We start from the raw sequence: 115,343 nt of genomic DNA, 5'->3' as shown, positions 1-115,343 counted from the left end.
CCAGAACAGACCCGGCACCCGCGGTACCCAGTCACTAAGCGTAAATTGATCCAGATTAACGGGCATATCGGCTGTGTTACCAGGATTAGCCAGCACGGTCCGCCAGAAATCAGACTCGTGCATAACGTTCATCACTGACTGGGCTCGCCCACCAGCCAGACTAGTGTCTAGCTGGTCAGCAACCGCATAATTTTCCAGCGTTTCAATCACGCGGGTGGCCTTATAGGCATCAGCAAACGACTGGGCGGGCGACAGAACAGGTGGCATAGGATTAGCGGGTTACGGACTGAATGAATGCCTTCAGCCGGAGCGAAGCTTCGGGAATGGCCAGCAGCGTATCGAGAAAGATCCGCTGTTCGGCCGGGCTAAGGTCGTCGGGCTGCTTTTCTTCGTTGTCCAGCAACTCCTGCAACCGGGGCGACAGCTGAATCAGTTGCTGCACTTCCGTTTCGAACATCATCTGTTCTTCTTCGTTCTCGGGCCGGGGCATGGTTTCGAGCGTCACAAAACCGGCCAGTATACTCAGTATGGGCCAGGCCACCACGTCGGCGGGGGTTTTGTGCAGTAGCGCAGCCGCGGGCGGTATAGCCAGCGCATCGGCAGCCTTCAGCACACCATTGCCGAAATACAATCGAACGTCGTTGTCGAAGCCGGGCGCAATCGCCTTGCGGGCCGACGTAAACAGGGCATGACGCGTAGCCTCTACCTGCTGCCAGCCGGGCAGGGCCGCCAGTTCATCGAAATACTTCAGCCGGTACAGCGCTGCCGCTGCCGCCACCTGGGGCGTAGCCGCCGACGTACCGGCCCCAGCCAGGCTGACCACATGGTCACAACCGATCTTGGCCCAGGGCACATTCGGCGTAAAAGCGGCAATCGATCGATCCATCAGCCGGCGCGGGCCGAAGTTACCCTGCATCAGGCTGACCGGCGCGTCGGGCTGGTAGTAGGGCGACCCATCGAAGGTAACTCCGCAGGCCGCCGTAACCCGGCCAAACCGGGCGGGGTATACCAGCGTACGGGGGGTGGCCCGCCCGAAGTTGTTACCAGCCGCCGACACGATGAAGATGCCTCGCTCGTACGCTTCATTCACGACATCAGCCCAGGCGTTGGAAGCCAGACCGCCCATACTCATTGTGACGACATGACAGCGGGTGACGGGGTCGTCGTGGAGCCGGATGATGTACTCCATAGCCTGAACAAACGCCCGGGACCGAAACAAAACGACACTCCTGGCTATCCGGATGGGAATGATCTCGATGTGTTCGGCCAGCCCCAGACTATCGTCAAAACCGGCCTCATCGAGTCGAATTCGCTTGCCGGCCAGGATAGACAGCGTACCGGTTCCGTGGCCGGGCTGGTTGGTAGCGCCCCCCGACCGCGGGTCAACGGCTGAGTCGGGCGCTTCGCCCTCAATGAAGTTGCGTTCCAGATCGTGCCGGATAATCGTATCCGGAAACGTATGGTGCGTAGGGTCGTAGCCCGTGTCGAGGTGAGCGATCCGTACCACCTGACCGGGTTGGGCGTTGATCTGGTCGCGGGCGGCTTTGAGCTGGGAGAAGTCGCTGCCGAGGTGCCAGATCCGTTTTTCGGCCCTCCCGTCGCGGGTGGGGTAGGTCCAGTGCGGATCGTAGTCGTTGTTACGGCTGCAGACATCGCCCAGGTCGCCGAACGATTCGAGTTGCAGCAGCCGGTCGTCGTAGGCCGGGTTCCGAAACGGATAGTGGTTGATGTAATCGGGTTCAGCAAAGGCCACGCTGGCCCGCTGGCGCGCCAGATGCGCCCGATCCCAGGGGCTGGTTGCGGGAGCCAGTTCGGCTGGAGTAAATCGTTCGGTAGCAGCCTCGGTCAGCAACGTAGCGGCATCGCCGTCAATAATGAGGCCATCCTGGTAAATTTTCATCGCACTTCGGGCAAATGGTGTGTGTGTGTTCATGAATATGGATGAAATGAAGCCAGAATTTTTGCCTTATTTAGTAAACGGTAAATAACAGATACAGAATAGGTTACGTATGCACCCGCTACTACTCATTAGTCGTCATTTGAGCCATAAATGGAAATATATTTCGCCATAATTTTTCGGCGGGCCGGGCCGCATATTGATTCTGGCTTACCGATGCATCAGTTGGCGGATAAACTGCGTACAGTAGGTATGGAAAGAAATTGGCCTTTCGCTAGTGTTGCGACGGGCTGTATTGATTTTTTTGTACTTTAGAGTCTCTTGTCTGTCTTTTCGATCAATCCATCAAAATGCATCTTCTATGAAGCGTTCCCTGTACGTGTTTTGTCTGCTCGGCCTCATTACGCTGTTAAATGCCTGTAAAAATGATGACCCGGCTCCGGTTTCACCCGTTGTTGGCCGGTGGGAGTTGAGCCGGGGACTGCTTAGTGGATTCCCTGCTTCCTCGAACATTAACGGAGCGGCTATCGACCTGTATTATTTCGAGTCGTTCGGCTCGACCATTGATGTCTACGCCGACAATACGTTCAATACCAACTATAAAAACGTTACGGTCGATGATGCTCCCGGAACCTGGACGTTTTCGAACAATAGCCTGGTCCTGAAATATGATACTGGCGAAGAGGAGACCTACACGTACTCGAAAAATAAGAACGTTGAAGAGCTGACGGCAACGAAACCCATTAGCTACACCCTGCCGGTCTCGACAACGGCAACGGCAGCGGGCCAGCTGACAACAGTATACAGAAAGTAGGCATACGCTCATAAACCCTATAAAAAAAGCGTCCTGACAGGTGTCAGGACGCTTTTTTTATAGAATTGGCTCATCCGGGCCGGGTTTCAGCAGCGCCGACAATCGTTTGGGCGCGACCTCCCGGTAGGCAGCCGACAGGGCGTCGAGCAGGGTTTCTTCGGCTACCTTGGCGAGGCTGACCAGAGTCCAGCCCTGGCGGCCCCACTTATTCGGTACGGGATAGATAACGGTCCGGTCGAAGGTCGAGAACAGGTCCTGATCCCGCTCCGACAGTTTGAGGCAGACCCGATTCTCTTTCTGGTTCAGGGTCACGACAATTTTCCTGGCGACCCGGAATGATCTTTTGTCGAAATGGGGTGTTTCTGTCATTTCGGGGAACGACAGGGCCATCTGCCGGAATCGTTCGATGGAAACCATATGATGCGTTTGCGGGTGATTTAACGCTAAGTACGGCAACCTTAGGCAACTTTAGCCACGGCCGACGAACAAAATACTTCACCCGGTCCTGGTGTTGCCCCATCAATCGACGGGGCAACCTGTCAAAAAATACCCCACCTGCCCCAAACCTCCGCGGGGCGGCATGTTACAATCCAACCCCCAACGCCTTCTTATCGACGTCCGCGACTTGCCGACAAAATCTCCTGTACGCTTGTCCACTGAATGGCAGAATAGCGGTCGTTGTCGAGCGGTTGATTCTGGGCGCCATCCGGAGTCAGGGCTACCGATGCATTTGCCCCCGAAACGTATAATCGAATCATGGATGAGTAATAGAAATAACGTTTGACCCTTTATATACTATCTGTTTCAGGGGTTACCCGCTTGCTAACGACAGGATGCACCCAGACCAACAGCCTCATCCCTCCCGGCCCGTTCTGGCGAACTGGTTGCTGGCCGTCTGCCTCGCCGTGCTGATGCAGGCAGCCAGCCTGGGCACTGCTTCGGCCCAGTCGACGGTAAAAGCCGTTTCGCTGTTCGATGGAAAGACCCTCAACGGCTGGAAAACCGTTGACCCCGCCCATGCCCGCCTGTGGTCCGTGGCCGACAGCGCTATCCGAAGCGGTGATGGCGTCAAAAAAATACCCGCCAATACGTATCTGCATACCATCAGCCAATACGGCGACTTTGAGTTTCGCTGCCTCTTTCGGCTGTCGGGCAATCCGGCAACGGGCATGATCAATAGCGGCATCCAATACCGATCGGTGCTGCAGGGCGACTCGATCGTTGGCTACCAGGCCGACATAGGCACCGGTTTCTGGGGCGACATCTATGACGAACATCGGCGGGGAAAACTCGTCAGTGGTGATCTAAGTACGCTGAAACATGTACTGAAGGAAGGCGGCTGGAACAGCTACATCATTCGTTGCCAGGGCAACCGGCACGAACTGTACATCAACGGTGTGAAAACCGCCGATTATACCGAAACCGACAGCCGGATTCCGCAACGCGGGGTCATTGCTGTTCAGATTCACAGTGGAGGAGCGGCTCAGGTCGAATTTCGCGACCTTACCCTGACCGAACTCTGACCGCCTGTAGTAACGCTGCTCCGTATCTGTTAGACGCGACATACCCCATGAACAAACTCACTATCCTGTTTCTCCTCACCGGCTCACTGCTCCTGACCAGGCCAGACAGCACGGCCCAGACCCCAGCCAGCAAGACCAGCCAGGACACCGAAAAAGTAGACCGCGACTACGCCCTCGAAGCCACCATGCTCGGCTATTTTGCCAAAGACGGCGCCCGCAACCCGACCCTGCGCGCCAACAAAGGCGACCGGGTCCGGATTACGATCACCAACGGTGAGCTGATGACGCACGATATCGCGCTGGAAAAACTCGGAATCAAAAGCAAAACCCTGCAGGAAAAAGGTACCAGCACCAGCATCACCTTCAGAGCCGACAAAAGCGATACCTATTTCTGCACCGTGCCGGGCCACCGCACGGCCGGTATGGTCGGTACGTTCGAGGTGGTTGAAGGCGCCATCGCTACCGCAACCGTGGCCGGTCAACTGCCGATGCGGAACGGCAAACCCATGAACCTGAATTTCGAGACCGGCACCCTGACCGACTGGACCGCCACCGGCGATGCCTTTACGAACGCCCTGGTTGATCAGGACCCGTCGCCGGTACACGAGAAAGACATGACCATCGGCTTTGGCGGCAAATACTTCCTGAGCAGTGGCGGCACGGTAAACGCGAAGCGGACCGGCACACTGACCTCGGCGCCATTTCGGGTCACGCAGCCCTTTGCGGCCTTCCGGGTGTCGGGTGGTGCGTTGCAGGATACACGGGTCGAGCTGGTACAGGCCGGTACGAACAAGGTAATTTTTCATAGCACCGGTCAGGGACGCGCCACGCTTCAGCCGGTTGTCGTCGACCTGCAGGCCTATCAGGATCAGGACATTTTTATCCGGATTATCGACAACGAGACCGGCATTTCGCAGATTCCGTATATCCCGCACGACAAGTGGGCGCATATCAACTTCGATGAGTTTCTGTTCTACCCGACCCGGCCGGTATTCGCCAACGAGCTGCAACAGAAAGACATCATCATTCTGCCGCCCCTCGATCCGGTGCTGAACGCCGGGCTGTCGGGTATCGAGGCTGCCAAAGCCATGAGCCTGCCCCAAGGCTTTCGGATTACCCTGGCCGCTGCGGAGCCGGACATTGTAAAACCAATCTGTTTTACGTTCGACCCGCGCGGTCGGCTGTGGGTGGTTGAGTCGCATACCTACCCCGTTCCGGCTCCCGAAGGCCAGGGACGCGACCGCATCCTTATTTTTGAAGATACCAACGGCGACGGTACACTCGACAAGAAAAAGGTCTTTGCCGAAGGCCTGAACCTGGTCAGTGGTATCGAAGTCGGGATGGGGGGCGTATGGCTTGGCGCGGCTCCTTATCTGTTGTTTATCCCGGCCGACTTCAAAAATGACAAGCCCGCCAGCCCTCCCCAGAAGATGCTCGATGGCTGGGGCACCGACGATACGCACGAGGTGCTCAACAGCCTGCGGTGGGGCCCCGATGGCTGGCTATACGGCACCCACGGCGTCTTTACGCACTCGAACGTCGGCAAGCCCGGCGCGCCCGATGCCGAACGAACCAAACTGAACGCCGGTGTATGGCGGTTTCACCCCACCACCCACCAGTTCGAACTATTTTCGGAAGGCACCAGCAACCCCTGGGGGCTCGACTTCAATGACTACGGACACGCCTTCGTTACGGCCTGCGTTATCCCGCATATGTACAACATGATTCAGGGCGGGCGCTACTTCCGTCAGGCTGGCAAGCATTTTAACCCGTACACCTACGACGACATCAAAACCCACGCCGACCACGTACACTGGGTGGGCGAACGGGGGCCCCATGCGGGTAACTTCCGGTCGGCCTCGGCCGGAGGTGGTCATGCGCATGCCGGTGCCATGATCTACCTGGGTGGCGAGAGCTGGCCCCGCGAATACCGCAACGACATTTTCATGAACAACATCAACGGGGCCCGGCTCAACCGCGATCATCCGGCCCGCGCCGGGTCGGGCTACGAGGTGAACCACCGCCCCGATTTCCTGGTCATGAACGACTCCTGGTCGCAGTGGCTGAACATGAAATACGACCCCAGCGGCTCGGTATGGGCTATCGACTGGTACGACAAAAACCAGTGCCACAGCCCCAACCCCGATGTGCATGATAAAACAATGGGTCGGATCTTCAAGATCACCCACCAGAACGACAAATGGGTACAGGTCGACCTGGCCAGTGCCTCCAGCCGTGAACTTGTCAGCTACCAGCTGCACCCGAATGAATGGTACGTACGGCAGGCCCGCACCCTGCTGCAGGAGCGCGGCCCCGACAAAAAAGTCCACAAAGCGCTGAAGGAAATCCTGACCAACAACCCCGACCCGACCCGAAAGCTCCGCGCGCTCTGGGCTCTGCACGTCACGAAAGGCCTGAGCGAAAAAGACCTGACGGCCTTGCTGGTGCACGAGAACGAATACATCCGAAGCTGGGCCATTCAGCTACTGGCCGAGAACAAAGCGGTTTCGCCCGATGTGCTGAAACAGTTAGCGGCTATGGCCCGGCAGGACAATTCAGCCCTGGTGCGGCTCTATCTCACCTCGGCTATGCTCCGGCTCGAACCGGCGAAGCGCTGGGAGGTGATGGATGCCCTCGTGCAGCGGGTAGAGGATAAAGATGACCACAACCTGCCGCTGATGGTCTGGTACGCGTCTGAACCGCTGGCGGCTCTCGATATGAAACGCGCCCTGGAGATGGCTCAGAAATCCAAAATGCCCAGGCAACTGACCTATACCGTTCAGCGTATAGCCGCCATCGGCACCGACGATGCGAAGAAGCTGCTCAAAGAACTGAACGACCGCCTGGGAAAACGGGATCACTCGCCCGAAAACCACGAACTCCAGACGCTGATCGCCAAAGCCCTGGAAGAATAGAGATACTCGCCGGTCCGTGGGGACACGGACCGGAAGCTCGAACCAATTACCCCCACAACGTCCTACGGCGTTATCGTTAAACAACCGGATCAACAGCCCGGCCGACTATGAAAAAGACCCTGATGACCGCGACACTCCTGCTCGGCTGGCTTACCGGCGCACAGGGCCAATCGAAATCACTGTTCAACGTACGCCGGCAGCAGGCCGCCAGCACAGCAACAACCTCACCCACACCGGCCAGGGCGGTTGTGCCGTCGGGCGACTTCCGAAAAACGACGCTCACCCGCGATTTTCTGTCGGAGGGCGTAGCCGTAGCCGACCTGAACAAAGACGGCCGGATGGACATTGTGGCGGGCTATTACTGGTTTGAAGCACCCAGCTGGACGCGTCACGAAATGGCCCCGTCCCGCGTTTTCGACCCGCGTAAAGAGTATAGCGAATCATTCCTGAACCTGGGCATGGACGTCAATCAGGATGGCTGGGACGACGTGGTCGTTGTCGATTTTCCGGGCAAGCCCGGCTTCTGGTTCGAGAACCCGCAGGGGAAAACCGGCGCCTGGCCCAGGCATATCCTAGCCGATTCAATGGGTATTGCCAACGAGTCGCCTGGCTTTATCGATATCGACGGCGACGGCCGTCTGGATATCCTGTGTGGCGACCGGGCCAAAAAACAGATCGTCTGGCTGAAAGCACCCGCCAAACCCGGCGAAACCGAGTGGAAACGGTTTGCGCTGAGCCAGGAGAACGTGCCCGGCACCGAGATTTTTTCGCACGGCATCGGCTATGGCGATGTCGATAAAGATGGGCTGAACGACGTTGTGGTGCGTGAGGGCTGGTATAAAGGCACTACCGATATAAAAGGAGGGAACTGGGTATTTCGCCCGGCCAATCTGGGCGAACCCTGCTCGCACATGCAGGTGCTGGACGTCAACGGCGACGGCCGGAACGATGTAGTCAGTGCGTCGGCCCATGCGCTGGGTATCTGGTGGCATGAGCAGATAATCGACGAGCAGGAGCAGATCAACTTCAAAACGCACCTGATGAGCAACACCACGTCCCAGACTCACTCGTCGATCATGGCCGATCTGAACGGCGACGGTCGCGCCGATTATATCACCGGCAAGCGTTTTCTGGCCCATAACGGCCGCGACCCCGGCGACGGTGATTCACCCATCCTGCTGTGGTTTGAGTTTACGCCCGGCCAGGCTCCCTATTACAAAGAGCACGTCATCGACACCGACTCCGGCGCGGGTCTCAACATTGTAGTGCAGGACATGAATGGTGATAAAAAGCCCGATATCATAATCGCTAATAAAAACGGGGTATTCCTGTTCGAGAACCGGACAAAGAAATAACGCTCTTCCCCGCGTTGGTTGTCTTCACTATACTTTCGCGTCTTCTTCTCTTTTTCCAGCCTTTGGCTTTTTGTTCGCGTCTTTGTCATCCCGACCGGGCAAAAAAGCCGCTGCGCCCATCCGGACGGACGGGCGCAGCGGCCAGGTAGGTTAGGTTAGTCGTTTTATTTATCAAGTACTACGGTTCCGCCAACTACGTAGGCGCCGGCTTCGGTAGCCAGCGAGTAGACGCGGTCAACAGTGCGTACGGCGGCTTCTGTCCGCACAACCCGGTACGCTTCGGCCCGACCATTTTCGGTCCGGTACAGCAACTCGCCGGTAGCTACCTCGCCCAGAGCTTTGCGGCCGGTAGCCGTCAGTACAGGGTGGTTCGCCGTGGCTTCGAACAGTACGGGCGCGGTGGGCTGCGCCTGCGTACCGGCCGTCAATTCAGCCGCCGGGGTCAGCCATACACCAGCGATGGTGAATGAACCGGCTTCGTGAACGGTGAGCTTCGTGACTCTGGTTGGCAGAACGGTTTTAGTGGCAGTTGCATAGCCCTGGATCACATCACCGGCCTGCAGGGTGCTGATTGGTTTCGAGCTGCCGTTGGCCAGCGTTACGGGTGCGTCGGCGGCAAAGCAAAAGTTATACTCGTCTTTTTTCTTGTCGCCCCCTTCTTCACTTTTGCCGCTGCCACCGGCCAGCAGGCCGGCCATCTCGCGCGACAGCACAAACGTCAGCGTCGACATCAGCCCGGGCTCTTTCTCCCCTACGTATTTCAGGTCGTCGATGTAGGCATCCCACGCTTTCCGATCGGCCGATGCGCCCGGAATAACGAACGACTTCACATCGCCTGATTTCTCGTTTTTGTAGATCGCCAGCAGCCCCAGCTCTTTGGTATCCTGGGCGGTAAAGACCTTGTAGAGATAGATTTTTCGGGTAATTCCATCGCTATAGGTAAAGACATAGGCCGGGCGCTCCTCGTAGCGGTCCAGGATAAATCCACCCGATTTGAAATAGGTGTCTTTATCGAGGTTCGCAATTTTGATGGCTTTGACCGCCGTAGCCTGGTCGGCGGTCATACCCATGCTGGTAGCTGTCGACTGCGCCCAGACGCGCTGGCTTAAGGTTTGCGTCGTAACGGCGCAGACAACGAAGAGCAGAATGGCAAATAGGTTAGTTTTCATAGTTGACTTGGTTGTTGGTTAGCCTACCCGGGCCGCAATGGCTTCTACCGTCCGGCGAGCCGATGTAAAGGCACCGGCCATCCAGGCGGTCAGGTAGGTTGTATGTTCACCGGCAAAATAGATGTTTCCATCGGGCTCCAGCAGGGCGGGGTAATATTTCCTGCGGGTAGCGTCGTCGTAGGTAGCCCAGCCACCAGCGCTATAGGGGAGCCGATGCCAGGCCAGCGAGAACGAATTCTCAAATTCGGCGGGGTACTGGGGGTGAATTTTACCGCCCTGCGCCAGTGCCAGTTTCTCCCGTTCGGCAACCGACATGGCGCCTACCGCTTCGGCCCGGCTGTAAAAATTGTAATAGCCGATCAGCACGCCCTTGCGCCCCTGGAACCCAAACGACGGATACCAGATCTGGTTGATGTCCATGTTGGTACGCGAAATGCCACCGTATATCCAGTCGTCTTCTTCCCAGAAACGCCGTTTGAATTGCAGCCCGATCTTGCCGGTTTTGATGTAGGGCACAAAATCGGCCGCACGCTTGACGGTGCCGGACAGATCGGACTCCAGATTTTTCAGCATCGGCAGCGGCAGCGTACAGACGCAAAATTCGGCGGCCAGCTCGGCGGGTTTCCCATTGCGCTGGTACACGACCCGCACGCCTGATTCGGTCTTGCGCAACTCGGTAACGGGTGCGTTGAATACGATTTTACCGGCCAGTTTCTTCTCCAGCGCTTTCGGAATAGCATCCATGCCGCCTACGGGCTGGAGCAGGGTGGTCTGTTGTTCGTAGATATAGTCGCCAACGTTGTAGAATACGGGCTGGTTGAATCCCGAACGCAACAGATCGGTCAAACCAAAGGGGTCGGTCAGCTCGCCGGGCGACTGCCCCGCACCGGGTTCGCGGCTGCTTTTGTAGCCGCGCCGGTTGGTGCCTTTGTACAGATGGGCGGTGTTGAGGTCGCCTTCGTTTTTCAGAAAATCGACCAGCTTCTCGATATCTTCTTTAGTCAGCTGCTGATCGAGAGCACTCTGATCCAGGGATTTGGCCAGCAGCTCGGCCGTATAGCCGCGCATATCGTTGTGATACTCTTTGATACGCAGCCGCCGGTTGGCGAGTGGGCCCGTGCCGCCGTCGTTGTAGAGATAGGCCGCTTCGTTATTGCCGTTAAAGATCTGAAGCGGCACTCCCAGCTCCCGGCAGTACTGCAGGGTCAGCTGGTGATGGTGCGGAATACGGGCCGCTCCGCCGTTGAAATAAAGTCCTTCTTCAAACTGGCAACTCTGTGGCGTACCTCCACCCAGCTCGGTCTCGGCAGTACCGCCCCGAACCGTCCAGACGCGCCCGCCCGAACGCCCCCGGGCCTCCAGCACGGTACATTCATAGCCTAACTTCCCAAGTTCATAGGCCGCGGCCATACCAGCCAGTCCGGCCCCCAGTACAACAACCTTACGCCCTTTTCCATCGCTGGTACGTCCGTTGGCAGGCAGGCTCAATGCCGAAGCGGGGGCTGGCTGCAGCAGACCCCATGCCAGTAAGCTAGCGTAACTGGCTGATGTTTGGTTAATAAAGTCACGACGAGTCATAGAACGGGGGAAGAGAGGAGCCGGGAGTGCTGAAGGAAGCGAGGAGGAGCGGATCTGCTGAACAATGTCCGGTGCCCCTTTCCTGCTCCTTCCTCCCAGACTCCTGTAGTTAACCTACTACTTTTTTGAAGCTGTCCATGAACATGGCCATTTCGTCCATAGTACCCACACTGACCCGGCAGTAGGGCTGGCCATTGAAATCACGCGTCTGGATACCGATGCCATTGGCAAACATCTGGCCTTCGAACGTTTTAGGTTTCATCCGGATGGGGAACAGGATGAAGTTGGCCGCTGACGGAATCACCTCGTAGCCCAGGGCGGTGAGGGCTTTGGTCGTGAAATCACGGGCTTTGGCGTTTTCGGCCCGGCAGTGATCCTGCCACGCTTTGTCCTGGTAGCTAGCAATACCGGCCATGAGGGTAGTGATACTGACCGCAAACTCGCCGTTGGTGTACGGCTTCAGCAGCTTCAGCATTTCCGGCTGCGCAATGGCATAGCCCAGTCGCAGACCGGCAAACCCGTGGATTTTTGAAAACGTACGGGCCAGAATAAGGTTCTGCCCTTCGGCCACCAGCTTACCCAGTTTGGGGCGGGCGGCCGGCTCGTAAAAGTCGATGTACGCTTCGTCGACGAAGACCGGCACTTTAGGGGATACCTCCTTACAGAAGGCTTCCAGATCGGCCGTTGGTACAACGGTACCGGTGGGGTTATTGGGGTTGACCAGATAAACCATTTTCACCTCGGGCGTCAGCTTCGACTTGATGGCATTGAGGTCATACTGATACTCTTTGGTCATCGGAATCGATACAATCTTGGCTCCCATGCGCTGCGCCCGTTCCAGCAGGTCGTCGTAAGTCATGGCGCTGGTTAGAATGGTGCCGCCCCCTTTGGCAAAGTGCGAAGCGGCTGCCATCAGAATGTCTGACGAACCCGGCGACATCATGATATGTCTGGCCGTTACGCCCTCGTCGGCCGCAATCAGGTTCTTTAGCTGGGCAAACTCCATCCAGGCGTATCGATTACCAAGCTCGCTGGCTTTGATGAGCGCTTCTTTAGCACTGGGTGCAATTCCCAGCGGGTTTTCATTGGCCAGCAGCCGGGCCCGCAGCTTGGGCATCGTATCGGGAGGAGACGTCAACGGAGCAAACTCATTGACGAAGACCGAATGGCCGGGCATACGCTGCACATCGGCTTTAGCAACGCGTAAACCAGCCGTAAGTCCGGCGGTTAATAACCCACTGGCACGCAGCCAGTCACGACGAGTTAGAGATGACGACATGATATCTGTTTTATTTTTTTCAGATAAAATTAGACAATCTCCCGAGGACTTCAAAGGCCGGACAGGAGTACTGCCAAAGGCCACGATATTAGGCAATAAACTAAAATAAACTATCGACTACAGGTGATTATTATTCGGCCTATTTAACTTTTCACAAAATATTATATTATTTTCTCAAACAAAGTCCATACAACCTAGCGGTGACACAATTCACTATTTAGTCACTGGGAGAAGTATATACAATTTACTCAACGGCAAAGCGAATCAGCCACTGGCCTACGGTCTGGCTGGTCAGGTCGAAGATCAGGTTGGGAAACAGCCCCAGCCCCAGCGCCAGCGCCCCCAACGGAACCAGCAGCAGCTTTTCGCGCAAAGTCAGATCAGTCAGGACCGATGCCATATCATGGCGGGACCAGGCCGCTCCGAAAAACATACGCTGTAACGTCCAGAGAAAATAGGCCGCGGCCAGCAGAATACCCGATGTACCCAACACGGTCAGCCAGCCCGGTATCCATTCGGACTGAAAACTGCCCATGAGCGTGAACAGCTCGCCCACAAAACCCGAAAAGCCGGGAAGCCCCAGCGACCCGAAAAAGGCAACCGCCGTCAGGATCGCAAACTGAGGCATCGGCTGCATCAGCCCCCGATACGAGTCGATTCGCCGGTCGTGGGTACGGTCGTAGAGTACCCCCGTCAGCAGGAACAACATGGCCGACAGCACCCCGTGGCTGACCATCTGGTAAACCGCTCCGTTGATACCCTCGGCCGTGAGCGAAGCCACCCCCAGCAGCACGAATCCCATGTGCGATACGGACGAGTAGGCAATCATTTTCTTCAGATCGGTCTGCGCCAGTGCGTTAAGCCCGCCATACACGATCGACAGCACCCCCAGCCCCGCCAGCCCGGTGGCGTATTCGGCAGCTCCGTCGGGAAAGAAATTCCAGGCGATTCGCAGGATGCCGTAGCCACCGATCTTGAGCAATACCCCCGCCAGCACCACCGAAATAGGCGTAGGCGCTTCCACGTGGGCGTCGGGCAGCCAGGTGTGCAGCGGTACGATCGGCAGCTTGACCGCAAAGCCAAGAAATACGGCCCAGAACGCCAGCATACGGGCTGGCATACCCAGCACGGTCGGCTCAGCGGCCGGATTCAGGAACGCATCGGGCAGGTAGTTACGGCCATCGGCCAGGTAACGCATATCGAAGGTGTGTACAATCTGGGCCGGGTTAAGCTGCCCCGCCTGTATGTGCGCCTGTAGCAGGCGGATCACCTCATCGGTCAGGGCCGAGGGGTCGGTGACGAAGCCGGCTGCCAGCGCCGTACTGACCGGATCCATGACCGACAGATACAGCCCGATCATGACCAGCAGAATCAGCAACGAGCCGAGCAGGGTGTAGAGAAAAAACTTGATCGACGCGTATTCGCGCCGGGGGCCGCCCCATAAGCCGATCAGAAAATACATCGGCAGGAGCATGAACTCGAAAAACAGGAAGAACAGGAAAAAGTCGAGCGCTACAAAGCAGCCCATCACCGTCCCCGTCAGCAGCAGATACAAGGCATAATAGGCTTTCTGTCGGTGCGTAACGGTCCAGGAAGAGACCACCCCCGCCAGCATCACCACCGCCGACAGCACCACCAGCGGCAGACTGATGCCGTCTACCCCCACCAGGTAATCGATGGATGCGATACCGAGCCGACCCAGCGGCAGCGTAATCCAGTCGGCCTGTTCGAGCAGCTGGTAACCGCCTGCCGACCGGTCGAAGGCGGCATAGGCCAGCCCCGCCAGCCCTACTTCGAGGATTGTAACGCCCAGCGCAACCCATCGGAAGGCGGCCGTCTGGCGTTCGGGCAATAGGGCCACCACGAGCGAACCCAGCAGCGGCAGAAATATAAGTAACGAAAGCAGCATGTCTAGCGCGGTCCAGAACCGCCAGTAATCATCCAGTTGCCCGAACGCTATGTTCGGTTATAGTATCCACCAAAGAACGATCAGCAGCCCTACAACGGCCACCGTAATGTACGACTGCACCCGGCCGTTCTGCACCGAGCGCGTCAACCGACCCAGCCGCCCCGCCAGCCAGGCCGCCCCGTTGACCAGCCCATCGACCCCGAACCGGTCAACGGCATGGACCAGATGCGCCAGCACAACGCCCCCTATCCCCGCGCCGTTTACGGCTCCGTCGACCAGACGCTGATCGGCTCGGTTGAGCAAGGTCGCGGCTTTGATGGCCGGTGTGATAATGTACCACTGGTACGCCCGGTCCAGAAAGCCGTACTGTACCGAGAGCTGTACATACAGCCGGGTTGGGTTAGGTTCCCGCAGCCGAACGCCGAACCAGCCGCCCAGTAGCACCAGCAATACCGAAACAGGGGGCAACCAGGGCAGTTCGGCTTCGGCAGGTAGGGGTAGTATACCGAAAACCCAGCTCCCATGCGCAGAAAAAGGATTGACCGAAAACCAGAAAGCCACGGATAGCAAGGCCAGTATGACCACCGGTACGCGCATCAGTCCGTCTGCTTCGTGTACGCCCGACAGCGGTGTGGCTTCGTGCTGGTACTGGCCCAGAAAAATCAGTCGCCACTGCCGCGCCATATACAGCGCCGTCAGTCCGGACGAGAGCAGCAACAGGACCGGAACACCAGCGGCCAGGGAGATACCCGCGGTTTCGGCCCAGGCGAAGGCTCCGCCCAGGATCGCTTCTTTCGACAGAAAGCCCGAGAAAAGTGGTACGCCCGCCAGCGCTGCGGCACAGACCGTATAGGCCACAAACGTAACCGGCAACGCCCGGCGCAGCCCACCCATCTGCCGCATATCCTGCGTATGCACAGCGTGAATAACCGACCCGGCACTCAGGAACAGCCCCGCCTTGAAGAACGCATGGGTCAGCAAATGAAACAGCGCCCCGCCCACATTCCCCATCCCCATGGCGGCCACCATCAGCCCCAGTTGCGATACGGTCGAGAAGGCCAGCACTTTCTTGATATCGGTCTGGAAGAGGGCCGAATAGCCCCCCCAGAAGGTAGTGATCGTGCCGATGAGCACAATAACAGCCCGCGCATCGGGCGATAGTAGCGGCTGAATACGAGCCAGCAGAAATACGCCGGCCGCCACCATTGTAGCCGCATGCAGTAGCGCCGACACCGGGGTTGGCCCCTCCATGGCGTCGGGTAGCCACGTCAGCAGCGGAAACTGGGCCGACTTACCCACGCAGCCCATGAACAGACACAACCCGACCGCCGTGGGGGCTACAGCGTAAAGATCGGTATGGTTCAGCTGCGCCAGATCGAGCGTATCGTAATAGTAATAGGTCAAAAAAATACCGATCAGCATGCCCATGTCACCAACCCGATTCATCAGGAACGCTTTCTTAGCGGCCTGACTCGCAGCGGGCCGGTCGGCATAGAAACCAATGAGCAGATACGACGCCAGCCCGACCAGCTCCCAGAAGGCGTACATCACCAGCAGGTTACCAGCCAGAACGATGCCCAGCATGGCGCCGATAAACAGTTGCAGGTAAGCAAAATAGCGCGATAGCCGGGGCTCATCGAGCAGATAAGACAGCGAGTACACCTGTACGAGCAGGGCTACCCCGTGTACAATAACCAGCATTAGCCCGGCCAGTCCATCGACCCGAAAGCCGATACCGAACGAAATTCCCGACAGCGTTGCCCAGTCCGCCTGTAAGGTAATCGGCTGCTCCGGGAGGCTCACCGCCAGCCCGATCGACCCAATCAGTCCCAGAGCCGTCAGCCCCACAGCCAATGGCCCCGCCAGGCGCCGGCTGGCCAGCGATACGGTCAGGAATCCGACAAAGGGCAGCAGTAACAGGCAAACAGCTAGTAACGATTGGAGCATTCCGAAGAAGGTTGGCGTCTCAGGCCGCAAATATCCCCATTCATCCATGGGAAACCAACTACCATCCAGCCGTTTTCAGCCAGCCAGTCAGGCTCAGGCGCTCGCGGGTGGCCGGCAGCACCTCATGTTCCAGCCTGGCACTCTCGAAACAAACCAGCCGCCCGCCGGTCGGGTTCACCCGGATCAGCTGTTCGCTTCCGTCGGCCCGGGGCAGATAAAGCGCCAGCTGGCCCCCATCAGTCTCCTGCCAGTCGGCGTTGAGGTAACAGATGACCGACAGCTTCCGGCGCGAATCGCTCCGAAACTGGTCGAGGTGGCGCTTGTAGAACGTACCCGGCGGATATAGGGCGTAGTGAAATTCGTAGTCGCGCAGGCCCAGAAAACAGGTTTGGTTAACGTACTGCATGAAGGTATTGACCCGACTCAGAAAGGCCGCTTCGTCCGGCGTTGCGGTGGCCTCGTCGATCCACAGAATCTCGTCGCCCCGGATGGCCGTCTGTACGGTGACCTGCTCATTACCGATACCCGCCACCCGAAACTGACCAGCCTGCCGCCGGTGATGCAGCTGCTGCGCCAGCGACGCGACTTCGTCGGCCGAAAGAAAATCATCGACAATACCGTATCCTTCGTTCAGTATGCCGTCGATGATGGATTCATACTGGTGAACAGGCAGTTCATTATCAGGCTGGTTCATAGGCATGTTCAGGTTGCGGCTCTTTATCACTACTGCCTCAGCTCGTTCAGCTCGTCGAGCTGAGCCGTCCGGAAATGACGATACACCTGCAGCACAATAGCCAGCGCTACCGCCGACTCCGCAGCCGCGACCACCATCACAAACAAAGCCAGCATCTGGCCCTGGATGCGGTCCGGATCGTACTGACTGAACGCAACCAGGTTGATATTGACGGCGTTGAGCATCAGCTCGATGCCCATCAGTACCACGATGGCGTGCCGTTTCAGCAACACTACGGCCAGGCCAATGCTGAATAGGGCGGCTCCAACGATCAGAAATAAATGGCTATCTACAGATTGCACGTTTACCGGGGTTAGCAGAAGTTGTCGGGATGAATGAGGCTTATCGGGTCAGTCGGTTACTCGCCAGAAAGGTAGCCCCAACCAGGGCCGCCAGCAGCAGAATACCAACGATTTCGAACGGAACAATGTACTCGGTCATAAGCTGACGGCCTACCGTCCTGATCGTACTTTCCCAGCCGACCGGTTGATTCAGAAGGGCAAATGAAGCCCGAGCCAGCAATGTATACAACGCCACAAAAACGCCCCCCGACACCAGCAACGCCATAACCCACGAGTTGCCGATTCGGTTGGGCGACGGAATCTGGTTGGGCCGCTGGCTGTCGGTATTCGTTCCCGAGCCAGCTTTGCTGGTCAGCATGACGCCAAAAATAACCAGCACCAGTACCCCACCTACATAGATCATGATCTGAGCCACGGCCAGAAAGTCGGCACTGGCCAGTACGAACAGGCCCGCCACCCCCAGCAAGGTCAGGAGCAGAAAAAAAGCCGCGTACATCACATTCCGGGTTAGCAGCACCGCCAGCGCACTGACCAGCGTAAGGGCGGCAAAACCATAAAAAGCAAGTTGAATCACAGGTTGTAGGCGGTTTGATCAGGTTACTCGGCTGCGTTTGGGTCCGACGCCGGTTTGTCGGCCGATGCATCCGGGGCAGGAGCCGCAGGTTTGGGCTTCATCGTCGGCCGGAAACCGGCCGGCTTCGGTGTAGGCGTTGCCGCAGAAGGCGCTTCGGCAGTCTTCGGTTCGGGCTCGGCGGGTTTTGGCTTCATCGTCGGTCGGAAAGCGGGGCGGGACGGGGGTGCGTCTGCTGGGTCGGGCTCTTTTTCCGGTTCCGCGGATGGTGGCGTTGCTGGCTCCGGGAGAACGGCGGGCTTCGGTTTCATCGTTGGTCGAAAACCAGCCGGTTTCGGACGTGCTTCGGGCGTATCGGGTGCTTTCTCGCTGTCTGCGGGCGCAGCCGGTTTCATCGTTGGCCGGAAAGCCGGACGAGGCTTTGGCGTATCGGTCGACTCAGGAACCGGCGCTGCGGACGGGGTCACAGCCGGTGCGGGCTCGGTCGTGACCGCACCGGTCGGCTTCATTGTCGGGCGGAAACCGGCTGGTTTTGGCTTCGGCAGGTCTTCCGGTGTCTTTTCCGGGCCGGGTTCGGCAGGTTTGGCCGCCGGTTTCATGGTCGGCCGGAAAGCCGGTTTAGGCGCCGGAGCAGGCGGAACGGGCAGACCCTCCGGCTCGGTGGCCGCGGGCTCGGCTTTTTCTTCGTCAGTAGGAGCGATTGGAGCGGGCGGCTCGGCGGGCTTCTGCGTAGGGCGGAATACAGGTCGTTTTTTGGCTTCTAACCCACCCTGTGCAATCTGCTGCATCTCGTCGGGAGTCGCATCGGTTGCGGGATGCGCAATAGCCCCATCGGTCGAGTTGGCGGTCGGGTCGGGAGCCGCGGGTTTGGCCGTCGGCCGAAATACGGGGCGTTTGGCCGCGGGTGCCGCTGCAGGGTCGCTGGCGGGAATCGGTTGAGCACGTTTGGCCGCAGCGGCCTGTTTGGCTTCTTCTTTCTCGCGGACAAACTGTTCATAAAGGGCGCGCTTTTCGTCGGCCTCTTCGGGGGTTAGCTCCGCGAAACTATAGGTGAGTTTACCCAGTTCGAATTCGCTGTAATCGAAGGCCTTATCCATCGTCAGGCACTCCGTTGGACATACAACGGTACAAAGGCCGCAATAGCAGCACTTGGCCATATCGATGTCGAACTTGGCGGCATACAGCCGGATCGGGGAGCCATCAGACGCGCGGCCTACTTCTTCCGTGGCTTTTATGGCGTCGATGGTAATGCAGTCGACGGGGCAGACTTTAGCGCATTTATCGCAAACGATACAGTCGTCGATCTCGTTGCGAAGCCGGTAGCGTCCGTTGTCGGGAATGGGCAACTGCTCGTGCGGATACTGCAGCGTTACAAGCCCATTCTGCTGATCGAAATAGTTGTCACTGGCAATGCCCTCCGGAGTTCGGCGGTGGTTTGCCTGGCGCAGGTGCCGCCACGTTAGGCTCAGTCCTTTCAGCGTTGTCCGAATCCCGGATTGTATATCCCTGATGTATGACATGAATGATTTAGTGAATGGGTGACTCCATGATTGAGCGCATCAGGTTGATAACTCACACAATCACCCATTCACAACTTATAAGGGTGGAAACCGGGCGGGGTCGGCTTCGCTCATGAGCGAATAAACGACCTCAATCACGTCGTCAACGCTGGGTTTCGAAAAATAATCCCCGTCGGAGCCGTAGGGTGGCCGGTGTGCTTTTGCCGATAAGGTACGTGGAGCCGAATCCAGATACCGATAGGCGCCCTGCTCGTCGACCACTTGCTGCATCATGAAAGCCGACGCGCCACCTGGCACGTCTTCATCAGCAAACACGACCCGGTTGGTTTTCGAAATGGACGCTACGATCGAATGATGAACGTCGAATGGCAGCAGCGTCTGCGCATCGATCACCTCCAGACTAATGCCCATGGCGGCCAGCTGCGTAGCGGCCTCCATCACAATCCGGCACATGGAACCATAGGTAACCAGCGTCACGTCAGTACCGGATCGTAATACCTCGGGCACGCCCAGCGGCAGCGAGAACTCAGTGAGGTTATCAGGCACCCGTTCCTTGAGCCGGTATCCGTTCAGGGATTCGATCAGCAGCGCCGGATCGTCACCTTTGATGAGGGTATTGTAGAAACCAACGGCCTGGGTCATGTTGCGGGGCACCAGCACGTGCATGCCGCGCAGGCTGCCGAGCATGGCACCCATAGGCGACCCCGAATGCCAGATGCCTTCTAGCCGATGACCGCGCGTCCGCACAATGACTGGCGCTTTCTGACCACCGCGGGTGCGGTACTGCAAGGTCGCCAGATCGTCGGTCAGGGTGGGCAGGGCGTAATAGATGTAATCGAAGTACTGAATCTCGACGATGGGTCGCAGCCCACGCATGGCCAGGCCAACGCCCTGCCCGATGATAGTCGTTTCGCGGATGCCGGTGTCAGTAATTCGAATCTCGCCGTATTTCTCCTGCAAGCCGGCAAACCCCTGGTTTACGTCGCCGATCTGCCCCACGTCTTCGCCCAGGGCTACTACGCGCGCATCGCGGCTGAACAGATTATCGAAATACCGCTGCATCAGCAGATAGCCGTCCACCACGGGGCTCTCGTCCGAATACCGGGCGGGCTCTCCCGTAATTCGCATCGGTGACTCGGGCGACTGGCTATATAGATGGGAGCTGAACCGTTCGGCGTTTTCGGCGTTGGTGCGGTCGAGCCAGGTCCGCAGGCCCTGCCGGGCCGTGCCGGTATCGGTGCGCAGCAGCCGGAGTGCCTTGCGAACAGCCGCTACCGAATCGCGCCGGAGCGGGGTGTTGGTCTTGCGCAACTCCTCGCGGATGGCCATAAGTTCAGCCGCTTTCGGATGGTTTCGGGCCGATCGCTGCAGCAGATCGAGGGCTTCGTCGTGGTCCGCTTTCATCGATTGCTGGTAGGCGTTCCAGGCCTCGATCCGGGCTTTTTTGGCTACCTCCCTGGCCTGGACCTCGATGGCATCGAGTTCATCGTTGGTAGCGTAGCCGTTTTCCAGAATCCACTGGCGGAACGTCAGATTACAATCGTGCTCGGCTTCCCACTTCAGCCGTTCTTTCGATTTGTACCGCTCGTGCGAACCCGAAGTCGAGTGGCCCTGCGGCTGAGTCAGTTCCTGCACATGAACCAGAACGGGTACGTGCTGTTCCCGGCAGATGCGGGCTGCCTGCTGGTAGGTTTCCAGCAGCGCCACATAATCCCAGCCTTTAACGGTAAAGATCTCGAAGCCTTTTTCATCGGCATGATCCCGCTGAAAACCGGCCATCGCCTTCGAGATACTTCCTTTGGTAGTCTGGTATTCAACGGGTACTGAAATACCGTATCCATCGTCCCAAACCGACATGAGCAGCGGTACCTGCAGCACCCCGGCGGCATTCATCGTCTCCCAGAACATACCCTGAGAGGTAGACGCATCGCCGATATTGGCATATACGATTTCGTTACCATGGTGCGAGAAGGCCGGCATGTCGTGCAGGGCCGGATTGTGCCGGAACAGCCGCGATGCGTACGCCAGACCCAGCGAACGGGGAATCTGCCCGGCCGTCGGTGCAATATCGCATACGGAATTATACTGGTCTGTCTGACTGCGCCAGAGGCCCTGCTCGTCGAGCCAGCGCGTGGCATAGTGGCCATTCATGGAGCGCCCGGCCGTGTTCGGATCGTGGGCAACGTCGGTATGGGCATAGAGCTGGGCAAAAAACTCCGTCCAGCGAAGCTCGCCCAAAGCGGCTACAAAAGTCTGGTCGCGGTAGTAGCCCGACCGGAAATCACCCCGGCTAAACGAGCGGGCCGCTGCCAGCTGGGCCAGTTCTTTCCCGTCACCGAAAATACCGAATTTGGCCCGCCCGCCCATAACATCGCGCCGACCTAACAGGCTAACCTGTCGGCTTTCGCAGGCCAGTCGATAGTCAGATAGGATTTTTTCACGACTTAGAATATCAGCCGAGCGGAGTTGTTCGTTTGCTATCACAGCAGAGCTACGGGTTGAAAAAGTCCGGAAATTAATTTATCAATGAAGTGCTACAGGGTGGTAACGTTCTACAACCATGTAAAGGTAAAAGTAAGATAAAAGTTAGCAGCTTTCAAAAAAACGATTTTCTCCGTTTCTTTGTTGACTCGACAGCGACCAACAAGAATTTGGCAAACTGTTTGCTCTGACAACATTTAATCGGCAAAGTATCTTAACAACCAAACCATAATTCCGTTTAGTCCAATGAAAAAGATTTTTTCACTTTTCGTAGCTTTATTTGTGCTGGTCGCAGTTAGTTACGCCCAAAAAGGAGTCATGAAGTTTGCTAAAGAAACGCATGACTTCGGCAAGATCGAGCAGGGCAAACCCGCTACGCACGTATTTGAGTTCAAGAATACAGGCACCGATCCGATCATTATCAACGACGCGCAGGCTTCCTGCGGCTGCACCAAGCCCAGCTTCTCGCGCGAGCCGGTGATGCCCGGCAAAACCGGCACGATCTCGGCTACGTACAATGCCGCTGCCGCTGGTCAGTTCACCAAAACGGTAACTGTAACGAGCAATGCTGAGTCAGGACAAACGGTTCTGTATCTGAAAGGCGAGGTTGTTTCACAAAAGGAAGCCGCTACCGCAGCCGCTCCGGCAACGGCCCCAGCTCAGAAAAGCGCTAAAAAAAGCACCAAGACTTCACGCTAACACGCTGAAGGGTTAATAGTGTGGTCAAGAAAGGCATCTGGTCGTTTACCGGATGCCTTTTTTCGTACCTTGGAGATAACTTGTACAAAGAGACCAGCCTGGAGCGGGGCTCTTTTTTCTGTTTACCTACTTCCCCACTGTTAACCGATATGACCCATGTTTCTACTGATCCTTGGTCTCCTGGTCCTGATTGCCGGCTTTGCCGTTAACACACCGGCTCTCTCTTTTTCGCGATATGCGCGCCCCCTCAAACTAATTGGCGGTATCCTGATTGTACTGGGTTTTATCACCGCCAGCATCCGGCAGATCAACGCGGGTCAGGTAGGAGTCATTACACTTTTTGGGAACGTTGACGACCGCGCTCTTCAGTCTGGCCTCAATTTTGTTAACCCCCTGGCCCGGGTCACCGAATACGATATCAAGACGCAGAACTACACCATGTCGGCCACCCACGACGAAGGGGAACGCCAGGGCGATGACGCCATCCGGGTATTGACGGCCGACGGACTGGAAGTCGTTATTGACCTGACGGTTCTGTACCGGGTGGTTGCCGCCGACGCCCCGAAAATTCATGCACTGATCGGTACGGATTATAGCGATAAGGTGGTTCGTCCCATCACCCGGACCCGCATCCGCGACAATGCCGTATATTACGACGCCGTGGCCCTGTACTCTACCCGGCGCGACGAGTTTCAAAACCGCATCTACAAAACCATAGAAGCCGATTTCCGGAAGCGCGGCCTGCTGCTGGAGCAGCTGCTGATTCGCAACATCGACCTGCCCGCATCGGTAAAAAAAACCATCGAATCAAAGATCAACGCCGAGCAGGACGCCCAGAAGATGCAGTTTGTGCTGGCTAAGGAGCGGCAGGAGGCCGAACGGAAACGGGTCGAAGCACAGGGTATTGCCGACTATCAGCGTATTCTCTCAACGGGACTCAGCGACCGGCAACTCCAGTACGAGCAAATCAAAGCCCAGCGTGAGCTGGCGGCTTCGCCCAACGCCAAAATCATCATTATGGGCGGGCGGGGTACTACACCATTACTTTTAACCGATAAATAAGCAGCTGTTCTGCCGTTACACTCCCCTATGCAAACTGCTCCTTCTTCGGCCCAAGAGCCAGCCCTGGCCCAACCTGCCCCAATCCGCCGACTGCTTTCCCTCGACGCCCTGCGTGGCTTCGACATGTTCTGGATTATGGGTGGTGAAGAAATTTTTCACGTCCTGGCCCGAACAACGGGCTGGGCCTGGGCCGTGCTCATGGCCGACCAGTTTACCCACGTTGCCTGGAACGGATACCGCCCCTACGACAATATTTTTCCGCTCTTTCTGTTTCTGGCAGGCGTATCGACGCCCTACTCGCTCGGGAGCCGACTGGCGCGCGGCCATAATCGGGCTGCGCTGGCGCGCAAAGTGATTCAACGAGGGCTTATTCTGGTTCTGCTGGGGGTTATTTACAACAATGGTCTGTTCGTGAAGCCGTTTGCCGAACTCCGTTTTCCGAGCGTGCTGGGCCGTATCGGGCTGGCGGGCATGTTCGCCCAGCTGATCTACCTCTACGTTCGTAGTGAGCGCAGCCGATACGCGCTGTTTGCCGGCATCCTGCTCGGTTACTGGGCCTGGCTGGTGCTTATCCCTGTACCGGGAGCCGGAGCAGCGGGTAGTCTAACTATGGAAGGCAGCTGGGTCGGCTACGTAGATCGGCTGCTGGTGCCCGGCCGACTTCATAAGGGCATTCATGATCCCGAGGGACTCCTGTCTACCCTGCCCGCCATCGGGACCGCTATGCTGGGCATATTTGCCGGCACTCTCCTCCACCGGCGCGACGTGGGCGACCGCTTCAAACTTCAACGACTCGTGCTGGCCGGGGTGATTTGCCTGGCGCTGGGCTGGCTTTGGAACCTCGTATTTCCGGTCAATAAAAACCTATGGACCAGCTCGTTCGTACTGGTGGCGGGCGGCTGGAGTTTTCTGATGCTGGCCCTTTTTTACTGGATCATCGACATACAGAACAGCCGTCGGTGGGCGTTTTTCTTCGTTGTTATCGGTACCAACTCAATCCTGATTTACCTGGCTGGCGAAGTGATTGATTTCGAGCACGCGGCTCATTATCTGTTTGGCGGATTGCTGGCTTTCTTCAGTGAGCCGGTTCGGGCGTTGGGTGGGGTATTGGCGTTTCTGGCTGTGAAATGGGGCTTTTTGTACGTGCTGTACCGCCAAAAATTGTTCTTACGGGTTTAATCGTATTGCCTAGCCTTTCATATACTCCCAAACATGTCGCCCCTTAGAAAGCAGCACTTTCTGTTAAACAACGATACGCCTAAAAGAATAACCCGTTGACGGGACTCGCGCTACCGACAGAATATGATATCCGCAAAGTGGGCTATTTAGCCAGGCCCATAGCAGTGAGCCAGGCCTGACAGGCACTGGGCCAGCTGTTGAGCGACCCAAACTTTTGCGTACGCAAACCGTACCCATGCCCCCCTTTCGGATACAGGTGCATTTCGACAGGTACGTTGTTTTTCAGGCAGGCCTGATAATACAGGATGCTGTTCTCCACAGGTACAGCCTTGTCGTCTTCTGAGTGTACCAGAAAGGTGGGGGGCGTTTGCGCCGATACCTGCAGCTCATTCGAGAAATCAGCGATCAGCTCGGGCGACGTTTTGAGGGTACCCAGCAGCTTATCGCGCGACCCCGTGTGTGCCTTCTCGCCGAATGTAATGACGGGGTATAACAAAATCGCAAAATTGGGTTGGGCCGCGTCTGGCTGAAGAGCAGAGCCCGATTTGGGCGGACGGTGGTAATGGGTCGACACGGTAGAGGCCAGATGACCGCCAGCCGAGAAACCCATAATGCCAATTTTAGCCGGATCGATTCCGTAACGACCTGCGTTTTGCCGAATCAGCGTCAGTCCCTGCAAGGCATCCAGCAGCGGTACCTCGTGCTGGTTGGTCATGATTTTTGGGTCAGGCAGCCGGTACTTCAACACGAACGCTGTGATTCCCATCTGGTTGAACCAGCGCGCTATATCCTCTCCTTCATGACTCGCAGCCAGAATGCTGTAACCGCCACCGGGGCAAACCATTACAGCCGCCCCCGTTGCTTTCTCTTTCGGCGGCAGGTAAGCCGTCAGCGTCGGAACGGACACGTTGCTGATCCGTAGAATTCCGTCCGTGGTTTCGGCTTTTTCGGTAATCGCCACGTTTGGAAGTGCATTCGGGATAGCCCCGTCAGGCCATAGTTTCAGTACTTCCTGCGAATGAGCTACGGAGCCCAGTACGGTGGTCATGACTACAGTAAGAAGAAAAGCGCGCATGTAAACAGAGGTAGGCCGGCAAACCAACAGGCACCTACACCGCTCCAAAGCGAATAGCCCGGGCGGCTCTACTCATATTTCTACCTCGCTATCAGTGGTTGGGGTCGCTTCTTTCGATCCGCTGTTCAGCACCTCGATCAGCTCCTTTACGCGGTAAACCGTTTTGTTATAGCGATTACCGAGAATTATGATGACGTATTCATCCTTAGGGCTGAACCAGAACATGGTGTTATACCCCTTCCACCAACCCGAATGATAGATGTATTCAGGTTTGTTCAGACCGTCGAGCATCATCCGGAAACCATAGCCGTAGTTCTTGGCGCCTTTCCGTTCAAAACTTCGCGGAATGAAGGCCTCAGCCAGCGTCTTTTTCTGAAGCAGACAGTCGCCGTTCAGCGCCCGGTACCATCGGAAGAGATCGCCCGTGGTCGAGTAGATCCCCTTATCCCCTACCACATCGTCGTAGTAATCTTTGGGAATCCGGCGGTTCCATTGGTAGCCCGCCGTTCGATGGTGATTGATGGAGTCGTTCTTGGTGGTGGCTACGAAAGTCTGGTGCATGCCCAGCGGCTCGAAGATATTTTTTCGGATAAACGCTTCGTAACTCTGCCCGGTCGCCTTCTCAATGATTGACGCCAATACCATGTAATTCGTGTTGCTATAGCTGAAGCCGCGACCCGGAATATTGTAAGCTTTGGGGGTCGGCTTCACCGTAGCGAACCAGTGCATAATGGTTGCGTTGGTCGGGTATGGCTTCTCTTTCTTGTAGAAGTTTACCTTCATACTATCGTCGAAAGCATAGGCGTAGTTGGGCAGCCCGCTCCGGTGGCTCAGCAACTCCCGTATGGTGATCCCGTGGTACGGAAAATCGGGGTAAAACTTCTGGATGGTGTCTTCGAGCGAGAGCTTACCGGCTTCGATGAGCTTCAGGGTACCGACCGCCGTAAAGGTTTTCGACAGCGAGGCCAGCTGGAATTTCGAATCCTCGACCAGGGTATCGCGCTGATTTCGCTCAAAATGACCCAGCCCAAAGCAGTTGCGGTACAGAACGATTCCTTTCTGCGCCACCAGCACATTGCCGTTGAGGCCTTCCCGAACCTTCTGCCGGAAAATGGCTTCTATCTGCTGCGACTTCTGCTCAGCGTTGATCTGCTGCCGAATAGCCTGTTGCTCGTCGGCTGAAACAACCTGTTCATCGGCACAGGAGCGCAGCGCACGCGCCGACTTATTCAATTCCTTCTGAGAATTCTGACCGCAGGAGAACCCGACAGTGACAAGAAACAAGATACTATACCCGATACGACTCATCCGCACCATCCTCACGCACTATTATAGGCTAATTACACAGACTAACTTGAGCAAAAATAGGGATTCTTACCAAAGCGAATTACTACACTTTGCTGGTCTGGCACAAATAATAAGCGAAAACTTACCAATGGCCTTGCCGGGGAACAACCTAGTTGCGGTAAAACAATCGCTTCACGGTCAATAAGAACTTCTGCCAGCCTGAGAATTGGCCGGCCGACTGAACAAACCCGACTTACGCAATCCGATGTAAGCGCCCACGCTGTTTGGCAACAAGCCACCCGAGTCGAGCGCCAACGAGCCATTCAGAGTGGTTCCGCCCAGTATGGTAAGGGGTACAGATGCCGTCAGCAACCCCGAAAACTGCGTGGGAAGCGTCAGGTAAGGCGACGGATAGGTGCCGGCATTGATGCTGTACGAAAGCCGGGTTGTTACATCTATCGTACCGAATAGCAGGGCGCTGAGCCCCAGATGGTAGGCGCTAACCCGGTTATTCACGATACCCGTACCTGTTGATAACGCCGGACGTGCTTCGTCAGCAGCTGTCAAAAACGGGGTACCAATCGTTCTTCTGAAGTAAACCCAGCCATCCTGAAACTGACTGTGGTTAAAGTAATTGTCCCGCCCTCGCCTACGGTCATCATCGATCACGAACTCATCTCCCCCCTGACTCCCCGTAAACAGATACTCGAACGTAATCTGCCGTAGCGAGAAAGTCCCCGCAGCCGGGCTGTTCCTGTTTTTGAACCGCAATCCGTTCAACCCATCCGCAATGTTGGTACCGTAAAACAGCGATCCATCATCGTACAGGAACTGGCGATATACGTATATATTCCAGCCGCCAATATCAGCATCGGCAGCCAGATCAATAGACCCCAGGTGGTTTCCGATCCGATTGTCTTCAAATGATGTAACTATATTGTCATTCTGAAAAGCTCCCCGTGTACCGATCACAACTGCCGGATAGTATTTTAGCGCAGAGGGTAATTGCCCATTGGCAGCTACGTTCGGATTGAGTACTCCCGGTGCGGCACGCCCTGCCCAGATTACCTGGTGGTTGAAGCCCGCATAGAGCCGAAACGGCCAGGTGGTTTTTCCTAACCGGCCGTACAGATACTTTTGATGCAGAAAGGAGCCTGTAATCTGGCGCCCCGTGTTCTCGAACCATCCATGCGAGTAGGCGCCCAGAAAGGAAATAATTCCTTTAGTGAAGGGAATACTGGTGAAGGTAGGAACGCCAATCTGAATTTTCGGAATGGGCAGGGCGTTGCCCGACCAGGCATAGGCACCCGTTGTCAGCAGCGTATCGACCAGTCCCACCAGTTCTCGTCGGCGGCCCGCATAGAATTCGAAAGCCCCCAGGCGGCCTTTTACGTAGGCTTCCGGTAGTAAAACCTGGTTAGAAGCACCGGCATTGGCAACGACATCAAGGCCATAGCCCCAGTCGATTTTGGGTCGGTAACCCGTGCTGTCAGCCACCCTGTAGTCCGACTTCAGGCCGACACTCAGGCGGGCGGTTGATCCATTCAGGGGTACTGTACCGTATTGATTAGCACGGAGCCAGAAAGGCGTCTGATCAGAAGCTACCAGTCCGCCCGCTTCCAGATGATAGGCATTTGTCCGTTGACGTTGAGCCTGCAGACTATGACTCATAGCGAGCCAGAGCCCCAGCAATAGCATACTGTTTATCCTCATAGATAAAAAAACGGCTCTGCGTTGCCAAAGCCGTTTTATTGAATGACGGGCTGGCTATTTACCACGCCCCTGGGCCATGACACGCAGGGTCTGCGCAATGATCCACATATCGAAGAAGAACGACCGACGCTCAGGATACAGTAAGTCGTACCGCAGTCGCTGAACCATCTCATCGATCGTAGCGGCATAGCCAAACTTAATTTGACCGATCGATGTAATACCGGGCTTCACTTTTAGCAGTGACCGGTACTCGGGAGCGACCTCAACAATCTGGTCGATAAAGAACTGCCGTTCGGGCCGTGGGCCAACGACCGACATGTCGCCTTTGAGCACATTGAAAAATTGCGGAATCTCGTCCAGACGCGTCTGGCGCATGAACCGCCCCCAGGGCGTAATACGACTGTCGGCCAGCCCACCCGACAACGAAGGACCAGCTTTCTCCGCGTTGACGTACATGCTGCGGAACTTAATGATTTTGAACGGCTTCCCACCGCGCCCAATCCGTTCCTGTGCATAAAAGATAGGGCCTTCCGATGTCAATTTCGTAATCAATGCCAGCACCAGGAATATCGGCATGCCTATCAAAAGTGCTCCCAGCGAGAAAGCAATATCGAACCCCCGCTTCAGGGTGTTAACCCTGAAGTCGGCCAGCATTTGCGACGACAGGTTCAGGACCGGCAGGAAATCATGGTATTCAACCGAAGCGCCCCGGGTCAGAAATCCGCGGAAATCTACCAGCAGTTTTACCTGATAGTTCTCGTCTTCGGCCTGATCCACGATTTCTTTCAACTTGTTATTATCAATATAGGGCATACAGCAGTAGACGCAGTCAATATTCTGTTCCTTGATATAACGGGCTAAATCACCATAGCCGCCAGTCAGCATCGCCTTGTTCTCATCAGTGGCATGATCGAAGTATCCCTGAAAACGAAACCCCATTTCGGGATGCATGGCGTAGAAACTCTGAATCGTACTGGCCAGCTTGCCATAGCCTACCACGATATACCGTCTGTTGTTGTATCCCCGCGCCCGGTACTCTTTCAAAAAGACCAGTCCACCAATCCGGAAAGCAGCCGCCATACTGGTAAAAAGCACGTACGTAATTAACAGATGCTCTCTGGAGTAGTAATATCCTTTTATAGCCACCCAACAGATGGAGATCACCGCAATATGCAGCGCCATCAGGAAGAGCAATTTCTTTATTAAATGGTCAGCCTTAAAAAGCTGACGAGGAAATGTATAGGGCTTGAACAGCAACACCTCAACCAGCCACACCAGATTGAACAGTACCCACAGCAGCGCATAAGGTGGTTCCGATACCGGCTCAACAGCTCTGAATTTTATCCAGTATGCCCCAACAAAAGCCGCGTTCAGGCTGAGAAAATCAGCAATTACGTGCAGTGGAAAGAACAATATGGAATAACGATGCCTCATACCTTTTTGCAAATCCAGATGGATGTTACTGACTCATCATATGGACTACCTACGCTAAAATAAGGCATTCGGTTGACCAACTGCTGCTAAATTATCCTACGGTTCCCGCAGACAGCCCGCAAATTACGAAGAAAAAGGGGGCAGCTACATACCATTTAGTAAAGGGATATGTGACCGGCAGATCGTTTAGGGAGCCGATGCCCATACTTTACGCAGGCTTAAAAATGTACCAACCCCATTTTTATATAATGTGCCACCATCTACAGCCACGCTGGCGGTTATATCCAGCCCGCCCGCTATGGCCAGTGGTACAACCATACCCAGATAACCGGAAAACTGCTTGCGAACCGGGTTGTATGGGTCATCGTAGGTGCCCAGATTACGGCTATACGACGCTTTGATCTGATACGAGACAGGCGCCTGCAGGGCCGATCCCTGCACGGGCAGCTCACCCGCCAGTCCCAGGTGCAGAACCGTTACCCGGTTGTTGACCGTAAAGGTGCCATACGGATACTCTCCGTTCGGACCCAGTGCCGGCGGAATAAAGGGCGTTCCAATCGTGTGTTGGCGGTAAGCCCAGCCGTCGCGAAATTGCTGGTGGTTAAAGTAATTGTCCTTGCCCCGCCGTTTGGGGTCTTCGAGCACGAATACAGGCCCGCCCTGGCTGGTCGTATTCAGCACTTCAAACAAAATATCGCGGACCAGCGCATGCGGATCGTTCCGGCGGATGCGTATCCCGTTCAGCCCATCGGCTACGTTAATGAGTGAGTAGATGGAGCCGTCTTCGATCAGACTCTGCCGATACATGAATAACGTATGCCGAACCAGGTCGATCTCAGCCGCTATGTCGATCGAGCCAACGTGGTTACCAACCCGATTGGTCTGGTCGAAGAATGTATATTTGGTCGTATCGGTCCGCCCTTTATTGATGCCGGTCACTACGTAAAAATAATCGATGGGACCCGACGGCAGTTTACCGCCTGCAGGTATGGTACCCGGTATACCGGTCGGGTCGGTTGCCTGCCCGCCCCAGACTACCTGGTGGTTGAAACCGCCATAAAACCGGAATACCTCATTGGTTCGGCCCAGCCGCAGGTATAGCGACTTCTGATGAAGCATGGTATTACGGATGTAGCCCGACGCGTTTAGGTAACCATGCGCATACGTACCCTGAATAGCCACCCACCCCTTTGTAAAGCCGATCGGGGTAAATACCGGAATGGCAATCTGAATCTTTGGAACCGGCATTGCATTGCCCGACCAGGCATAGGAACCCGTAGACAGGGTCGAATCGGCCAGCCCAAACCGTTCGCGACGGCGGCCCACGTAGGCTTCAAAAATACCCCGGCGTACTTTCAGGTAAGCTTCGGGCAGCAACACCGTCCGTTCGTAGGGTAATTTGTTCTGAGCCGCATTGGCCACTACATTGAGGCCGTACCCAAAGACGAATTTTTTGGGAGAAGAGTTGTATTCGGTGCTATCGTATTCGCTGTATATACCGGCCCTGACCGTAAATACGGGCGACTGATTCGGGACAATACCGAATTGATTGGCACGCAGCCAGAAGGGAGTAGCAGTCGACGACGACAGATACGTTCCTGCTTCAATAGAGTACTGGGTAGGCTGCCGAAGTGGCTGGGCTTGCAGGGTATAACAACCAGTACCCACACTAATTAATGCGTACAGAAGACATCTACAGGGAAAAATACGCATTTGAGAGGAAGTCTGATTCCAGAAAGAACATACAATAATAATGATTGAGCAGGGCCTTTATTGCCAGCCTGGTCAGGAATTGAGCCTAAGGCTGCGGACAAATATAGGTCATAAAGGCGAAGAGACCCACGTACCGTACGTGGGTCTCTTCGCCTTTATGACCTATGTATTATAGAGTTACTTCTTAATAATACGGCTTACAGCCCGCTGTTGGTTCGCTTCAACAATCGGCATGTACACCCCTGACGACAGGGAAGCGGGTTTCCACTCTACGCGGTGCTGACCCGCGGCCTGGGTTTCGTCCTGCAGTAGCTTCCCAACTACTTTCCCCTGCGCATCCGTTACCCACAGATTGACTTTACCGTCGGCAGGCAGGTAATATTCAATGGTCGTTACCTGATCGAACGGGTTGGGAAACGCGCTGAGCTTAAGCGGAAATTCCGACCGACCAGCCGACAGGGTTACGGGTTTTATGAAGGCCGTAAAGATGCTCCCCTGTCTAGCCTCGAAACCGGGCAGTAGCGTAACCGACCGGCCCGCCTGGTAGTCGACGCTAGATGCCGGACTAACCACATTAACGGCTTCAATAGTTTCAACAGCCTGTTCGAGATGCTGACTGCCGCGGTCGTAACTGATTTGAATACGGAGATGCTGGGTCGGCGCCTGGGCCAGACACCATACAGATGAGCAGCAGAGCAAGAAAGTGAGTAGTGCGCGCATCTTATTTGCGGGTTTTACCATGTATACGGCTGATGCGCTGCTCCAGTTGGCGGCTTTTCTTGGTCAAAGCGTCATTCTGCTTTTTCAATTCGATGACGTAGAGGGTTAGTTCTTCGACCTTCTCCAGCAGTTTGGCCTGCATCTGCCCTACATCGACGCCTTCTTTAACAACCTCCTCGGCCGATGGTACGCCGGGCAGATGTTTGTTCTGCTGTATGTACGTGTCCACTTCGTTAAGGCTACGGAGCCGGTAGCTGGCATCGAACACCCGATCAGACCAGTCGTTGGTGCTTTTAACCGCCACTTTCACTTTCTCGGTAAGTACACCATCGGCTACATAAAGCCGGTAGCCTGCTGGCGTTTTAGACACACCCGGCCCAATCACGACCCCACCGGTGTTCGTATTCACCAGGTTATCGCCGTCGGCAACCCAAGCCGTTTCTTCTGCGGCCATCCGGGCCGAACCACCTGCAGTTCCCAAAACAACATCGCCGTTGGTGTCTACAGTCAGAAACTTGGTGGTGTTCAGCGCCGTAGCCGGGCTGCTCGATTTGAGATTGGTCAACCGCAGGCCCGACGTGTTCGTACTCGCGCTGACCACTTCCAGTTTATTAGCGGGCGCTGAGGTTCCAATACCCACATTAACACCGCTCCCCAACACCATTGCGTTGCTGGTCGCCACTTGGGCATTAGTTCCGATAGCAATCGAATTGTTCAAATTCGATTGGCTTTGAATAGCCCCTGAGCCATCACCTATATACACATTCCCAATACCTCCTTGATTACTCTGGCCAGTCCTCCCCCCAATGAACACATTTTGTGTTCCACCGACGTTAGCCACACCTGATGCCAAACCGATGAAAACATTCTGTTCTCCCGTCGTATTATTTAATCCAGATCCGTTGCCAAGAAACACATTGTTGAAACCGGTTGTATTGTTTTGACCTGAGGAATTCCCCATGAATGTGTTATATCCACCAACCGTATTGGCGTATCCTGAATATGACCCAATAAATAAGTTACAAGTACCTGTGGTATTATTATATCCTGTACGTTGGCCGATAAAGACGTTATTAAAACCAGAGGTAATATTTGATCCAGCTGTGTACCCAAAACTAACGTTGTATGCACCTGTGCTATTACTTTGCCCTTGTCCTGCCTTATACCCTACATATACGTTGGCATATCCTTCTGTATTATTAGCGCCCGCTAATGAACCTATAACTACGCTTTCTCTCCCAGTAGTATTTCCCGCCCCAGCATCCGAACCAACGAATGTATTGTCTGCACCCGAAATGTTCGCATAACCGGCACCCGTTCCTAAAAATGCATTGTTATTACCTGACAAGTTGAAATAGCCGGATCTGTTCCCTACAAATACATTGCTGTAACCAGCTCCGTTTGTATAGCCAGAAGAAGAACCCAGGAAAGTATTATTATTACCCGTAGAATTACCAAAACCAGAACTGTATCCAACAAAGGAATTGCCTTGCCCAGAGGTATTCTGACTTCCAGCAGATGCCCCCATAAATACATTTTGGGTACCTGCCATGTTCTGGACGCCCGTTCCTCGTCCAATGAACAGATTGCTGGCGCCACTCATGTTTAGGTTACCGGCTCCCACTCCTACTAATGTGTTATCCGATCCAGGAGTTGCAGAAGAGGGAGTTGTAGAGACATAGTTAGTCTGCGAGTACGCATTGGCACTTACCAATACGGCTAAGCCCATTACCAAAAGTAGATTGTTCTTCATATTTAGGATAAAAACGTGGCACACCAAATAACCCTTAGTCTACAGCAATAATGATGCACAAACTAGGAAACAACAATTTTATTTCATTAGAAAAACCAAAACCCTGTAACTTGTCGGCTGTTAATGGCACTAAAGTAATACAAACAGCACTACGGCATAACTATTATAAGAAATATAATGGCAATCAATGTAAAAGATGCTCCATTCAACGCGAAGGGGGATGGTTCAGTTGACGACTCAGCGGCAATCCAACAAGCAATTAACTACGCAAAATCACTCACTAATGGCACCCCCTATAAGGCAACAGTTTACTTTCCTGCCGGCTTCTACCTTATTAGTACCTCGATCAACCTAACGAATGCCAGTGGGATATGGCTGGTTGGTGATGGGGGACCTTTTTTCAACACTAGTATAGTTGGAAATACTGGCAACAGGGCTATGTTTGACTTCAGTGGGTCTTCGTACTCTGGCTGCGAAAATTTCAGCTTTATCGCCTTTACCGGAGGCACAGCCAATAATCCCTCTACAATTGGAGTACAGTTCGCTTTAACAAATAATGGAGGCCTTAATTGTGGAATAAAGAAGTGCTACTTTCAGATGAATGATGTAGCATCATCCAATGGGAGTTTGGGTTCAATTGGCCTTTTGAATGTACGTAGCGAGGAATTTTACGTACACGAATGCTTGATCAGGGCAAATACCCCCCTGGTTTTAAGCTACTCATCTAACATTGCTTTAGTTAATGCAAACTATACAGCTGGAAGTGCTTACCAAACTTTAGCTGCTGGTACAGGATCCATGGGTGTAGTTAATATAATTAGTACCTCATTACAATCGCTAGAGCGAAGACAGCCTGCTTTAATACTTAATGGCACTAACAGTGTAAATTTTCAAGGATATCTAAGCAGGATTACTGCAACAACAGGATCTAACGAAACAGCTATACTCTGTGCAACATCCACTACTAATTTAAACATACAAGCTAACGTAGAATCCTTTTCAAGACTGGTTAAGGTAGCCGAGAACAGTGGATTCGAAAACTGCACTCTAGATCTCGTCGCTGCTAACGCCACATCGCCTTCTACTGAACTGATTGATGTCACTAACTGTATTATAGCCGGTTTGAAGGCTCGTGTTGCACAGCCTGTTGCCTCTGAGCGAAATCGTACAGTAATAACCCACTCGTACGGAAATGGAAACCAACAGGCAGCAGGTTATATCGTTAATAGCGAGATTACTTGCCTAACCACTCCAAGTAATACAAACATAATATCTGCAAACTTATTAAAAAGAGCAACCAATGTATCCTTCAACACGCCCCAACCTTTTGAAAAGCGTAGTGGGCGTATTCGACAGCTAACCAACAACGCTATAGTTGCCGGAGTAGTAGGGTCACTACAGACGATTACCATATTTCAGTTTCGGGATGCCAGACAAGCCACAGCACTTAACAACAGTGGTTTTTATCGTATATGGCTAGACGGTGTTATTAGAGCAGGTGGATACGGTTCAGGTAAAGCAGCAACATTGTGCTTCCAGGCACAACTGGTTGTTAACCAGCGCTATGATGGGGTCATTGATCCTACTTCTGTCACAATTATTACGTTGGATCAAAGTGTAAGCGACCCTGCCTACCTAAATATAAATGGTATGATACTGGACGTAACATTTGCTAACAATGTAGGCAGTGTAATCTTCACGCCTAGGGTTTCAGGAAGTGGGACAGGAGAACCTGTTTATTACGAAGGTTATGCAGAACTACAAAGTGACTTTTACATTAATGATCCTGTGCCCTTAATGTAATTTCTACTTCCAGAATGATTTATGCATACTGAAAAGTACCTTTAACCGTTTTGGCAGCTGCTGATAGTTAAAGCCAAGCTTGTAACCCGCAAATTTGGCGATTGTCCTCAACAACTGCATGGGCAGCTGCTGAAACGCTTTATTCTGAATAAGAAACTTACTTTCTTGCAACACATAACGTAGGCCTTCAGATTCTGCTCCGTTAAAATATTTAAGTACGTTATTTTGTTGCCGATGAAATACTCCTATATCAAAGTACCGCCCGAACTCTTCGCTTATTGAATAAGTATGTGAATGAAATACCTGCGCTTCCGCACAATATGAAATAGCATAGCCACTTAAAATAAATTTAGCGGCAACAGTAACATCTTCGCCCAGGATAGTATCATCAGGAAAAAGGCTGACCAACTCCATTAAATCCTTTTTATAAACGGCGAAAGAGTTAGAGCATGAGCATGTTTTAATACCTAATTTGCTAATTAGTGATTTATCTTTTAAAAGGCTTTCGGCCGGATAATTGGCAAGGCGGGCAAATCGACCGAATACATCTGTATCATCATAAGGTAACTGCCTCCCATATGCCATAGCTATTCGCTCATCTTTCTCAAGACAATTTACCAAGCGCTCCAACGTATACTGATCAGCAGGTAAGGCATCTTGGGTTAAAAACACAACAATGTTAGAAGAAGAGAGCTTAAGACCTAAATTTCGGGTGGCGCCGTGATTGAAACTAATTTTATCAATTGATGTATAAGGAATTGAGTTCTCTTTAAAATAGATTGCACTATCGTCTGTTGACTCAGAATCAATAATAATTAATTCATGCTCTAAAGTCTGTTTTTTCAACGCTGGAATTAATTTAGGCAAATAATGACCAGCATTGTAAGTAGGGATAACAACAGATACCATTAAGTCAACCTAGTTATAGAGATTAATCATTTTACAGACCTTCGAAGTACACACCATGCTAACAAAAAGCGATTTGTAAAACGCTGGAAATAGTTATAATTCGACTCTTCTCCAGTTTGCGATGCGTTCTCACCGTGCCTTACATACTTAATTAACGGCAAAGATATAAACTCTACACTACCTTTTAGCTCAACACATAGACCTATCCACCAATCGTGCATATGTATTTGGCTAGGAAATGGTAAGACATAGCCTAATACACTCCGTTTGAAGGCCATACAACACCCAACATAAGAGTTTTTGTAAAGATTATACCAAAACCCTGGTTTACTACCTCTATATTTAAAAAACGATGGTATTAGAGTTTGCAAATTAGCGTCTACCACCTCACAATCGCTCAAAACCAAATCCTTACTCTCAAGGCATTTGCGCATTATTTCTAGCTTATTTGGACACCATACGTCATCTTGATCTGCTAGAAATATGTAATCACCTGACGAGTGGCGAATAGAGTTTTCAAAATTAGACACAGGCCCTCTACTACTGGTATTTTGGATCACTATAATTCTACTATCATTGAATGACTGTATTATACTAGTAGTGTTATCAATAGAATTATCGTCAGATACAATTATTTCATCATTAGGCCCTAGCTGCTTTAATATGGAACGGAGCTGGGCTCTAATGTGTGCTGCTCCATTGTAAGTTGCTATACAGACACTAACTTTATTGTTACTCATGTAAAATTTGATATTAAATTGAAAAGCGTATTTTGGGCAACCTGATGGTAAAATACTTCACAGGTAAAAAGAAAATCATATATATGGCAATGGTACTCACATAAATTAATGTTGCAAATTCAATATCGGTTGATATATAAAAACAATTGACAGATACAGCGTAATTAATTGGCTCATGTCCCTTTATGTTTAAGTCTCTGAATTTTGCGGTTATATAAGCGGATAAGACGACATAAGGTAAAATGAGGTACTTACCTATTACTGCTACCTGTAAAGCTAATAAGAAATTAGGACCTACAGAATTAAGTGTATCATAGCCCTTGTCTAACTCATATAGCCGCCAACCCAAGCTTTTAGTAGGTATGCCAAAGAACCCAGTAACGAATATACCGAAGGTAGATTTAATATACTCAAATATTCCAGAGTCAATAAATCTATCAGCATCGTTAACTAGATACATTTCTAAACCATCACCAGCTGCTAATATCCGATTGATAATAGAGCCAAGACCCTGTTCTATCGATGACTCTTTGTCATACATTGCCGTCACAACAACAGCTAGCAATATACTTACCAAAACAGACAAAATTCCAATTAAATTAATCCTTCGCAAGTATTTGACACTTATATTAGCTGGATATTTATAGAGATATAACCCATATGAAATTAGCAGATTAATCATACTTGATCTTCCCCCTGATAAAATGTCAATAATTAGAATTACCAACAAAACAGCCAATAAAAATACTCTCGTTAAATTTTTCTTTCTAATAAGGGTGAAACTGTAATAGTAAAAAAAAGAAGTACCACCCAGTCGACATATATACTGTAACGGATTACGACCCTCTATTAATTTAAACCGAAACCAAAACCACTCAAGAAATGATTTATCATAAGCGTATAGGATAAAATCATATCTGCTATATAAGACCAATAATAAACTCACGAAATAGCTAACGTACAATCGATTTTTGTTTAGCTCTAAGTCAGGAAAATTTTCGTTTTTTCTATTTTTCAAAAAAATGTATAAGAAAGGCACATATATTATATATACTAATAAGAAAAACAAAGAATCAAAACTAAAATTATTAGTGTGTATGTACCCAATCAATAAGCTCAAAATACTAGCAATACTAATTAGATGCAACACCAAAGGATCGATCAAAGAGCCTATTTTTTTATAATATCTCCATATTAGTACTGTAGCCAGACTCATAAAGCTGGCAAACAATATATAAACATTATATTTTTCGTAATAGGTCATATTGGATAAAATATTTAATTTTAAGTAAGGCATTTAATAAAGAAGCTGTTCGCCTGTTAAAATACCTAGATCTAATTAAATTAGTCTCCTGCAAAGAAAGAGCAATGGCAGAACTTGCACCATTTGTATTACATTCTGATATATCTATATCAACCTTTGTTCTTTTTCTTTTATTTAAAAAAAGCCTTAAATTAAGTTCATAATCAGACATAATTTTAAGAGAATCATCATACTTGAAATCAGCGAATAACCTTTTATTATAAAATGCACTTTGATGATGAACTGTGTTATGGAGAAACGTTTTTAAATTAAAAGTAGAAATGTAAGCTTTGCCATTATTGAACACTACATTACCATACACTAAATCAGCATCTTCTGAGAGGATTGATGCTATTTTTGCCAAAACGCCATCTTTCAACCTGTCGTCAGACCCCAAGAAGAGTATCCATTCACCTGATGAAACATCGATACCTTTGTTCATTGCATCATAGATGCCATTATCTTTTTCGCTGCACCAATAACTAATACTATCTTGATATTTTTTTACAATATCCAAAGTCTGGTCTGAACTACCCCCATCAATAACGATGTATTCGTACAAACGAGAGTCTTGTTTAATAACACTTAAAATGCTGTCTTCCAGCGTATTAGCTGCATTGTGCGTTACAGTTATGATTGAAAATAAGGGCAATGCCATCCTCCAGTGAATTAACTATATAACAAATTTAATACTGAAATGTACATTAATCAAATTATTATATTTGCCTGCCATTAGGCCATAAGTAGCTCTAATCAACGCTTAATATCAATTTTTAACTATTATGAATGATTATAATCCTTTGATAAGTATAATTATTGCCGTTTATAATGGAGGTGCTTATTTAAAAGATGCTCTTGACAGTATAATTCAGCAAGAGTATAAAAATTTAGAGATACTAGTAATTGACGGAGGTTCAACAGACAATACGTTAGAAATAATCAATAGCTATAAGAAATTCATAAAATATACTATTTCTGAACGAGATAATGGTATCTACGATGCTTGGAACAAGGGCATTAGAGCTGCATCTGGCGAGTGGATCGCTTTTATCGGAGCCGATGACATTTTATATCCCCACGCTTACCAGGCGTATGTCTCACACATAGCAAATTTAGACGTCAAAAATACACTAGAGTTTGTCTCGTCACGTATTGACTTGGTTGACAATGACCTTAACAAAATAGAAACAGTTGGTTTACCTTGGAACTGGTACGATTTTAAGAAAAAAATGATTACTTGGCACGTAGGAACGCTCCACTCAAAAGCATTATTTGCTAAATACGGTTTATTTAACCCTAATTACAAAATCTCTGGTGACTACGAACTGCTGTTAAGACCAAAGAGAGATTTGATCGCTTCATATGTACCTGTTGTGACTGTCATGATGAGGAGTGGTGGAGTAAGCAATACACTTTTCTACAAGGCAATTGATGAAACTTATCGCGCCAAAATACAAAATGGCATCTTTAACCCTTATTTAGGAACTTTGTTGAAGTACAATAACAAAGTCAAACTTTTTGTCAAACTGTTCTTAATAAGGATAGGATTTGTTAAAAAACTATAAAATTAGAAAAAAAACTACTGCGATTATTATATAATCTATGGCTTAATTACATTATTCTTTTTTAATAGCTCAAACACTTGTATAGTTCGCTTCTGAACCCCCAAACTATCTAAATGATATACGGTATCAAAGAAATAGTTGTCTTCATATATTGATTGTTCTAAAGTACCAATAATAGGACAATGTAGTTTTGCTTTATATTGATTTTCTAAGTCGTGAAGTACAACTCTATTTCGAAGGTAAGCCGACTTATAAAACGCGGGAAAAATGAAATAAGATTTTGCCCCCTTTGATGCACAATAGGTTATAAAACAATTTAAAGTTTCAATTTCTTTTGAGTAATCTTGTAACGGAAAATTTATATTACCACTCACAACAGAAGGCTTTGGTTTACCATAATGTGAAATTACATCTCCCGCTTCGGTAAATGCTGAACGGTAGTAATAAGGATCTCTGCTTCTTCCAATAATTTTATAAAATGTACTACTTATATCTAACTGTAATTGAGCAAAAAAAAGCCTTATTTTATCCCCTAAAGTCAGATTTAGAAGGTTGTAGCTTGACGGATTATTGGATACAAGCTGGGCCATGAGTTTATTGTTTCCTTTACTAAGGAAGTGTTCTATAGATAAAATTAATATATCACCTTTACGTACATTTAGTTTGGCTTGATTTAAAGCGAAGTCTAGGCCTAGACCTGCGTGAAGTCCCATATTTACAACAGGGCGTTCAACCATTGTACTCAATAGCTTACTATTCAGTCCAAGCGCCAAATTAGAACCGCCAGCAAATATCACTTTAGGCGATTTTGTCCTTTTTAATACATTCTCTTTATCTACAGACGCTGATACGTAACTGTTCTCATCTACACTAAAAGAAGAAAGTGCAAATTTGATAATTGCAATAGTGGCAACACACAGCATAATAATAATTAGCGCTGAACGCACAGTCTTATTCATCTGGCTCATCAAAATTGAAAGTATATAAATTGCTCTTGCACATCAAACATTCCAAACAAAATAATAATCATCACTAGTGCGTAATATAGACCGATCTTAATTAAATATGGTTGTTCAAAATACCATTTTCTATTTTGTGTTTGCTGAATGTACTCTACAACTAGTAAAATTAGCAACGAACCAAAACCAATAATGTAATCATACATAGTTGAACCCAATACGCCTGGTTTCAGCATAGAAACGCTTGAAGGTATATTCACACACATATTCTCTATAACGTAAATCGCATCTTTTACTGTTTTAGCCCGAAAAAAAACCCATGCTAAACAGGTTAGTGAGAAAGTAGTACCAATTGTTAACCCAGAAAACAGTAAACTTTGCTTCCCAGTAAATAGAACACTAAAGATCTTTTCTCTTAACTCTTTGCTAGCGGCCTCAATAATTAAGTATACTCCATTCAACGCCCCCCAAATTATATATGTCCAGTTGGCACCATGCCAAAACCCACTAACTAAGAATGTCACAAATAAATTGAAATACCATCGCTCTCTAGAAACCCTATTTCCACCAAGAGGAATGTACAAATAATCTCTAAACCAAGTTGATAAGGAAATATGCCATCGTTTCCAAAATTCTGATATTGAAGATGAAAAATAAGGTGAGTCAAAATTTTTCATTAACCTAAATCCAATGGTACGAGCCGTACCTAAGGCAATATCTGAATATCCGGAGAAATCACAATATATTTGAAAAGCAAACAGTACAGTCGCAAAAATCAGAGGTAAACCTTTAAACTGAGTCGGATCATTGTATACGGTATTTATAATTACAGCAAAGCGGTCTGCAATAACTACTTTTTTAAATAAGCCCCAAATGATTAATTTTAGGCCGGTAGATATATTTTCGTACCTATATTCATGCCTTTCATAAAATTGGTATAATACGTTTTGCGGCCTTTCAATAGGGCCTGCTACCAGTTGAGGGTAAAACATTACATATAATGCATAAATTCCAAAATGTTTTTCGGGTTTTTGATTACCTCTATACACCTCTATTGTATAACTCATTGCTTGGAAAGTATGGAAAGATAATCCAATAGGCAATAGAATAGTCATTATTGGAAGCGCATAGCCAAGCCCCGATTCATTTAGCAATAAATTGACATTATCGACAAAAAAGTTATAATATTTAAATATAGCAAGTACACCTATATTGGCTACGAGACTGCAAACAAGGAGTACTTTTCTTAAATGACCACTTTCTTTCTCTATATATATTCCAGCGAAATAATCAATTACAATTGTTACACCTAAGATGACAATGTAAATAGGAACAAATGCCATATAAAAATAGCAGCTTCCTGTTAGTAACAATAGCCATCTGAAGCGTTGAGGGGTTACATAATATGCAAGCGTTATAATGAAAAAGAACGTAACAAAATGTAAAGAGTTAAACAACATCGCTTCAAATATCGATAAAATTTTATCCAGCTATCGAAAGATTTACCCCTTCCCGTTAAAGGTCCTTTATGCTATTTATAAAGGTGCGGAGGGCATTTTTGGATCTAAGGTACAATTATACGCTTTTATTACAATGTTGGTAGGGTACAATTATAACTATTTATTTTGCAGCCTATTGCTATCAGAAGATCAACGTAAGCTAAAATAATAGAAATTCTACATACCTTCTCTGACCATTGCCTACAGATACCACACCTCATAGTTAAAAAAGTATATTATTCTTAGAAAACACAGCCCTTGTAAAGCCTACCACTATTTATCGGTCAATAGTACTTTTGTAAGCATCCCCTGATGATATTCCAGTAAAAAGTAGAGTATTCTAATTAACTTTTCACAAAGAAGAAGGAAAACGAAAGCAAAACGAGTCAGTGAGGCTCAGATCGTAGCTATTCTTAAACAACAGCAGACGGGCCTGACCGTTGCCCAGATCATCCGCCAGCATGGCATCAGCGAAGTTACTTTCTACAACTGGAAAAGCAAGTACGGCAGTATGCAGGTGGCCGACCTAAAACGGCTGAAAGACCTCGAAGAAGACAACGGACGGATAAAGAAGATGTATGCCGAACTGAGTCTGGAGAACGAAGTCATTAAAGAGGCCTTCCAAAAAAGTGGTATGACCTGCTGACCGTCGTCAGTTGGCGCAGTCGATGGTTACAAGGCGTTTAGCCAGCGCCGGGCTTGCCGAGTGATGGGCCTAAACCGCCGTAGTTACGACCGATCCAGTAAGCGTTGACCCAACCAGCCCAGCCCGTCGAGCAGGCCATTGAAGCGCTGGCTCAGAAGCACCCCGGTTGGGGTTTCTGGAAAATCCTCTACCGTTTGTATCGACTCAACTATGGCTTCAACGGTAAACAGGTCTGGCGAGTTTACTGGCAGATGGGGCTAAATCTGCCAGACGTAAACGCAAACGATTGCCAGCCAGACTGCGGCACCCCTTAACTCAGCCAATGGCTGTGAATCAGGTCTGGTCACTGGACTCTATGAGTGATGCCTTACGCGATGGCCGACGCTTTCGGACTTTAAATGTATTAGACGATTACAATCGGCAGGCTTTAGGGTAGAAGTAGACTACTCTTTACCGGCTGGTCGGGTGGTTCGGCTGTTACAACGCTTGGTAGATGAGTATGATAATACCGCTAAACTCGCTTTGACAATGGGCCCAAGTTTATCAGCATTGCCCTGCGTGAATGGTGTGAGCAGAAGGCATTGATCTCCACTGATTCAGCCAGGCAAGCCTACCCAGAATGCCTACATTGAGCGATTTAATGGGAGTTTCCGGCGGGAGGTACTGGATGCGTATTGTTTTGCTACCTTATCTCAAGTGCGTGATATAGTCGATAGATGGTTAGACTATTATAACACCAAACGACCGAATCAGGCGTTGGGCTTTTTAACGCCAATTGAGTACAAACAAGTGGCTTAGGCTCTAACCGCAACTGGCATACTGAACAGGGAATAGCACATAAAACTTACTTGTACAACCTGATATATGTATGCATAACTATTCACTTTGGCATCACTAAGACTTTAATCTTATTAAGAATATTATAATATGAAATGTAACTTCTCATACTGAATAAGACCCCAAACAAAAGAGAAAAATATAAACCAACTTTCAAAACTAAATTATCAATAGAAAAACTAAAAAATATAAAAAATACGGCCAGTAACAGTGGCAATATAATACTTCTAAAAAACGAAAAATTTATTGACCGAAGCTTTCTGGCCATTCTATAATTAAGTAATAAAGTCAAACTAAAGCCAAGATTACCAAAACAAGCTCCAATAATTCCAAAATATTCCGTCAGCCCGTATATGAGTCCTAACGAAATAATACCTGAAAATAAGATTAAATTTGTTAAAAATCGCTCTTCTCCCGTAGCTAGTAGAGAAAAATAACCAACAGCATTAAAAGAGTAAGCGCAATAACAAATCGTGACTACTATCAACGCTTGCTTTATTAACATAGCTTCAGTATTTCCTATTTTGAAAAGCAAACTTGTTAATTCAGAGGAAAAGAAAACTATAAAGCTGCCAGCTAAAATTACTATAATTGTATTAATAGCGAACGATTTCGAAAGTATATCTTGAGTTCCTTTATCACCATTTATGTGATTCGCTGCCAGTACGGGTAATAATGGTTGTAATGGCATTGATGATATCACATTGATTTGATTGGCTACTGAAGTAAGAGCAGAATATACGCCTGCCCAAGCTGCTCCTAGACTACTAAGGACTATCAACCGGTCGAGCTGAGAAAATAGCGTTGTTCCTAACGCGGCAAGCCACATCCGAAACCCGTATTTACTTAAGTTAGTTAAATTAGTGTATGATACTTTCTGAAAATTGCTCAAATCTATTTTCTCCAGATGATAGCACATGAATAAATAAACAAATAACACTAGAGTAGATAAAGCAAGTAGTACCTGTTGCATAAGTATTATATCTTTAGATGTAGTACCTATGTACAAAGTAAATGCCATACTTAGTATTGTATATAAAGTAGATATCAGATTAACTTCTCCGTATAAACTATTTGCCTGAAGAATACCAATGAAAAATTGAATTAATATTCTAATACAAACTATCCCGGCGCTAATTTTCGTTGCTTCTAGGAGTATATATTTTTTCTGTAAACTTAAATTGTCAAAAATATCAATTACGAAGTCAGCACTAAAAAAGATTAGAGTACTTGAAATTGCCGCTAACCCAAACACATAGATAATAGCACTAGACAAATTAAATTTATCTTTGTGCTGAGAGCTGGCTATATCTTTCGACAGAAAAACAGTAATAGAAGATGAAACGCTCCATTCAGAAAAAAGTGTTATATTAAGTATAGCACTTACAGCAGCATATAATCCATAATATTCTATCCCCAAACTCCGTGTTAATAATGGGACACTTATTAAACCCAGGCCTAACCTAGTTAACCCACCAAGTGTATTATAAACACTACTTTTCCACATAAATATTATTAGCTGGTAATCATATTAATTATTTGTTTTTTTGGAGAGATTATAAGCCCAAGCAATTATTGTCTTTGTAAAAAATAGCTGTACAAGAATCATGATATACCAGAGGACACATACCCCAAAAATCAACCCGTCTGAATCCTTGACTTTTTAGAAATTCAGTAGATTCATTTGATTCTACATAATCTACGTTATCAATAATAATAACGCCTGTCGGGTTTAAAACACTAACTGAATTACTAACTGAATTATTGCGATAGATTCCATCTATTAAAATAATATCATACAGCTTACCTTTACTTTTAACTTCTAGTGAATAAGGAACCTCATCAGTAAACGACATAAAGGTAATGGCTGAGTAGTTTTCGGCTGTATCTACTTCTCTCAATGTCAACTTGGCGTTAGCTGGCATTTTAGGAGCTATTTCGTTAAACCAAGCTTTGTCATGTTCTACCGAGTCAATCTCTCCTACTCGTTGAGCAAACCACAATGTCGAATTTCCACTTCCGTATTCAAACATAGTTAGTGTTTGATTTAACCTTGGTTCTATGAAGTTAATAAAGGGATATGTTAACCAGGGAAGTGGCTCGCCTTTCTTTCCAACGGACTTTGCTTTATTAACACTTTTAAACCATCCCTGATCTCGCAAATAACTGTCTTTGCTGGAAACTAATCTGATAACACTTGCTATGTGCAGGCTAGTAGCAACATCCCAAAATATTTTCTTAAAAATGTTCAGCTTAGTTTTATCTGGAACATATTGCTTGATCATAGCTAAAGCAGGTTATTTATTGATTTTTTGCGATTTTTTTGCAGTTGACTCTCTTTAAACGAAACAAATGATGCTCAGTCTACTTTTGCCTCCTTCAAACTTCAATTCATAACTGGTTGTTTAACATTCGCGGTCAACAACATTTTCAGTGTAAATATAATTAATACAACGTGAATAGGAACTTTAAAGCTTACAAAGGACATCGTAACTTATCTGTGTTAAGCTACTGGGCTAGATGTCAGTCTTAGGATAGGGATTTTTTTTGACTTACCTACTTAAACTTAATACTTCATAACAGCGATTGAATAAAACAATGTATTGCTGTTGCAGCCTGCTCTCTATTCGTGTGAAAGTACAGGTAAGCAGTATTTTCAAAAAATATGAATGCACTGCTCGAAAGTAGACCGTATAAATTTTAAAATATATGATAGAACTACAGCCAGTACTATAAACAGTTTACTTCTACCTATCAGCAGAATAAATACGGCTTAAATAACCCTCCACCATCAGTTGACCTACTTCTTCCATCGAATGACGAGCCGACCAGCCTAAAAAGTCACGGGCTTTAGTCGGGTCGGCATGTCCTTCTGCTATATCAGTCGGACGAAAAAGAAATTTATCAGATCGTACATGGTTCTCCCAATCTAAACCAACTGCATCGAAAACAACTTGAATAAAATCTCGAAGCTTACTCGTCTTTCCAGTAGCTATGACATAATCATCTGCTTGTTCATGCTGAAGCATAATCCACATGGCTTCCACATAATCGGGTGCCCAGCCCCAGTCACGAGCAATATTAATATTCCCTAATGTCAGTATTTCCTTGCTTCCGTTGGCAATCCGGCAGGCAGTGGTAACAATCTTTTGTGTAACGAAACGCTCAGGTCGTAAGGGCGACTCGTGATTAAACAAGATACCAGTACTTGCCTGTATTTGGTACGCTTCTCGGTAATTGGACACTTGCCAAAAGGCAGCAGCTTTAGCTACTCCGTATGGACTACGAGGTCTGAATGGTGTTTTTTCGTCAGCGGCTTCGCTACCTGTGTCTCCGAAGCACTCACTGGATCCAGCATTGTAAAATCGGACAGGAAGGTTACTAAACCGGATAGCTTCAAGAAGGTTTAGCGTTCCTATACTAATGCTTTCTAAGGTCTCAACAGGTTGTTCAAATGACAAGCTCACCGAACTTTGCCCTGCTAAATTATAAATTTCATCGGGCTTGATCTTAAGTATGGTTTGAAGTACGCTCCTGAAGTCATTAATGTTGATGGAAACAACCTGAATGTCCTGCTGTATATTTAATAAAGCTAGGTTTTTGAATGAAGCCATCTGCGCATCCCTAGACCCGCCATACACCTCATAACCTTTCCCTAATAACATTTTAGCCAGATAAGCTCCATCCTGTCCGGTCACTCCGCATATTAATGCTTTTTTCATAAAGTACTTGAGAGTTGGCAGACGCAGTAAACAGGCTTTCTGACAGGCTATTTACCACTCTCTTATGCCCACATATTCTTTATGCTGTTTTACGCTTGGTTAAAAAGAATGCATACGCTAATCCGAACATTATACCCACGGCTATAAACCCAAGCATGATATTTAGACGTTTAGGGCCGCTTTTGAGTAGTGGAATACGAGCTGGCTCTAATACTTGAAAGACGGGGGCTTCTTCCTGCACTTTGATACGCGCCTGCTCCAATTGCTTGGATAAATCGTTGTAGACCGTCTGCGCTAGCAGGTAATCGGATTGCAGGCGCTGTTCTTGAATTTTAGCCGTTTCCAGAAACAGATTCCGATTACGGTCTCGATAGCTGGAAACAGATAACTCAGCAGCTTGGTAACGACGCTTAGCGTTATTGACTTGTTGAGTTAGAAACTGCACTTGCATCCGTGATTTACCTGTACGGTAATTTGTCACATAGTTAGTAAGATAATCTAATGTCCTTTGAGCGGTTGTGGCCGCGACAACGGGGTCTTGCATTTGCGATGTTATAGTAATAATGCCAGATTTTTTGTCGATAATGGCACTAACCCGCTTGCCAACCGCTTTATTCAAATCCTCCTGGTCCTTGGTTAACTGTAGCGTTTTTTTATCGCTTGAGAATGATGGGGGCAATGTTTCATCATTTCTACTCATTAGCCAGCCTAGCCAACTATGCGCCGATTGGTCCTTTAAGTATGTTTGAAGTAACATCGGCTTGCCACTCTCACGAGTAGTCACTGGTTGCTGAAGCAAATGTAGAGTAAAGGGGAGGCTTTGAACAATGTCAGGGTAAAGGTCGGGCCTGATTGCTTCAGAGTTACTATTTAGATTATCAAGGTCAAACCCGGCTAATCCTGCTAAAGATTTTAAATCCCCTAATCCACCTCCACTTCCGGCAGTTTTCAGCTCAGGCATTACGCGAACTGTTGCTGTGTACTCATTGGGCAGCGAAAAAGCATACAGCCCACCTATGACTAGGAACGAAAGCGCCCAGCGTAGAACTAGCCAACGGTTTCTCTTCAGAAATTTAACAATGTCACTTAGCCGAATCTCAATCTCGTCGGGGTCATGTTGTGGTGTTTCGTTGCGCTCGCGAATAGACTCCTGCGTCGTCATATAAATAGTCACATTAAAAAAAACGACTCAAAACGGTGATGACCAGCGTACCAACGATGGATAGAATACTGGCCCGCTCGACGCCAGACAGCCGGTTGGTATCCATCGGTCTGAAAGGAGCTACGATGGTAGAACCCGGTTCAACCCGGGGGCGCGACTTGAAAAATAGAAACGTACGCGTTCTGTCTTTTCGTCCATTCGGGTAGATAATGTAGGCCTTTCGCTGACGGGCGTTATCGGTGAAACCACCTGCCTCACTGATGTAGTCTTCAAAATCGTAATCTAATTTGAAGCTAACCACCGAGGGGTTTAGTACGGCCCCTTCTACGGCTACCACCTCAGACTGACGCGGAATGAAGAGGGTATCGCCGTCGTTGAGCAGCAGGTTTTCTTCGGCGCCTGGATCGTCGAGTATGTGACGTAGATCACTGCCTACTACCTGACCCTGTCGGCTGTAACGGGCACCGGCCATGTAAGCGCCTGGCTTTAACCCGCCGGCACGGGTAATCACGTCGGCAATGCGTTCCTGGCGGTTGAAAATGGCGTAGTTGCCGGGGTGCAACACCTCACCGAACACAAACACCTGCCGCTGGGCCTCGTAGTTCGGCGATGTACGTACGTAGACAATATCGAACGGCTGGAGCCGGAAGCCGGCAGCACTGTCGGAGGCAGAAGCCGGATTGGTTTCCAATGGGCTCATCTGCAGGTTCCGGTCGAGGGCAAACCGGTACATTTCGAGCGTGGTGGTGCGGATACCGGCCGAGTCCTGACGAATACGCCGGGCTACCTCAACCAGGTTGGGCTTGGCGCCTTCCTGAAAGCCACCCGCCCGCGCAATCAGGTCAGCCACACTCATGTTATTGACAAATTCGACCGTGTCAGGGCGGTTGACGGCCCCTTCAATCGTCACATAATAGGCTTCGCGCAGGTCCTGAATCGATAATACGGTCAGGCTGTCCTGGCGCAGGAGGGGAATGTCGGCGATTTCGCCCCGCATCAACCTCCCGAGATCGAAGGAAAGGTTTTCCCGATCCATGTCGGCCCGCTCGCGGATAATGGTGGCCCGGTTGGTGAAGGCATCTTTGCGTAATCCTTCGGCCCGGGTAATCAGTTGTTTTACGGTTTCCAGACCGGGTTCCAGGGCATAGTCGCCGGGGCGCATGACGGCTCCCGCTATCTGTACGCGGTTTTCGTACCGTTCCAGAATCTTACCGACAAAGTATTTATCGCCCCGTTGTGGTACGAAAGCGCCGATCTGGTCTTCGGTGATGGTGACGATCCGGCGCTCGCGGGCGGTGTTACGCCGGAGGGTGATGCTGGCCCGGTAGGCCTCGTCGCCAAAGCCCCCCGCAAAACTCAGTACGTTTTTGAGGGTTTCGCCCGGCAGCACCTCGAAAATGGCCGGTCGGCGTACCTCACCCGTCAGTTCAACGCGCGTTTCGTAGTCGGCCACCCGAATCACATCCTGATCGAGCAGCCGTATGTTGTCGCGCTGATCGGCCCGCAAAATAAAATCGTACAGGTCGATGGTACGAACCACGCGGTTGCCGCGAATGATGCTGATCTTCCGGAACGAGCCCGTCTCGGGATTAGGTCCGCCCGCCAGGTAGAGGGCGTTGAAAGCGGAGCCCAGCGACGAAATAGTATAAGTACCAGGCCGTACGACCTCGCCAACCAGTGTTACCCGGATGCTGCGGATGTTGCTCAGGGCTACGTTGGCGTAGGTTCCGCTACCCGGACTGCCCAGCCCCTGGTAGCCGCCCTTGCGCAGCCGGTCAATGATGCGCTGTTCAGCCTGCTCGATGGTCAGGCCACTGACAAAAATGGGCGGAATGTTCGGCACTTTTACAGTACCATCGGGCGTGATTTTCAGCCGGAAGCTGTCCGACGATGCACCCGAAATGTCGATGCTGATCTCATCGTCGGGGCCAACGATATAATTACGGGGGGTGGCAATACGCAGGTTGGGCTCGAACGACAAATTGGCATTCTCGAACAGCGATGCCCCAAAGACTTTGATTTTACGGCTGGTATCGGTACGCGCGGTGTACGGTAGCGAATCGATGACCCGGCGCGACAGCCCGTTCGGCAGGGTGCGGCCCAGGCTGGTATCAGCATAACTTTGTCCCCGGCCCCGGTTACTCTGCGACCGAAGCTCTGTAATACGACGACGCATCTTGGCGATATCGGTAAGTGTATACCCCTGCGACATGGCGGCCTGTTCGATCTGAGCTTCGCTTAATCCACTAGCCTGCGCCCGCCGGTAGAACTCTTCGACCTGTTCATCGCTCAGTTGATCGACTCTTGACCCGGCCTGCTGCGCGATGACCGGACTCATTCCTGTCAGGCTGAACAGGACAAAAACAAGGCAGAACAGGCAACGGAAGTGAGAATAACGTGACAATTTGTCCTTAGTACGCATGAATGGCGGCCGTTGGGCCAAAAATTGATTCACAAAAGTAATAGATTCCCGCTAAAACGGTATTCCCGTATAGTAAGGTAGCTAGCCTGAGTGTCACCAGTCTTGCAGTCCGGGGGTAATGCACTAAATTTGTAAAAAAAATCAGGTTTACTGGTCAACACCATGATCAGCAAATTCCGATAGCTCAGCGCTTCTACCTGACGAATATCGACTATCGACCATACGAGATGATCAATTTCATAGCCAAGTTATTTGGCACCAAATCGCAGCGCGACATCAAAGAGCTGCTGCCGTACGTAGAAAAAGTAAATGCTGAATTTGTTCGGTTGAAAGAACTGTCGAACGACGAGTTACGGCAGGTATCGGCCGACCTGAAAGCGCAGATTGCTGCAGAACTGGCCGATATCGACAGTCAACTGGCCGACCTGTCGGCCGCAGCCAGCAGCGTTGATGTCGACGTGAACGAGAAGGAGCGGATCTTTAACCGGATCGACAAACTCGAAGCAGACCGGAACGTAGAACTCGAACGGGTACTGCTCGACATTCTGCCCCGCGCGTTTGCCGTCGTGAAGGAAACCGCCCGCCGGTATACCGAGAACGACCAGCTGACCGTCACGGCTACGGACTTCGACCGGGAAATCGCCCTTCGGAAAAAGAACGTCGTCATTGATGGCGACAAAGCCCACTGGGCCAACCGCTGGGATGCAGCCGGTACGCCCATCAAGTGGGACATGGTTCACTACGATGTGCAGATCATCGGGGGCGTGGTGCTCCACCAGGGTAAAATTGCCGAGATGGCAACCGGTGAAGGTAAAACGCTGGTCGCTACGTTCCCGGCCTTTCTGAACGGACTGGCTGGTCGTGGCGTACATATCGTAACGGTCAACGACTACCTGGCCAAACGCGACTCGGAGTGGATGGCTCCGCTGTTCGAGTTTCATGGCCTGCGCGTCGACTGCATCGACAAACACCAGCCGAACTCCGACTTCCGGAAACAGGCGTATCTGGCCGATATTACCTACGGCACCAACAACGAATTCGGCTTCGACTACCTGCGCGATAACATGGCCCGCGAAACCGGCGAACTGGTACAGCGGAAACATCATTACGCCATGGTCGATGAGGTCGACTCCGTCCTGATCGATGACGCCCGTACCCCGCTGATCATTTCAGGGCCGATTCCGCGGGGCGACGAGCAGGATTATATTGAACTGAAGCCGCGCGTAGCCCGTGTGGTCGAAGCCCAGCGCAAACTGGTTTTCGATTTCCTGAACGATGCCAAGAAGAAAATTGCCGCCGGCGACGAAAAAGAAGGCGGTCTGTCGCTGTTCAGAGCGCATCGGGGCCTACCCAAACATAAGCCGCTCATCAAGTTCCTGAGCGAGACGGGGAATAAGGCGCTGCTGCAGAAAACCGAAGCCATCTATCTGGCCGAAAACCAGAAGCTGATGCCGGAAGCCGACGCACCGCTATATTTTACCATCGACGAGCGGCACAATAGCATTGACCTGACGGAGAAAGGGATCGACTACCTCACCGGCTCCGGCGAAGATCCGAACTTCTTCATCCTGCCCGATCTGTCCATTGACCTGAACGCCATCGACAAAAATCCGGAGCTGTCGGAACCCGAGAAAATTCTCGGCAAAGAAGCCGTTGTCCGCGATTATGCCGTCAAGACGCAACGGATCAACACGGTAAACCAGCTCCTGAAAGCCTATACGCTGTTCGAACGGGATACCGAATACGTCATCATGGACGGCAAGGTAAAAATCGTCGATGAGCAAACGGGCCGGATCATGGAAGGTCGCCGGTGGTCAGATGGTCTGCACCAGGCGGTCGAAGCCAAAGAAAACGTAAAGGTTGAAGACGCCACTCAGACCTACGCTACGGTAACCCTCCAGAACTACTTCCGGATGTACCACAAGCGGGCGGGTATGACCGGTACGGCCGAAACCGAAGCCTCTGAATTCTGGCAGATTTACAAAATGGACGTGGTCGTTATTCCGACAAACCGCCCCATCAGCCGCCAGGACGAAGAAGACAAGGTATACCGGTCGGTTCGGGAGAAGTATAATGCCGTCGTGGACGAAATCAACATGCTGGTCGAGAAAGGCCGGCCGGTGCTGGTGGGTACCACCTCGGTCGAAAACTCCGAGCTGTTGAGCCGCCTGCTGACGCTCCGCAAAATTCAGCACCAGGTTCTGAACGCCAAATACCACCAGCGGGAAGCCGAGATCGTAGCCTCGGCCGGTCAGCCGGGTACGGTTACGATTGCGACCAACATGGCGGGTCGGGGTACCGACATCAAGCTGACACCCGACTCGAAGTCGGCGGGTGGGCTGGCCATTATTGGTACCGAACGCCACGAGTCGCGCCGGGTTGACCGGCAGCTGCGCGGTCGGGCCGGTCGTCAGGGCGACCCCGGTACGTCGCAGTTCTTCGTATCGCTGGAAGATAGCCTGATGCGCCTGTTCGGTTCTGACCGGATTGCGAAGGTGATGGACCGGATGGGGCTGGAAGAGGGCGAAGTGATTCAGCACTCTATGATTACGAAGTCGATTGAACGGGCTCAGAAAAAAGTCGAAGAAAACAACTTCGGCATTCGGAAACGCCTGCTCGAGTACGACGACGTGATGAACTACCAGCGCGAGGCCATCTACAAACGCCGTCGGAACGCCCTCTTCGGCGATCGTCTGCCGCTCGACATTGCCAATACCATGTACGACGTGGTGGAAGAAACGGTCAATAATGCCGAAGGCAACTACGAAGAGATTAAACTGCAGCTCCTGACCACACTCGGCGTAACGCCCGAACTGAGCGCCGACGAGTTTGGCCGGATGAAGAAACCCGACCAGATCCGGCGCCTGTACGACGAAGCCGAAGCCCACTACCAGGCCAAAAACCAGGCTATTGCCGAAAAAGCACTGCCGGTTCTGACGCAGGTCCTGAACGAACAGGGCCACCAGATCAAAAATATCGTGGTTCCGTTCTCAGACGGGCTGCATGAACTGACGGTGGTAACTGATCTGCGCGAAGCGGTAGAAACAGGTGGTCGTCTGCTGGTGACGGAAATGGAAAAGGCCGTAACGCTGTCGGTGATCGACCAGGAATGGAAAGAGCACCTGCGCGAAATGGATGACCTGAAGCAATCGGTTCAGAACGCCGTATTCGAGCAGAAAGACCCGCTGCTGGTCTATAAGTTCGAGTCGGTCGAACTCTTCAAACGGTTCCTGAACAAGGTCAACTTCGACACGATCAGCTTCCTGGCCAAAGCCGATATTCCGGCGCAGGATGCCGCAGAGGTGCAGCAGGAAATCCGGCAGGCCCCGGCCCAGCGCCGACCCGAGCCCCAGCCGAAGCTGCAAACCAATATTGATGATTTTGACGACGACCACCTCGCTACGGGCCCCGAAGAGTACGCCCGCCGGATGGCCGAGAACAACGCCATGGGCGCCGGCGCGCCCCCCATGGCTCCGCGTCAGGAACCCATGCGGGTTGCCAAGCTCGACCGTAACGCCCGCGTGAACGTTCAATATGCCGACGGTTCCGTAAAACGGGATGTCAAGTTCAAAACAGTCGAGAACGATGTTATGAGTGGTAAAGCCATGCTGATCGACTAAGGTCAGCGACGCGCCCCGCCTGTCAACCCTCTGATTGGTGCCTGCCCGGTACTGATCAGAGGGTTGCTGCTTTTGGCTAAGATCGGTCCGGAGCCAGTCGGTAGCATCGCGAAAACGGCACGATTGATGCCCTGATTTCGTTATAAACGTACGCAGGCCTGAACCGCTGGCCTGCCGATCCGATGAACCCGATTCTGTACTTACGCTGGCTTTTTATTGGTCTGTTCCTGACGGCTTCGCAACCTGGCAGCGCGCCCATTCGCTTACTGCCGCAGTCGATTCCGTTTACGCCCAAAGAATTTTACATAGCCACCGTCACCGACCAGCGCGCTGACCGGGGGGCTATAGCCCGACTGGCCCTCAGGCCGGGGCAGGCACCCCAACCCGTCGATCTTGAGGGCGGTGTGGCAACCGGCATTCGTCAGTTTGTAAACCAAAGCCTGAAGCAGAACAAATCGCTTCGGCCGATCGCGATGCGAATTACCCAGCTCCGGCTTGCCGAAACGGCCGTGGGCAATCGGGTAACGGGTCAGTTCGTATTTGCCGCGGTTTTTGACCTGCTTGGTAAATCCGACGATGGCAGCGAGACCAGCACCCGCCTGACCGAATACCGGGGTAGTGCCAACTATACCCGCCCGCTAAGCCAGACAACCATCATCGAGCCCACCATCCGGCAGGCGGTTGTAGCCTCACTGCGTAGCCTGAACGATTACATGAACCGCGAATCCAGTCAGAACGAAAAGCTGGCCAAACGCCTGCGGGTCGTTTTTCTGGATGATAACCGGATTACCAACGACGATACCGTACAGTACAATCCAGAGCGTCCGCTGACCTGGGCCGACTTCCGGGCCGAACCGCGTCGGGGCAGCCACTACGCGGCCGAGGTCTTCACCAGTTTTGCCTACGAAGGTCGAAGCACCGTAAAAGATGGGGTCATCACCATTCAGCTGACCACCAAGGCCTATATGCTCAAGAACTCATCCTGGGGCCGGGCCGATGCCAAAAACGCGTATGCCCTCAACCACGAGCAGCGCCACTTCGACATCACCAGGCTCATTACGGAGCGATTCAAACAGAAGATTCATCCCGACAGCCTGACGCTCGACGATTACAACAGCATTATTCAATACCAGTTTCTGGAGTCGTTTCGGGAAATGAACCGGATGCAGGAGCAGTACGATGCCGAAACCAACCATAGCGTCAATCAACTGGCTCAGGAGCGCTGGAACCAGCAGATCGATGCCGAACTGCGTAAGTTTGGCGTGAAAAAGTGAAAAAGCCCCGCGTTTTTCTCGTCAGCACCGCCCACCCTGCCACCGATCCACGGATCGTCTTCAAACAATGTCCAACATTGGCCGATCGGTATGAGGTTTTTTGTGCCCTGCCACGGGCCGACCCGATGGTGTGCCCCGGCGTGCGGTTTATCCGGCTTCCGTACTTTCGGCGGGTAGTCTGGCGGGTCTTACTGACGAGCCCGCTGGTTTTGTGGCATAGTATCCGGCTGCGCCCCGCTCTGATTCATATCTATGTGCCCGAACTGCTGCCGATTGCGTTTGTCTGCCGGCTGTTGGGCATACGCGTTATCTATGAGGTGCAGGAAAACCTGCATAGGAAACTGCATGTCAGAACCCTGAACCGGGGAGCAGGTCTTGAGTTGGCCTTTCGCTGGTTCGATCGGCTGGCCCGCCGGTATCTGCATCTGATCTTTACCGAACATGGCTATCTGAATACCTATACCCGGCTTCATAAGCCTCATGTGGTTATCTACAACTACCCGCTGTTGTCGTTTCTGGAGCCTTTTCGGCAGCCATACCAGCCCAATCCGCACGAGCCGTCGTTGTTGCTGATCGGCCTGCTGAGTCCCGAACGCGCTTTCGATACCCTAATCGAGGCTTTGCTGCGGGTCGTGGTTCAGTACCCCCATCTGGAGGCCCATCTGTTCGGTAAACAGGCAATCTCGTCAACGTATATAGAGCAATTCGTATCTTTGTCGGCCATTCGGTCAAACGTGACGCTATATGGCTATACGGATCAGCGCCAGGCCCTGCTAAAGGCGACGGGTGCCACTGCCGGATTAGCCCTGCTCAAGCCCGTTGGCGACTATCCCGAGTCGTATCCAACCAAGCTGTTTGAGTACATGGCGCTGGGCTTGCCCGTGATCACCTCGGATTTTTCGCTGTACCGGGCCGTTGTCGAACGTCATGACTGCGGCTTGTGTGTATCGGCCGAAGAGCCCGCTGCCATTGCCCGGGCGCTGCTGTATCTGATAGAGCACCCAGCCCTGGCTAAAGCGATGGGAGAGCGAGGCCGACGAGCCGTCGAAACCCACTACTCGTGGGCTACCGAATCGACTAAACTGCTCGATTTTTACGAACTGGTGTTGAAAAAACACCGCAGTTAGATAATTTTTTGCCCGATAAACAAGACAAAACGAACACATTTTGGTATTGTTCTAATGACAAGTACCATGCTTTCCCGGAAGGATTTAACTTTCGGTCTGAATTACGGGTGGAAGTACTGAACGCCCTCTTTTTTTTGACCTGATGTACATTCATGCAGTAAGCCACTACCTACCTACAGCTGTAGTCGGCAACGAACACTTTACCCGACTCAACGGCCTGTCGAGCGACTGGATTATTGAGCGTACCGGCATCGAGGAGCGCCGGAAAGCGGCCCCGGGTGAGAATACCAACACGATGACCATCGACGCGATCCGGCGCCTGCAACCCAAAGCCGATCTCGCTACGGTTGATCTGATCGTTGGCGCTACCTACACGCCTTATGATACCATCGTATCGCTGGCCCACGAAGCCCAGCATATGTTGGGTATTGCCGATATACCGGTTATTTCGATCTCGACGGCCTGCTCGTCGTTGCTGAATGCGATCGAGGTGGTAGAAGGCTATTTTGCCCTGAATAAAGCCAGTCGGGCATTGGTGATCGTATCGGAGCACAACACGGCTTACAACAACGATGAAGATACGATTTCGGGGCATTTGTGGGGCGATGGCGCAGCCGCGCTGCTGATCACGAAAGAGCGGCAGAGCGACGACGATTTCGAGATTATGGGCCTGCTCACGGGCGGAGCCGCTCATACGCCCAAGGCCACCACGGGCGTGACGATGAGACCCAACGAAGGGGGCGTTGCCATGCCGTTTGGCCGCGATGTGTTCATCAATGCCTGCCAGTACATGCCCAAAGCGAGTCTGCAGGTTCTGGAGCGCTGCGGTCTCACCCTGGCCGACGTTGATTACGTGTTGCCCCACCAGGCCAACCTCCGCATTTCTCGTAATGTGATGAATACCCTGGGCCTGCCCGAAGAAAAACTGATCTCTAACATTCAGCGGCTCGGCAATACGGGCTGTGCGGGCTGCGCCATTGCGCTCTCCGAACAGTGGGACACCTTCCAGAAAGGCCAGCGCATCGTTATTACCGTATTCGGGGGCGGCTATTCGTTCGGCGCGATGCTTATTCAGAAATAGGCATTCAGGATCATGGAGCCGGGTATCTGCTGGTTATGTACCTGACGGCACATCACTGTTGCGGGTTCCGAAAGAGGCTACCGACGTTACGCTGTTACGGCCCTAATGTGCCGTGGCTACTTCCGGATCGACAATAAAACAGGGAGAAAAGAGAGTCGCTTCGACTGTTTCTTTTCTCCCTGTTCCATATCACCCTGTGCTCTTACTGCGCTTCTCCGCGCCAGGTGTTGTTGCGGCTATTGATGTCAGGCAGTTTCTGATCCGGGTCAACCACCACCGTTTTCAGGGGCGAGGTTGAGTTGTATTTGAACGTCCAGGTTCCGCCCCGCTGCCATACTTCGACCGGCAGGTTCACCCGGCTCTTCTTTCCGTTGGTTTCGGTCACTTCAACCGTAACAGGCATAGCCAGTTTCTCGAGGTTTTCGATCGAAATCAGCGATCCTTTCGTAGCCGATCCGTCTACGTACTTCACGTCCCGAACGGCCTGATCGAGTTTCCAGGTCTCGTAAAAGAAACCCCGCCAGAACCAGCCCAGGTCTTCGCCGGCGCCATCTTCCATACTCCGGAAGAAATCATAGGGCGTCGGGTGCTTGAAAGCCCAGCGGTTTACGTACTGCTTGAACGCATAATCGAACCGGTCAGGGCCCAGAATCACGTCCCGCAGTAGTTTGAGCCCCATACCGGGCTTGTAATACGCCAGAATACCCAGCGCGCGCGACTGCTGAACATCCGGAATAGTCATTACCGGCTCGGTCGGGTAAAACAGGGCTGGTGCAATGTCGTGCATAGTACCCCGCTCCCGATTATACTCTCCGTTATTAAAGTTGGCCGTCGACAGCGTATTGATGAAGGTGTTGAAGCCTTCGTCCATCCAGGGAAATTTACGTTCGTTATTACCCACAATCATCGGGAACCAGTTATGCCCGAATTCGTGGTCGGTTACGCCCCAGAGCGCATCTTTCTTGTCTTTGTGGTCGCAGAATACGATACCGGGATACTCCATACCGCCCACAATACCGGCCACGTTGGTAGCCACGGGGTAGCTGTACTCGTAGAGGTATTTGGAATAGAACTCGATGCAGCCTTTGACGTACTCGGTCGAGCGGCCCCAGGAGTCGTTGGTAGCGCTTTCGGCTGGGTATACCGACTGGGCCAGCGAAGCTTTACCACTGGGCAGGTTCATGCGTGCAGCATCCCAGACAAACGCTTTGGAGCTGGCAAAGGCCACGTCGCGGGTGTTCAGGCACCGGAACCGCCAGGTTAGCGTACCTGACTTCTTCGGCCGGGTGTTGGGGTCGTTCACTTCTTCCTTACTGCGGATCATCACCGTTTTATCACTTTTGGCAGCCTGAGCCAGCCGCCGGATCTGCTCGCCGGTCAGCACGTCGTTCGGGTTCAGCAGCTCGCCCGAACCGACTACGATGTGGTTCCAGGGCACGGTAACGCTGTACTCATAATCGCCGTAGTCGAGGTAAAACTCGCCCGCTCCCAGGTAGGGCAGCACGTTCCAGCCTTCGATATCATCGTATACACACATCCGTGGGTACCACTGGGCAATCTCATAAATCACCCCATCTTTCCGCCGGAGCTGCCCCATTCGGTCGGAGCCGTATTCCGGAATCTTGAATGAGTAGGCCACCTTCACCCGTACGACCCCATCGGTGGGTTTTACGGGTTCGGCCAGGCGCACCTGCATACGGGTATCGGTAATTTCGTAAGGCGTGGCCGCAAATTTGTTCTTACCCTGCTCTACCTGTACGCTCGTAATGGTCAGACCACCCGCAAAGCCCAGGTTGCCGAACCGCCCGCCCGTTGTGGGGGTGGTGCGGGCTGCCCGCGACGTATCGCTGAAGGCGTTCTGGTCGAGCTGAAGCCACAGGTACGCCAGCGACTCGGGCGAGTTGTTGCGGTAGGTGATGGTCACCTCGCCCGTAACGGTATTCTGCTGATCATCCAGGGTAACGTTGATCTGGTAATCGGACCGGTTTTGCCAGTACCGGGGGCCCGGCGCTCCGCTGCCCGTGCGGTAATCGTTACCGGGCTGCATGTTAAACAGCGGATGGAACAGGGCCAGCGGGTCATATTGCGAGCCAGCCGATCCTGAACCCGGCCGGGTCGATGAGGGTGTGGTTTGGGCAAAACCAGTCAGGCAAGCCATCCAGAGGCCCACCCCAAGAATGATTTTTTTCATGAACACGTGATGAAACAGAATTTTATACAAATAACGACAGAAAGCGGCTGTCGTTGTAAATCAAATCAAAGTTGATATATAGCTCACTGATCATCAGCACATAGCAAAACAAGCGCGCTTACCAGCTCAGTCCGTGATGGGCAATTAGAAAAACAAACAGGCCGATCCAGAGAATATCGACAAAGTGCCAGTAGAGGGTAATCAGCTGAAGCTTGAGCCGGTTGGGAGGGTTTACACTGTACACGAATGAATCGACGTAGGGACGGCGACGCAGGGCCTCGACCAGTACAATGACCAGAAAGATGAGACCGATCAGAATATGAAGCAGATGAATCCCGGAAATGATATAAACGAACCCACCAGCCGGGTTACCCGACAGGCCAACACCGGCCAAAATCATTTGCCGCCACCCCCACCCCTGTAGCAAAATGAAGAGCGTACCCAGCACCAGCGTACTGGCAATGTTGGTCCGGTAACTCTTAAACCGCTCGTGGCGGAAAGCGTGGTTGGCGTTGTTGAGCGTGAGGCTGCTCAACAGTATGGCTACCGTACTGATCAGAAAGACGTTGGGAAGCTTCACGTCGGTCCAGCCCGACCCGGCCCGACGAATGATGTAGGAAGCAAGCAGAATCGTGAAGAACATCACACTGCTGGCAATACCCAGCCATACCATAAAGCGGAACGGCTCCCGCCGTTTCGTCACAAAATTGCTCATGTCGTTCCGTTTTCAGCGTTCCGGTCGTTTTCTTCAGTTGGTTCGGATGCGTTCAGACCCGTACTCAAAAAACTACTTCTCTGTTCCGGCCTTTCCTTTCCAAACGCGGTACGTCCGGAATTGGTTTGGGATGACAATGGGCGCATCGAAAATCCCGTAAATAGTAGAGCCTGAACCACTCATGCTGGCGTAAACAGCCCCGGCTTCGTAAAGCTGCTGCTTTATGGCCGGCAGCTCCGGATACCTCGGAAAGAGGCTGTCTTCAAAATCGTTATGAATCGTTGCGCGCCAGGTACTGATAGGTTCCAGCAACTGATCGCGCAGGGCTACGTCGGGCTGATGGGGCCGTACGCCGGCATAGGCTTCGGCCGTAGAAATGGCCAGGTTGGGGTATACCAGCAACAGGTAGTAGCCCGTCAGGTCAAGGGCTATTTCGCTGAACACATCGCCCTTTTCGGTACAGTATACGGGTTTGTTGCGGATAAAGAAGGCGCAATCGCTTCCCAATTGCCGGGCGTAGTTTTCCAGCTGATCATCGGTTAGGTTTAACGCAAAGCGCTCGTTGAGGCTTTTCAGCACAAAGGCCGCGTCGGCCGAACCACCACCCAGTCCAGCTCCGATCGGGATAACTTTATGCAGATGCATCTGTACCGATGGTAACTCAGCATGATCAGCCCTGAGCAGATTATAGGCCCGCACGCACAGATTGGCGTCAGCACGGTCAGGCTCGTCGCCGGGAATGGTCAGGCCGCTGCTGGCAAATCCGAACTGGTCGGCCGGAATAATCTCCAGCACATCGGTCCAGCCAACGGGGTAAAAACACGACTGTAGGTTATGAAATCCGTCGGGCCGCTTACTGGTAATGCGCAGGCCGATATTGATTTTGGCGTTAGGGAACGTCAGCATCCGAACGAGAGCAGGAAATGAGCAGCGAATATGGCAGGCAGATCAGAGAGAATGGAATAACTGCCCTTATTTATTTGAAGTAGATGACAAACGAATGCATATATTCACATTTGTTATTTATTGTAAGAGCTTAGCTTACTAATACGGTATGAGAGCGTTTTTCTTCTTTTTGTTGATCAGTCTGGCCCTAGCGGCCTGTGTCGATACCGATACGTCCGTCACCTCGGCTGATCCGGACTGGCTCCGGCTTGAAATCCCCTCCGGCGGAGAAGCCAGGCAGGTAGCAGGCGGTCTGGATAGTACGCTATTCGTGGCAACCACGCTTGAGATTTACAAAACAAGCAATCGGGGTAAAAGCTGGGAGCTGATTCGCAGGCGTCATCATGGGCCGCAGGGGATCATTCTCAGGCAGGACACGCTCTGGAATGTAACAAACAGGGGCGGTCCCCCGCAGCAAACATTCGTGTATGACCGATATGCCGATTATACCGTTGATGGCGGCAAGACCTGGCAAAAGGATAAAAACCCAACTGAGCTACGCCTGCAAATTAACGCTGCCTCTGCTACCAACGGAACGGTCTACACCATCAGGGAGAACTCAACGCCTAAGACCGAAGACCCATCATCAGCCTACGTTAATCCGGCCGGTATTCTGAGGCAGACAGCTGGTCAAACGACTCTGCTTGCGCTTCCATTCAGGCATGGAATCAATGCCCTGCATCTCGATTCCAAAAGTCGCCTGTATGTGGCGGTATATGGTACTCATATCCCGGAAACGAACCGGATACTATCTTCCCCAACGGAGTCCCCGGCGGTTATCTATCTATCCCGGCGCCCGCAACCGTAACGCTTACTTGATCTCAACGACCCGGAATTCGGTTCGGCGGTTGCGCTGGTGTTCGGCTTCGGTGCAGATCACCTCGTCGGTACAGTTGTTGACCAGCTGGGTTTCGCCCATGCCGAGGGTGGTAATGCGCCGGCGGCTAATGCCCTTAGAAGCCAGATAATTGGCTACAGCTTTGGCGCGCTGCTCAGACAGGACCTGGTTACGGGCGGCTTCGCCCCGGCTGTCGGTATGCGAGCGAATTTCGATGATCAGCGATGGGTACTTACGCATCGTAGCCACCAGTTTTTCCAGCTCGCGGGTAGCATCGGCCCGCAGGCTCACACCCCCAAAATCGTAGTAGATATTGTCGATGGTAACTACGTCGCCCACGCTCAGCATCCGAAGATCGGCCGATACTTCTTTGGGTTTGGTTTTCTTCGGTATGCGTTTAATCCGGTTCGTGTTGGTGCCGAACGCGGCTTTTGAGGCAATCAGGGTGTAGTCGCAGCCTTCGACAATATCGAACAGATAGCGGCCGTCGGCGCCCGTAACATACTCGCGCTGGCTCCGGTCACACTCGTTCCGTAACCGAACGGTAACCCCCTCCAGCGGTCGGCGGTCGCGTTCGCTGACGACCATACCCCGCACCCGCGACCGGGTTAGCGGTTCGGCGGTATATTTATCAACGGGTCTGGCCGCAATGGTATCTATAATCACCGTTGGTTTGGTGATTCCCATCTCGATACGGCTGGGCTGATCGTCGGCCAGGTCGCGCGATGAGAAGCCGATCGTACTAGTGACATAGCCGTCGCGGCTGGCCTGGAACATAAAGTCGTTATTGGCTTCGAGACACAGGCGCACAAACCCACCGGCGTCGGTGATGAGGGTCTGGTCGGCCCGGCCTTCGCCCCGGGCTTTAACCAGCACACTCACACTGTCGAGCGGCTGATCCGTCTCGGTGTCGTAGAGTCGGATAGAGAGGTCGCGGCATTCGAACAGCGAGCTCTCGCGCACGAACCGGTAAATATCGTCGTTACCAGCCCGGCGGTTACTGCTGAAGTAGCCACCCTGCCGGTTGGCATCGGTAATGAGACCAAAATCATCCTGGGGTGAGTTGATCGGTTCGCCGAGTGCCTCAACGGCCTGTACGCTGCTCCCATTGGTTACGGTTGCGTAGAAAATATCGAGCCCGCCCCGTCCCCGGCGTCCGTCGGACGAGAAGTATAGGTTACCCGCATCGTCTACGAACGGAAAGAGCTCGTTGCCTTTGGTATTGATCGTTGGGCCCAGGTTAACCGGTCTGCCCCACTGCCCATTCTGGTAGCGGCTTACGTACAGATCGGTACCACCCGAGCCACCGGGCATGTCGGACGCAAAATATAGCAGCTGCCCGTCGCGGCTCAGCGTAGGGTGACCAACCGAATATTCATCGCTGTTGAAAGACAGCTCTTCGATGTCGGCCCAGGCACCGTTCTGCTGGCGGGCGGTGTAGAGCTTGAGTTTATTAACCCCTTCGGCGCTCTTCCGGGAGCGGCCGTCGTTATAGTTGTTGCGCGTAAAATAGATCCGGCTGCCATCGCGGGTAAAAGTAGCCGGGCCCTCGTGGTATTTTGTGTTCAGGGTTTTGCTGAACCGCTGCGAAGGACTAACCGGCCGCACGTCGTAGCCCAACCCCTGAGCAATGTTGACCCCGCCTTCAAAGCCGGTGATGATGCGCGAGTCGTTGGCCGTACCGGGCGTGTAATGATCCCGACCAACGCCACCGGTTCTGACCCGCTGGTTTTCGACTTTACTGGTGCTGCCATCGGCGTTGATGATGCTGGCTATCTTAAGCCCGTTTCGATTGGGCACGTAAAAGAGATCGAGATAACCCGAACCGCCCCCCTTGCCACTGGTTTCTATCGTTGAGCCACCCTTGGTACCCGACACGTAGACCAGCCCGTCCTGATAAAAGGCAGGGCTAAACTCCTCGCCCGACGAGTTCAGGTCCAGAAATTCGAGCCGGTATCGGATCGACTCATTCCGACCGCCAGCCTGCGCACCCAGGCCCACCGCTCCGGCATCGGCCCGGCGTTCCTGCATTTTCTCTTTCAGTTTCAGATATCGTTCATATTGCTGCTGAGACTCCTGAAATTTCCCATTCCCGGCCAGGGTCTGCGCGTATTGTAGGGTCTGCTGCGGATCGTCGCCGGTGCTGCTGTTGAGGGCTTCGCGGTAATATCGCTCTGCTTTGGGTCCATCGCCCACCTGCTGATAGGCATAGGCCAGCCGCCCCTGGGCCGTTGATTTCTGAGCCGGGGTAAGCTGGGTACCCTGGTCGGTTAAAATCTGCGTATAGGCATCAATAGCCCGGCCATACGCTTTGTAGTTGAGCAGGCGATCGGCTTGCCTCAACAACGAATCGACCTGTGCCCAGGCAGTCATACTGCTCAGCCACATACCTACGCCTACGATCCAACTAATCAGGTTCTTACTCATTGCTATTATTACTGGTCTGCCTGTCAAGTCTGGTAGATATACTTAATCGGCAAACAAATTTGCATACAAAACACGCCTGGAAAAAATTACCGCATCAGTGTTAGGACACGACTGAACTCCCTGCCGTCACTTAACTGCACCTGGTAATAATAGGTACCATCGGGCAGCCCCTGTCGGGCCGTAGCGGCAGGGCCCTGATTAGCAGTACCGTCCCAGTCGTTCTTATACTCGCTCTGACGATAAACGAGCTGACCCCATCGGTTATATATATCAAGTCGAATAGATACACCCGGCGGTACCTGCTGAATCACGAACCGGTCGTTGATTCCGTCGTTGTTGGGCGAAAAACCATCTGGAATAAACAAGGCAGTTGTTACTTCGCCGGGGGGGAGGCTGTGGACCGTTACCCGGGTTGGTTCGCTATTATCCGTGGGGTCCTGGTTATGATCCGGATCGGCTTCTACCCCGCTGGTCGACTGGTCACGGCAAACGGTACCGTTCAGATCGGTGGCCCAGGCGAGGGCGTGGTTGATAAAAGTGAGCGTCTGCGCCTGGTCTACGGCCAGCCGAATGGTAATCCACAGGTTGGCCCGGGCGGCTGGCAACAGCTGGTTACCGGCCCCTAACAGTGTCGTATCGGCTCCGCGCCCGGTATAGGCCGGGTTTAGCCGCAACCCAGCGTCGGCCCGAACGGTTACGGCCTCCAACCGGGCGCCAACTGCTCCGAACGCCGTCTCAAGGTTATTGGAAAGCTGTACGTGCTGAAGGGTGTTTCGGCCGCTGTTCACCACGCTGAGTCGGTATGTCAACTCGACCAGGCGACCTTTCCCACCCGTAAGCCAGAGGGGTTCGCTGACGGCCATACTTAATCCAATCAGTTCCGGATGCGGAGCCTGGGCCGTCAGTTGCGCAGAGGCTCCTACACAGGGGCCGTTGCCATCGGGATCAGGAGTCTGAACCGTAAAGGTGACCGTTCCGCGCTGCCGGTCCTGTTCCGACAGCAAATAGCGGGTGGCGGGCCCGGCATCCGTGAACAACCCTCCACCCGAACTTTGCCACTCGACCCGCTCGGCCGAGCCGCCCAGCTTGCTGCGCAGGGTTACAACCCCCGCCGACCAGTTGAGCGAGTCGATCCAGGCCCGTACGGTAGCCGGGCTGCTCAGGCAGGGCGGTATCGCATCGACACAGGCCGAAATCGATACCTGAACCGGTTTTGACTCGGTCAGGCAGCCGTTCTCATCCTGGCCGATTATATAATAGGTACCGGCCAGAACAGCCGTTGGCGCCTGTACGGCAGGCGCATCGGGCTGCGTGCCTTTCCGGAACGAATACCGTAACTGCTGACTGGCTGCGTCTGACTCGTGAATAGCTTTGGTAAGATCGGCCGTCATCAGCGGACAGCGATTGCCCAGGTTAGCCTGCAGGATCAGCGGTTTGTTGGATGGCTGCACCTCTACGCGCACTCCGGCCGAACTATCGCTCTGGCAGGTGCCAATCTGACAAACGGCTTTGTAGGTGTTCGATGCCACTGGCTTTACCCGGGTTGTGATACCCGTTGTGCCGTCTGACCAGCGAACCGTACCGAGGCATCCCGATGCGGTTAGCTGCACCGTCTGACCCAGGCAAACCGTCGATTTATCGATTGCTATAAGTGGTACGGCTGGTATAGCCACCTCAACCCCCGTTCGTCGGGATGCGCTGCTCAGACACTGGTTTTGTTCACAAACGGCCCGGAAGGCTGCGCTCTGGGTTAGCGCCGGCACATAGGTGGAGCCACTACCCAGTTCCGCATCGTCAGGGCCGAGCCACCGAACGGTTCCGGCACAGCCGCTGGCGGTGAGCGTAACCGGATCGCCCGGACAGATGCGGGTGGCCGAGGTTGTTACGACCGGCGTCGATGGTGTTTTGACGGTAACCAGATAGGGTTCCGAAAAACAGCTGATGCAGCCCGTCTTGAGTTGGCAGATAGCCATGTAGGTGGCCGACTGGGCCGGTCGAACCGTTAGGGTCGGGCCGGTATCACCCGTTGACCAGACGACCGTTCCTACGCAGCCTGTAGCGCTTAGTGTTACCGCTTCGTAGCGACACACAGACGCAGCCGAGCCAGTAAGTACGGGTGGCTCCGGGTGCCGACACGTATCGGCAGCAATAGGTTTGGCAGTAGCAGCTAAGGCCGACAAAACTGTCAGATAACTGCCTATAATCCACCCAATACCCCTACGAAAAGTAAAATGTAATTGTTTCGTCATACACTACAATCAGCCTGTGAGGGATCAGTCGAATATCATGCCAAGTCATCAATTGTAAGCGCCCTACCAAATCAGGTCACATAAACAAGTGAATAGTTGAACCAATGAGATGTTACCATGTTGAAATTTCGTTAACAAATCATTGCCCTCCCGTTTATCACAAACCATGCCAAGTATGGAAACAGAAATTGGCTCAGCAGCCCCCGACAGGGCAAAAAAAACCGGGCGGTATGCCTTCCTGAGAAGGATACCGCCCGGTGCTCGAATTCACTCCTGGTAAAATTACTTACGCGGGGGTGTTGTGGTTGTCGACGATGACGACGAGCGTGAGCTTCTGCTTTTCTTCCGGTTGGTATTGTTACCGGTCGAGCCGCTATTCATCCGATCGGTCGTGCCCGACTGCGAGTCGGTCGACATAGTCGAGCCGCTGTTCATCGTACCGGTACCGGTCGAGTAGGATCCTGAGTTAGAAGAGGTCGGCGGCTGATTGGTCGAACCTGAATTGTAAGTACCCGAACCGGTAGTTGTACCCGAGTTCATCGTGCCCGAGCCGGTTGTGGTACCCGAGCCCGTGGTTGTACCTGTGTTGGTTGAGGTTGGCGGTTGGGTCGAATACGTACCTGAGCCCGTTGTGGTGCCCGAGTTGTTCATCGTACCCGATCCGGTCGTTGTGCCAGCTCCGGTGGTCGTACCTGAATTATACGTGCCCGAACCGGTTGTACCCGAATTAGTGGTCGGCGGCTGGGTCTGATATGTACCCGAGTTAGTTCCGGTGTTCGTACCGCTGGAGTAGGTTCCCGTTCCGGTGGTTCCGCTGCCGGTCGTACCCGTCGAACCTGAACCTGTCGTTGAATTTGTGGTCTGTGCCGTTGCGTTGAGGGCCATGCCGGCTACCAGCATCCAACCCATTACTATTACCTTTTTCATAGTTGAGCAAAATTTTTGTTTATCAATTTACTTGACATTCACTAACATAACTTCCCCAAAAACCGAATTGTTTTGTTAGTCTGTCAAATAAATAGATTTTAATTTTTTTATTTCGTAAGGCATAAAAAAGCAGCGGGGTATGCACCCGCTGCTTTTTGCTTTTATTGGATCTGTGTCTTACAGATTACCTTTCTTCATTTCCTTCACGGCAAAGTCAGCCGCGCGGGCGGTCAGAGCCATATACGTCAGCGACGGGTTTACGCACGAAGCCGAGGTCATACAGGCACCGTCTGTGTTGAAAACGTTCTTGACGGTATGAATCTGGTTGTGCGCGTTCAGGACCGACGTTTTCGGATCGCGACCCATGCGGGCGGTACCCATTTCGTGGATACCGATACCTGGGTTTTTCGTCTTGTCGTTGTAAGCCGATATGTTTTTGAAACCAGCGGCTTCGAGCATCTCGGCCGCATCGTTCATCATGTCGATCCGCATTTTGTGCTCGTTATCGCCGTAGGCGGCATCGAACACGATTAATGGCAGACCCCACTTATCCTTTTTGTCAGGGCTCAGGGTCATACGGTTGTTGGGATCCGGCAGCATTTCGCCGAAACCACCCAGGCTCATTGACCATGGACCCGGCGTGGTCAGGCTTTCCTTGAAATCTGCACCGAAACCATCTACGCCGTTTCCGCGGTTCCAGCCACCGCGGCTGGCACCACCCTGGTAGCCGAAGCCCCGCAGGTAATCGCGTTTGTCGCCGGCCCAGTTCCGGTAGCGTGGAATATATACGCCATTGGCGCGACGGCCGTAGTAATACTGGTCTTCCATGCCCTCAAACATACCCGACGCACCCGCTGCCAGGTGGTGGTCCATGATGTTACGGCCCAGCTGGTCGGAGTCGTTACCCAGGCCATTCGGGAACCGACGCGATTTGGAGTTCATCAGGATCGACGTACTTGCAAAAGCCGACGCGTTCAGGAAGATAATCCGGGCAAAATACTCGCGGACTTCTTTGGTGTTCTGGTCGATGACCCGCACGCCCGTTGCCTTCCCTTTTTTCTCGTCATAGATCACTTCCGACACGATTGAATCGGGGCGCAGCGTCAGACGACCGGTCTTGAAAGCCGCCGGCAGGGTAGCCGACTGTGAGCTAAAGTAAGCGCCGTATGGGCAACCGCGCATACACTGGTTCCGGAACTGGCAGGCAGCCCGACCCAGGTCGTAGTGCAGCTGTTTGGGCTGGGTCAGGTGGGCCGTCCGGCCAATGGTCACCGTCCGTTTGCCAAACGCTTTCTCAATTCGCTTTTTGGCTTCTTTCTCGAGGCAGTTCAACTCCATCGGCGGCAGGAAGTTACCGTCGGGCAGTACGTCCAGACCATCTTTATTCCCCGAAATACCGGCAAACCCTTCTACGTAAGTATACCACGGCGCCAGATCCTCGTATCGGATGGGCCAGTCGATACCAACGCCTTCTTTCAGGTTGGCCATGAAATCTTCTTTGTTCCAGCGGTAGCTCTGGCGGCCCCACATCAGCGACCGGCCACCTACGTGATATCCGCGAATCCAGTCTACTTTACGGTTTTCTTTTTCGAGGTATGGGTTTTCCTTATCGTTCTCGAAGAAATGCCGGTGTTCCTCGTTGGCGGTATAGCCAGTACGCATGTTAGCCCAGTACTCTTCGGCCGCCATCGTGGTTACGCGACCCCGGTGCGGGAAATCCCAGGGGTTATTGGTAGCGGTAGGATAGCCTTCAATGTGCTTCACATCGCGACCGCGTTCCAGCAACAACACTTTCAGGCCTTTCTGGGTCAGCTCTTTAGCGGCCCAGCCACCCGATATGCCCGAACCTACAACGATAGCGTCGTAGGTCATATCTTTTTTTGCGTCAATAGTAAGGTTCATGATTCTCGAAATGGATGAGGAACGATGCGGCCTGACCGGGGCTCCTCAGCGGCAGCCTTCTTGCCCAAAATCGTTCACTGTGCGTTAAGTTAGATTAGATTGCCCAGGCTTTCTGACCCGCTTTGAGCGGTACACAACCATCGTACCGACCCGGCACGGCCACGTACTCAAGCGCCTGTGTTGCACCCACCTCCGAGGTGAAGTAGCCCGTCAGGGTCAGGTCTTTGATCATGGTGAAGAACGGCGTAGCGCTCTTACGTTTCTCGCCGGGCATCTGCACATCCTGCTGACCGCTGGCGTTCTGCGCCCTGGCAGCGGCCATGTCGGCCTTTTGCTGTTTGGCTTCGGCTTCGAGTTTTTTTACAATCTCGATACGCTGAGTCGGGTCAAGCTGTACGAAAGCCTTTCCGTAGGCATCCTGACTGAGTTTGTTGGTCCGGGCCAGGCCTTCCAGAAACGCTTTCTGGTCGGCTTCCTTGTAGCAGTCTTTCACGAGAATATCGATGATCTCGTTTACTTTGGCGGCTTTGGCTCCAGGCGTGCTAGTCGTCGGAATAATGGTATCGGCCAGTTCGGCCACGGTGGCATCCTGATCAGCCGTAAAGAAAACCGGTTTGTTGGTCAGGGCGCGCTGGGCAGCCGAGGCTTCGAGGGTGTCGGCCAATGCGGGTAACGACATGGTGGCTCCGGCCAGCGCGGCCACCCGCATGAGGGCGTCTCTTCTGTTCATCTGCGTAAAGCGAGTTAATCTTTCAACTAGAACGTTATTAGGAGCAACAAATATATAACAATCCGAGACTGGATTGTACGATTAGAGGATGAATTACTTACGGGTTTACCAGCTCGCGCAACAGATTGACGGGAGGCATGCCATGATCGAGCAACTGATCATGGAACGTCTTGAGCACGAATGAACTACCCTGTTTTTTCTTTACCTCCTCCCGCAGGGCCAGCAGCTGTAGTTTGCCCAGCGAGTATGACAGGTAACCCGGATCGAACGTACCCCGGCGGGCTTCTTCGTAAGCTGGTTTTTCTTCGTAATAGCAGTTGTCCATGATAAACCGGGTAGCCTGGGCCACGGTCCAGCCGTGCGTATGCAGCTGAATGGAGCAGACCAGCCGGCAGTAGCGCAGCATCGACTCCGACAGCTGAGCCATGCGGTATTTGGCCCGGGTTACGGCGTCGCCTTCCTGTCCAAAGCCCTCTTCCAGCATCATCTGCTCGGTATAGTGCGCCCACCCTTCTACAAAGGCATAGCTCGCAAACATCTTGCGGACGCGGCTCACCGGCGACGCATTGAGGTGCAGAAACTGAACGTAATGGCCCGGGTACGCTTCATGAACCGAAATCACCTCCGCCACATAACGGTTAAACAGGGTGAGCCATTCGGTCTGCTGGCGGGGCGTCCATTCTTTTTTGGGGAGGGTAATGTAGTAATAGGCTTCTGACGCGGCTGGACGCTCAAAAGGCCCCGGCGTGTTCATGGCCGCGGTAGAGCCGACCATAAATTCGGGGGTTTTGGTGATCGTTGCCCGCACCTCCGACGGAACGGTCACGATTTGCCGGTCAATCAGGAACTGCCGGATGGCTTCGCAGTGGTTGCGGGTAGCGGCCAGCAGACTATCGGCGGTGGGGTGCTCGGCCTGGATGGTTTTGAATACCTCCATGGGCGTTTTGCCCGGGTCGATAACGCGGGCGGCTGCGGCAAATTCAGCTTTCTCACGGGCCAGCTGATCCATACCCAGCTGCAGCAGGCTGTCGGGGTTGGCGGTGAGCCACTCGTTATACAGCAGCATCCTGCGGTAATTGTCGGCCCCGATGGCGAACGACCCATTGGCACCGGGCAGCACGGCCGTTTCGAGGTACGCGGCAAAGGCCTTCGTGGCGTCGGCACCCTGACTGAGGGCAGCTTTCAGGTCTGCCTGCACCGTTGCGTCTGCCACCGAGGCAAACGCCTTCGGAATATCGTTCTGCATGTAATCGGCGCTGCCGCGTAATCCTTCGATAGCCACCTCTACGTACTCGCGGGGTGGGTTTTTGCCCAGATTCTGCCGGGCCGCGGTAAAGTAGGCCGGAAGCTGGCGGGCAATGGCTACGACCGAGCGGGCCCGGTCGGCCGCCGGGGCAAAGTTGCGTTCGATGTAGGGACTGAGGTTAACCGAATACGTCATCGGGTCTTCGTACACCTTCATCGTTACGATGTCATGAATGCGGGATTTAATACTGGCTGTCAGCAGCTTATAATCGACTTTCTCATCGACCGACAGGCCCGTCGTATCCAGCCGGGCAAAGGTCGAATCGTACTGACGCAACTGCCGGAGCTGGCGGTCTATCGTCTCGGCCGTGGGGATGATCAGTTTTCCGTCGTATTCGTGGTAGCCCAGATAAACGGCCTCGCCCGGATTGCTGGCCAGGTAGGCATCCACGTACTCGTCGGCCAGTTTGCCGAAGGAAGCGTTACTAGAGTCGCTTGTCTGGCAGGCCAATAGGCCAAGGGCAGTCGTAAACAGAAGCAGGAATGGTCTGATCATAAGAGTAGCTGCGAACAGGTAGGTATGGCCGTAAAATAACTCATTTTCACGACGGCTCCCAGCGGTTCAGGCTTACTTCTTAGGCACGTACTGGTTGGCCCGCTCGTTCCGTTCGGCTTTGGTAACTAGTTCGGCAATACGCCGGTCACGGGTGGCGGTTGTTTTGGCGTTCAGCAGCCATTCCAGCAGGGCGCGTTTGGCTGAACGGGGAAACGCATCGAAGTAGGTCTTTGCGGTAGGATTGGCCTCCAGGGCCGTTTGCAGGTCGGGCGGGCAGATCAGGTCCTCGACCGCATCGAGGGCGGTCCAGGTGCCGGTCTGTTTGGCCAGATCGATCATGGCCTGGCCGGCTTCGGTTATCAGTCCGGCGGCCGTTAAAGCCGCTACCTTGTTCTTGTTGACCCGGCTCCAGTTGCTTTTGGGTTTCCGGCGCGCGAAGAACTGGAGGTAATACTGCTCATCGCCCCGGCCCGATGTACTGTCGATCCAGCCGTAACACAGCGCTTCGTCAACGGCCTGGTCGTAGGTGACGCTGGGAATACCGCTGCTTTTCTTGTAGATCTTCAGCCAGATGCTGGTTTCGGTGGCATGATGGTCGGCCAGCCACTGCCGCCAGTCGGCGCGGGTGGGCGCGTAGAAAGTAGGTAAGTCAGTGGCTGGCATAATGCATGGTCGGTTATAGGGCGGCTAACTCCTGTACGGCCAGCCAGCTCATCAGCCCGGCGCCGGTTTCAAGAGCGGATTCATCGATGTCGAAGGTAGGGGTATGAACACCCGACGTGATGCCCCGGGCTTCGTTGCGGGTGCCCAGTCGGTAGAAACACGAATCAACCACCTGCGAGTAGAACGCAAAGTCTTCGCCCGCCATCCACAGATCGAGGTCGACTACATTATCGGCCCCCATGTACTCGACGGCCTGCGCCCGCAGCCGCCGGGTCAGCTCGGGCTGGTTCTGCAAAAACGGATAGCCGTGTACGATGGTAAACTCGCACGAGCCGCCCATCGCGTCGGCAATACCTTCGGCCAGTTTGACCATGCGCCGTTTGCCCTCGGCCCGCCACTCTTCGTTCATGCAGCGAAACGTACCCTGAATCGTTACCTCGTTCGGAATCACGTTGGTGACCCCATCGGCAATGAACCGCCCGAACGATAACACGCTGGGGCTGGCCGGGGGGCGGTTCCGGCTGATCACCTGCTGGAGCGCCACGATGATGTGAGACGCAATCAGGACCGGATCGACGAGGTTGTCGGGCATGGCAGCATGGCCGCCTTTGCCGCGTACGGTCAGGTAGAGTTCGTCGGTGCTGGCCATGTACATGCCTTCGCGGAACCCGATTTTACCCACCGGAATATTGGGGGCTACGTGCTGACCGATCATGCTGACCGGGGCCGGATTCTCCAGCACCCCTTCCCGGATCATGAGCGAGGCACCACCCGGCGCTTTCTCTTCGCCGGGCTGAAAAACCAGCTTTACCGTTCCGTCGAACTGATCGCGTAAGACGTGCAGAATACGCGCCACGCCAAGCAGACTAGCCGTATGGGCATCGTGTCCACAGGCATGCATGACGCCCTCTACGGTCGATTTGTAGGCGACATCGTTGGCTTCGTGGATGGGCAGGGCGTCCATATCGGCCCGCAGCCCAACCACGCGCCGGGGCGATGCAGTATCGTTGCGGGTGCCTTCGATAATGGCCACCAGCCCCGTATCCGCTACGCCCTCCTGGGGCGTTATACCGATGGCTTTGAGCTGATCGGCTACGTACCGGGCGGTGTTGTGTTCATGAAACGACAGTTCAGGGTGCGCATGCAGATGCCGGCGGGTCTGAACGATATCGGCAGCGTATTGCCGGGCAAGCGTTTTGATGGAGTCGAGCATACGAAAGGCGGCCCGGGAGCCGCTTGACTACAGGTGACGGACGGGTAGCTCCCGCCCTATTGTGTGGTTATAAACTGATAATCGGTCAGGACCGTTTCCAGAAACGTCCGGCTCGACAGTGTACTGTCGATACCGGTTACGGCCTTGATCTTGTCGGCAGTACGGGCCAGCACGGATTCATCCCCCCGCAGCAGCACCTCCCGTATAATACGAACGTCGCGATCGGTCAGGAGTCGTACGTCCGGGAACTGCAGGCTGTAATTATCGGGCACGGGGCGGGTTAGCACGTCGGTCAGCGATACGGCGGGTTTGAGCCGAACCACCGAAGTTCCCGCGGCAATATCGCCCAGCCGCTGGCCTTTTCCGTTGATGCCGACTGTGATGATGGGGACGATGCCCAGCATAAAACTGCCCGACTCGATAATTCGCAGCAGCCACCGGAGCAGGTAAGCCCCCAGACCCGGCTGCGTTCCGTCGAGCATCACTACCCGAATACCGATGGCCAGCTTACCGACGCTGCGGCCGTTCAGAAAATACTCGCAGAGCAGGTCGTAGAAGACAACCGGCAGCAGCACCGCCACCACGTAAAATCGGCTGGTCTCGATCCCGACACCAGCCGGCACAGCCAGCACCAGCAGCCACCACCCAAAAAAGACCAGATAATCGATCAGCGTGGCTAAAATTCGTTCGCCAACGCTGGCAGGTTCGTACTCAACAACTACGTTTTGGGAGGTGCGAATAGTTACGGACATTGACAGGACTTTTGTTGGCAGGGAGCGATCACGGGCTGATCGTCAAAAATAGCATCCTTTCTTTGGTTCTTGATGAACAAATAGCCAATTTTCAGAACCTGACGACAAACCCGCACCCCATGCGCGAAGCCCTGTTCGTGAAACGCAATGCCAACAAATGGAAGGCCATTGAGGAGAACCCGACCCGCGACCCCGATGAACTGACGGCGCGCTTCGTAGAACTGACCGACGACCTCTCCTACGCCCGGACGTTCTACCCCGATGCCAACGTGACGCGCTACCTCAACGGGCTGGCCGCGCAGATGCACCGGGGGCTGATGCAGAACCGGCGCGACGACCGCAACCGCTTCCTCACGTTCTGGCAGTACGAATTACCGATGCTGTTCCGGCAGTCGCACCGGTTGCTGGCCGTATCGGCGGGGGTGTTTCTGATAGCGGGCCTGCTGGGCTGGGCATCGGCGGCCCATGACAACACCTTTGTGCGGCTGATTCTGGGCGATCAGTACGTGAATATGACCCTCGAGAACATCAAAAAGGGCGATCCGCTGGGCGTTTATAACAGCATGGACCAGGGCACCATGTTCATACAGATCACCCTGAATAACATCTATGTAGCGTTTCGAACGTTTATTTTTGGCCTGTTCGCGTCGTTCGGTACGGTGGCCATGCTGTTCTACAACGGGGTGATGCTGGGGTCGTTTCAATACTTTTTTTACGAACGCGGTCTGCTGCTCGACTCGATCCTGAAAATCTGGATTCACGGTACGCTCGAAATATCGGCGATCGTCATTGCTGGTTGTGCGGGCTTAACGGTGGGCAACAGCCTGCTCTTTCCGGGCACCTTCTCGCGGATCGTGTCATTCCGACGGGGCATCAAACAAGGGCTGACCATTGCGGTAGGGCTGGTTCCGATCTTCATCATGGCCGGGTTTCTGGAGAGTTTCATTACCCGGCTTACCCTGCCGCCGGTAGTCAGCGGCAGCATCATTCTCGCATCGGCTGCCTTTATTGTCTGGTATTTTATTCTCTATCCTATTCAACTTAACCGCCGTATAACCCCATGATCAACCTGTTTCAGCAACGCGACTTTGGCGATAAGCTCAATATTACCTTCAAATACGTGACCGATAATTTTCGGAGTCTGGGCCTGTCGCTGCTTTACATCGTAGGTCCGGTGGCGCTGCTGGCCGGTATCGCGTCGGGTATTCTGCAATCGAACCTTCTGGAGCTGGGTAACCTGGCTCGTGATGCAGATAGCGAGCCGGCAGATCCGTCGGCATTTTTCGAGGTATTTCAGCGCCTGTTTTCGCCCGCCTTCTGGTTAACAATCCTGTTTGGTATCCTGGCCGCACTCGCCGTCAGCCTGGTGAGCTACGCCCATATGAAACTCTACAATCGGAAAGATGGCGGATTTGTCACGGTGACCGACGTATGGGAAGAGATCCAGCCTATCATTGGCCGGGCGCTCATTATCACGATTCTGGGCAGTATCGTTACCGTCATCGGCTTTATGTTTTTCATTATACCCGGCATATACATCGCGGTGGTGCTGGTGCTGGCGCTGGCCATAACCACCTTCGAAGGTACCGACTTCGGGCAGACCTGGGACCGCTGCTTCAAGCTCATTCGCGACAAGTGGTGGTCTACCTTTGGCCTGGTCGTTGTCATGGGGATCATTTCCGGCATTATCGGGCTGCTGTTCTCCGTACCGGCCGGTGTGATCAACTTTCTGGTGGCAGCCAAACTCCTGCCCGATGCGTCGGGTGTCTGGCTCGTGCTGGGCAACGTGATCGGGACGGTTGGCGGTACGCTGCTGCGGGCACTGATCTACATCGCTATCGGTTTCCAGTACACCAACCTGGTTGAGCGGCAGGAAGGACGGGGGCTGCTGTCGGCCATTGACTCGATCGGAACCGCCCCCACCCAACCCCGCGCGCAGGACGAGGGGGAGTACTAATCAACGCATGCACCACAACGTACAAAAGCTGTTTCGCGCGTATCGGTGGGTCTGTCTGTATATCCTGCTGGGATGTCAGCTTTCAGCTAGCAGTCTGCTCTATGCCCAGCAGAAACCCGCGGCTACTACCGCCGTTGTCAGCGCGCCCGACGACCGGAGCCCGATCCGGCTTCGCCAACCCGATGCGGAGCGCCTGCGCGATCTGGAAACCAGCCGCGACTACCAGTACGGTACCGACGCTCCGCCCCCCGACAATCCGGTAGGTCGGTTTATCGCCTATATTTTCGGTAAACTGCGCGCTCTGCTGGCCAGCGAAGCCTATCAGAACGTGGGTCAGTACATTTTACTGGCGACCATTGCCGGTCTGGTCATCTACTGGCTCATGAAAGCCGAGGTGCTGGGGTTTTTGTTCGCGCAGCGGGCCCAGTCGGCCGGGCTGGATTATGAGAACCTGAGCGAGAACATTCACGAGATCAACTTCGACGAAGCCATCGACGAGGCCGCCCGGCAGCGTAACTACCGGCTGGCAACCCGGCTGCTGTATTTGCAGACCCTGAAACGCCTGACCGATACGGGTCAGATCAGCTACAAAGCCGATAAGACCAACCGACAGTACGTTCATGAACTGAGCGGCTCGCCCCGGCAGGCCGACTTCGACGAACTAACCCGCCAGTTCGAGTTTATCTGGTACGGCAACTTCCCGATCGATGAGTCCCGCTTTGCCGCCATCCAGGCCCGGTTCCGCCAGTTCATGAACTCGGTCGCCGTGAATTCGGTCGCCGGGAAGACCGCTCACTGAAAAACTTTTGATCTGTTTTGCGTAAACCCAATAAATACCTGCTTTTTCTGCTCGTCACGGTGATGGCTTATGCGCTCATTGAGTACTACCGCCCCCGCCCCATCGACTGGACACCAACTTACGAAAACGACGATCGGATTCCGTTCGGTACGCAGGCCCTGTTCGAGCTCTTGCCTTCGCTCATGCAGCAACCGGTCGTCAAAACGGTTCGACTACCAGTTTATAACTTCCTGACCGAGACCAGACCGGCGGGCCGCAGCAACTACGTATTCATCTGCCGCAGCTTCGAAGCCGACGCCAACGACCTCGGCCAGCTGTTCCGCTACGTGAAGCAGGGCAACAACTGCCTGATTTCGGCCTACGACATGCCCGACTCGCTGGGCAAAGCGCTGGGTTTCAAAGCCGACCTGCGCGCGCCCAACATGGCCGACTCCAGCCTACGCCAGAATTTTGTCAACCCGGCTCTCAAAAAAACCAACGGGTATCGGTTTTCACGCGACGATGGCCGGAATTACCTGCGTATCAACAAAGCCGGGGGTATTACCGTGCTGGGGCGCAACGCCCGCCAGGAGCCGGTCTTTATCCGGATACAGTACGGGAAAGGGTATTTTTTCATTCACAACCTGCCCCTGGCCTTTACCAACTATTACCTGCTCAACCACCCCTCGTCCGACTATGCCATCAAAGCCCTGTCGTACCTGCCTGCCTGGCCAACCTATTGGGATGAGTACCAGAAACAGGGCCGCTTCGATGAAGATCAGCAATCCATTCTGCGGTACATCTGGTCGCAGCCGGCGCTGACCTGGGCGTATTATCTGGTCGTGATCGGGTTGCTGCTCTACGTCATCTTTGCCGGCAAACGAACGCAGCGCATCATTCCGGTCATGGAGCCCCCCCGCAATACATCCCTCGATTTTGTGAAAGATGTGGGGCGATTGTATTTTCAGCAACGCGATCACGACAACATGGCCCGCAAGAAAGTCCAGTACTTCCTGACCGACCTGCGCGAACGCTACGGGCTGAACACCAATCAGCTCGACCACGAGTTTACCGAGACCCTGGCCCGTAAAAGCGGTTTACCCACCGATCAGACCGCTGAGCTGGTCCGGCTCCTGCGCAACGCCCAGAAAAGCGTTATGTTATCTGAATACGACCTGCTGACACTAAACAGTGCCATCGAAAAATTCAATCAAACTGTCTGAATGGAGTCTTTCAATTCCCGCATCGATCTTACCCCGCTTACCACCGCTGTTGATGCCATCCGGGCCGAAGTGGGCACCGTTATTGTGGGTCAGCACCAGACTATAGACCTGCTGCTGACCGCCCTGCTCGCCGACGGACACGTGCTGATCGAGGGCGTTCCCGGCGTGGCCAAAACCCTGACCGCCAAGCTACTGGCCAAAACGCTGTCGGTCGGCTTCAGCCGGATTCAGTTCACGCCCGACCTGATGCCTTCCGATGTGCTTGGAACGTCGATTTTCATGCCCAAAACCGGCGATTTTTCGTTTCGGCAGGGGCCCATTTTCGCCAACCTGGTGCTGATCGATGAAATTAACCGGGCTCCGGCCAAAACCCAGGCTGCCCTGTTCGAAGTGATGGAAGAGCGCCAGATCACCAACGATGGTACGACCTACCCGCTCGATGAGCCGTTTATGGTGCTGGCTACCCAGAACCCCATCGAACAGGAAGGCACCTACCGGCTTCCCGAAGCCCAGCTCGACCGGTTTCTGTTCAAAATTGTGGTTGGCTATCCCGACGCAGCCGCTGAAGTAGATATTCTGAAAGGCCATCACCAGCGCCGAAACCTGACCGATGCGGTACAGGCCGTTTCGGCGGTACTCAGCGCCGGCCAGCTGGCCTCGCTGCGCGCTCAGGTCCATCAGGTACATGTAGAAGACAAGCTTTTCGAGTATATAGCCCAGATTGTACAGGCCACCCGCGCCAACAAATCGCTGTATCTGGGGGCTTCGCCACGGGCATCGGTCGCCTTGTTGAACAGCGCGAAAGCACTGGCAACCCTGCGAGGCCGTGACTTTATCACCCCCGAAGATGTGCAGGAACTGGCGGCTCCCGTACTGCGCCACCGGATTCTGTTAACGCCCGAACGCGAGATGGAAGGCGGCACGGCCGATGACGTAATTGCCCAGCTGGTTCAGAAAATCGACGTACCCCGGTAGCCACTAGTGCGCCATGATAACTGCCCTATGGAAATTGATCGTAACGACCCGGGCGCTGGGCTGGGCCCTCTGGCTGGCCGCGCTTCAGGGTCTGTTGTGTAGCGGCCTGAAGGCCCAGCCAGTCAGCCAGCAGCAGCTCGCAGGCATCTGGATCGGCGTTCATTCCGAATGGGACACCGATTTTTTCTGTCCCCTGCCCACCTATCTGCAACTGGATACCGACGGTACCTACGCGCTCGGCCTGGTCGATGCGTCGGCCGCCCCTATCCGCTCGACCTGGGCCGTTCGGGACGATTCGGTACGACTCGACACCATTCGGTACGCCCCGGGCCTGGTGCGGGTCGTTGACCAGCAACTCCGGATCGGGCAGTATTACCCCCTGGTATTCCGGAAGTTTACGGATATCCCGCTCGACTCGGCCCGTACGGTACAGACTGTAGCCGGTCGGGTGTGGCAGTCCGACGGCCTGATCATAGCGCTGTATGCCAACGGGCGGGTGGCGCTCGAAGACCTCACCACCCGGCAGCGGTCTGTTCATTTCTGGCAGCTGGTCCGTTTCGGCTCATCGGTTTTTCTGGTTATTCAGGGCAATCAGTACGGGCGCGACGGAGGTTACAAGCCACTCTGGCAACTCACCCAGGCATCTTCCCAACAGTTGCAGGCCATCGGCTGGAATGGTCGGACGGTAGCTACCGAAACGTTTCGGTTCGTGAGCGCCCTCGCCCCGGGCGACTCCTGCCGCCCAGCCGTATTTCAACCCTGCGACAACTGCTTTACCCGCATGTGGCATATCACCCAGACGGGCCGTACCGCCGTAGGCCACAGCCTGTGGCAGGCGCTGAAAAAGCACTATCAGGTCAGAACGCAACCGGGTCAGTCGGGCCTGGTGCGGATTCAGTTCGTTATCAACTGCGCGGGCGAGCAGGGTTTGTTCGAGGTGGCGGGTTTCGACGAGGACTACTGCCCCCGTACGTTCGACTGTACCATTACGGATCAGTTACTGGCCCTTTGCCGACAGCATCTGCCCAGCGATATGCTGAGTTACGCCACCGATCAGATCGATACCTCTCCGCGCGATGCGGCCATTTCGCTCACCTTCCGGCTCAAAGATGGCCAACTAACCGATATGCTTCCATGACACAGCTGCGTCTGCTGCTACTGCTGCTTCCGGCCCTCGTCAGGGCGCAAACCGGCGAACAGGCGCTGAAGTCGTGTGCGTCGATGCTGGCCCTGAACCGGACCGTTCCGGCTCTGCATTTCTTCGCCCATAAACGCGAGCAGACCCGACAGGACAGCCTGCAGGCCAACGGGTTGGCATCCCGATTCCGGGGGCTGTGGTATATTCGTCAGCAGGACTATGAACAGGCCGCCGACTGGTTCGAGAAAACAGCCGCCCGCTTCCCTAAAGAGCAGGGAGCCATAGGCGAGTTTTACCTGTCGATGCTGGCCGATCCGGTTCGGGCGTTGCACCACCTCAACGCGTTCGATGCGCTGACCCCCACCTTCGATGATCACATCAACCACAATCCCGTCAGTTACCTGCGTGGGCTGGCCTACCGGCACCTGAGCGACCACGACCGGGCGCTGGAGCAGTTTTCGAAAGCAATCGATGCCCTTGAACAGAAACACGGAGCCGAATGGGTCAACTACCGGCAGTACGTGAGCCGGGCTGTAAGTTACCTGGCCACCAACCGGGCCGACAAAGCCCTGGCCGACCTGGATAAAGCCAATAAAAACTTTGGCCGGTCGGCGCTGGTCAACTACCACCGGGGCCGCGCCCTTCAGCAGCTCGGCCGCCTGACCGAAGCCCGAACGGCCTTTCAGGATGCCTTATTTTTCTATCGGGCCCTTCGCGTGGAACGCAGCCATCCACTGGAAGACGACTTCAACCCGCTCTACGAATCCGACATCGACGCGGCCCTGGCGGCTCTCAAACCCAAACCCTGATGACTTTTTTTCGCCCCCTCTTTGTCTCGACCCGGCTCTGGTTCACGCTCATCTCGTTTGTGCTGCTGTTCGTGGCAGCTTATGCCTTCCCATTCCTGTTCCCGCTCGTACAGGTCGGCGTCGTAGTATTCGTTGGGCTCACACTACTGGATGGCTGGCTGCTGTTCCGAAGCGAAGCGGGCCTGTTTGCCCGGCGTGAAGTTCCCGACCGGCTCAGCAACGGCGATCAGAACCCGCTCACGGTCTACCTCGAAAACCGATACGCATTTCGGGTCGATACCGAAGTGATCGACGAAATTCCCTTTCAGTTTCAGCGACGCGATGTGCTATTCCGGGCGCAGTTGCAACCCCGCGAAACCCGGGCTATCCGCTATGAACTACGTCCTACGCGCCGGGGTGAGTACAGCTTTGGCGCCGTCAACGTCTTTGTGCTGTCGCCACTGGGGTTACTGAAACGCCGGTACCAGTTTGAGCAGGGTAAGCTGGTAGCCGTTTATCCATCGTTTTTACAGATGCGGCAGTACGAGCTGCTGGCGGCCACGAACCGCCTGAACGAAGTAGGCGTGAAGCGAATACGCCGACTGGGACACAGCACCGAGTTTGAGCAGGTCCGGCCCTATACTACCGGCGACGATGTTCGGACGGTGAACTGGAAAGCCACCGCCCGGCGCAGCGATACGCGGGGGGCTTCGCTGCAGATCAACGCCTATCAGGATGAACGGTCGCAGCCGGTCTACTGCCTGATCGATAAAGGCCGGGTCATGCGGTCGCCTTTTGAAGGGCTGACTCTGCTCGATTACGCGATCAACGCCAGTCTGGTGCTCAGCAACATTGCCTTACTCAAACAGGACAGAGCGGGCCTTCTGACCTTCTCAAACCACGTGGGCCAGCTCCTGCCGGCCGACCGGCGGGCGGGCCAGCTGCTCAAGATCATGGAGGTATTATACCGCCAGAAAACCCGCTTTCAGGAAACCGATTACGAGAGTTTGTACGCTACCGTCCGCACCAACATCCGCCAGCGGAGCCTGTTGCTGTTATTTACCAACTTTGAAACGGTGAGTGGTATGCAGCGGCAGCTCCCCTACCTCCGCCGACTGGCTAAGGACCATCTGCTGCTGGTTATCTTCTTCGAAAATACCGAACTCCGCGCCCTGCTCGATCAGCCCGCCCCCGATACCGAAGCCATCTATCTGAAAACCATTGGGGAGAAATTTGCCTACGAGAAAAAGCAGATTGTAAGAGAATTGGGCCAGTACGGCATCCAGACCATTCTGACCAGTCCGCAGAACCTCACGGCCAACACCGTAAACAAGTACCTCGAGCTAAAAGCCCGTAACATGATCTGACATAGATAGGCATATACCGGCCAGACAAGGCCAATTTTCGGCGGGGCGACCTATTTACCGTTGCGTACTCCTTCCTGTCATTGCCCGGCGTCGCCCAAGCCGCCTTTGACCGATTCGTAATCTGACTTGATACGGCCCATTTCTTTAGCCAGAAACGCCTGAAGCTGAGTATTGAATTCGGCTTTGTCATCCTCGCTCAGGCCGGCGTACAACTCCTTAAGCTCCTGATTGATGGCGGCTCGCTCGGCATCGTCGGCCGCGTTGATGGACCGGATATGGTATCGGCGAAAATCGTACTGAGGCATGTATGGTTCTGTTCATTGGGGTGAAAATTCCCGGCACAAAGGTACGATAGCCGGTATAAAGCGAAAAAGGCCAGTCGAACGACCGGCCTTTTTCAGAAGAGTTTATCGCTTATGACTGCATCAGCGCTTCGTTATCTTTAAGCCGTGCTTTCTGAACCCGGCCCGACACCACGATACTAATCTCATACAGCAGCGCCAGCGGCAGGGCCACCAGAATCTGGCTGTACAAATCGGGCGATGGGGTAATAATCCCGGCAACGACCAGAATCACGATCCAGGAGTGACGACGATACTCACGCATGAAAGCGGGAGTCAGCACCCCCACTTTAGACAGTACGAAGGCCACGATAGGCATCTGAAAAATAAGGCCGCAACCCAGCGCCAGCGTCACGATTACACCAATATAGGACGTAATATCGATGTTGTTCTCAATTCGGTCTGACAGGGTGTAATTGACCAGGAAGTTGATGGCCAGGGGCGACACAATGAAATAGCCGAACAGCAGACCCATCGAAAACAGCAGCGACACGAAAAATACCGCTCCGCGAGCCGCCCGCTTCTCGGACTGACGAAGGCCCGGCTTAATAAACCGCCACACCTCCCAGAAGGCATACGGGAAGGCAAAGCTAAGTCCCACGAAGAACGACGACGTCAGCGACATGGTAAACTGATCCGATAAGCCCAGCGCCTGGAGTTTGAACGTCAGTTTCTTCACGCACAGATCGGCATACCCCGTATAATCGGCCAGCTTACACATCTGCCGGTAGGTCCAGAAATCGGTCTTGGCCGGTCCGAGCAGTACGTACTCGAAGATATCGTCAATAAAAATGAACGCCGTGACGGTAAACACCAGAATAGCCGCAGCGGCCCGGATAATGTGCCAGCGGAGTTCTTCCAGATGGTCCAGAAAAGACATCTCCTTGCCTTCGGTGTCGATGTCTTCGTCGGTCAGTTGATCGAGTGGCATATGCTTGGTTGAGCGATTGACTGAATGAGCGATTGAGTGATTATAACGGCAAGTTAGTCATCGCTCAATCACTCAATCACAATTAACTTTTGTAGAGCGGAAACGCTTTCATCCACTCGTTGATTTCTTCTTTAACGGTCAGCAGCGTTGCACTGTCCTCATGGTTCATCAGCACCCGGTCGATATATACGACAATCTGCTCCATGTCCGATTCTTTCAGACCGCGGGTTGTCATGGCCGCCGTACCGACGCGCATGCCCGAAGTAACCATCGGCGACTTATCGTCGAACGGAACCATGTTCTTGTTGATGGTAATGTCGGCTTTGATCAGCGTGTTTTCGGCCAGCTTACCCGTGAGGCCTTTGCTCCGCAGGTCGATCAGCATCAGGTGATTATCCGTGCCGCCCGAGATAATGGAGTAGCCACGATCGGTAAACGCTTTGGCCATGGCCTGCGCGTTGGCTTTCACCTGAACGGCATAGTCGTAGAAATCGTCGGTCAGGGCTTCGCCGAAGGCTACGGCTTTAGCAGCAATGATATGTTCGAGCGGACCGCCCTGCGTGCCGGGGAAAACGCCCGAATCGAGCAGCGACGACATCAGGCGGGTGTCGCCTTTGGGGGTTTTGATACCGAACGGGTTCTCAAAATCGTTCCGCATCAGAATTAGTCCGCCCCGGGTGCCGCGCAGGGTTTTGTGGGTGGTCGTCGTAACGATATGGGCATGCGCCAGCGGGTCGTTCAGCAGCCCTTTGGCAATCAGACCGGCGGGGTGCGACACGTCGGCGAGGAGCAGCGCGCCCACTTCGTCGGCAATGGCGCGGAGCCGGGCGTAATCCCAGTCGCGGCTGTAGGCCGATGCGCCACAGATGAGCAGTTTAGGCCGCTCCCGTTTGGCCGTTTCTTCAACCACGTCGTAATTGATAACGCCTGTTTCGCGCTCCACCCCGTAGAACGTAGGCCGGAAGTATTTTCCCGAAATATTGACCGGCGAACCGTGGGTCAGGTGACCGCCGTGGCTGAGGTCGAAACCCAGGATGGTATCGCCGGGCTGCAGACAGGCCAGGAATACGGCCATGTTGGCGTTGGCGCCCGAGTGTGGCTGCACGTTGGCCCAGGTAGCGCCGAACAGCTCTTTAGCGCGGTCGATAGCAATTTGCTCGACCTGATCGACTACCTCACAGCCCCCGTAATACCGTTTGCCGGGCAGGCCTTCGGCATACTTGTTGGTGAGCACGCTCCCGGCCGCTTCCATAACGGCAGGCGATACGAAATTTTCGGAAGCAATCAGTTCGATACCGGACTCCTGCCGGTGTTGTTCTTTAGCAATCAGGTCAAAAATCTGCGTGTCGCGGGCAGCGGTGGTTGCGGTCGTCATGCGCGTAAGTAGTTCAATGAGTTATCGGTCCGGTTGTTCGTCACGCTAAACCGACAAACAACTCCTTTTACAGGACAAAGGTACGGCGGAAAACGGTAGTCTGCCGAAGATTTTCACTTCCCGCGCGAGACGATCTGGTAGGTCAGGGGCGTCATACCCGTATGCTGCCGGAACTGCCGGTGAAAGTGGGATATATTGTTGAAACCGCTCTCTAGACCAGCCTGTCCAACGGGTATGTCGGCTTCGCTGAGCAGTTTACGGGCGTGGCTGATCCGGAGTTCGTTCAGGTACTCGACAAAGGGTTTGCGCGTTCGTCGTTTAAAGTACCGGCAGAAAGCTGCCGGCGCCATGCCGGCAACCGACGCAATCTGCTCGATCCGGATCTCATCCCGAAAATTGGCCAGGGTAAACTCCAGCACCCGCTTCATCCGCTCGGTCTCGCCCGCGCTGGGCGCCAGCCGATAGCCGTCGCTGGCCAGGGGCTGCGCGTCCGGATCGGTCGTAAGCTGGTTCAGCACCCGCAACAGGCTCATAAGCTGCTCCATCTGGGTCTGCGCAACCAGGTCTGTCAAGAGCGGGGCCAGCTGGGCGGCCCAGGTTTCGCTGAACCGCAGGCCGTGCTGACCCCGCCGGAGCAGCGCGCAGAGCGAATCGGCCTCGGGCAGATGAGCCAGCACCGTGTCGACCAGCGCAGCCCGAAACTGCACCACAATCGACTCGGCCCGCCGGTCGGAGCCGGATTCGTAAAAATCGGCATCGCACCGCCAGTAGTGCGGCAAATCCGGGCCGAGCAGCACCAGATCGCCCGGTCTGAACAACTCCACATGGTCGCCAACGAACCGGTGTCCGTAGCCACTGATAATATAGGTCAGCTCGTACTCCGGATGGTAATGCCAGGGCGCATCGAAATACGGAAGCCGGAACTGCCGAACCAGCAGCGAGCGCTGATCACCAATGGTTACTTTTTCGAATAACGCTTTCATAGTAGACAGTATACTAACTACAGGTATGCGATAGTAAGCACACGATGATCAAAATGCTACACAAATAGGTAAAACATGCTTCATCTACTCATTACCTCTCCCGCTACTTTTGTAGCTATTCTGATCAGCGAACCAGTTCGATATTCTTGTCTAAAACCCTTATGGAAGCGACTATCGACAAAACATCCCTGCTACAGGAGCTGGCGAGTCCGTATTCGGTCAGTCCCGAAGCCATTGCTTTCTACCGTCAGAACGGCTACGTGAAGCTCAAACAGGTGCTCAGTCCGGCCGTGCTGGCCTACTATGGCGACATCATCACCGAGCTGGTTTTTCGACTCAATACGCTCGATAAGCCAATGCACGAACGGACGACCTACGAGCGGGCTTTTCTGCAGATCATGAATCTCTGGCAGGAAGATGAGCAGGCCCGGGAGTTCGTTTTCTCGAAGCGCCTGGCCCAGCTGGCGGCTGATCTGATGGGCGTTGAGGGCGTCCGGCTGTACCACGACCAGGCACTGTATAAAGAGCCCTCGGGCGGCATCACGCCCTGGCATGCCGATCAGTTCTACTGGCCGCTGGCTTCACCGCATACCGTTACGGTCTGGATTCCGTTGCAGGCAACCCCGATGGAGATGGGTCCGCTGGCGTTTGCCGAAGGATCGCAGCATGTCGAGATTGGCCGCGACCTCGAAATCAGCGACGAGAGCGAGACGGTGCTGTCTGGCCTGCTTCAGCAGCAGAACTTCCCGCTCAACGACACGCCCTTCGAGCTGGGCGAGGTCAGCTACCATGCCGGCTGGACCTTTCACCGGGCCGGGCCGAACGTATCGGAATCGCCCCGGAAGGTGATGACCATGATTTATATGGACAAAAACCAGATTATCATGCCGCCCCGCAATCGGTATCAGGTAGCCGACCATGCGCGGTGGCTGGCTAATGTACCCGCTGGCAGCCATCCGCAGGATGAGCTGAACCCCGTTCTGTTCAGCTATTGATGTGGATTCATAGCTGATCGGTTAGTATACGTAAACACACCTAACTTTTCATTTCGTTGGTGCGCCCCGGCCGGTGTTGGGGCGCATTTTTTTTGGAGCCGCACAAATGGAAGTATTTTTGCGGGATTGCTGTTACCCCATCAAACCAACACTTACCCAAAGCGGTATGAAATCATTTGTTGCGCTCGTTGCCGGACTTTTGTTGTCCGTTGTCACGTTCGCCCAGCTTACCAAAGATCCCACGAAATGGTCGGTTTCGGTACCGAAGCAACCCGCGCAGGTGGGCGACGTCGTGGAAGTTCGCATCCGGGCCACCATTGCCGATAGCTGGCATATCTACTCGAACGACCTCGATCCGAACATCGGTCCGTTGCCGACGAGTTTCAAGTTTACTCCTTCCGATAGCTGGCAGCGCGTTGGCAATGTCGTACCGGTTGGGGTCGAAGAAGTGTTCGAAGAAGTCTGGGGCGCTAAAATCAGGCAGTTTTCGGGAACGGCGACCTTCGTTCAGAAAATCAAGGTGCTGAAACCCTCGGTCCAGTTCAGCGCTACCACCGAGTACATGGCCTGCTCCTCGAAAGACGGCACCTGCCTGCCCCCCGCCGAAGCCCAGCTAAGCACTCAGCTGACCGTGAGGGGTCCGGCTACTACGTCAGCTGAGGTAGCCGCTGTAAGCCCTGCCGCTACCTCATCCGTTACCACGTCGGCCGCTACCACGTCGGCCGTTACGCCCCCTGTTTCTGAAACCACTGTGGCCGCTACGACCCCGGACCCGGCCCTGACCGCGACCACCGGTACCAGCGCGCCCACCGTAGAACAGGCTGCTGACAAACCCGTCGATGCGCTCGATGCGGCTGCTCAGCCTGGCGAAACCACCGACACGTCCATGATGGGGTTCATTGTGGCGGCTTTTCTGTCGGGTCTGGTGGCGCTGCTGACGCCCTGCGTATTCCCGATCATTCCGATGACGGTTAGTTTTTTCACCAACCAATCGGGTGGTCGCTGGAAAGCGTTGCTGTTTGGGGCCTCGATTATTGGCATTTATGTGCTGATCGGTACGGTTGTGTCGCGCATCAACGGACCGGCCTTTGCCAATTTTGTGAGTACCCACTGGCTGCCCAACGTCCTGTTCTTCGCTATCTTCTTCGTATTCGGGCTTTCGTTTTTGGGTTTGTTCGAGATCGTTCTGCCCAGTTCGCTGGTCAACAGCGCCGATGCCCGGGCCGAGCGCGGTGGCCTGGCCGGCGTGTTTTTCATGGCCTTTACCCTGGTACTGGTTTCATTCTCCTGCACCGGCCCCATTGTGGGCAGCCTGCTCGTAGCATCGGCCGGGGGCGAAGTGGTGAAACCGATCATCGGCATGACCGCCTTCTCGTCGGCTTTTGCCATTCCGTTTACGCTGTTTGCGGCTTTTCCGCAGTGGCTCAAAAGTATGCCCAAATCGGGAGGCTGGCTCAACGGGGTTAAAGTGGTGCTGGGCTTCCTGGAGCTGGCGCTAGCGCTTAAGTTTCTGAGCATTGCCGATCAGGTCTACCACTGGGGACTGCTCGACCGGGAGATTTTTCTGGCGTTCTGGATCGTTATTTTCGCGCTGATCGGGTTTTACCTGCTGGGCAAGATCCGTTTGCCGCACGATAGCGAAGTCAAGAACGTCAGTATTCCCCGGCTGCTGCTGGCCATCCTGATCTTTGCCTTTGTCGTTTACATGATTCCGGGCCTGTGGGGTGCTCCGCTGCGGGCAATGTCGGGCTACCTGCCCCCCAAAACCAGCCAGGATTTCGACCTGAATGCCCGGTCGACGGGGGCCGCTGCGCCAGTCAACACGCTGGGCGAGGTGCCCAAATACAGCAACCTGTTCAAGCTGCCGCATCAGTTGCAGGGCTTTTTCGAGTACAGGCAGGCGCTGGCGTATGCCAAAAAAGTAAACAAACCGCTGTTCATCGACTTTACCGGTCATGGCTGCGTCAACTGCCGCGAAATGGAGGCCCGCGTCTGGTCAGACCCGGCGGTACTGTCGCGGTTGCAGAACGATTTTGTGGTGCTGGCGCTGTACGTAGATGATAAAACCGAGCTGCCAGAGTCAGATTGGTACACCTCTGCGTATGATCAGAAAGTAAAGAAAACCATCGGCGCCCAAAATGCTGATCTGCAGATTACCCGGTATAATAACAACGCCCAGCCCCATTACTGCCTGGTCGATGCCGACGGGAAACTGCTGGTAGCGCCGAAGAACTATGACCGCAGTATCGACACCTTTGTTGCCTTCCTGGACTCGGGAAAAGCGAAATTCAGCGCGCAGATTCAGTAAGCCTTTTATAAGCAGAACGCCCCGTCAGCTCATCTGACGGGGCGTTCTGCTTACTATATACCGGATTGGCTATACGGCGGCTTTGGCCGGGATGGCCTGCGCCTGTACCAGCTCCAGATCCGGTTTAGACTCGTCGGCAATGGCTACCCGACCGCGCTCTTTACGCACAATGCGCGAAAACAACGAAATCTCCTGATCGAACAGGAACCGGAAAAACAGCCGCACGTACGAGGTGTGGTACTTTAGCGTATCGTAATACTCGGGCGCATTTTTCTTGATCTCGGGCAGTCGGTTCCAGGGGATAGACGGGAAATCGTGGTGTTCGTTGTGAAAACCGACGTTCAGGTTAACCGTATTCAACTGGCCATAATAACTGTAGGTTTCCTGCTCTGGGTCGAGGGTCAGGTAATGCTCCTGAATCCAGCGGGCGCCCAGCGGGTGAAGTCCTACCGAAAAAAACAGGCACAGCACCAGAAAAGCCAGCGCTTTCCAGCCAAACAGGGTTACGATCAACACGTCGAAGGCTAGCTGAACGATGATGTTGGCAGCCACCCATTTGTCGATAACGGCCAGTTCGCGCATCCGAATGGTGCGGATACCCTGAAAAATCGGGAACATCAGCAGCCAGAACGCCTTACCAATGGCGTAGTTGTTAATAAGCTTAGCTTCGTACCAGTCGGGTAGGTCGGCGTCCAGCTCATGTACACCCTGAAACGCGTGGTGTTTGATATGAAAATTCTTGAACGAGAGCGCCGTGGGGAAAGCCGTGGGCAGGTTGGCAAAAATAGCAGCCCAGGCGTTGGCGGCCGGTTTGCGAAAAATCAGGTTATGAGCCGCTTCGTGGATGCAGACAAAGAGCGTATGCGCCGGAAAAGCGCCAATGAACCAGGCCGCTGCAATAACGACCCACCACGATTGGTCACGAACGAGCCAGGCCATAGCCGTCATCAGGGTTACACAGCCCACAATGACCCAGAATGTGGCCGGGTTTTTCTGACCGATCAGTTTCTTGATCTCGGGATGTGCTTTCAGGATTTGCCGGGTACGAATGCGGTGTGGCTCCGTAGTTGCGGAGCGAACAAAATCATTTACTCTTGCCATAGTTGATGTCGCCGGTACGCGTTCGGTAAGTAACGGATGGTAAAAATAGCATTTTGTCCCCGTTATTCGACGGGTTGTCTAGAAACCTACCGCATTTTTAACCAGATGCTAATGAGTTGGTTTCAGCGGGTCGCGCTGGGTTTAGAGCGCGGCCTATACAAGAAAAGCGGAGCCAGTAGCTCCGCCTTTACTTATTCAGGTTGATTCAACAAAATGGCTGTAACAAATGGCTGTGGCGTCGGTGCAGTGCGATGTCGTGAAGAGGCTATGTGGTGGGAACGGGCTAGGCCAACCCCACTGACTCGACACCTGCACCGACTCCACCTTAATAACCGATTGGAATAGAATAGCCTACCGACACCGCAACACCCCGGTTACGTACGTTTACGTTAACGACCGGCACCTGCACCTGCCGGGTAAAACCGTGTGTATAGCGGCCTTCAATGAAGAATTTACCGGCACCGGCATCCATAGCCAGGCCCAGACCACCTACCGCACCTACGTCCCAGCGGTTCAGCATGGAGCCATAGTTAACATCGACGTCGATCGGCTGGGTCGTGATGAGCGCCGTCCCCCGGGTCCGTACCCGTCCGTCGAGGGTGTAGCTAACGGCGGGGCCGGCAATGAAGTACGGCTGAACGGGGCCGTCGGTCAGGTTTACCTTGGCCAATAGCGGCACTTCCATCGTTTGGGTCTGGTAAGCAATGCGGGCTCCGACCGTCAGCGGAAAGCCGCCCAGGTTCAGATCGAAGCCTTCTTTAACCATAAATCCTTTCTGTACGTAGGCAATTTCGGGTCGGATTGAGACGCGCTCGCTGATGGGAAAATCGAGGAAGATAGCCCCCGTTGGGCCCGGCGATGGGTGAAAGTTCGGGGTAAAGCTGCCCAGAAACTCAGGTTTTGAGGCAAAAGCCCAGTTCGCACCGCCCCGGATGCCAACCTGAACCTGAGCTATAGTATCTTGAGCCCCTAGTAAGCCCAACGCAATGAGACCGGCAAGCACAATTCGTTTCATGACTGTAAGCGAAAAAAATGGTTAATGGTAAAGCTGAACGAGTTTGTGTAGAGTGTCGGCAATAGGCGTTGGGAGTAGCGGGGTTTGTTGCGTTGTTCGTGGGTTGGATAGAGACCGAGAAAAAAGGATTAATCCGGTCCGAATATTTTTATTCGGTCACTCGCTTCAGGCTTACCGACTCGGTCCTTTCGGGCCAGGAACCGTTGTATTTTTTCTTGAAAACATTGTAGTGATCTTTTATCTTTACTGATTACCGACACCTTTACCTGTGATGAAGTACGTTAAACCGACTAAATTCAGTTACCTGCCTGCGTTCCTGATGCCGCTGGATGTATTGGGACTGTTTGAATGTGACCCCTTTGGTAGTTCACTGTTAATCAGACGGATACTAATTGGTATAGTAGGTTGGCTAACGTATGCACGCTACACGGTGGTGAACCGGATTCAGATCGAAGGCACCGAACATCTCGAGAATCTGCCGATCAACAACGTTCTGTTTTTGTCTAATCACCAGACGTACTTTGCCGATGTGATTGCGTTTTTCCACGTCTTCTGCGCGGTGAAGTGGGGCTTTCAGAATACCCTGTTGCCGCCAGTTTACCTGCTGGGGCCCCGGGCGCGTCAGTATTACGTAGCTGCTTCAGAAACGATGCAGAAGGGGATTATACCGCGCATTTTTGCGGCTGGGGGCGCGCTGACCATCGAGCGGTCATGGCGGGCCGAGGGGCGTGAAGTACAGCGGTCGGTCGATACCTCCGCCAATGATAAAATTGCGAAAGCGCTGGCCCACGGCTGGGTCGTAAGCTTCCCGCAGGGCACAACCAGCCCGTTTGCGCCGATCCGTAAGGGAACGGGCCACCTCATCAAAAATAATGAACCGATTGTGGTGCCGGTTGTCATCAATGGCTTCCGACGGGCCTTCGACAAAAAAGGGCTGCGCTTCAAAAAACGAAACACTCTGCTGACGGTTCGCTTCAAAGCGCCCATGCAGATCAGCCCGGACGATAGCGTTGACGACATTGTTGCCAAAGTTCGTCAGGCTATCGAGCAGGAAACACCAGCCTGGGTAAAATAAGCCCGTACCCGGCACTCAGGGTGCCGTTACAGAAGCCAGCGGAAGAAGATGTAGAGGGTAAACGAAAGCAACACCGATACAGGCAGCGTCAGTACCCAGGCCAGGGCTATGTTACGAACCGTACCCGCCTGCAGGTTCTTTATCCCTTTGTTAGCCACCATACTACCGGCAATCCCCGACGACAGCACGTGGGTTGTACTGACGGGCAGCTTGAGCCACGAGGCCAGTCCGATCATGAACGCAGCCGTCAGCTCGGCCGAAGCGCCCTGGGCGTACGTCAGGTGCTGCTTCCCGATCTTCTCGCCCACCGTTACCACGATCCGACGCCAGCCGATCATTGTTCCCAGCCCCAGCGAAAGCGCAATCATCAGGATAACCCATAACGGAGCGTAATCGGTAAACCGACGCAGCCCGTTTTTCTCGCCCAGATTCTCTTTCAGGGTGGCCAGCTGGTTCGCACTCAGGTTGGCCCCTTCATCTTCGGCAATTTTGTTCATGTTGCTGTTGATCAGCAACAGATCACGCCGAACGTCGAGCCGTTTCTGCTGCGGAATGCCGTTCGTGACGCTATCGGTATTGACCAGCGTTTTTAACTCGGTCAGCTCGGTGCGGGTACGGGCCAGGCGGGCGCGGTTTACGGGAGCCAGCTGGTTCGAGTCAAGGGTCGCAATGGTCTGCTCGATCCGTTCGATGTTAGGCTGCAGCAGGCGCGGGTCGAGATCCGGCTTTACCGCAAACTGAAAAGGTACGATACCGATCAGAATGAGCATGATCAGGCCAACGCCTTTCTGACCGTCGTTGCTGCCGTGAAAGAAACTGACCAGCGAACAGGTAACGATCAGAATACCCCGAATCCACGACGGAGGAGGTGCGTTTTTCTTGGGTTCCTTAAAGAGCTGATCTTTGGTTTCTTCGGGCACGATCCGCCGGATCAGAAACATCAGCACAATAACCAAACTGAAACCCAGCAGGGGCGACAGCAGGAGTGCTTCACCCGTTTCAATGGCTTTTTCCCAGTTGACTGCCGATCCTGCCTTGTTGTCGGGCATGGTTGAGAAGGCCAGTCCCACGCCCAGAATCGAACCGATCAGGGTGTGGGAACTGGAGCTGGGCAAACCAAAGTACCAGGTACCCAGGTTCCAGACGATAGCACTCAGCAGTAACGCCAGCACCATGGCCACGCTATGGTACACATTCTGATCAACCAGCAGTTCGACCGGCAGTAGATTGACGATCCCCATGGCAACCCCGATACCGCCCAGCAGTACACCCGCAAAATTGCAGATACCCGACCAGACTACGGCAACGGTTGGTTTCAGAGAATTGGTATAGATAACGGTAGCTACCGCGTTGGCTGTATCGTGGAAGCCGTTGACAAATTCAAAAGCACAGGCAGCAAATAAGCTGATAAACAGGAGGATAAAAACATCCGTTTCTAATCCAAACATGGAGAGGGAATCTTCAGTGACAGGCCCACGACCAGATCGTAAGCCAATGATTGCCACAAAAGTAAGCTAAACACAGCGAAGCCATATTACCAAATTGTTAAGTAGAGACGCAACCCCTTGCGTCTCCTACGCGTCAGCAACCCCTCGCATCTCCTGCGCGTCAGTCCTCATTCGCAATATTACAAAACCAGCATAATAACTGACTCCGCCCGCTGGCCACGACGAACTGTCAGTAGCAAGTAGGCGGAGTCTATTAGCTGGGGTTCTATTGATGATGCGTGTGAGGGGCTGGCGCATGGGAGACGCAAAGGGGTGCGTCTCTACGTTACGATTTACCGGCCAGCTGGCCGCAGGCGGCATCGATGTCTTTGCCACGGCTACGGCGGACGTTGACGGTTACCCCTTTGTCTTCGAGGTAACCCGCAAACCGGTCCAGTGTCTGTGGATCGGTATTCTTGAAATTGGCTTCGGCAATGGGGTTGTATTCGATAATATTCACCTTGGCCGGCACGCGCTTGGTGAACTTCCAGAGTTCCTGGGCATCCTGCAGAGTGTCGTTGAAATTGTAGAAAAGGATGTATTCGAACGTGATCCGGGTGCCGGTCTTTTTGTAAAAGTAGCCCAGCGCATCGCCCAGGGCCTGGAGCGTGTTGCTCTCATTGATAGGCATGATGGTATCACGCTTCTGGTCGTTGGCTGCGTGTAGCGACAGTGCCAGGTTGAACTTCACTTGGTCGTCGCCCAGTTGCCGGATCATCTTGGCGATACCCGCCGTCGATACCGTAATGCGCTTCGGCGACATGCCCAGGCCGTCGGGCGAGGTGATCCGATCGACCGACTCCAGCACGTTTTTATAGTTCAGCAGCGGCTCGCCCATGCCCATATAAACGATGTTGGTCAGGGGTGAATCGTACGCTTCTTTTGCCTGCCGGTCGATGGCCACCACCTGATCGTAGATCTCAGCCGCGTCGAGGTTGCGCTTGCGATCCATGTAGCCGGTGGCGCAGAACTTACATGTCAGCGAACAGCCCACCTGGCTCGATACGCAGGCCGTCATCCTGTCCATGTCATCGGTGCGGAGGGCCGGAATCAGCACGCCTTCTACCAGATTTCCATCGAACAGCCGAAACGACGATTTAATCGTACCATCGTTACTGCGCTGCTGCTGGTCGACCGTGAGGGGCCTGATTTCGTAGTGGGTGTTCAGTAACTCCCGCGTCGATATCGACAGGTTCGTCATCTGCTCGAACGACTGCGCCGACTTTTTCCAGAGCCACTCGTGTATCTGTTTTGCCCTGAATCCCTGCTCGCCCTGTTGCACGAGCCACTCTTTCAGCTGAGCCGGGCTGGTCTTACGGATGTCTTGTTTCATAAGCTATCTGAGTGATTGAGCGAATTCGTTGTTGGTTGATTCCTGCCACCGGCCGGGCTCAGTCAATTAATTACTCAATCGATCACTAAACGTCTTTCCCGCTTCTAATCCTTTCGGTACCCAAACGGCGGCCTTGTCCATGATTTTAGGAGCAACGGGCACTACGTACGGATACAGGAAAGCATTCTGGGTATGTTTTGCGGGCATTTTGACGCCCATGTAGCTTAACAACCACAGAATCACACTAATTCCAAACAGCCACGTAAAAAGACCGACTGCCGCACCGGCCACACTGTCGAAGGTGCCAAGAATGGTGTACTTAAGCGACCGCCGAAGCGCGAAGCCCATCTGGTTGACCAGAAATATGGTCGGGAAAAAAATGACCGAGAACCCCAGCCAGGGCAGCAGCTTACGGGCCAGCTCGCGGCTGATGTACGGGCTCAGCAGATCGATTCCGAAAGCCAGGAACTTGAACCCTACAATCATGGCTACGATAAACGCAATGACCGCAACGACCTCAACCAGAAGCCCTTTGCGGTAGCCGTTGAACGCGCCCCAGGCCAGGGGTATAATCATGAACAGATCGAGAGCAGACATAGGGGCGTGGGGCAAAACGTGCGCAGGGCTGGCATAACAAGTCAGGAACCGGGTGTCGGGCTACGTACCCCACAACCCGGTCCCTGACACCCGGCTCTTACCCGCCTGCCAGCAGGGTACGAACCAGGGCCGAAATGGCTTTCCCGTCGGCCTGACCAGCCAGTTCTTTGGTAGCCACGCCCATAACCTTACCCATATCGGACGGTACCGAAGCGCCCAGCCGGGTCATGATGGCCTGTATCTTTTCTTTTAATTCATCCTCAGAGAGTTGCTTGGGCAGGTACTGTTCGATGACCGCAATTTCTACCTCTTCTACGGCCAGCAGATCGGCGCGGTTCTGCTGCCGGTAAATATCGGCCGAGTCTTTACGCTGCTTCACGGCCTTGGTCAGAATCCGGGTTTCATCTTCGGGCTTCAGCTCGCCAGTGCCGCCTTCTTTGGTTTCTTCGAGCAGAATCATCGATTTCACCGCGCGCAGGGCCCGCAGTTTGTCCTGATCTTTAGCCAGCATGGCCTGCTTGATATCGGCATCAATTTGTTGTTTGAGAGACATGATCGTATGGAGTGATTGTATGAATCAGTGAATGCGTGATTCAGACCTTTCAGCAATCGCTGAACCTTCAGCCTGGCCGCAAAGTTACGAAACCAGCAGAGCCATTCATTCAATTACTCATTCGCTCAATCGCTAATTCAAAAAAATGACTCGTCTCTCTGTCAACATCAATAAAATCGCGACGATCCGCAATGCGCGGGGCGGTACCAATCCGAACCTGGTACAGGTGGCCCTCGACTGCGAACGATTTGGCGCGCAGGGCATCACGGTGCACCCTCGCCCCGATGAGCGGCATATCCGCTACCAGGACGTACTCGATCTGCACGAGGTCGTTACCACCGAGTTCAATATCGAAGGCAACCCCGACCAGCGGTTTATCGAACTCGTGAAACGGGTAAAACCAGCTCAGGTAACCCTCGTTCCCGACGCCCCTGACGCCATTACCTCGAACGCAGGCTGGGATACCATCCGCCATGCCGATCACCTGCGGCAGCTGATCGATACCTTTAAAGCCGACGGCATTCGGGTGTCGATCTTTGTCGATGCCGACGAGCGGATGGTCGACGGAGCCAAAGCCGTGGGCACCGACCGGATCGAACTTTATACCGAACCGTACGCTACGCACTACGCGGCCGATCGCGAGGCCGCCATTGCGCCTTTTGTCCGGGCGGCTCAGCGGGCGCAGGAAGCGGGGCTGGGGCTGAACGCCGGCCACGACCTGAGCCTGGAGAATCTGCGCTTCTTTGCCGAGCGGGTCCCGGCTCTGCTCGAAGTCTCGATCGGCCACGCCCTGATCTGCGACGCGCTCTACTTCGGCCTCGAAAACACCATCCAGCTCTACAGACGGTGCCTGGAATAGACAGCCCGGTCTGTTGCTGTTTTTGCTCCGCCAGCCTATGCATCCGCTCCGCCAGTTTATTACCAGCTACACAGCGCTCAGCGAGAGCGACTGGCAATCCATTGAGCCGTGTCTGGTCAGGCAGGAGGTAGCCAAAGGCAACATTATCCTTACGGAAGGGCGTATTTGCCGCCATCTGTATTTTCTGGAGAGCGGGTTATTGCGGTTCTTTATCCTGAAAGACGGCAACGACATCACCAAGTACTTTACCGATGTGCCTTACGTCTTTACATCGCAGAAAAGCTTTACATCGCAGCAACCCGCCCGGGAAAGCATTGAGGCTCTCGAAAATAGCGTTGTCTGGCTCATGACGTATGATGACGCCAACCGGCTATTGAAGCTGGATGCCTGGAGCACGTTTATCAGGTTGCTCATTCAGGAAGTGCAGCACTATACAGAAGCTATACTGGAAGCGCTGCAGACCGAAACCGCCGAACGGCGGTATCAGCAATTACTGGTCGAACAGCCCCACCTTGTACAGCGGGTGCCACTCAAACATCTGGCATCTTATCTGGGCATTGCGCAGCCCTCGCTGAGTCGTATCCGAAAAAACATCCGGTGATATACCGAATTTAACATAGGTGAAAGGTTGCCGGGCCGCCGTGGTAGAGCTTTGCCGAAAACTCTACCGCTATGTCTTACTCCATTCTGCTATGGCTAATGCTGGCAGCGACTCAGGCGCTGGCCCAGTCTACCGATACGCATTTCAGTCACACAGTTATTACGTCGGCTTCACCGCAGGCCGTCTGGCATATCTGGACCGATGTACCAAACTGGCAAAGCTGGGACAAAGGGCTAAAAGCTGCCACCCTCAACGGACCCTTCGCAGTCGGCACCACTGGTGTTTTAACGCCGGACCGGGGCCCGAAATCGCCATTCATTCTCACCGAAGTGATTGACGGAAAATCGTACACGTTTCGGACAAAACTACCGCTCGGCGCTTTGTACGTGAAGCGGTCTCTGGGCGCGCAGAACGGACAGACCACGTTTACTCACGAGGTATGGTTTACCGGCGTAACAAAACACCTGTTCGGTCGGGTGTCCGGCCGAACCTACCGGGCGCTGTTACCAACCGTGATGCAAACGATCAAAACAAGGGCCGAACAATCTGATCCGTCTTTATGAATAGCCTGGCTCTAATGAAAGTCATGTACGCGGCCAATACGCTGGTAGCTGGCTGGATCAGCCTGACAAGCCTGTTCATGCCGCGCGTAGCACAGGCTACCGTGTTTAGCAACAGCATCGCCTATTCCGAGGCCATTCGGCTGGTAGGCGCCTTGTGGGGAGGCATTTTCGTTCTGTCGGCGCTGGGACTTTTCTTTCCGCAGTCGATGAGTCTGGTTCTTCTCTTTCAGTTCATCTACAAAACCTCGTGGCTGCTGGTTGCGGCTTTGCCGGCCTACCTGACGTCACAACCCTATCCAAAGGCTATGGCTGCTTTTTTTCTGGTCTGGGTGCTGGTGCTGCCCTTTGCTATTCCGTGGGGGTGGTTGTTCAGTCGCTAAACCCCGGCGCGCCGGGTAGCGGCCGGGAACCATAGCCAGCCGTTGGGGTTTATGCTACATCATGCAGCTTTCTGTCGATGCGTTTTTAGAACAGGCCCGGAACCTGCCCGTGATCGATGTGCGGTCGCCGGGCGAGTTTGCGCAGGCCCACATTCCGGGGGCGGTCAATATTCCGCTTTTTGACAACGACGAGCGGGCCCGCGTAGGTACCCGCTACAAACAGGCCGGAAAAGACCATGCGGTACTACTCGGGCTGGAACTGGTCGGTCCTAAACTGGCCGGATTCGTCAAACAATCCCGTAAGCTGACCAATAGCCACGGCGGCAACGTGCTGGTGCACTGCTGGCGGGGCGGCATGCGCAGCGGCTCGTTTGCCTGGCTGCTGCAAACGGCGGGTCTTAGCCCGGATACCCTGGCCGGCGGATACAAAGCCTACCGAAACGCCGTACTCACCGACCTGGCCCAGCCGCGCCAGCTGATCATCCTGGGCGGTAAAACCGGCAGCGGCAAAACCGACATCCTGAAAGAACTGGCCCGGCAGGGCGAACAGATCATTGACCTGGAAGGGCTGGCCCATCATAAAGGATCATCCTACGGCGCCATTGGGCAGTTGCCCCAGCCTTCGTCGGAGCAGTTCGAAAACCTGATCTACAACGACTGGCGACGGCTCGACCCCAACACCCGCATCTGGCTCGAAGATGAGAGCCGGAACGTGGGGACCTGCTTTGTTCCAATGCCGCTGTGGCAGCAGATGCGGCTGGCCCCGGTTGCCTTCGTCGACGTACCCAAGCCGGTCCGGATCGAGCGGCTGGTGCAGGAATATACCGGTATCGACCATCCCCTGCTGATCGAAGCCACCGAACGCATCCGCAAGCGGCTCGGCGGCAAAGTGACCAAAGACGCCCTCGACGCCCTGGCCCGGTACGACTACGCTACCGTGGCCGACCTGACGCTCGATTATTACGACAAGGCGTATCTGCACGGGCTTTCTCACCGCGACCCCGCCACGATTCATACCGTTCATGTGCTGGACAATGACCCGGCGCAGACCGCCCGGGAGCTCATCGACTGGGCCAACACACAGACCCGACAACCGACCCATCCATGATCAACTACCACAACCGACGGTTTCGCAGCGTATCGAACTCGCCCACCGGCGAGGTGTCGGGCGAAACCTTATTTCAGTACTTCCAACAGGATGACATTGTCTGGGCTACCTACCAGGGCGGGTCGATCCGGTTCGGCACGCTAACAGGCCTCGTCGGACCCGATGGCTCGCTGCGGTTTACGTACCAGCACGTCAACACCCAGAACGAGTTGATGACCGGCCATTGCGAATCGACCCCCGATCAGCTCCCCGACGGGCGGCTGCGGCTCAGCGAACGCTGGCAGTGGACCAGCGGCACCCACGCGACCGGCGAGTCGGTTATCGAAGAACTAGCGGACTGATCGTTGGCGGGCCAGACCGGCAACTCCCTCTTCCAGCAGCGATCTGTACAGGGGCTCTAACAAATACGGAGCAACCCAGGCGGGTTACTCCGTAAGGCACCATCTACTGTAAACGAACAGTTGCGTTTTACTCGTTCAGGTTTTTCAGGTAAGCGATGCTCAGCGGCACCTGCTTATCTTCCTGGTTGCTCTCGTCTTCGATATAGTAATGCCGGATGCCGACTTTTTTGGCCAGCTTCAGCACCTGAGGCATATCGACCTGGCCCTCGCCCAGTACCACATCGTTTTCGGGCGGGGTGCCGCCGGTCAGGTCGCCTTTGATACCTTTCTTGAGGTCTTTGAGGTGCATGAGTTTCCAGCGGCTGCCGTATTTGGTCAGCAGCTGTACCGGATCGGCCCCGCCGTGGGTGGCCCACAGAAGGTCCATCTCGAACGAAACATACTTCGGGTCGGTGTTTTTCACGATATAGTCGAAGAGCGTACCGTCCTGATACGGCTGAAACTCGTAGCCGTGGTTGTGGTAGCAGAAGATCAGTCCGTTATCGGCCAGGATCCTGCCCACCCGGTTGAAGTCCTGAACGGCTTGCTGCGCGTTTGCCAGCGTAAAATTGCCTTTCTCGTGCGGAATCCAGGCGACCATAACGAATGATGCGCCCAGCGCTTTGGCCCGTTTCACCACCTCTTCGGGTTCTTTAACGATCAGGTCGTAACTGGCGCCGGTCGAGGTCACTTTGATGCCCCGTTCGTCGAGCAGCTTTTTAAATTCCTCGGCCGACATACCTTTCGGTGGCCCACCTTCTATCTCCTTGAAACCGAGTGACTTGATCAGGTCCAGCGTACCGACTACATCTTTCGGAAACTGGTTACGGTACGTATACGTCTGGAGCCCCAGCGGAAAGGTGTACAGGGCCTTGCCCGACTGGGCCAGTGCGCTGGTCAGGCCGAGCCCGTTCAGGCCGAGCAACAAGGCCGCGGTTGCGAACAGCCGGCGTGTGGTTTTGTAAAGCATAAAAACGATTACAGGTTTTTCTTTTTAAGTTGATCAACGGCATAATTAGCCGCCCGCGCCGTAAACGCCATATAGGTGAGCGATGGGTTCTGGGTCGAGGTCGAGGTCATGCAGGCGCCGTCGGTGACGAACACGTTCTTGCAATGATGCAGCTGATTCCACTTGTTGAGGAGCGATGTTTTCGGGTCTTTGCCCATGCGAACACCGCCCATCTCGTGAATATCGGCCCCCGGATTAGAGTGGGTGTCAACGGCCTTGATGTTCCTGAATCCAGCCAGGGTGAACATCTCGGTCATCTGCGTCATAAAATCGACCACCATTTTGTCGTCGTTCTCTGACCAGCCTGCCGCCGTAATCAGTTGCGGAATACCGTATTTGTCGGTTCGGGTGGGGTCGAGCCGGACGTGGTTTTTCTCGAGCGGCACGGTTTCGCCCTGCATCCAGCCGCTGATGTGCCACGGGCCCAGCTTCGGGTTCAGTAGCCGTTCTTTGAGAGCAAGGCCCATGCCTTCCTGGTTCTGGCTCAGGTTCCGCCCCCCGCCAACGCCCGTAGCGTAGCCCCGCAGAAAATCCATTTCCTGCTTATAGAGGTTCCGGAAGCGCGGAATGTAGCCGTTGCTGGGGTTCCTGCCGTCGGTGGTTTTATCGGGGAAGCCGTCGTACTGGGCCGAGATCTTGCCCCGGTAATTGTGCCAGGCAATGTATTTTCCGAGCAGGCCACTGTCGTTGCCCAGTCCGTTCGGGAACCGGGTCGAAATGGAGTTCAGCAGAATCAGGTTGCTGTTCAGGGCTGAGCCGTTAACGAAGATAATGCGGGCGTAGAACTCCATCATCTGCAGCGTATTGGCGTCAACCACCCGCACGCCCGACGCACGGCCTTTTTTCTCGTCGTAGATAATCGAGTGCACGACCGAGTGGGGCCGGAGGGTCATCTTTCCGGTGCGCTCAGCCCATGGCAGCGTTGAAGCATTACTGCTGAAATACCCCCCGAACGGACAGCCCCGCACGCATAAAGTCCGGTGCTGACACTGCGCCCGCCCCTGGGCGGTGTGGATCGGCTGTGGTTTGGTAATGTGTGCGCATCGGCCCTGAATCAGCTGGCGGTCTTTGTAGTGCTGCGCAATGGTTCCCTGCAAGTGCGTTTCTACGCAGTTTAGCTCGATAGGCGGCAGAAACTCACCATCGGGCAGGTTGGGCAGACCATCTTTATTGCCGGATATCCCCGCAAACTTCTCTACATAGCTGTACCAGGGGGCCAGGTCGGCGTAGCGGATGGGCCAGTCAACGGCGAAACCATCACGGGCGGGCCCCTCGAAGTCGAAGTCGCTCCAGCGCTGGGTTTGCCGGGCCCACAACAGCGATTTGCCACCCACGTGGTAGCCGCGGGTCCAGGTAAACGGCTGCTCCTCAACAAACGGTTGCTCGTCGGGTTTGATGGCCCAGTGGACGGTATCTTCCCGCATGAACGAGCGTATGTTACCGTACTGAGCCCGCACCGCCAGCGGCAGCTGGCCGCGGTGTTCGAGTTCCCAGGGGTTCAGGTTGGCGGTTGGGTAGTCGGTCACGTGTTTGACATCCCGACCCCGTTCCAGCACCAGCGTCTTCAGGCCCTTGCCAGTCAATTCCTTGGCAGCCCAGCCTCCACTGATTCCCGAGCCGATGACAATAGCGTCATAGGTCATGGCCGGGGTAGCATCAATCGCAAAATTTGCCATGGTTGATCAACGGTTATCGGATAGCGACGGGAGCCGGTACGCAGCCGTAGTAGTGACCCGGTATCAGGGTATAGTTCAGGAATTTCGTCATCACGTACTCGGAGGTGGTATATCCCTGAACGGTCAGGTTTTTGACCAGCGCAAAAAACGCAGTGCGGTCCGGTTCGGCCGATTGCTCAACGGCCGTCAGCAGGGCGGTTCGCTGGCTGGCGTCGCAGTCCTGAAACGAGCGGCTATAGGTTGTCCGGGCAGCGCTCTCCAGAGCATCCAGGCCGGCGCTCAGACTTTGCTGCACCGCGGGTTCGTAACAGTCGGCGACCATTTTCTGCACGAAGTCAGAAACCCCCAGGTCTTTGGCACCGGGCGTATCGGAAGCGGGAATGAGTGTATCGACAAACCCGGTCAGAACAACCGCCTGTACCGGGGTCAGTAGCGGCTGCGCGGCCTGCACCGCAGCGGGTGTCCAGGCGTTGGCCCAGGCGGGTAATACCAGCAAACCGCCGGTGGCCAGCGCCATGTGCCGGAGTGCCACTCGTCTTTCCATACAACGCCACCGGCAAGGGTAAGGAGCCTTGCCGTGTTGTACAAAGTAGTCTATCTTACAGGCCTACTTATCGGCCCGGCACGCGGTTGGGCGTTGCCTGCCTTATCGTTTCTTCTTCGCGGTAGCGCTGGACCGTCTGATTACTTCGCGCTTCGGGAAAGCGATCCGCCAGACGGCGAGGGGTGTTTTCTGACTACCGAAACAGGTTTGGCAGATTATATTCTCCGTCGGTACGGCCGCATTGTATATAAAGAGCGTATCGGAAATTTTCTGAATATTCGATATCTGGGGCAGCTTCTGTTCAGCATTGTAGAGGTAAGCGTCCAGCACTTCGCGCTCTTTAGCGTTCAGTCGCTTGTTCTGCACATCGGCCGCGCTGAGCAGGCTAATCGTAACGCCATACCGCTCTTCAATGGCTCGGGTGCGCGGTAGGTTGGTCAGCTGGCAGAGGCTGGCCCGAGCGGCAGGCTGGGTAGCTTTCTGGAGTTCAGTGGCCAGTTCTTTCTGTACAACGGTACTGATTCGTTCGCCAAAGACATTGACCGTTTCAACCATGTCGGCGTTGGTAATGCGCTTTATTTTCTTGTCGGCCATTTCCTGCTTCAGCTCGTTGGTATACTTCACCCGTTCGGGATCGCAGGCAGACAGGCTACTCAACAAAAAAAGGCCGGTAAGTAAATGAGGGACGTTCATGGGGTTACGCTCGTTTATAGAGTCATAACACGTTCGATAGGTCAACGGTTGCAGCCAAGCCCATACGCCGGAATTTTCGTATTTTTGTCCGTATTTTATCTGTCATCCTCTGGTTACAGCCTGGCAACCCCTGCCTTGTTTTTGTGATCCCTGGTTATGACAACAATCAATCAATATGCTCGATCAGTTAGAAGCCATCAGCGAACGCTTCAATGAAGTAGCTCAGCAAATTGTGCAGCCCGAAGTCGTTTCGGACCAGAAGCGCTTTATGAAGCTGAGCAAAGAATATAAAGACCTCGAAAAAATTGTGACGCAGTACCGGGCTTACACCCAGCTGCTCGAGGAGATCGACAACGCCAAACAAATCGTTGCCACCGAGAAAGACGAAGAGTTCCGGGAGCTGGCCAAAGCCGAGCTGGACGAACTGCTGCCGCGCCGGGAGCCGCTGGAAGAACTGCTGAAGGAGATGCTGATTCCGAAAGACCCGAACGATAGCAAAAACGTGATTCTGGAGGTTCGGGGCGGTACCGGGGGCGATGAAGCCGCCATCTTTGCCGGCGATATTTTCCGGATGTACCAGCGTTTCTGCGAGAAAATGGGCTGGAAAATGACGCTCGTCGACTTCACCGAAGGCACATCGGGTGGTTATAAAGAAATCATTGTCGAGATCGAAGGCGAAGACGTATACGGTAAGCTCAAGTTCGAGTCGGGTGTGCATCGGGTGCAGCGCGTACCGGCTACCGAAACCCAGGGCCGTATCCATACCTCAGCCGCCAGCGTGGCCGTACTGCCCGAGGCCGAAGAGGTCGATATTGATCTGAACATGAACGACATTCGCAAGGACACATTCTGTTCGTCGGGCGCGGGTGGCCAGTCGGTAAACACGACTTACTCGGCGGTTCGGCTTACCCACATCCCAACGGGGCTGGTGGTGCAGTGTCAGGATGAACGCTCGCAGCTCAAAAACTTCGACAAGGCGCTGACCGTTCTGCGTTCACGTCTGTACGAGATCGAGTTACAGAAGCACAACGACGCGATTGCTTCGCAGCGCAAAACGATGGTCGGTAGTGGCGACCGCTCCGACAAAATCCGGACCTACAACTACCCGCAGAGCCGCGTCACCGATCACCGCATCGGCCTGACGGTTTATAACCTGCCCGCCGTCATGGATGGCGACATCGGCGAGTTTATCGAGCAGCTCCGCATCGCCGAGAACGCCGAACGGCTCAAGGAAGGCGCAACGGCGTAGCGGTTTCTCTGTACATTCGGGATCATCCACGGCCCGTCAGGGCCGCAACAGCGCAGCGTCGGTAGCGGACGGTAGCCTCGTTCGGGTATCGGGATTAGCGATGTGCCGTCAGGTACATCACAGCGCAGCGTCGGTAGCAATCGTTCGGGGTCCGCGAATACAATGTGCCGTAGGTACATAACAGGTTAGGTACCTACGGCACCTGTTCACATCCGGAGGGCTTTTCTCTACCGACGCTACGCTGTTTGGGCCCTGACGGGCCATGAATGATTCCGACCCAGATGGGGCTACCGTCCGCTACCGACGCGATGTTGTTTGGGTCCTGACGGGCCTGGTAAACATCCCGATTTTATAAAACAAACCCGATCGGCTCGTGAGCAGGTCGGGTTTGTTTTTGGAACTGTACCGGTCTATGCCTGTCAACTTCCTCGTTGAAAACAAAACGAATCGGAACGGAGTATCTAGTACAATGTATTCCAGACGATTTTTGCGCCGGAGAATACCATACCGAGCAACCAGACACTTCACATGAAAAAGAGCACCGCGAAACATATTGGCCGGATTTTGCTGGGAAGCAATCTGGTTTTTGCCGGCATCAGCCACCTCACCTTTGCCCGGAAAGACTTCCGCGCGCAGGTGCCGGATTGGGTGCCTTTACCCGTAGATGATACCGTAATTTATTCAGGACTGGCCGAAATTGCTCTCGGCACGAGCCTGATTCTGGCCAACGAACAGCAGCAGCAGACGGTAGGCCGGGTAGCAGCTGCTTTTTTTGCGGCTGTCTTTCCGGGCAATATATCCCAGTATGTGAACCGGCGCAGCGCGTTCGGCCTGGATACCGATCGGAAGCGGTTTGTCAGGCTCTTTTTTCAGCCGGTGCTGATCGCCTGGGCGCTGAAGAGTACCGACAACCAGTAGGTATTCTGCTAAAAACTGCCGTCGAATACGGCGCCCGTCTTCAGGTCTTTCAGAGACAGCGAATTGACCGTGCCGATACCGGCAAACCGAATCTTGACACCGTAGACCCGGCGCAGCGGCCTGGTATACCGGGCTTTGTAGACCTCCCGGTTGTTGATAAAAACCACGGCTTCTTTACCGATAACCCGCAACGTCAGCCAGCCGCCCGACCGCAGATCGGCGCCCAGAAAGCTCAGATCGTCCCGCTGTCCGTTTTTCAGAATATCGGAATTCTGAATGTTGATCCAGTGGGCACAACCAGGCCGCATCACCTCGAACATGTGTTGCGACGACTCCCCCCAGACCGTAAGGCCTACCTGCGAGCAGCGAACCCCCGCCCGGTCGGGCGACGATTGCACGTAGGTGGTTAGCTCGAAATTGTCGCCGTCGATGGCTGTAGCGTGGCTGTTGATGAACTCCATAAAAAAAGTGCGGTTCGTGTCGATGCCGGCATGAGCCGCCTGCCGGGCACTCACACTCCGCTTGCCGCTGATAAACAGGCCATCGACCTCGATGGGGTATACCCGGCTGGAGTCGTGCATCATGTTGGCCGTTACCGTCCAGCCCTTGGTTTTCAGGAAAATAGTGGCCGTATCGACATTGACCCCATCCTGCTGTAGAACGGCGAAGTAGCGCCCCGGCCGCTCATAGTAGTGGGTGTGCAGGCTGTCGCTGGCGTTGAGGGTTTCGCGTTTGCCGTCGCCAAACAGAACCGTATAGGTAGCCGACTCGGCAGCCCCCGCTTGCTGGAGCACAAAAACCGCCGAATGGGGATTCTCGCCCAGCGGATTCCGGCAGATAAGCCGGGCGGGCTCGGTGGCGACCGGCCGCGGACGTACGAACCAGAGCACCATCACGCTTCCGAGGATACCTAGCCCTGCCAGCCATGTCCACGACCAGCGCGTCGGTTTCCGGTTCGGAACAACCTCCGGTATCAGGTGCCTGGTCGGTTCGGGCGGGGCCTCGGGTTGTATAAGCTCAACCGAACGCCGGCTGATCTGCCGGGCTTCCCAGTCCTGTACGTCAACGAAATGATCCCAGTCCGGATGCCCGATGTAGGCCGCCAGGGCGTCGCGGGTGGCTTTCTGCGGGTAATAGCGCGCGTCGGTTTTGATTTTTCCGAAGATCCGCTTCAGGGTATTGGGGCTGATGCGTACGTGCGTTTGCCTGAAAAGGATATGACTCAGGTTCACGTAGTCGCTATTGGTCCAGGTCTCGCTGTTGGGTTTGCCGTAGGTTTCGCTCACCCGCCGACAACAGACCTCCAGAAACGCAAACGCGTTGGCTTTTCCAGGTTGTCCATTTTCCGTAATCATACAGGATAAATATCTGTTTATCAGCGAGTTATTTTGTCCATAATTTCGGCTAACAAAATGGGTAAGCTCAGCCCACCCTCTCCATATAATGCAAATTTACCTTTGTATACTCGTACTTGCTGCAACCCCTAAGCCGACCTAAGTAGTACGAAACTTATAAATATCTGAATATTATGCGACAAAAACGTGTACTGTACTGCGTCGTCTCACTGGGCCTATGGGTGCCGCTCCTGGCGCAGGCCCGCCCGGCGGGATCGCCTGCCACCCGCGAAGCTGCCCATCTCGTAACCGGGCTCCGTCCGATCGATACCAGCCCAACCCGGGAACCCGCCCAATCAGCCAGTACCCGTCGGCAACAGACCGATGACCGGATCATTACGGGTACCATCAGCGACGAAAAAGGAATAACGCTACCGGGCGTTAGTGTGCTGCTTAAAGGTACGCAGCGCGGAGCGGTAACCGACACCAAAGGTATGTTTCAGCTGGCAGTACCCGACGGAGCGGCCACGCTGGTGATCAGTTTTGTTGGCTATCTGAGCCAGGAAGTTGCCGTTGGTAGCCAGACAACGATTAGCATTCAACTCGCTCCCGACACCAAAGCACTGGAAGAAGTGGTAGTCGTCGGGTACGGTACCCAGCGGAGAATAGAAACCACCGGAGCCATTGCGTCGGTTAAAGCCGCCGACCTGCTGCAAACGCCCGTGGCCAACGTTGCTCAGGGCTTGCAGGCGCGGGTGGCGGGCGTGCAGATAACCCAGAACTCAGGCGCACCGGGCGGTAACGTCAGCGTCAGGATTCGGGGTACCAACTCGATCAACGGCAGCTCCGAGCCCCTCTATGTGATTGACGGAATTCAGATTGCCAACTCGGGCGGCATTACCGACGTAAGCCCGCTCTCGCAGATCAACCCGAACGATATTGAGTCGATCGAGGTACTGAAAGACGCATCGTCGACGGCCATTTACGGCGCCCGGGCGGCCAACGGCGTCGTGCTGATCACCACCAAACGGGGTAAAGACGGCGCCACGCGGGTCAGCTACGATGGCTACGCGGGCGTACAGCAGGTCAACAAAACCCTCGACGTACTGAACGCGCAGCAGTTTGCCCAGCTCGAGAACGAAGTCTACAAACGGCCTATCTACGCCAATCCCGGCAGCCTCGGCGAAGGTACCGACTGGCAGAATCTGATCTTCCGGCAGGCGCCCATCCAGAGTCACCAGCTTTCGGTCACGGGCGGCAATCAGAAAACCCAGCTAGCGCTGTCGCTGAATTACTTCGATCAGCAGGGCATCATCAAAAACTCAAGCTTTACGCGTTATTCGTTCCGCTCCAACCTCGACCACCGACTCACCGACCGCATCAGGATTGGCACCAGCCTGTATTACGGCTACTCGATCAACAACGGCGTCAACGTGGGCGGTACCGGTTCTGACGTGACCAGCAGCCGCGCGGGTGTGCTCGGTGCCGCTGTAGCTGCCCCGCCGACGCTAACCCCGTACCGGCCCGATGGCAGCGTTTTCCCGTTTCAGGACCAGATGAACGGACAGTATCAGGAAGTAACCAACCCGCTGAACTTTATCATTCCCATCAACCGGCAAACGACCCAGCGCATTCTGGCCAATGTATATATCGACGTTGCCCTATTCAAAGGGTTTACCTACCGCCCCAGCTTCAACGTCGACCTGGGCAACACGCTGGCGGAGTTCTACTCGCCCCTGTCGCTGCTGAGTCAGTCACAGCTGGCCTCGGGGGGCGGCAACGCGTCCAATACGACCTCCTTCGGGCGTACTCTCCTGCACGAAAGCATCTTTACCTACCGCACCCGCCTGGCGCAGGATCATACCCTGACCGCTACGGCCGTACTGGCTACCCAGGCCAACGTAGACCAACGCTATAACCAGACGGCCCAGAACTTCCCCAACGACATCACGACCAACAACTCCGTAGGGCTGGCCGTAACCCAGCGGATCAGCAGCGACAAGAGCAAATCGCGGCTCGACTCGTACCTGGGCCGGATCAACTACGGCTATAAGGACAAATACTTCCTCGATCTGACGGCCCGGGCCGATGGCTCCAGCAAATTTGGCGAGAACAACAAGTACGGTTTCTTTCCGGCCGTTGCCGCGGCCTGGCGCATCGTGGAAGAGCCGTTCATGAAGTCGGTGCCGGTTGTTTCTGACCTGAAACTGCGCGGCAGCTGGGGTATTACCGGCAACGCCGGCGCCATCGACCCCTACAAGTCACTGGCCACAGTAAGTGCTTCGGGGCTGAACTACAACTACAACCATAACCCGGTTACGGGCATTAACCCAACGGCCATTCCGAACCCCGACCTGCAATGGGAGCGCTCGACCCAGGTCGACATCGGCATCGACGTCAGCCTGTTCAACAACCGCCTGTCGCTGGTAGCCGATTACTACAACAAGCGCACGGATAACCTGCTGTTTGAGAAGGTACTGCCTATGTCGTCGGGTTACACGGCGCTGACCGGCAACTTCGGATCGATCCAGAACAAGGGGCTGGAACTGGCGCTCAACGGCCGGATTTTGCCGGGTGGGGGCCGGGGACTTCAGTGGGATGCGTCGGCCAACGTCACCTTCAACCAAAACGAGGTACTGGCCCTCGATGGGGTTCTGGACGAGCTGCCCCGCTCGGCGTTTGCGCTGCTTAAGGTCGGTTACCCCATGGGTCTGTACCGCACCTATATTTTCGATGGTATCAGCCAGACCGGCGAAACCATCGTGCCGGGCTACGACGGCCGGGTGGGTGGTCATAAGGTCAAAGACGTCAACGGCGATGGCACCATTACGGCTGCCGACCAGCTCATTGTCGGTAACGCCCAGCCAAAGGCTATCTTCGGTTTCTCGTCGTCGTTCCGGTACCGGGGTTTTGACCTGAACCTGTTCATGCAGGGCGTACAGGGCAACAAGCTGATGAACCTGTTCCGGTATACCTTCGAAACGGCGCTGGGTCAGCAGAATGTGCTGGCCGGTCTGGCCAACCGCTGGTCGGCAACGAATCCCAGTACCGAGTATGCCAGCGGATTTCAGGGCGGGCGGTTGCCTATTTCGGACCGGTACGTAGAAGATGCCTCGTTTGTACGGCTGAAAAATATCTCGCTCGGCTACACGCTGCCCCGGATCAAAGGCTTCAGCCAGATTCGGCTCTACGTCAGCGCCAACAACGTCTTTACGCTCACCAATTACACGGGTTTCGACCCGGAGGTAAACAACTTCGGCAACGCCACCACCCAGTTTATCGACAACGGTACCTACCCCATTGCCAAGTCGTATCTGGGCGGGTTGCAGGTCACGTTTTAACGAAGCTTTTCACCCGTTCATTCATTGTCCATGAAGAAACATATGCTACTGCTGCTGGCCCTGTCTGGCCTGACCGTCTCGTGCAGCAAACTGGAAGAATCGGTGTATTCGTCCATTTTCACGACCAACTTCTACAAAACGGCCTCCGACGCCGAAGCAGGCATTGCGTCGGTAGCGGGCTCGCTGATCAACCTCTACGGGTTTCCGCTCGTGGCGGTGTCGGATTTTGCCGCCGACCAGGCCTACCCGCGTGCCGTTGTGGGCCGCAACACTATCACCTTGTTTTCGTACGACCCCTATTACACGGCTCAGCGCAATTCGGGGCGTCACGAAACCGAGGGGCCGCAGGGTGTCTGGCGGTTTAGCTACAAAGGCATCGAGAACGCCAACTGGGTCATTGATCGGGTACCCACCATCCAGATGGATCCGCAACGCCGGACCGAGATCGTGGCCGAAGCCTATGCGCTGCGGGCCCTGTACCACTGGACGCTTACCAAAACCTTTAATGAGGTACCGGTAAAAACCCGCCCCAGCACCAGCGAAACCGAAGCCCTCGTCACCAAAAGCCCGCGGGCCGACGTGTACAAACAGATCTACAGCGATCTGGACCAGGCCATTGCCGGTTTGCCGTCGTATTCGGCCAGCCTGGTCAAAGGGCGGCCCTCCAAAGAAGCCATTCAGGGGCTGTATGCCAAGGTAGCGCTGTACAACGAAGACTGGCCCAAAGCCCTGCAGCTGGCGCAGGCCACCATCAACTCGGGCAAGTACGCGCTCCTGCCGAACGTGCTGGACGTGTTCGACGTAGACAAGGAAGACGCAGCCCGGATCGAGAACATGTGGGCCGTTGAGGCCGATCGGGTAACCCCCAGCCGCTGGCTCACCGTGATGGGTATTGCCGGCCCCCGCAACAGCTCCGGTCCCGATTATGCCAAAGTATCGTTCGGCTCCTGGTTTGCGTACCAATCGTTCTTCAACTCGTTTTCGCCCACCGACAAACGGCGTCAGCTGCTGGATACGACCTACCGCGACGTATCGGGCAAACTGGTGCCGCAGCGCGATATTACTCCGGTTACGCCCAAAGGAGTACTGATTCGCAAATACCGCGACCCCAACTCAATAGGCGAAGCCAACAACTGCAACTTCCCGATTATCCGTCTGGCCGATGTATACCTGGTGGCGGCCGAAGCCGAAGCCCGTCAGAACGGTGCCACCGCCCTGGCCTACGGATATATCAACACCGTTCGTCGGCGGGCGGGGCTGCCCGACCTGACGCCGGGCCTGAGTAAGGACGCCTTCGTTGCCGCCGTGTTACAGGAGCGCTCCTGGGAGTTGTTTGCCGAGGCCGACCGCTGGTTTGATCTGACCCGGACCAATACCTTCCTGACCGTGATACCCAAAGCTGTCAACGACGTCTACCCCACCCGGACACCCCAGCCCAAGCACCGCTACTATCCCATTCCGCTGGAAGAGATCCAGGCCAACCCCCGGCTAACTCAGAACGCGGGCTGGGAGTAGCTCCCGTTATCAAACGCTCATTCTCAACTTATTTTTCAATGAAACAGTATATTCTTTCGGCCTGCCTGGCTGGATGGCTGCTGATGCGCCCGGGCGTATCGCTGGCACAGCCCAAAAAACAGCCTTCATTCAGCGGCATCTACCCCCAGCTGGCCATGTATAACAACGAAGGCGAGTGCGGAACAGGAGCCGTTGTTCCCTGG

Annotated in this window: 98 protein-coding genes (2 of these 98 only partly in view); 39 read left to right on the top strand and 59 right to left on the bottom strand. The window is 53.8% G+C overall.

Annotated features, from left to right (window positions below; all coding sequences use genetic code 11):
• Positions 1-267 carry the 5' end (the start) of a hypothetical protein gene (locus FBR45_RS14825; protein WP_138503655.1) on the bottom strand. 888 nt of this gene lie to the left of the window's left edge, so 267 of the gene's 1,155 nt are visible here — the first part of the coding sequence; the start codon lies at positions 265-267; its stop codon lies off the left edge, out of view.
• Positions 268-271: 4 nt separating this feature from the next.
• The gene (locus FBR45_RS14820; RefSeq protein WP_138503653.1) at positions 272-1,933 is read right to left on the bottom strand and encodes a S8/S53 family peptidase; all 1,662 of its coding nucleotides are present in this window, start codon (positions 1,931-1,933) and stop codon (positions 272-274) included.
• Between the two features lie 325 nt (positions 1,934-2,258).
• On the opposite strand from FBR45_RS14820, the gene FBR45_RS14815 reads away from it, so the two are divergent.
• Positions 2,259-2,711, top strand: coding sequence for a lipocalin family protein (locus FBR45_RS14815; RefSeq protein WP_138503651.1), 453 nt, complete (start codon positions 2,259-2,261; stop codon positions 2,709-2,711).
• A gap of 57 nt (positions 2,712-2,768) precedes the next feature.
• Here FBR45_RS14815 and FBR45_RS14810 read toward each other — a convergent pair whose 3' ends face one another.
• Both FBR45_RS14810 and FBR45_RS26395 read right to left on the bottom strand, forming a co-directional pair.
• A complete protein-coding gene (locus FBR45_RS14810) occupies positions 2,769-3,128 on the bottom strand; it encodes an MmcQ/YjbR family DNA-binding protein (RefSeq protein ID WP_138503649.1) in 360 nt (119 codons plus the stop codon).
• A gap of 191 nt (positions 3,129-3,319) precedes the next feature.
• On the bottom strand, positions 3,320-3,469 hold the full coding sequence (locus FBR45_RS26395; RefSeq protein ID WP_171044901.1) for a hypothetical protein: 150 nt from the start codon (positions 3,467-3,469) through the stop codon (positions 3,320-3,322).
• 75 nt (positions 3,470-3,544) lie between these two features.
• Between FBR45_RS26395 and FBR45_RS14805 the strand changes: the two genes are divergently transcribed.
• The 3 genes from FBR45_RS14805 (at position 3,545) to FBR45_RS14795 (ending at position 8,504) form a co-directional block, all read left to right on the top strand.
• Positions 3,545-4,234 carry a 3-keto-disaccharide hydrolase gene (locus FBR45_RS14805; protein ID WP_138503647.1) on the top strand — a complete coding sequence of 230 codons (690 nt, stop codon included), beginning with the start codon at positions 3,545-3,547 and terminating at the stop codon, positions 4,232-4,234.
• Between the two features lie 47 nt (positions 4,235-4,281).
• The gene (locus FBR45_RS14800; RefSeq protein WP_138503645.1) at positions 4,282-7,149 is read left to right on the top strand and encodes a PVC-type heme-binding CxxCH protein; all 2,868 of its coding nucleotides are present in this window, start codon (positions 4,282-4,284) and stop codon (positions 7,147-7,149) included.
• A gap of 107 nt (positions 7,150-7,256) precedes the next feature.
• Complete coding sequence (locus FBR45_RS14795; protein ID WP_138503643.1) at positions 7,257-8,504, top strand: FG-GAP repeat domain-containing protein; 1,248 nt, start codon at positions 7,257-7,259, stop codon at positions 8,502-8,504.
• Positions 8,505-8,668: 164 nt separating this feature from the next.
• Here the strand turns inward: FBR45_RS14795 and FBR45_RS14790 are convergent, their stop codons facing one another.
• From FBR45_RS14790 to FBR45_RS14745, 10 genes are all read right to left on the bottom strand, one after another.
• Positions 8,669-9,673 (bottom strand): Hint domain-containing protein, encoded by a 1,005-nt coding sequence (locus tag FBR45_RS14790; protein ID WP_138503641.1) that lies wholly within the window; start codon positions 9,671-9,673, stop codon positions 8,669-8,671.
• Positions 9,674-9,691: 18 nt separating this feature from the next.
• Positions 9,692-11,251 (bottom strand): flavin monoamine oxidase family protein, encoded by a 1,560-nt coding sequence (locus FBR45_RS14785; protein WP_138503639.1) that lies wholly within the window; start codon positions 11,249-11,251, stop codon positions 9,692-9,694.
• A gap of 109 nt (positions 11,252-11,360) precedes the next feature.
• Positions 11,361-12,530 (bottom strand): pyridoxal phosphate-dependent aminotransferase, encoded by a 1,170-nt coding sequence (locus tag FBR45_RS14780; protein ID WP_138503637.1) that lies wholly within the window; start codon positions 12,528-12,530, stop codon positions 11,361-11,363.
• A gap of 244 nt (positions 12,531-12,774) precedes the next feature.
• The gene (locus FBR45_RS14775; RefSeq protein WP_138503635.1) at positions 12,775-14,439 is read right to left on the bottom strand and encodes a complex I subunit 4 family protein; all 1,665 of its coding nucleotides are present in this window, start codon (positions 14,437-14,439) and stop codon (positions 12,775-12,777) included.
• 57 nt (positions 14,440-14,496) lie between these two features.
• A complete protein-coding gene (locus FBR45_RS14770) occupies positions 14,497-16,386 on the bottom strand; it encodes an NADH-quinone oxidoreductase subunit 5 family protein (RefSeq protein ID WP_138503633.1) in 1,890 nt (629 codons plus the stop codon).
• A 58-nt stretch (positions 16,387-16,444) separates the two neighbouring features.
• Complete coding sequence (locus FBR45_RS14765) at positions 16,445-17,080, bottom strand: 2OG-Fe(II) oxygenase (RefSeq protein ID WP_138503631.1); 636 nt, start codon at positions 17,078-17,080, stop codon at positions 16,445-16,447.
• Between the two features lie 29 nt (positions 17,081-17,109).
• Positions 17,110-17,421: an NADH-quinone oxidoreductase subunit NuoK gene (nuoK, locus tag FBR45_RS14760; RefSeq protein WP_077919450.1), complete on the bottom strand. Its 312-nt coding sequence runs from the start codon at positions 17,419-17,421 to the stop codon at positions 17,110-17,112.
• Positions 17,422-17,461: 40 nt separating this feature from the next.
• Positions 17,462-17,995 carry an NADH-quinone oxidoreductase subunit J family protein gene (locus FBR45_RS14755; protein WP_138503629.1) on the bottom strand — a complete coding sequence of 178 codons (534 nt, stop codon included), beginning with the start codon at positions 17,993-17,995 and terminating at the stop codon, positions 17,462-17,464.
• Between the two features lie 23 nt (positions 17,996-18,018).
• Positions 18,019-19,512 (bottom strand): 4Fe-4S dicluster domain-containing protein, encoded by a 1,494-nt coding sequence (locus FBR45_RS14750; protein ID WP_138503627.1) that lies wholly within the window; start codon positions 19,510-19,512, stop codon positions 18,019-18,021.
• 75 nt (positions 19,513-19,587) lie between these two features.
• Positions 19,588-21,996, bottom strand: a complete 2,409-nt coding sequence (locus tag FBR45_RS14745; RefSeq protein ID WP_138503625.1) for an alpha-ketoacid dehydrogenase subunit alpha/beta — start codon at positions 21,994-21,996, stop codon at positions 19,588-19,590.
• Positions 21,997-22,239: 243 nt separating this feature from the next.
• Between FBR45_RS14745 and FBR45_RS14740 the strand changes: the two genes are divergently transcribed.
• From FBR45_RS14740 to FBR45_RS14730, 3 genes are all read left to right on the top strand, one after another.
• A complete protein-coding gene (locus FBR45_RS14740) occupies positions 22,240-22,692 on the top strand; it encodes a DUF1573 domain-containing protein (protein WP_138503623.1) in 453 nt (150 codons plus the stop codon).
• A gap of 156 nt (positions 22,693-22,848) precedes the next feature.
• Positions 22,849-23,754 (top strand): prohibitin family protein, encoded by a 906-nt coding sequence (locus FBR45_RS14735; RefSeq protein WP_138503621.1) that lies wholly within the window; start codon positions 22,849-22,851, stop codon positions 23,752-23,754.
• 27 nt (positions 23,755-23,781) lie between these two features.
• Positions 23,782-24,933 (top strand): acyltransferase family protein, encoded by a 1,152-nt coding sequence (locus FBR45_RS14730; RefSeq protein ID WP_138503619.1) that lies wholly within the window; start codon positions 23,782-23,784, stop codon positions 24,931-24,933.
• Between the two features lie 142 nt (positions 24,934-25,075).
• Here FBR45_RS14730 and FBR45_RS14725 read toward each other — a convergent pair whose 3' ends face one another.
• The 7 genes from FBR45_RS14725 to FBR45_RS14695 form a co-directional block, all read right to left on the bottom strand.
• A complete protein-coding gene (locus tag FBR45_RS14725) occupies positions 25,076-25,981 on the bottom strand; it encodes an alpha/beta hydrolase (RefSeq protein WP_246082253.1) in 906 nt (301 codons plus the stop codon).
• A gap of 99 nt (positions 25,982-26,080) precedes the next feature.
• A complete protein-coding gene (locus FBR45_RS14720; RefSeq protein ID WP_138503614.1) occupies positions 26,081-27,325 on the bottom strand; it encodes a serine hydrolase domain-containing protein in 1,245 nt (414 codons plus the stop codon).
• A gap of 168 nt (positions 27,326-27,493) precedes the next feature.
• The gene (locus tag FBR45_RS14715; protein ID WP_246082252.1) at positions 27,494-28,966 is read right to left on the bottom strand and encodes a capsule assembly Wzi family protein; all 1,473 of its coding nucleotides are present in this window, start codon (positions 28,964-28,966) and stop codon (positions 27,494-27,496) included.
• Between the two features lie 96 nt (positions 28,967-29,062).
• Positions 29,063-30,442, bottom strand: coding sequence for a sugar transferase (locus tag FBR45_RS14710; RefSeq protein WP_138503610.1), 1,380 nt, complete (start codon positions 30,440-30,442; stop codon positions 29,063-29,065).
• Positions 30,443-30,628: 186 nt separating this feature from the next.
• Positions 30,629-32,110, bottom strand: coding sequence for a capsule assembly Wzi family protein (locus FBR45_RS14705; RefSeq protein ID WP_246082251.1), 1,482 nt, complete (start codon positions 32,108-32,110; stop codon positions 30,629-30,631).
• 222 nt (positions 32,111-32,332) lie between these two features.
• Positions 32,333-32,875, bottom strand: a complete 543-nt coding sequence (locus tag FBR45_RS14700; protein WP_138503605.1) for a T9SS type A sorting domain-containing protein — start codon at positions 32,873-32,875, stop codon at positions 32,333-32,335.
• Between the two features lies 1 nt (position 32,876).
• Positions 32,877-34,628 (bottom strand): beta strand repeat-containing protein, encoded by a 1,752-nt coding sequence (locus FBR45_RS14695; RefSeq protein ID WP_246082250.1) that lies wholly within the window; start codon positions 34,626-34,628, stop codon positions 32,877-32,879.
• A 177-nt stretch (positions 34,629-34,805) separates the two neighbouring features.
• On the opposite strand from FBR45_RS14695, the gene FBR45_RS14690 reads away from it, so the two are divergent.
• Positions 34,806-36,431, top strand: a complete 1,626-nt coding sequence (locus FBR45_RS14690; RefSeq protein ID WP_138503603.1) for a glycosyl hydrolase family 28-related protein — start codon at positions 34,806-34,808, stop codon at positions 36,429-36,431.
• A gap of 3 nt (positions 36,432-36,434) precedes the next feature.
• On the opposite strand, the gene FBR45_RS14685 is transcribed toward FBR45_RS14690, so the two are convergent.
• Genes FBR45_RS14685 through FBR45_RS14670 form a run of 4 tightly spaced genes read right to left on the bottom strand, consistent with a single transcriptional unit; the run spans position 36,435 to position 40,041 of the window.
• Positions 36,435-37,340, bottom strand: a complete 906-nt coding sequence (locus FBR45_RS14685) for a glycosyltransferase family 2 protein (RefSeq protein ID WP_138503601.1) — start codon at positions 37,338-37,340, stop codon at positions 36,435-36,437.
• Between the two features lie 26 nt (positions 37,341-37,366).
• Positions 37,367-38,080 carry a glycosyltransferase family 2 protein gene (locus FBR45_RS14680; protein ID WP_138503599.1) on the bottom strand — a complete coding sequence of 238 codons (714 nt, stop codon included), beginning with the start codon at positions 38,078-38,080 and terminating at the stop codon, positions 37,367-37,369.
• 13 nt (positions 38,081-38,093) lie between these two features.
• Entirely contained in the window at positions 38,094-39,344 is a 1,251-nt protein-coding gene (locus FBR45_RS14675) for a hypothetical protein (RefSeq protein ID WP_138503597.1), read from the bottom strand.
• Complete coding sequence (locus FBR45_RS14670; protein WP_138503595.1) at positions 39,322-40,041, bottom strand: glycosyltransferase family 2 protein; 720 nt, start codon at positions 40,039-40,041, stop codon at positions 39,322-39,324. Before FBR45_RS14670 ends, FBR45_RS14675 begins: the two co-directional genes overlap by 23 nt.
• 124 nt (positions 40,042-40,165) lie before the next feature.
• On the opposite strand from FBR45_RS14670, the gene FBR45_RS14665 reads away from it, so the two are divergent.
• Complete coding sequence (locus FBR45_RS14665) at positions 40,166-40,948, top strand: glycosyltransferase family 2 protein (RefSeq protein WP_138503593.1); 783 nt, start codon at positions 40,166-40,168, stop codon at positions 40,946-40,948.
• A 35-nt stretch (positions 40,949-40,983) separates the two neighbouring features.
• On the opposite strand, the gene FBR45_RS14660 is transcribed toward FBR45_RS14665, so the two are convergent.
• Positions 40,984-41,907: a hypothetical protein gene (locus tag FBR45_RS14660; RefSeq protein ID WP_138503591.1), complete on the bottom strand. Its 924-nt coding sequence runs from the start codon at positions 41,905-41,907 to the stop codon at positions 40,984-40,986.
• An 8-nt stretch (positions 41,908-41,915) separates the two neighbouring features.
• Positions 41,916-43,250, bottom strand: coding sequence for an MBOAT family O-acyltransferase (locus FBR45_RS14655; RefSeq protein WP_317128617.1), 1,335 nt, complete (start codon positions 43,248-43,250; stop codon positions 41,916-41,918).
• A 493-nt stretch (positions 43,251-43,743) separates the two neighbouring features.
• Between FBR45_RS14655 and FBR45_RS14650 the strand changes: the two genes are divergently transcribed.
• From FBR45_RS14650 to FBR45_RS26870, 3 genes are all read left to right on the top strand, one after another.
• The gene (locus tag FBR45_RS14650; RefSeq protein WP_138503587.1) at positions 43,744-44,052 is read left to right on the top strand and encodes a transposase; all 309 of its coding nucleotides are present in this window, start codon (positions 43,744-43,746) and stop codon (positions 44,050-44,052) included.
• Between the two features lie 104 nt (positions 44,053-44,156).
• On the top strand, positions 44,157-44,366 hold the full coding sequence (locus FBR45_RS14645) for a hypothetical protein (protein WP_138503585.1): 210 nt from the start codon (positions 44,157-44,159) through the stop codon (positions 44,364-44,366).
• Between the two features lie 277 nt (positions 44,367-44,643).
• Positions 44,644-44,850, top strand: a complete 207-nt coding sequence (locus tag FBR45_RS26870; protein ID WP_138504028.1) for an integrase core domain-containing protein — start codon at positions 44,644-44,646, stop codon at positions 44,848-44,850.
• 82 nt (positions 44,851-44,932) lie between these two features.
• Here the strand turns inward: FBR45_RS26870 and FBR45_RS14635 are convergent, their stop codons facing one another.
• From FBR45_RS14635 to FBR45_RS14615, 5 genes are all read right to left on the bottom strand, one after another.
• The gene (locus FBR45_RS14635; protein ID WP_138503583.1) at positions 44,933-46,396 is read right to left on the bottom strand and encodes an oligosaccharide flippase family protein; all 1,464 of its coding nucleotides are present in this window, start codon (positions 46,394-46,396) and stop codon (positions 44,933-44,935) included.
• A gap of 49 nt (positions 46,397-46,445) precedes the next feature.
• Positions 46,446-47,174, bottom strand: a complete 729-nt coding sequence (locus FBR45_RS14630; RefSeq protein ID WP_138503582.1) for an O-methyltransferase — start codon at positions 47,172-47,174, stop codon at positions 46,446-46,448.
• Between the two features lie 462 nt (positions 47,175-47,636).
• Positions 47,637-48,611: a GDP-mannose 4,6-dehydratase gene (locus tag FBR45_RS14625; RefSeq protein WP_138503580.1), complete on the bottom strand. Its 975-nt coding sequence runs from the start codon at positions 48,609-48,611 to the stop codon at positions 47,637-47,639.
• Between the two features lie 79 nt (positions 48,612-48,690).
• A complete protein-coding gene (locus FBR45_RS14620) occupies positions 48,691-49,773 on the bottom strand; it encodes a Wzz/FepE/Etk N-terminal domain-containing protein (protein ID WP_138503578.1) in 1,083 nt (360 codons plus the stop codon).
• Positions 49,774-49,786: 13 nt separating this feature from the next.
• A complete protein-coding gene (locus FBR45_RS14615) occupies positions 49,787-52,195 on the bottom strand; it encodes an SLBB domain-containing protein (RefSeq protein ID WP_138503576.1) in 2,409 nt (802 codons plus the stop codon).
• A 227-nt stretch (positions 52,196-52,422) separates the two neighbouring features.
• On the opposite strand from FBR45_RS14615, the gene secA reads away from it, so the two are divergent.
• The 4 genes from secA to FBR45_RS14595 all read left to right on the top strand — a co-directional run bounded on the left by secA (position 52,423) and on the right by FBR45_RS14595 (position 59,297).
• Positions 52,423-55,815, top strand: coding sequence for a preprotein translocase subunit SecA (gene secA / locus FBR45_RS14610; RefSeq protein WP_138503574.1), 3,393 nt, complete (start codon positions 52,423-52,425; stop codon positions 55,813-55,815).
• Between the two features lie 182 nt (positions 55,816-55,997).
• The gene (locus FBR45_RS14605) at positions 55,998-57,089 is read left to right on the top strand and encodes a hypothetical protein (protein ID WP_138503572.1); all 1,092 of its coding nucleotides are present in this window, start codon (positions 55,998-56,000) and stop codon (positions 57,087-57,089) included.
• On the top strand, positions 57,086-58,216 hold the full coding sequence (locus FBR45_RS14600; RefSeq protein ID WP_138503570.1) for a glycosyltransferase: 1,131 nt from the start codon (positions 57,086-57,088) through the stop codon (positions 58,214-58,216). Before FBR45_RS14605 ends, FBR45_RS14600 begins: the two co-directional genes overlap by 4 nt.
• A 142-nt stretch (positions 58,217-58,358) precedes the next feature.
• Entirely contained in the window at positions 58,359-59,297 is a 939-nt protein-coding gene (locus tag FBR45_RS14595) for a 3-oxoacyl-ACP synthase III family protein (protein WP_138503568.1), read from the top strand.
• A 202-nt stretch (positions 59,298-59,499) separates the two neighbouring features.
• Here FBR45_RS14595 and FBR45_RS14590 read toward each other — a convergent pair whose 3' ends face one another.
• The 3 genes from FBR45_RS14590 to ispE all read right to left on the bottom strand — a co-directional run bounded on the left by FBR45_RS14590 (position 59,500) and on the right by ispE (position 63,109).
• Positions 59,500-61,488, bottom strand: a complete 1,989-nt coding sequence (locus tag FBR45_RS14590; protein WP_171044900.1) for a M1 family metallopeptidase — start codon at positions 61,486-61,488, stop codon at positions 59,500-59,502.
• 118 nt (positions 61,489-61,606) lie between these two features.
• Positions 61,607-62,203, bottom strand: coding sequence for a cytochrome c oxidase subunit 3 (locus FBR45_RS14585; RefSeq protein WP_138503566.1), 597 nt, complete (start codon positions 62,201-62,203; stop codon positions 61,607-61,609).
• 72 nt (positions 62,204-62,275) lie between these two features.
• Entirely contained in the window at positions 62,276-63,109 is an 834-nt protein-coding gene (gene ispE, locus FBR45_RS14580; RefSeq protein ID WP_138503564.1) for a 4-(cytidine 5'-diphospho)-2-C-methyl-D-erythritol kinase, read from the bottom strand.
• Between the two features lie 148 nt (positions 63,110-63,257).
• Between ispE and FBR45_RS14575 the strand changes: the two genes are divergently transcribed.
• Positions 63,258-63,956, top strand: a complete 699-nt coding sequence (locus FBR45_RS14575; RefSeq protein WP_138503562.1) for a beta propeller repeat protein — start codon at positions 63,258-63,260, stop codon at positions 63,954-63,956.
• Positions 63,957-63,959: 3 nt separating this feature from the next.
• Here the strand turns inward: FBR45_RS14575 and FBR45_RS14570 are convergent, their stop codons facing one another.
• From FBR45_RS14570 to FBR45_RS14530, 9 genes are all read right to left on the bottom strand, one after another.
• A complete protein-coding gene (locus tag FBR45_RS14570) occupies positions 63,960-66,413 on the bottom strand; it encodes an OmpA family protein (RefSeq protein ID WP_138503560.1) in 2,454 nt (817 codons plus the stop codon).
• A gap of 86 nt (positions 66,414-66,499) precedes the next feature.
• On the bottom strand, positions 66,500-68,503 hold the full coding sequence (locus FBR45_RS14565; RefSeq protein WP_246082249.1) for a gliding motility-associated C-terminal domain-containing protein: 2,004 nt from the start codon (positions 68,501-68,503) through the stop codon (positions 66,500-66,502).
• A gap of 441 nt (positions 68,504-68,944) precedes the next feature.
• A complete protein-coding gene (locus FBR45_RS26390) occupies positions 68,945-69,589 on the bottom strand; it encodes a hypothetical protein (RefSeq protein WP_171044899.1) in 645 nt (214 codons plus the stop codon).
• A 177-nt stretch (positions 69,590-69,766) separates the two neighbouring features.
• Complete coding sequence (locus tag FBR45_RS14555; RefSeq protein WP_138503556.1) at positions 69,767-71,491, bottom strand: GMC oxidoreductase; 1,725 nt, start codon at positions 71,489-71,491, stop codon at positions 69,767-69,769.
• Positions 71,492-71,585: 94 nt separating this feature from the next.
• The gene (locus FBR45_RS14550) at positions 71,586-72,221 is read right to left on the bottom strand and encodes a gluconate 2-dehydrogenase subunit 3 family protein (protein WP_246082248.1); all 636 of its coding nucleotides are present in this window, start codon (positions 72,219-72,221) and stop codon (positions 71,586-71,588) included.
• 97 nt (positions 72,222-72,318) lie between these two features.
• The gene (locus FBR45_RS14545; protein ID WP_138503554.1) at positions 72,319-74,022 is read right to left on the bottom strand and encodes a DUF885 domain-containing protein; all 1,704 of its coding nucleotides are present in this window, start codon (positions 74,020-74,022) and stop codon (positions 72,319-72,321) included.
• A gap of 72 nt (positions 74,023-74,094) precedes the next feature.
• On the bottom strand, positions 74,095-74,685 hold the full coding sequence (locus tag FBR45_RS14540; RefSeq protein WP_138503552.1) for a YdeI/OmpD-associated family protein: 591 nt from the start codon (positions 74,683-74,685) through the stop codon (positions 74,095-74,097).
• Positions 74,686-74,698: 13 nt separating this feature from the next.
• Positions 74,699-75,898: a M20 metallopeptidase family protein gene (locus FBR45_RS14535; RefSeq protein ID WP_138503550.1), complete on the bottom strand. Its 1,200-nt coding sequence runs from the start codon at positions 75,896-75,898 to the stop codon at positions 74,699-74,701.
• A gap of 56 nt (positions 75,899-75,954) precedes the next feature.
• A complete protein-coding gene (locus FBR45_RS14530) occupies positions 75,955-76,650 on the bottom strand; it encodes an RDD family protein (RefSeq protein ID WP_138503548.1) in 696 nt (231 codons plus the stop codon).
• A 119-nt stretch (positions 76,651-76,769) separates the two neighbouring features.
• On the opposite strand from FBR45_RS14530, the gene FBR45_RS14525 reads away from it, so the two are divergent.
• Genes FBR45_RS14525 through FBR45_RS14490 form a run of 8 tightly spaced genes read left to right on the top strand, consistent with a single transcriptional unit; the run spans position 76,770 to position 84,876 of the window.
• Positions 76,770-77,714, top strand: a complete 945-nt coding sequence (locus FBR45_RS14525; protein WP_138504022.1) for a stage II sporulation protein M — start codon at positions 76,770-76,772, stop codon at positions 77,712-77,714.
• Positions 77,711-78,607, top strand: a complete 897-nt coding sequence (locus tag FBR45_RS14520; RefSeq protein ID WP_138503546.1) for a hypothetical protein — start codon at positions 77,711-77,713, stop codon at positions 78,605-78,607. The genes FBR45_RS14525 and FBR45_RS14520 overlap by 4 nt, the downstream gene beginning before the upstream one ends.
• A 7-nt stretch (positions 78,608-78,614) precedes the next feature.
• Positions 78,615-79,406 carry a DUF4129 domain-containing protein gene (locus tag FBR45_RS14515; protein WP_138503544.1) on the top strand — a complete coding sequence of 264 codons (792 nt, stop codon included), beginning with the start codon at positions 78,615-78,617 and terminating at the stop codon, positions 79,404-79,406.
• A 17-nt stretch (positions 79,407-79,423) separates the two neighbouring features.
• Positions 79,424-80,608 carry a DUF4350 domain-containing protein gene (locus tag FBR45_RS14510; protein ID WP_138503542.1) on the top strand — a complete coding sequence of 395 codons (1,185 nt, stop codon included), beginning with the start codon at positions 79,424-79,426 and terminating at the stop codon, positions 80,606-80,608.
• Positions 80,609-81,583 carry an AAA family ATPase gene (locus tag FBR45_RS14505; protein WP_138503540.1) on the top strand — a complete coding sequence of 325 codons (975 nt, stop codon included), beginning with the start codon at positions 80,609-80,611 and terminating at the stop codon, positions 81,581-81,583.
• Positions 81,584-81,596: 13 nt separating this feature from the next.
• Positions 81,597-82,721: a hypothetical protein gene (locus tag FBR45_RS14500; protein ID WP_138503538.1), complete on the top strand. Its 1,125-nt coding sequence runs from the start codon at positions 81,597-81,599 to the stop codon at positions 82,719-82,721.
• Positions 82,718-83,530, top strand: a complete 813-nt coding sequence (locus FBR45_RS14495; protein ID WP_138503537.1) for a tetratricopeptide repeat protein — start codon at positions 82,718-82,720, stop codon at positions 83,528-83,530. Before FBR45_RS14500 ends, FBR45_RS14495 begins: the two co-directional genes overlap by 4 nt.
• Entirely contained in the window at positions 83,530-84,876 is a 1,347-nt protein-coding gene (locus tag FBR45_RS14490) for a DUF58 domain-containing protein (protein ID WP_138503536.1), read from the top strand. Before FBR45_RS14495 ends, FBR45_RS14490 begins: the two co-directional genes overlap by 1 nt.
• 77 nt (positions 84,877-84,953) lie before the next feature.
• Here the strand turns inward: FBR45_RS14490 and FBR45_RS14485 are convergent, their stop codons facing one another.
• The 4 genes from FBR45_RS14485 to FBR45_RS14470 form a co-directional block, all read right to left on the bottom strand.
• Positions 84,954-85,181, bottom strand: a complete 228-nt coding sequence (locus FBR45_RS14485; RefSeq protein WP_171044898.1) for a hypothetical protein — start codon at positions 85,179-85,181, stop codon at positions 84,954-84,956.
• A gap of 109 nt (positions 85,182-85,290) precedes the next feature.
• A complete protein-coding gene (tatC, locus tag FBR45_RS14480) occupies positions 85,291-86,148 on the bottom strand; it encodes a twin-arginine translocase subunit TatC (RefSeq protein WP_138503535.1) in 858 nt (285 codons plus the stop codon).
• Positions 86,149-86,230: 82 nt separating this feature from the next.
• Positions 86,231-87,523: a serine hydroxymethyltransferase gene (locus tag FBR45_RS14475; protein ID WP_138503534.1), complete on the bottom strand. Its 1,293-nt coding sequence runs from the start codon at positions 87,521-87,523 to the stop codon at positions 86,231-86,233.
• A 113-nt stretch (positions 87,524-87,636) separates the two neighbouring features.
• Positions 87,637-88,506: an AraC family transcriptional regulator gene (locus FBR45_RS14470; protein ID WP_138503533.1), complete on the bottom strand. Its 870-nt coding sequence runs from the start codon at positions 88,504-88,506 to the stop codon at positions 87,637-87,639.
• Positions 88,507-88,667: 161 nt separating this feature from the next.
• On the opposite strand from FBR45_RS14470, the gene FBR45_RS14465 reads away from it, so the two are divergent.
• Both FBR45_RS14465 and FBR45_RS14460 read left to right on the top strand, forming a co-directional pair.
• Positions 88,668-89,501: a phytanoyl-CoA dioxygenase family protein gene (locus FBR45_RS14465; protein WP_138504018.1), complete on the top strand. Its 834-nt coding sequence runs from the start codon at positions 88,668-88,670 to the stop codon at positions 89,499-89,501.
• Between the two features lie 166 nt (positions 89,502-89,667).
• On the top strand, positions 89,668-91,809 hold the full coding sequence (locus FBR45_RS14460) for a protein-disulfide reductase DsbD family protein (RefSeq protein WP_138503532.1): 2,142 nt from the start codon (positions 89,668-89,670) through the stop codon (positions 91,807-91,809).
• Positions 91,810-91,878: 69 nt separating this feature from the next.
• On the opposite strand, the gene FBR45_RS14455 is transcribed toward FBR45_RS14460, so the two are convergent.
• Both FBR45_RS14455 and FBR45_RS14450 read right to left on the bottom strand, forming a co-directional pair.
• Positions 91,879-92,910 (bottom strand): fatty acid desaturase, encoded by a 1,032-nt coding sequence (locus FBR45_RS14455; protein ID WP_138503531.1) that lies wholly within the window; start codon positions 92,908-92,910, stop codon positions 91,879-91,881.
• Between the two features lie 325 nt (positions 92,911-93,235).
• Positions 93,236-93,925, bottom strand: coding sequence for a porin family protein (locus FBR45_RS14450; protein ID WP_138503530.1), 690 nt, complete (start codon positions 93,923-93,925; stop codon positions 93,236-93,238).
• Positions 93,926-94,196: 271 nt separating this feature from the next.
• On the opposite strand from FBR45_RS14450, the gene FBR45_RS14445 reads away from it, so the two are divergent.
• Positions 94,197-95,000 carry a lysophospholipid acyltransferase family protein gene (locus FBR45_RS14445; RefSeq protein WP_138503529.1) on the top strand — a complete coding sequence of 268 codons (804 nt, stop codon included), beginning with the start codon at positions 94,197-94,199 and terminating at the stop codon, positions 94,998-95,000.
• 26 nt (positions 95,001-95,026) lie between these two features.
• Here FBR45_RS14445 and FBR45_RS14440 read toward each other — a convergent pair whose 3' ends face one another.
• From FBR45_RS14440 to FBR45_RS14425, 4 genes are all read right to left on the bottom strand, one after another.
• Complete coding sequence (locus FBR45_RS14440; RefSeq protein ID WP_138503528.1) at positions 95,027-96,448, bottom strand: inorganic phosphate transporter; 1,422 nt, start codon at positions 96,446-96,448, stop codon at positions 95,027-95,029.
• 325 nt (positions 96,449-96,773) lie between these two features.
• A complete protein-coding gene (rlmN, locus tag FBR45_RS14435; protein WP_138503527.1) occupies positions 96,774-97,820 on the bottom strand; it encodes a 23S rRNA (adenine(2503)-C(2))-methyltransferase RlmN in 1,047 nt (348 codons plus the stop codon).
• Between the two features lie 66 nt (positions 97,821-97,886).
• Positions 97,887-98,417 carry a CvpA family protein gene (locus tag FBR45_RS14430; RefSeq protein ID WP_171044897.1) on the bottom strand — a complete coding sequence of 177 codons (531 nt, stop codon included), beginning with the start codon at positions 98,415-98,417 and terminating at the stop codon, positions 97,887-97,889.
• A 97-nt stretch (positions 98,418-98,514) separates the two neighbouring features.
• A complete protein-coding gene (locus FBR45_RS14425) occupies positions 98,515-98,970 on the bottom strand; it encodes a GatB/YqeY domain-containing protein (RefSeq protein ID WP_138503525.1) in 456 nt (151 codons plus the stop codon).
• Positions 98,971-99,115: 145 nt separating this feature from the next.
• On the opposite strand from FBR45_RS14425, the gene FBR45_RS14420 reads away from it, so the two are divergent.
• The 6 genes from FBR45_RS14420 (at position 99,116) to FBR45_RS14395 (ending at position 102,822) form a co-directional block, all read left to right on the top strand.
• On the top strand, positions 99,116-99,829 hold the full coding sequence (locus FBR45_RS14420; protein ID WP_138503523.1) for a pyridoxine 5'-phosphate synthase: 714 nt from the start codon (positions 99,116-99,118) through the stop codon (positions 99,827-99,829).
• 37 nt (positions 99,830-99,866) lie between these two features.
• Positions 99,867-100,430: a Crp/Fnr family transcriptional regulator gene (locus FBR45_RS14415; RefSeq protein WP_138503521.1), complete on the top strand. Its 564-nt coding sequence runs from the start codon at positions 99,867-99,869 to the stop codon at positions 100,428-100,430.
• A gap of 71 nt (positions 100,431-100,501) precedes the next feature.
• Positions 100,502-100,993 (top strand): SRPBCC family protein, encoded by a 492-nt coding sequence (locus FBR45_RS14410; protein WP_138503519.1) that lies wholly within the window; start codon positions 100,502-100,504, stop codon positions 100,991-100,993.
• Complete coding sequence (locus FBR45_RS14405; protein ID WP_138503517.1) at positions 100,990-101,373, top strand: hypothetical protein; 384 nt, start codon at positions 100,990-100,992, stop codon at positions 101,371-101,373. The genes FBR45_RS14410 and FBR45_RS14405 overlap by 4 nt, the downstream gene beginning before the upstream one ends.
• A 61-nt stretch (positions 101,374-101,434) precedes the next feature.
• A complete protein-coding gene (mnmH, locus tag FBR45_RS14400) occupies positions 101,435-102,481 on the top strand; it encodes a tRNA 2-selenouridine(34) synthase MnmH (RefSeq protein ID WP_138503515.1) in 1,047 nt (348 codons plus the stop codon).
• Complete coding sequence (locus tag FBR45_RS14395) at positions 102,478-102,822, top strand: n-acetylglutamate synthase (protein ID WP_138503513.1); 345 nt, start codon at positions 102,478-102,480, stop codon at positions 102,820-102,822. Before mnmH ends, FBR45_RS14395 begins: the two co-directional genes overlap by 4 nt.
• A 127-nt stretch (positions 102,823-102,949) precedes the next feature.
• Here the strand turns inward: FBR45_RS14395 and FBR45_RS14390 are convergent, their stop codons facing one another.
• The 4 genes from FBR45_RS14390 to FBR45_RS14375 all read right to left on the bottom strand — a co-directional run bounded on the left by FBR45_RS14390 (position 102,950) and on the right by FBR45_RS14375 (position 106,783).
• Positions 102,950-103,831 (bottom strand): sugar phosphate isomerase/epimerase family protein, encoded by an 882-nt coding sequence (locus tag FBR45_RS14390; RefSeq protein ID WP_138503511.1) that lies wholly within the window; start codon positions 103,829-103,831, stop codon positions 102,950-102,952.
• Positions 103,832-103,839: 8 nt separating this feature from the next.
• Positions 103,840-105,546, bottom strand: a complete 1,707-nt coding sequence (locus FBR45_RS14385; RefSeq protein ID WP_138503509.1) for a GMC oxidoreductase — start codon at positions 105,544-105,546, stop codon at positions 103,840-103,842.
• Positions 105,547-105,559: 13 nt separating this feature from the next.
• Entirely contained in the window at positions 105,560-106,090 is a 531-nt protein-coding gene (locus FBR45_RS14380; RefSeq protein WP_246082247.1) for a gluconate 2-dehydrogenase subunit 3 family protein, read from the bottom strand.
• Between the two features lie 102 nt (positions 106,091-106,192).
• Positions 106,193-106,783 carry a hypothetical protein gene (locus FBR45_RS14375; RefSeq protein ID WP_138503506.1) on the bottom strand — a complete coding sequence of 197 codons (591 nt, stop codon included), beginning with the start codon at positions 106,781-106,783 and terminating at the stop codon, positions 106,193-106,195.
• 175 nt (positions 106,784-106,958) lie between these two features.
• Here FBR45_RS14375 and prfA point away from each other — a divergent pair, with 175 nt between their 5' ends.
• Together prfA and FBR45_RS14365 are read left to right on the top strand one after the other, a co-directional pair.
• Entirely contained in the window at positions 106,959-108,032 is a 1,074-nt protein-coding gene (prfA, locus tag FBR45_RS14370; RefSeq protein ID WP_077919517.1) for a peptide chain release factor 1, read from the top strand.
• Positions 108,033-108,560: 528 nt separating this feature from the next.
• Positions 108,561-108,950, top strand: coding sequence for a DoxX family protein (locus tag FBR45_RS14365; RefSeq protein ID WP_138503504.1), 390 nt, complete (start codon positions 108,561-108,563; stop codon positions 108,948-108,950).
• 8 nt (positions 108,951-108,958) lie between these two features.
• Here FBR45_RS14365 and FBR45_RS14360 read toward each other — a convergent pair whose 3' ends face one another.
• Positions 108,959-110,305: a hypothetical protein gene (locus tag FBR45_RS14360; protein ID WP_138503502.1), complete on the bottom strand. Its 1,347-nt coding sequence runs from the start codon at positions 110,303-110,305 to the stop codon at positions 108,959-108,961.
• Positions 110,306-110,478: 173 nt separating this feature from the next.
• Here FBR45_RS14360 and FBR45_RS14355 point away from each other — a divergent pair, with 173 nt between their 5' ends.
• The 3 genes in view from FBR45_RS14355 to FBR45_RS14345 are tightly spaced (at most 38 nt apart) and all read left to right on the top strand, a layout consistent with a single transcriptional unit that may run on beyond the window.
• On the top strand, positions 110,479-113,625 hold the full coding sequence (locus FBR45_RS14355; RefSeq protein ID WP_246082246.1) for a SusC/RagA family TonB-linked outer membrane protein: 3,147 nt from the start codon (positions 110,479-110,481) through the stop codon (positions 113,623-113,625).
• A gap of 30 nt (positions 113,626-113,655) precedes the next feature.
• On the top strand, positions 113,656-115,140 hold the full coding sequence (locus tag FBR45_RS14350; RefSeq protein WP_138503500.1) for a RagB/SusD family nutrient uptake outer membrane protein: 1,485 nt from the start codon (positions 113,656-113,658) through the stop codon (positions 115,138-115,140).
• Between the two features lie 38 nt (positions 115,141-115,178).
• Positions 115,179-115,343 carry the 5' end (the start) of a hypothetical protein gene (locus FBR45_RS14345; protein WP_138503498.1) on the top strand. It continues 2,316 nt past the right edge of the window, so 165 of the gene's 2,481 nt are visible here — the first part of the coding sequence; its start codon is at positions 115,179-115,181; its stop codon lies off the right edge, out of view.

Source organism: Spirosoma lacussanchae (assembly GCF_005870035.1).
In the GTDB taxonomy this organism is placed as follows: Bacteria; Bacteroidota; Bacteroidia; order Cytophagales; family Spirosomataceae; genus Spirosoma; species Spirosoma lacussanchae.
This window is presented reverse-complemented; position numbering and strand designations above follow the sequence as displayed.

Bases quoted from the DNA above. Each gene is read 5' to 3' on its own strand.
- FBR45_RS14540 (WP_138503552.1), bottom strand. From the start codon at position 74,685: ATGCCAGCCACTGACTTACCTACTTTCTACGCGCCCACCCGCGCCGAC.
- FBR45_RS14665 (WP_138503593.1), top strand. From the start codon at position 40,166: ATGAATGATTATAATCCTTTGATAAGTATAATTATTGCCGTTTATAAT.
- FBR45_RS14525 (WP_138504022.1), top strand. From the start codon at position 76,770: ATGCGCGAAGCCCTGTTCGTGAAACGCAATGCCAACAAATGGAAGGCC.
- FBR45_RS14505 (WP_138503540.1), top strand. From the start codon at position 80,609: ATGGAGTCTTTCAATTCCCGCATCGATCTTACCCCGCTTACCACCGCT.
- FBR45_RS14635 (WP_138503583.1), bottom strand. From the start codon at position 46,396: ATGTGGAAAAGTAGTGTTTATAATACACTTGGTGGGTTAACTAGGTTA.
- FBR45_RS14450 (WP_138503530.1), bottom strand. From the start codon at position 93,925: ATGAAACGAATTGTGCTTGCCGGTCTCATTGCGTTGGGCTTACTAGGG.
- FBR45_RS14570 (WP_138503560.1), bottom strand. From the start codon at position 66,413: ATGAGTAAGAACCTGATTAGTTGGATCGTAGGCGTAGGTATGTGGCTG.
- ispE (WP_138503564.1), bottom strand. From the start codon at position 63,109: ATGCTGACGTTCCCTAACGCCAAAATCAATATCGGCCTGCGCATTACC.
- FBR45_RS14775 (WP_138503635.1), bottom strand. From the start codon at position 14,439: ATGCTGCTTTCGTTACTTATATTTCTGCCGCTGCTGGGTTCGCTCGTG.
- FBR45_RS14410 (WP_138503519.1), top strand. From the start codon at position 100,502: ATGTCTTACTCCATTCTGCTATGGCTAATGCTGGCAGCGACTCAGGCG.
- FBR45_RS14615 (WP_138503576.1), bottom strand. From the start codon at position 52,195: ATGCGTACTAAGGACAAATTGTCACGTTATTCTCACTTCCGTTGCCTG.
- FBR45_RS14680 (WP_138503599.1), bottom strand. From the start codon at position 38,080: ATGAGTAACAATAAAGTTAGTGTCTGTATAGCAACTTACAATGGAGCA.
- FBR45_RS14415 (WP_138503521.1), top strand. From the start codon at position 99,867: ATGCATCCGCTCCGCCAGTTTATTACCAGCTACACAGCGCTCAGCGAG.
- FBR45_RS14425 (WP_138503525.1), bottom strand. From the start codon at position 98,970: ATGTCTCTCAAACAACAAATTGATGCCGATATCAAGCAGGCCATGCTG.
- FBR45_RS14810 (WP_138503649.1), bottom strand. From the start codon at position 3,128: ATGGTTTCCATCGAACGATTCCGGCAGATGGCCCTGTCGTTCCCCGAA.
- FBR45_RS14730 (WP_138503619.1), top strand. From the start codon at position 23,782: ATGCAAACTGCTCCTTCTTCGGCCCAAGAGCCAGCCCTGGCCCAACCT.
- FBR45_RS14555 (WP_138503556.1), bottom strand. From the start codon at position 71,491: ATGAACCTTACTATTGACGCAAAAAAAGATATGACCTACGACGCTATC.
- FBR45_RS14800 (WP_138503645.1), top strand. From the start codon at position 4,282: ATGAACAAACTCACTATCCTGTTTCTCCTCACCGGCTCACTGCTCCTG.
- FBR45_RS14790 (WP_138503641.1), bottom strand. From the start codon at position 9,673: ATGAAAACTAACCTATTTGCCATTCTGCTCTTCGTTGTCTGCGCCGTT.
- FBR45_RS14765 (WP_138503631.1), bottom strand. From the start codon at position 17,080: ATGAACCAGCCTGATAATGAACTGCCTGTTCACCAGTATGAATCCATC.
- FBR45_RS14550 (WP_246082248.1), bottom strand. From the start codon at position 72,221: ATGAACAGAAGAGACGCCCTCATGCGGGTGGCCGCGCTGGCCGGAGCC.
- FBR45_RS14405 (WP_138503517.1), top strand. From the start codon at position 100,990: ATGAATAGCCTGGCTCTAATGAAAGTCATGTACGCGGCCAATACGCTG.
- FBR45_RS14420 (WP_138503523.1), top strand. From the start codon at position 99,116: ATGACTCGTCTCTCTGTCAACATCAATAAAATCGCGACGATCCGCAAT.
- FBR45_RS14575 (WP_138503562.1), top strand. From the start codon at position 63,258: ATGAGAGCGTTTTTCTTCTTTTTGTTGATCAGTCTGGCCCTAGCGGCC.
- FBR45_RS14700 (WP_138503605.1), bottom strand. From the start codon at position 32,875: ATGCGCGCACTACTCACTTTCTTGCTCTGCTGCTCATCTGTATGGTGT.
- FBR45_RS14395 (WP_138503513.1), top strand. From the start codon at position 102,478: ATGATCAACTACCACAACCGACGGTTTCGCAGCGTATCGAACTCGCCC.
- FBR45_RS14595 (WP_138503568.1), top strand. From the start codon at position 58,359: ATGTACATTCATGCAGTAAGCCACTACCTACCTACAGCTGTAGTCGGC.
- FBR45_RS14675 (WP_138503597.1), bottom strand. From the start codon at position 39,344: ATGACCTATTACGAAAAATATAATGTTTATATATTGTTTGCCAGCTTT.
- FBR45_RS14590 (WP_171044900.1), bottom strand. From the start codon at position 61,488: ATGAAAAAAATCATTCTTGGGGTGGGCCTCTGGATGGCTTGCCTGACT.
- FBR45_RS14350 (WP_138503500.1), top strand. From the start codon at position 113,656: ATGAAGAAACATATGCTACTGCTGCTGGCCCTGTCTGGCCTGACCGTC.
- FBR45_RS14740 (WP_138503623.1), top strand. From the start codon at position 22,240: ATGAAAAAGATTTTTTCACTTTTCGTAGCTTTATTTGTGCTGGTCGCA.
- FBR45_RS14535 (WP_138503550.1), bottom strand. From the start codon at position 75,898: ATGCTCGACTCCATCAAAACGCTTGCCCGGCAATACGCTGCCGATATC.
- FBR45_RS14770 (WP_138503633.1), bottom strand. From the start codon at position 16,386: ATGCTCCAATCGTTACTAGCTGTTTGCCTGTTACTGCTGCCCTTTGTC.
- FBR45_RS14500 (WP_138503538.1), top strand. From the start codon at position 81,597: ATGATAACTGCCCTATGGAAATTGATCGTAACGACCCGGGCGCTGGGC.
- FBR45_RS14735 (WP_138503621.1), top strand. From the start codon at position 22,849: ATGTTTCTACTGATCCTTGGTCTCCTGGTCCTGATTGCCGGCTTTGCC.
- FBR45_RS14455 (WP_138503531.1), bottom strand. From the start codon at position 92,910: ATGGCAAGAGTAAATGATTTTGTTCGCTCCGCAACTACGGAGCCACAC.
- FBR45_RS14815 (WP_138503651.1), top strand. From the start codon at position 2,259: ATGAAGCGTTCCCTGTACGTGTTTTGTCTGCTCGGCCTCATTACGCTG.
- FBR45_RS14620 (WP_138503578.1), bottom strand. From the start codon at position 49,773: ATGACGACGCAGGAGTCTATTCGCGAGCGCAACGAAACACCACAACAT.
- FBR45_RS14490 (WP_138503536.1), top strand. From the start codon at position 83,530: ATGACTTTTTTTCGCCCCCTCTTTGTCTCGACCCGGCTCTGGTTCACG.
- FBR45_RS14360 (WP_138503502.1), bottom strand. From the start codon at position 110,305: ATGATTACGGAAAATGGACAACCTGGAAAAGCCAACGCGTTTGCGTTT.
- FBR45_RS14375 (WP_138503506.1), bottom strand. From the start codon at position 106,783: ATGAACGTCCCTCATTTACTTACCGGCCTTTTTTTGTTGAGTAGCCTG.
- FBR45_RS14605 (WP_138503572.1), top strand. From the start codon at position 55,998: ATGAACCCGATTCTGTACTTACGCTGGCTTTTTATTGGTCTGTTCCTG.
- FBR45_RS14690 (WP_138503603.1), top strand. From the start codon at position 34,806: ATGGCAATCAATGTAAAAGATGCTCCATTCAACGCGAAGGGGGATGGT.
- FBR45_RS14470 (WP_138503533.1), bottom strand. From the start codon at position 88,506: ATGAAAGCGTTATTCGAAAAAGTAACCATTGGTGATCAGCGCTCGCTG.
- FBR45_RS14805 (WP_138503647.1), top strand. From the start codon at position 3,545: ATGCACCCAGACCAACAGCCTCATCCCTCCCGGCCCGTTCTGGCGAAC.
- FBR45_RS14695 (WP_246082250.1), bottom strand. From the start codon at position 34,628: ATGAAGAACAATCTACTTTTGGTAATGGGCTTAGCCGTATTGGTAAGT.
- FBR45_RS26395 (WP_171044901.1), bottom strand. From the start codon at position 3,469: ATGATTCGATTATACGTTTCGGGGGCAAATGCATCGGTAGCCCTGACT.
- FBR45_RS14445 (WP_138503529.1), top strand. From the start codon at position 94,197: ATGAAGTACGTTAAACCGACTAAATTCAGTTACCTGCCTGCGTTCCTG.
- FBR45_RS14495 (WP_138503537.1), top strand. From the start codon at position 82,718: ATGACACAGCTGCGTCTGCTGCTACTGCTGCTTCCGGCCCTCGTCAGG.
- rlmN (WP_138503527.1), bottom strand. From the start codon at position 97,820: ATGAAACAAGACATCCGTAAGACCAGCCCGGCTCAGCTGAAAGAGTGG.
- secA (WP_138503574.1), top strand. From the start codon at position 52,423: ATGATCAATTTCATAGCCAAGTTATTTGGCACCAAATCGCAGCGCGAC.
- FBR45_RS14485 (WP_171044898.1), bottom strand. From the start codon at position 85,181: ATGCCTCAGTACGATTTTCGCCGATACCATATCCGGTCCATCAACGCG.
- FBR45_RS14515 (WP_138503544.1), top strand. From the start codon at position 78,615: ATGCACCACAACGTACAAAAGCTGTTTCGCGCGTATCGGTGGGTCTGT.
- FBR45_RS14380 (WP_246082247.1), bottom strand. From the start codon at position 106,090: ATGGAAAGACGAGTGGCACTCCGGCACATGGCGCTGGCCACCGGCGGT.
- FBR45_RS14655 (WP_317128617.1), bottom strand. From the start codon at position 43,250: ATGGCATTTGTTCCTATTTACATTGTCATCTTAGGTGTAACAATTGTA.
- prfA (WP_077919517.1), top strand. From the start codon at position 106,959: ATGCTCGATCAGTTAGAAGCCATCAGCGAACGCTTCAATGAAGTAGCT.
- FBR45_RS14660 (WP_138503591.1), bottom strand. From the start codon at position 41,907: ATGAATAAGACTGTGCGTTCAGCGCTAATTATTATTATGCTGTGTGTT.
- FBR45_RS14460 (WP_138503532.1), top strand. From the start codon at position 89,668: ATGAAATCATTTGTTGCGCTCGTTGCCGGACTTTTGTTGTCCGTTGTC.
- FBR45_RS14630 (WP_138503582.1), bottom strand. From the start codon at position 47,174: ATGATCAAGCAATATGTTCCAGATAAAACTAAGCTGAACATTTTTAAG.
- FBR45_RS14355 (WP_246082246.1), top strand. From the start codon at position 110,479: ATGCGACAAAAACGTGTACTGTACTGCGTCGTCTCACTGGGCCTATGG.
- tatC (WP_138503535.1), bottom strand. From the start codon at position 86,148: ATGCCACTCGATCAACTGACCGACGAAGACATCGACACCGAAGGCAAG.
- FBR45_RS14715 (WP_246082252.1), bottom strand. From the start codon at position 28,966: ATGAGTCATAGTCTGCAGGCTCAACGTCAACGGACAAATGCCTATCAT.
- FBR45_RS26390 (WP_171044899.1), bottom strand. From the start codon at position 69,589: ATGAAAAAGGTAATAGTAATGGGTTGGATGCTGGTAGCCGGCATGGCC.
- FBR45_RS14430 (WP_171044897.1), bottom strand. From the start codon at position 98,417: ATGTCTGCTCTCGATCTGTTCATGATTATACCCCTGGCCTGGGGCGCG.
- FBR45_RS14520 (WP_138503546.1), top strand. From the start codon at position 77,711: ATGATCAACCTGTTTCAGCAACGCGACTTTGGCGATAAGCTCAATATT.
- FBR45_RS14390 (WP_138503511.1), bottom strand. From the start codon at position 103,831: ATGCTTTACAAAACCACACGCCGGCTGTTCGCAACCGCGGCCTTGTTG.
- FBR45_RS14685 (WP_138503601.1), bottom strand. From the start codon at position 37,340: ATGGTATCTGTTGTTATCCCTACTTACAATGCTGGTCATTATTTGCCT.
- FBR45_RS14750 (WP_138503627.1), bottom strand. From the start codon at position 19,512: ATGTCATACATCAGGGATATACAATCCGGGATTCGGACAACGCTGAAA.
- FBR45_RS14385 (WP_138503509.1), bottom strand. From the start codon at position 105,546: ATGGCAAATTTTGCGATTGATGCTACCCCGGCCATGACCTATGACGCT.
- FBR45_RS14820 (WP_138503653.1), bottom strand. From the start codon at position 1,933: ATGAACACACACACACCATTTGCCCGAAGTGCGATGAAAATTTACCAG.
- FBR45_RS14585 (WP_138503566.1), bottom strand. From the start codon at position 62,203: ATGAGCAATTTTGTGACGAAACGGCGGGAGCCGTTCCGCTTTATGGTA.
- FBR45_RS14710 (WP_138503610.1), bottom strand. From the start codon at position 30,442: ATGAGGCATCGTTATTCCATATTGTTCTTTCCACTGCACGTAATTGCT.
- FBR45_RS14365 (WP_138503504.1), top strand. From the start codon at position 108,561: ATGAAAAAGAGCACCGCGAAACATATTGGCCGGATTTTGCTGGGAAGC.
- FBR45_RS14465 (WP_138504018.1), top strand. From the start codon at position 88,668: ATGGAAGCGACTATCGACAAAACATCCCTGCTACAGGAGCTGGCGAGT.
- FBR45_RS14670 (WP_138503595.1), bottom strand. From the start codon at position 40,041: ATGGCATTGCCCTTATTTTCAATCATAACTGTAACGCACAATGCAGCT.
- FBR45_RS14530 (WP_138503548.1), bottom strand. From the start codon at position 76,650: ATGTCCGTAACTATTCGCACCTCCCAAAACGTAGTTGTTGAGTACGAA.
- FBR45_RS14545 (WP_138503554.1), bottom strand. From the start codon at position 74,022: ATGATCAGACCATTCCTGCTTCTGTTTACGACTGCCCTTGGCCTATTG.
- FBR45_RS14785 (WP_138503639.1), bottom strand. From the start codon at position 11,251: ATGACTCGTCGTGACTTTATTAACCAAACATCAGCCAGTTACGCTAGC.
- FBR45_RS14780 (WP_138503637.1), bottom strand. From the start codon at position 12,530: ATGTCGTCATCTCTAACTCGTCGTGACTGGCTGCGTGCCAGTGGGTTA.
- FBR45_RS14720 (WP_138503614.1), bottom strand. From the start codon at position 27,325: ATGGTGCGGATGAGTCGTATCGGGTATAGTATCTTGTTTCTTGTCACT.
- FBR45_RS14625 (WP_138503580.1), bottom strand. From the start codon at position 48,611: ATGAAAAAAGCATTAATATGCGGAGTGACCGGACAGGATGGAGCTTAT.
- FBR45_RS14795 (WP_138503643.1), top strand. From the start codon at position 7,257: ATGAAAAAGACCCTGATGACCGCGACACTCCTGCTCGGCTGGCTTACC.
- FBR45_RS14440 (WP_138503528.1), bottom strand. From the start codon at position 96,448: ATGTTTGGATTAGAAACGGATGTTTTTATCCTCCTGTTTATCAGCTTA.
- FBR45_RS14475 (WP_138503534.1), bottom strand. From the start codon at position 87,523: ATGACGACCGCAACCACCGCTGCCCGCGACACGCAGATTTTTGACCTG.
- mnmH (WP_138503515.1), top strand. From the start codon at position 101,435: ATGCAGCTTTCTGTCGATGCGTTTTTAGAACAGGCCCGGAACCTGCCC.
- FBR45_RS14725 (WP_246082253.1), bottom strand. From the start codon at position 25,981: ATGACCACCGTACTGGGCTCCGTAGCTCATTCGCAGGAAGTACTGAAA.